Genomic DNA, 111,389 nt, shown 5'->3' with positions numbered 1-111,389 from the left:
GAACTTGGTGCCCAGCTCGACATCTCCCATCAAGCGGTCGGTGAGCGCCTCCGCCGCGCGACAGGGAGCCTTATCGAAAACACACTGTTGGTCAACAAAGACGAAGTGCAGTAGCCACTGCCCTGCTTTTGTGCCGCCCGCAACGATATTAACCAACTAGTGGGGTACCCACCGTGTTCTGTTGGTTACGACTTCGACCGCGCGGTCGTGACCGCGCTGCCGCCAACCGGCGCGGCTGGCGTAGGAACCGACGCACAGAGAGTGAGTTGGAACCTCGAGGTGTATCCACTTCTGCTTATACTGCCCACAGGAAGTCAACTACCGAAAAACACCAATTTTGAGAAATCGACCTCGCTGCCGTCGCACGTTCTATTCTGGATATAGAATCAATCATGCATTTAGAAACGGACCGGAGTTCTAGAAACACCTTCTCCGGTGAAGTATCCGATCAAATGGTCACTAGCAAGCCATTTACGTTTCTCGGGGGCACTGCCGAGTAGTCATGCTATTGTGCCGTTGAACGCTGAATATGAAAAAGGTGATCCGTTACAAACCACACATCAGGTCGCTATTTTAGTGCGCTGAATTCTTTGCAGTGGTACGGTGAGTGTACTTCGACCGGGTGAATAGTGTTCCAGTAGTAACCGTATGAGACGGTCTTGACCAGTGGCGTAATTGCTCTTTACAGTCGAGAAAATATCAATACCTATACAATTGTGTTCAATATCTCCTTCAAATTGAAAAACACTACCCTAACCGAATTCGTAGCATGAACAGGAGGATTCAACGACCGTTACACTCGCCTGCCTTCTGGGGTGTAATGACATACTATCAAAACAATGCTTGAACGATTTTACGCTTATTTAACTCTCCTTGGTGAACTGTGTTCGAGGAAACAATGAGTCAAGCTACAAGCGTTGATACGAATTCTGAGCGATCGCACGGAGGAGTGATAGCAGGAGCTATCATCGTAGTACTCGGGGTTCTTGCGATACTATTCCCATTTTTTGCAGGAATATCGATCTCGGTACTTTTTGGTGCACTTCTGGTCATCGGTGGAATAGTTCACGTTGGGCACGCATTCTCGGCAGATAGTTTCTGGGGGATTATCTGGCAAATTCTCCTCGGTATTCTTTACGGCATTGTGGGAATCATGTTTTTGGCGAATCCAGTAGTCGGTCTCACGTCGCTAACGATTCTCGCAATTGCGTTCTTCATCGTCGATGGGGTGGTCGAAATTGGGTGGGCAATAGCGGGTCGCGGGAATAGGGGATGGTTCTGGCTTCTTGCGAGTGGCATCCTATCGTTAATCGTCGCTGGTTTCCTCTGGGCCGGATTTCCGTCAACAGCAGCGTGGGTAGTTGGTCTTCTCCTTGGTGTGAACCTACTCTTTACGGGATTTTCGATGGTTATGCTCGGACGGACAACGCAGCGAGCCGACACAGAAGAAATAGCAGATGAGCGAGGACAAGAAGCGTAAATAGACAAGTTTAGTATATTTACTAGCACCAATTTTTCAGATGGAAGCGTAACATACCGCTACGGAAGAAAAGAGTTAGTTCGATGGATTTTTGCGACCCATACACACGCATACCTAGCACGGGAAGCCACCAAGACCGTCACACTCCCATCGTCATTCGGCTCGTCGTCCGATGGAAACGCCATCAACGTGCCGCCTGCGGATGCGGTTTCTACAGAGTCAATGTGTTTACAGAATATGTCACGATGGACATAATGCGGACATATCTGGGCCATCAGTTCGTCAGCTATGTCGTCGATGAGTTCACGTCGTGCTATGCGCCATATCCATTCGACGAGGACCGCGATCGTGACGATGTTATCCGAGTGAGATTCATTCAAAGTTACTCGTATCGCACTGTGCTGACCAGAACATCAAGATCAGTGTGAGTTGCCTCAATCTGATAAATACTCTCCAGTCACGGACCGACGCATTTCCCGGATAAGCGTCAGGTAGTCCTCTGGCGAATATTTTTGTTCTTTTTGTTGACGGATCTTTTCTTTTGTCTTACTATTAGCGAGTAAGTCGACAATCATACACGCTGTGAGTTTTGCAGGTATAATATAAGCCATCTCATCGTCCACAGCTTGGAATTCAGGGGTATGTGGCGTTCCTTCGAATCCACCAATCATCGGGTGAATGCCGGGTATGATTTGGGTGATGTCTCCCATGTCAGTTGACCCCGTTGTATGAGGATTATGAGTGTCAATTGCATCAGATCCTAGTTCATCTACTGCATTTGTTTCATATATCTCTATCATCGTTTTATCCGTCTGGAACGGAAGATACCCAGGATAGTCTTCGATCGAAATATCAGCTCCAACCGCCATCGCGCCGCTTTCAAGTGCTCGATTCACCGAGTCATTTGCGCCATTGACTGCCTGAATTGATTTCGCACGTGTGTACGATTCCATTCGAACATCTGCAGGGACAACGTTGACCCCCTCTCCCCCTTTCGTTAAGATCGGGTGCACACGGACGTTTTCTTCGTCGGCGAACGTTTCTCGCTGAGCGTGAACTGCGTTCATGCCAAGCATCGCCGCATTGAGGGCATTGACTCCCTCTTCGGGCGCTGCGCCCGCATGAGACGACCGCCCTCGGTAGGTGACGAACTTGCCAATGAAACCGTTCGTCGACGAGCGGGTTAGGATCTCTCTTTCCGGGGTATCCGCATCCGCATGTATCATTGCGGCACAGTCGACATGATCAAAATATCCCCGTTTGATCAGCTCTTGTTTCCCACCTAGGAATTCAATTTTCCCGTCATTAACCAACGAGCGTCGATACTCTAAGTCGAGGTATTCTTCGGCCGGGACGGCGATAAACTCGACTGTGCCATGTAGCCTGTCTAGAATCCCAGTCGAGCTAAGCCCGTAGGCCGTTCCAATCAGATTGGCTAATTGGGCGTGATGGCCACACGCGTGACACGCTCCTGTTTCGGGATCCGCCTTCGGGTGCTCCCAGTTTACGAGCGCATCCAGTTCACCAAGAACAGCGATAGTGAACTCATCTGCACTGGTTTCTAGGTCTGTCGAAGCGCGAGCTCCAGTAATGGCGAGGTCGCGTTCGATTTCCAATCCCATCGTTTCGAAGGCAGCTGTGACTTTATCGGTTGTTGCATGCTCTTTATACCCGAGTTCGGGTTCTTCCTCTACAGCTTTGGCTAGTTCGATGATATCGTCTCGGTGGTCGTCAATCGCGGTACAAACGGCTTCTTTTTGGGTTTGTGTATCTGTCATTTTGGATCAGATGATTCCTTGATAGCTGAGTATTGCCTGCGCAACGAGTGCAGAGCCGATGAACGTGCCCGTGAATGCACAAATAGCCACGACCACGATTTTCCAGCTCATCTGTTTCATGCTGGTTACCTGGAGTCCGATTGAGAGGCCAGCGTAGGCTAGAATTGGAGTTGTTGTTGCTAAGAACTGTACTGGATCAGTTAGTGAGAGAACGATGTCTTGAACTGGTGAGAATGGAAGCGAAAGGACGAATCCAATAATCGTCGCATATGCAAATGCAGGAAACTGAAGCGAGAGATGGCGACCTAGCAGCAACGAGACGAACCCAATTACTGCAATCAAGAGCATACCGGGTGCAGCTTCGATTGGACTGATTCCATAGCCGACGTAATTCCCAACTACAGTTATAACGCTGATGATGATTAGCATCTTCACGATGTTCGACTCAAACGTTGGCGAGTCGATCGTCATCAGCTCTCACTCCCGATGAGCGGGCGAGCAACACTGTACAACCAGTTGATGAGGGGAAGTGCGACAAATATCAGGACATAAATTCCTGTGAGACCTGTGAGCAGATTGCTTGTTGCGGCAAATGCGAGGATTTGGTCTTTCGGAACCGAACTAGCGGCTCCTGCTAAAGAGCTTGAACATGCAGTCATCATACTTGCACTTCCCATACCACAGGCCATTGCGAGTGCTAACGGGTGTAACCCTGTAACCGGTGCAAGTCCTCCTATGAGGCCGAAAAAGATTGTTCCTAATACAGTACCAGTAAGATACACTCCAAGAACACCTCGCCCTTCCGGCGATTCGATCCCATATCGTTCGGTTATAACAGCAAAAGTGGCTTCTCGTGCGATACTGACTCCACCACCAATGGCTTCTCGTTTCAGGCCAAGGAATAGCGCAACTGGCAAAGCAATGAAAATCGTTCCAAGGTTTCCAAGCTCTTGAAGCAAGAACGCGGGTCCGGCGCTAATTAAATTACTGAACTCAGGCCCGACTGTCGTCCCGTATTTGACGGCTAAGGGCATGAGTGAGATTGTCAAGAGTGGGGCACTGATCTTACTAACATCTTTCGAGACAATTTCTTGGAGAGACGAAATATACTGACCGAGGACACTGTAGCTAAGTAGGATTCTAATAACCACAGCATATAATAGCGGGAGAAGTACGATTTGCCCTGGTCCAAGATCAAATGCATGACTGCCAATCGCCTCTGCTACGATAGTGATTAGAAGTACTGTTACATGTGTCTTGAAGTGTAACAGGTACCGGCCATGTGTTCGAATGGGGTCCCACGTTCCAGTCTCGGTTTTCGCGTCAGCCACGCTGCACCACCGTGGTAGCTGTTTCCATGCACATTCGAATGGTTCTGTGATTGTACGCAGTATTATTCTTCGCATGGCGGTAATAGGTGTAAAATCGAGTAGAGACGGCAGGGTAACTGCTGACGCGCGTATTCGGTCAGCGTTCGCTGGGCGACTATATCGGATAGCGTCGTTTGGCGTGCCATAAATGGAAGAAGTGAGTGAGTTAGCAGCAGTCGGTGAGTGTGTCCTTTCGGGTGGCTTCCGCACCACAGTGCTCACACTTCCGGTAGTTGTGATCGATGTTTCCGTACTTGTCGTAGCCGGTATATGGGCCACTGATACACTCGTCCTCTGTGGGAAACGCCTCAAGCGTGCCGTCGACTGTTGCGTTTTCGACGGCGGCCATGTGTTTGCAGATGGCGTCACGGTGAACGTGGAGCAGGCATGTGTAGGCTAGTGCATCGCCCGTCATGTCGTCCAGCGTCACGACGGTCGGCCGATAACGTTCTTTGCCGTCTCCATGAGAGCGACGAGATTCGCAAGAAGAAGCCCGAGGCGCGTCGGGTGATCTGGATTCAACCGGAGTAGCGGTCAGTCGCTAGAGAACTGAATTCTGTGTAGCGGCAAAAACAGGTTGATACTACAGTGAAGCGGTGAACCGTTACAAATCGCGGGGTTGGACGGTTTTGCGATCGTTTTCCTCGGCTCGGCGAGAGGCGTCCTCGAGGACTGAAGCGACTTCCTCGTCAAGTGCATCGTAGAAGTCACTCGCCACATTCTGGTCTTCGAGCTGGTCTTTCACTGCCGCTTTGACAATCAAATTGCCCATACAAGCGCCCAGAGGGGATAATACTACAAAAGACCAGTGGTGAAATGGTTGAAAAAGGACCAGTAATTCGGATCACTGATGACGATATTCTGCGGGAGATTCGTGAGTCGGAGTTTCCGGCAGTGACCGCTCGGTGGGTCGCAGATACGGTTGCGAGTGAGCGTCGGCCAGTACATCAGCGGCTCAAAGAGCTTCATGCCCAGAGTGAGTTGGAACGTGGGAAATTGAGTCCGCGAGTGGTGATCTGGTGGATCCCAGAGGAATAGGTGCAATAGGTATCTTGGCTCATCATTATTTGGTCACTCTTTTCTATTGTAGTCTTCTCATTTGAGAAGATGAGAAATATTCGATGATACATTCTCCGACTAATTACTAGCAGTCGTAACTATGATCGACCTCGATATCCAGCAGCGCATATGAGAGTGACTTTCCATGCGTATCGATCCGCGCCGAGGTCGTTACACCCCCTGCAAGAGCACCCTCAAGAACAAAATTGAATCCATTCAGCTGAGGGAGATCATAGCGGGTGACTGATCCCTCGACGATTTCTTCGAGTTCATTTTCAACATGAGTTGCGGTCAATTCTTTTTTGAGAATTTGATAACTATCATCGTCATATCCGAAAACACCGATATTAGAGGTATCTCCTTTATCACCGGCCCGTGCATGAGCGAGTTCGTGAACTGGGATTCCCATCTACTTCACCCCTTCAATACACACATTAGGTTGAACATGAGTTCGGTCGATTAGCGTGGACACAATTCCTAGTACAGGCTTTGTTCGGATTGTTACGCCACCTCCCCCAGCAGGACCGTTTGTATACAGTGTTTGAACTTCTCGTCCGATTTCAGTTGCATTAGCAGTGGTTTCACACTTTCCAGCGACGCGAAGGCGAACTTCATATGGACTCGATTGATCTCGACCGCGACCTTCGTGCAGTGAATTGACTCCCATGAGATCAACCCGAAGATCATCGATTAGGAAATCGCGTGCGGTCAATCGTTTACGAACTGTGTCACCAGCTAATCGAGCGCGTTGTTCTGCGTTGGGACCTGCATACGAGATCTGGCCCTCCCCAAGAACTCCATCTTCATACCCAATATTGACCTTGAGCGTCTCTGGTTTCGGTTTCGCTGTGGCACCAGACACCTGAACGCGATCTGTTCCAACTTGCTCAAACGAGACGTTCGAAAAATCAGCGATTGCATCGGGTGTCAAGTATGCACTGGGATCGTGAACCTCGTAGAGCATCTGTTCTTTGCAGGTTTGGAGCGTCACTTTTCCACCCGAGTCAGGGAGCTTAGTGATCGTGACATCGCCATCAACTGTGACCTCAGCTATGGGGAAACCGAGGGCCTCAAGCTTGGGTACATCCTTGTAACCAGGGTCTGCGAAGTACCCTCCTGTGACTTGCCCAGCACACTCCAATAAATGCGCACAGGCAACGCCTTGACCAATTTGATCCGCGTCTGTAGAATTTGTAAGATCCCAACCGTGCTCATAGCACATCGGAGCAAGAAAGAGGGATGGGTCCGCAACGCGACCGGTGATAATCACATCAGCATTGTCATTGAGTGCGTCGAGAATTCCCTGAACACCCAAATACGCATTCGCGGAAACACAGTCTTCCTGATACTGTGTTGTTGGGTCGCCAGAGAACGTTTGCTCTTCAAAATGCTCGAATCGGTCACGAACTGCTGAACCAGCGACACTCGCAACTGAAAGGTCCGAAATCCCTAGTTCGGTTGCGATATCGATAACCTGTTCGCGGGCCGCTTCTGGGTTTGCAGCACCCATGTTCGTGATGATTCGTGTGTTGTTTTCCACGCATGACGGGAGAACAGCTTCCATTCGCCGTGACAGAAGTGGTGTATATCCTGCTGAAGGATCATCCATCTTCCGTCGTTGAGCGTTTGCAATCGTTCGTTCAGCAAGGCACTCGAATACTAAATAGTCGAGTTCGGCATGTTCAGCGAGTGTCGCTGCTGGATCGATTCGATCGCCGGCAAAGCCAGCACCGGTTCCGATCACCAGTTGGTCAGTCATATGATTGCCCACCATTAGATTGGAATTCCACCCGTAAGTATCCCAACAGCGAGTATCACGAGTGATGTTAGCCACATGTAGGAAAATGTAAAGCGGATATGTTCACCGAGTTCGACTTCGGCGAGTCCGATGAGCAAGAACGTTGCTCCAGTAAGTGGAGAAATAGGGAATCCAACCGTCATTTGACCAACGATAGCAGCCCGAACCATCGCAACTTGTGAGAAGCCAAATTGAGTCCCCGTTTCGGCAACCACTGGAAGCACCCCGAAATAGAATGCATCTGGGCTGAAGAGGAGACTTGCGGGCATCGCGATGACTCCGAGAACGACTGGTAAGAAATTCCCAAGCGTATCTGGGATAATCATCAGCAGAATCCTTGCCATTTCCTCAATCATCTTACTTTCCTGGAGGACTCCGATCAACACGCCTGCTGCGAACAAGATACCGACATAGGTCATGACATCAGCGGCATACTTCTCTAGGATTTCCTTCTGTTGGTCATATTCGCGGACGTTAATGACCAATGCAGCCACCAATCCAAGCATGAAGGCTACTGCTGGCGAGGTAATTCCCGAGATAAGAGCGCCAATGACGAGAACAGTTAGTACGGCATTTATTCCCCACATCCAGTCGATCTCACCCTCACGACCTTCTAGAGCTGTATTGACGAGCTGTCGGCGTTGAGATTGCTGAAACCCGGACACATCATCACGGATATTCAGACTAAAACGATAGCTAATACCGAGAACCATCGCGAGACCAGCGAGATGGGCAGGGATCATTGGATTATACACATTCGCGATTGTCGCCGGGTCGATTGCACTCACCCCACGAACGACAACACCTCCCCAGGGGACCATATTCATCGTTCCAGCCGTCAACCCAACCAGTGCAGCAAGGATTTTCCGATCGACATTGAGAGCATCATAGAGAGGTATCATTGCTGGAATCGTGATCAGCATCGTTGTCGCACCAGAGCCGTCCAAGTGCGTCATCATCGCAATAATCACTGTTCCAACGGTGAGCATTGCCGGACGATTAGCTACCCCCTGAATGACGCGTTTTACTAATGGATCGAAGAGCCCGTATTCACGCATGAGGCTAAAGTACCAGACTGCGAAGGCAAACATCGCCACGATTCCGACAATACCCTGTAGGCCGCTTTCGGTAAATGATCCAATCTGTTCAAGTGAGAAGCCAGCAATGAGTGCCCCGGAAACTGGAGCAATAATGAGCGTTGGAATTACGTAGAGTTGTTTCCAGATGACTAGTAGTAAGACTAATGCAATGACAGCGTATCCTATCAATCCGAGCGCTGTTCCACTAAGTGGCATGGCAGCATCCATCACATCGATCATAAATATGATTTTCTAATACTCTTTTATTAAATCTATATTAGAGAATCAATTGTAGTCAACATGCAGAGGAAACGACTGACGACGATATTCTGACGGCGATGCGTGAGTCGGAGTTTCCGGCAGGGACCGCTCGGTGGGTAGCGGATACGCTTGCAATTGAGCGGCCCTCCGCGCATCGACGGCGTGAGGAGTTGTATGAGGAGGGAGAGGTTGAGCGGGGGAAGTTGAGTCCGCGGGTGGTTATCTAGTGGATTCCGGAGAAGTAGGTTGTATTAAGAGAGAGAGAGAGAAAGAGAGAGTCGTAGTACTCCCTCCAACCAATTTATTATTGAACCGATAACTCTATTCGACTATATTCTCCTCCGGTAGTATTTTCAACAACTGTGAAGCACTAGTGAGTATGGCGACACATACTGAATCTCGGGGTGGCCAATCAAATGGTGAACGTCCTGATACGCTCTACGCGTTCGTCGCTGGTCTCTACGTTGCCATCCTCCTTACTCCGATAGCCGTTCTGGGGATTTCAACGGCTAGCTCGGACGGTGCCACCCTATACGTCAGTTTTCTTGGTTCTATCACTCTCTTGGGGATCATTGCTGGGTGGCTTATTTCTCACACAGCTAATCTCGCAGTTCGGCTTGGTCGCCACGACCTGATTTGGCTGCTCGTCGTTATTCCGTTTGCCCCCTTTGTCAGTATTTTTGCAGCATCAGGAATCGGAATTTCACTACCCGGTATTGCAGTTGTACTTGCAATGGTGACAATGATCGGTGGGATGTTTACGGGTCTGCCCCTCGTCACAATGAGCCGGAATAGATACACAACTGCTGCGCTTGCAGGAACGACTGAAATCACAGAGTGGGAAGGACGGTGGCCACAACGGTGGCGATGGATCGCGATTGGTGCGGTGATTATCGCGATTCTCGGGAGTAGTGCTGGTATCTTTGCACAACTTGTATTCAACGTCGACTGGGGCGGATATCTGTACGCGGTAATGGTACTTTGGTCACCGCTTGCAGGTGTAACAAATCCACGGACGTTTCGTGTTACCGATGCTGGCCTCGTTGTTGATCGACCGATGCTGCATCGGTTCCGACCGTGGACAGCGTTCACAGGCTATTCACTCAGCGACAAGGCGCTGGTGATTCACCGAAAAGGATGGTGGCGTCAAAACCTCCGGTGTGATCGAGACGATATCGATGATATCGATGCAGTCACAGCAGCACTCGATACGATGATGTCTGACCGTACTGGGTCATTCTCAAAGGATGTATGATTGTCTTATTTTTTAATAGTAGCACAAAGCATATACCGAACCCCTCAAAGGACCAGTTGTGGCGCGGTTGCCTCTGACACCCTGAATCGGTCTCACGTGGGTTTGGCACCATCACTCCCGATCCACACGTCCTCTCCCTCGCCACCCCTCCTTCCTGCTCGAACGCGTGCCATAGCGTGCCTCCGAGCAGGGATAGACAACTGATCCAGTCATGTCTCTGTTACCCAGTTCGATGTCCGAGATTGACACTAAGCAAGCTGGCGATATCCAAATTCTTGGTATTGATGAGCAGGACACTGACGCAGTCTTTGAGACACTCTTATTCGAAACCGCCCGCAAACTCCTTGTGGCGATCAATGACGAGCCAGGGACGTCTGAATTTGCCGATCGGCTTGGGACGTCAATTCAAACCGTTTCCTACCATCTTATCCGTTTAGTCAATCATCGTCATCCTAGAAATTATAAGAAATATTTGTATGGCTCCTTGATATTTAATGGTCATGTATGAGTCAATTCTGATTCCAACCGACGGTAGCCAGAAAATGGAATCAGTCGTTGATCAGGGACTCGAGCTGGCTAAACAAAATAATGCGACTGTTCATTCACTCTATGTAGTCGATGAACGAGCTTATCTGGCGATTCCGGATGAGGAACGCGACCATGTCCGCAAAACACTCGAGGAGGATGGTCAGGCCACAACGAAAGCCATTGAGGAACGGATCCTTGACGCCGGTCTCGATGTCATTCGAGAGATCCGATGGGGCGATCCCAGTGCGGAGATCCTTACATATGCTGTCGAAAATGAAATCGATCTCATTGTGATGGGAACCCATGGCCGGACGGGATACGAACGGTATTTGCTCGGCAGCGTGGCCGAGAGAGTAGTACGAACCGCACCAATTCCTGTTTTAACGATCGCGGTTGGCAATATCGATAAAGTAATCGCAAATATCCAAGATAGGCTACGGAGTGAATCGGCAGTTGAAGCGACAGAGACGGTATCTGAGACACACGATCAGATTGACGAACTCCCAGACTCATGATATTCATAGTTTAGATAATCAATCCAGGTTCATTCTCGTAGTACAAGATAATTTATTTAAAAGAATATGGGTTCAAAAAGAACGTATTCGAATTATATATTGTGTCGCAAGAGTAACCAATTATCTGAGAACGGCCATGTGTGTGCAGTAGGCGTTGCGGTCGACGTGGTGCGGACACGTACAGGCCATCAGGTCTTCAGTCACGTCGTCGATGGAGACGGTGTACTGGTGTTCTGCGGGATTTTTGTGGCTCTCATTAGTTACTTCGATGAGTCCGGGGGATTCGTTCGTTTGATTGTGACCACCTGGCCCCAACGCTTTTCGACGAGTATCTACTATAAACCATGATGGGGGAATATATGAGTAGAAGTCGATCAAACGTACGAGAAGGATCACCAGCAAAACGGGTTACCAACGCCATCCCGAAATCAATTGTACGGGTGTTAGAAGTAGCGATGGAGGAAAACGATCCTGAAGCAGCGCAGAACGATAAAATGGTTCGTACATTCTTACTTGTCGACATCAACCAAGCAATCCGTTACCTTCTTGGAAACGATAGGGCGACGTCAAGCAACACTGAGCAGATTGCCAAACAAGCTCTCAATACTGAAGCAAAAGAGATGACTAGCAGTGCCCAACCGGAACAAAAGAGCGAGGGGCAGAGTACGGTCTCGAAACTACTCCTTGTTGGAACTGTCATCGGCCTCGGCTATATATTGAAGTCAAAGTCAAAAGCAATGAATAAAGTCGTGAGCAAGACGACGGATCAGGCTCATTCAATTGCTGACAAGACTACGAAACGCTCTGATGAGATGGCCCAACAAACGAAAGCCGTTGCTGGGCAAGCGGCCCAAAGAATTCAGGAACGTGGTGAAACGGCCGCAGACCAGGTCGAAGCAGGAACCAAAGAAGCCGCGGAGCAAGTCGATAAACGCGGTGAGATAGCCGCTGACCAGATTCAGGAAGGTAGTGAAAAAGCTGCCGACAAAATAGATGAAGCCGCTGAGACGGTGGAGAGCACGCAGGAGCAACAAGAGGAAGCTGACGAGGAGAGGTCTAACGAAGACGAGCAGAGCGAAGAAGACGAATAAGGACCCTTACTGTTTTCGTGCTGGTGAAATCCGCGGAGAAGGAGAGACTCAGTTAGTACTCTGATTAGATGATTTTAATTTTGAAAGTGCTTTTCTTGCCTTGATTTCGGTTGTATGACCCTCACTGGTGTCACTGTCCAATCGCTCTTCATTACTTATTCGAGAGGACAGATTACACCACACGTTCGTTGATAAATTCAGCACGGGTTTCGCATCCAGTGCACACAGGTGACGACCCTTCGTTTCCTCGTACTGTGTATTGCGATGTGATAAGTGATCGAATATGGTTTTTTAATGTCTTATGGTAGTTATTCATTTATTAATCACAGAATTACTTGGACGTATATGACATAATAAGCCGCTATACTTAAGCAAATACGTATCCTATCTAAATAGGGAACACCAATGAGTAATCATGACACTGACAGAGAGCAGATGCACAATCAAGATAGGCATGCCCCGAACCCAGATGAACGGGGAAAGGGACTCTCGGCGCTCATCGCTCTCCTTGGCCTCTGGCTGATCTTACAAGCATTCTTATTCGAACTCGCAGCAACACAAGTCTGGAATGACGTCCTTGTCGGTGCGTTTCTAGCCGCCATCGGCGTGTACAACTATTCCCGTCAGTCAAATAAGCAGCTAGGAAGCATGGGGGCGGCGATAGTCGCGACGATACTCGGCTTGTGGCTCATCATCGCGCCGTTTGTCCTCGGTATTGATGCCGGAGCCACAGAAACTGCCAATGATCTTGGGTTCTGGAACGACATCATCGTCGGTTTGCTTGCGTTCGTGCTCGGCGCCTACAGCGCCTACAAAATCCGCGACTGGCGTCAAGATGCTCAAAGACCGACAGCCTAATTTGTTAATCAATCCTTTTTCAATGCCAGTCTGTCAATCTGTTATCGCCACCAGTGAGTAAGCTGTTGTCGGCGATAAACGGTGATATAGTATTGAGTCAGATTTACCGAGACCGCCGTGACTAGTACTGCGAACAGGCCGATGAAGACAAGTGATCCGTTGTAAATGAAGCCGTTGAGTAGTTGGAGGAGAGCAAACACCGGCAATCCGAATGTAAAGAGGCTCGTCCGCACCGGGAACTCGCGTGCCATGCGAAAGAAAACCGCTACGTCGTCTAATTCCTTGTCGTCCATATTCTCTTCTGCTATTCGCGTTCTTCCGAGCCTACAGCATAGCTCTTTCGAATCTAACGCTGTCATAGTGGAGAGGTTCACCTCACGGAGCTACCCGGCGTATTGTTATTGTTTATATCTTCGTCCAACAGGGAGGTCTCACGCAGTTCAACATGAGACAGAGAAAAAGAGCTGAAGCGGTGATTAGTTCGGCAGTTCCTTTCGTCCCATTCTCACGCATGGCCAGCACGGGAACCCGTCGAGGCCATCGCAGTCACAGCCTTCTGATTCGGAATCGTCTTCGCTGTCCTCGGACGGGAATGCGTCGAGTGTGCCGTCGTCGGTTACGTTCTCGACTGCAGTCATGTGCTTGCAGAAGGTGTTCCGGTGAACGTGATGCGGGCAGGTGCAGGCCATCAGTTCGTGGGTCACGTCGTCGATGGAGACTGTGCTGGTGGTCTTCAGGGTTCTCATGGCTTTCGTTGATGCCGTCAGTGTGTCCATGCGTCACATCTAAACAGCGTCTCTATTCATCGTTTCACCCAGTTTCTCACACTACGAATAATCTGCAAAATGCGCGTAGTACATCGTCGTTCATGACGTAGATTTACGAGTATGCCAATAAACACCACAAACATTCTCAAGCAAGGCTACAGTCGAAGCATCAAACAAAATGGGCTCATGCTCATGGGTATCATCTTCGTCATCTCGGTGCTTAACGGTCTGTTAGGAGTCGGCATTACTCGATGGATGGCTGGTCAGCAATTGGCTGGGGATGCTGTCCAAATGAATCCCACGTCGTTCTTACCACCTGTGCTAGGGGGGCTCGTTGCATTCGTGTTGAGCATCGCACTGCTCGTCGTGAGTATCGGAGCCATACGCGTATTCGTGAGCGATGAGACCGAACGCCTCCCCCGTGAGTACTTCAGCCGGAATATGGTTTGGGCTGCAATCAACTTCGTTATTGGTGGGATTATCTTTGGAATCATCGTCGCACTGGGCTTCGTTGCGTTGATCGTTCCAGGTATCTTCCTGCTCGTGACCTTGGCGTTCTGGACGGTCTACGTGGCTGTCGAAGATCAGAACTTCATCAAAGCGTTCCGCAGTAGTTGGGGATTGACACGAGGCTACCGCCTCAACCTCTTCGTGCTGGGCGTGACAGTGACACTCCTCATACTACTCGTCAACCTCGTCTTTGGACTTGGTAACCTCGCGAGTGGAAGCCTCGTCGGCGATATTGTCGCGTTAGTGTTTGCACAAGTTGCCAGCGCCATTACGACGGTGTTCTCAACGGCTGTGCTTGCAACCGCGTACACCGAACTCAAAGTACGCGAGGACGAGGAGCGGGATGAGACGGTCAGCGAGGACACCTCCGCTGGTCAACCCGCTGCCTAACACCGTTACCGTTACTTTTTCGAGGACTGATGGGTCGTCAGTGGTTTTGACGGCGTCATCGCCGTCCGGAGATGCTCCGTCGCGACATCCCCCGCAAGCGTTCGCTGGTCGGTGATATCCGTGAACGTCACTTGGTGAGCCATGAAGAAAGGCTGAAACGAGGGTTAGTTCAGCAGTTCCTTCCATCCCGTTTGCACGCATAGCCAGCCGGGGAAGTCATCGAGACCATCGCAGTCGCACTCCCCTGGTTCGGAATCGTCTTCGTTATCCTCCGAAAGGAAGGCCTCAAGCGGCCCGTCGTCAGTCGTGTTTTCGACAGCGGCCATTGAGCTGAAATGGGCTCATCCTAATAATTAGGTACTCATTTGGTTGAAGATACTAGCACTGACTACCATCCTCTTACAGGGACAAGCTGATCAAGTACTTCCAGAAACACAGCAACTCGTTTCCGAATACGCTATTCCGACGGTACTTTTCATTGGTACTTTTATTGTCGCTTGGCTACTCGGTAAAACGATTCTCATTCCATTCATCAAACAGCTCTTAGATAGGCAAGGTCACGATCCAAGCGTAAAGAGTCTGGCTGAAAGTCTAACCGGTGTCGTCAATCTCATTCTAGCGTTTGCGATTGCATTCACCATTGCTGGCTTTGGCAACGTTATTGCTGCATTCGGTGTGTTCGCTGGTGCGATTGCACTCGCAGTCGGCTTTGCGTCCCAAGACCTTCTGAGTAATTTCGTCGCAGGAATTTTCATTCTCAAAGATGAACCGTTCGACGTCGGTGATTGGATTGAGGTCAACGGCATTGTCGGTATTGTTGAAGACATCGACCTGCGCGTTTCTCGGATCCGAACGGTCGATAACGAACGGATTACTGTTCCAAATAGCGAACTCGCTAATAACGCATTAAAAAATCCAGTTGCCTTCAATAAGCTCCGTCAGCAATTCGTGTTCGGGATTGGCTATGATGATGATATTGATCACGCCAAAGAAGTGATTCTTGATGAGGCTGCCAAGAATCCAGAGATTCTGGACGACCCCGAAGCGAGTATTCGGGTAACCGAACTCGCCGATTTCTACGTGGGGCTCCAAACACGCTTCTGGATTGCGAACCCGAGCCGTGCCAACTTTACGAAGATTCGCTCGGACTTTGTCCAGGCCGTAAAGAAACGTTATGATGCCGAGTCGATCGAGATGCCGTATCCCTATCGAGAACTCGTTGGGGGCATCGACGTCACAAATCGCCAATCGGAGCAGGTGGCGACGCCCTCGAACGACTAATCCGTTATACATCTGCTTGCTGTTTCGCCCGGTGGGACACCTCCCATTCAATCGCTTCAGCAGGCAGAGAGGGGAAATGCTCAGCCGCGACATCCGCCGAGTGTGCTTGCGCTCGGTCGAGCAGGTTCCGCTCAGTCGTTGGTGCGTTGTCGCGTTCGGTCGAACCAGCCGCACACTCCGTCAGCGTTCGCTGGGCACCATCGGCCAGCGGTGGTTGGCGTTCCACATAAATGAAAAAGTGAGACGAGGTTAGCAGCAGTCGGTGAGAGCGCCCTTCCGAGTGGCTTCTGCACCACATCCGCCACACTGCCAGTATGTATGATCGACGTTGCCGTACTTGTCGTAGCCAGTGTGCGGGCCACTTATACGCTCGTCTTTGTCGTCCTCGGAGGGGAACGCCTCGAGCGTCCCGTTGTCGGTTGCGTCTTCGACAGCGGCCATGTGTTTGCAGAAGGCATTGCGGTGGACGTGGTGCGGGCACGTACAGGCCATCAGTTCGTCGGTCACGTCGTCAATGGAGACCACGTATTGGTGGTCTGCAGGGTTCTCGTTGGTGACTTGGATGAATCCGAGGGCACCGTTCTTCCTCCCAATGTCTTTTGTGACCCGTATTCAGTAACCACTCTCGGGTGATTACGTTCCCGACTCTTCTTCAAAGAGACGTTGTGCATAGCGATAGATTGGCGCACCAAGCCAGTCCCGATCACGTGCAATAGTATCGAGTGCAGATCGAGCTTCGGAATCAGTAAGTGCACCACGTTTGATGAGTGCGCGGAGAAGAATTGGTGAAAGAGCGACATCAGCCGAGACAAGAGTAGTGAGTTCGGGAAGTGCTCGAAAATCGTCCGTAATGAGAAACGCTGCATCGGTCTCTTCAATAGCCGCGACACAACTCGCCTCACCAGCATCGATTCGACTCGAAGAAAGCTCTGGAGCGGGGATATCCAGAATCTCAATGCGATCGGAACGTTCGAGGACGGTTACTGCCCCGTGACCATGGACATCATCGTATTCTGCGGTTGATTCGAGTTCATCGATGACGAGTGTCGTCGTCACGACGTCGTATTCGGTTAGCACGTCATCGAGAACATCACCGATCGCGAGAGAAATGAACGCGCTTGTATCGATAACCAGCATCTACAGATCTGCAAGTTTGTCGGCGAGGTCGTCTCCCTCGTCAAGAAGTTGCTTTGAGGTACGGACTGCTTCTGCGTCCTGGCGACCGATTATGTCCCTGAGGGTTTCGAAATCAAGTTCGTCTGTGAGATAGAGTTCAACGACTGCTTCTTGAAAGCTCTCTTCTGATTCGATTTGCTTGAGGTACTCCCGAAGCGCTTCGATGAGGAGTTCGGTTCGGTTTTTATGCGTAACTTCAGCAGCGATATCTGCATGAGTCACAAGTTCTTCCGGCAGACGAAAGTTGACTTTTCGGGTGCTCATCGTGTAGGTACGTTGTACCTACAGAGGCAAAAACGTTCCCCAGTAATTAGTGAGCCACCAACCGGTTAATGAGTGGGAAAATGTCAACTTCAGTTTCCGTTGTTAGTTCGGCAGTTCCTTCCGGCCTGTTCGCACGCACGGCCAGCACGGGAAGTCACCGAGACCCTCGCAGTCGCAGTCATCGGGTTCGGTCTCGTTGTCGTTCTCGGACGGGAACGCTTCAAGCGTGCCGTCGTCAGTTGCGGTTTCGACGGCGGTCATGTGTTTGCAGAAGGCGTCACGGTGAACGTGGTGTGGGCAGGTACAGGCCATCGCGTCGCTCGTCACGTCGTCGATGGAAACGAGTACTGATGGTCCATGGGGTTCTCATGGCTTTCATTGGTGACGTCAATGAGTCCAGGAGCATCGATGTCGAAGGAGAATTGTTCGGCCTACGCGCGTTTCTCTGCCGTCTCGTCAGCGTCACGGGCTGTGGGTGGTTTCGTGCTCATGGTCTTTCGAGAGTTGCATTTTGGATTCAGCGGAGCTGAAGGGTCGCGAAAGTAGGGAGATGATCTGAAACAAGCGTTTCTTCGTCTATTCCAGCATCTGTAACAGAGATGCGATCGTCACTGATGAACACGTAATCAATACGTTGTTCAGGCGTGGAATCGGTGTAGATAGCAGGATAGGTGTTCGAATCGCCGTTACCGATGGCTGTGAAGACGTCAGTATACTCACCAATCATGGTCGTAATCGAGTCGGCATTTGGTACAGCATTGAAATCTCCCGTTATGATCCGTGGCTGGGAGACATTGCCGGTAATGTCCAGTATCGCCTTCACCTGCGCTGTGCGGCGTTCTTTGAACATGTGGTCGAGATGTGTGGTGTAAAAGCGAACTTCATCGTCGTGAATCTTTACCGTAGTTTCCTGAAGTCCACGTGGTTCATTATATGCTCCGTCTTCAACTTGCGGCGATGGAAGTAGGTAGTGTTCGGAGTTGAGAATGGGATACTTTCGTTTTGTCAAGATAGCAGTCCCGTATCTGCTCTGTTTCGTGCAACTGCTCTCATAGTTGGTGATGTTTGCAGCGTAGTCAACATGCATGTTGAGAAGCTCAGCTAGTCGTTCTGGCTGGTCGTCACAGTCACTTCGAGCCGCCAGATGTTTGTCTACCTCTTGAATTCCAACTAGATCTGCATCAGATCGTTCGATTAGGTCTGCGATTCGACGCAGATCATATCTATCATCCATGCCGGTGCCATGGTAAATATTCCAGTTGAGAACTTTGATTGAGCTATCGGTGTCGTCTTCCAAGGATTTGCTTGTATTCGAATTGGCTTCAGCGGCACTGGCAGAATTCATTGCTCCGAGTCCGACTGCGGTTGCCCCTGTGTTGGCGATGAATGCTCGTCGTTTTATTGAAGTCGTGTCGGAGTTGGCAACGGTATTCTCGTTACAAAGTAGTTTGGACATCCTCTTATTGATTGTCTTATTTTAAATTAAAACTTTGTATTTATCAAATTAATAAAATATTGTAACATGTTGTATTATATCATCTAATGAGACCTCTGCCATATATAATACTAGAATTATATTTTACATTGTAAATAGATTTAATTATCTACTAGTATATCGTATAATAGTATGCAAGTAAACAGACGATCAATGCTCAAAGCATTAGGCGGTCTGCTCGTCGCGGGGACAACCGCCAGCACACAAGCAATTGCAAAACAAAGCAAGCGCGAAGTCGCGTTAGATTACCTTGCGAACGACGACCTGCTGGACAACGATGAGCTCGAACGCATCTTACAGCAGTTAGAGAGACGATATTCGGATCGAGTCTCAGTGATGGAGATTGGCCGTTCAAACCAAGATCGGCCAATCTATGCTGTGTCTATCGGTGCTAGTAGCAATAAGCAGTGTCTCAAGACAACAGATGTTATGGCAATCGGCCAACAGCACGGCGACGAGATGATCTCGTCCGCCGAAGGACTTCTTTCAGTAGCTCAACATCTAGCGAGCAAGCAAGGGCAGACAAAAAAGCTCTTAGAAGAAGTAACAGTTCACATCGTTCCCCGTGTGAACCCAGATGGATTCGTGGCACGCCAGCGGTACAACGTTGACACAGACGCACCGGCACGTGGCGAAGGCGACGACATCTTTGGCGGTGATGCTGGCTTTTACACTGCCGACGATGCAGGTATTGGCTGGGATATTAATCGGTATCACTGGTTCGACTGGACGGAGAGTAATCTCTACAACAACCTGCCAGATGAGTATCCAGAGAATCCAGTGCCAGAAGCCCGTGCCGTGCTCAGTGCTACTGAAGAAATCGATCCAGAGTGGATCGTAGACTACCACCGCCAGGGAACGTATACGACAGATCCTGATGTAACATTCGATCCGGAAAATCCCGGCGAAGCATACGAGCGAGGCACGTACCCGCCAGATCCCGACGCTTCCGGTGCTGGAGATATTGTTACTAGCTCCCTGTTCTGGCCGATTAACGACGGTGTATCCGAGGAGGCACAAGATCTCTCGAAACAAATTGTGTCGGTTATGTATAATGAACTCACAGAGTTTGAGCAGTCAACTATCTCGCGCTACCCAGGCGGCACATATGCAGGGATTGCACGCAATGGCTATGGGCTAGCCGGATATGGGAGCGTTCTCTATGAACTGAGCACAGGGACACTTGGCGATCGTGAATTCCGAATGCAGCAAGTGTTTACCTCGTTGCTCGCCGCAATTAGAGCGACTGCAACTGGATCTCTGTACGAAATAAATCCAGAAAGCGTCTCTCAACTCCCCGAGCGCGAGACAAACGGCTTCACTATCGAGGAGTAACCCACTCAAACTCTATTTTTCTATTTCTATAAACAAAATTACGTCGAAGAGTTTGACCAAATGTAGGCCCTCCCACAGTCGCGGCTGCTCCAATTCGTCTCGCAATTACTTCTAAATTGGCGAAGCACAGACAAAAAGTACTAAAACGTTAGTTCAACAGTTTCTTCCGTCCCGTTCTCACGCATTCCCAGCAGGGAAAGTCACCGAGACCGTCGCAGTCACAGTCCTCTGACTCGAAATCGTTATCCTCTAAGGGGAAGGCGTCGAGCGTCCCGTCGTCGGTTGCGTTTTCGACGGCAGCCATGTGTTTTCAGAATGCGTTGCGGTGGACGTGGTGCGGGCAGGTGCAGGCCATCAGTTCGTGGGTCACGTCGTCGATGGAGACTGTGTACTGGTGGTCTGCGGGATTCTCGTGACTCTCGGTGGTTACTTCAACGAGTCCGGGGGCATCGACGTCGAAGGCGAATTGTTCGGCCTGTGCGCGGTTTTGTGCCGTCTCGTCAGCTTCAAGTTCACTAGGCGATTTCGTACTCATGGTCTTCACGGGATACAGAAGACCGGTGCCGGGTGTTACAGCACCCGGCGCGTTTCTACACACGCCGGAGGGCACCGGTCTTCCTACTTGTTCCTTATACGGCATAGGTAATAAAACCACCGTGTTCCTTACAAAGAATAAGCTTATATCCTGCGGAAATGAAAGAGTAGGTATGACAGAGAACGATGAGAGGGCGCGCAATGAGAGCGGAGAATATGTCCAAGAACACACTGAAGAGGCCGTCTTAGAGGTCATGCAACCGCTCGAACCCTACATGACGAGTGAGATCGCGGACAAACTGGGATGGTCGCGACGGTCGGCGTATAACGTTCTCACTCGACTGCATGAGAGCGATGAGATTCGAAAGAAGAAGCCTGAAGCACGGCGGGTGATCTGGATTCGTCCAGAATAGCGGTTCGCTGGTAGGAGGGAAAGTGAGCGATACAGCAGATGAGAATCCCAGAACGAGAATCTTGTCCTGTGAAGGAGAGTGACTATTGTGCGAACAGCTGACGTGCGTCGTCGACGTTCAACATCCTCCCCGTCAGTGCGGGTATATTCGATGCGGCGTGTACTAATTCGATCGGTATGACGACCAAGAAATCTCACTGGTCGATCACCTAAGCGCCGTACTCGCAGATGACCATGGTGTAGACCATATTTTTGCCTTTGACAGCGACTTCCGTACATTGGGGTTCTCGCTTGTTCCCGAAGACATTCCTGAACCATGACACGCCACAATAGCACACTGTCTCGGGAGTACGTCGAACTCCGCGAAGTGGGCTGAGAGGGATGGTCTCCCGACCGGAGATCTCTGGCCGGGAGGTTCGGAAGTGGGCCCACGTGGACTTGAACCACGGACCTCATCCTTTTCAGGGATGCGTGCATCGTGCCTGCGACGTAACGGGGTCGCTGTCTCCGCCTCCTTATGGACGAACGCTGATGATCGTCTTCCCCTTGATTCGCTCGGTCGGGTTGAAGGCGGCAACGGCCTCGTCGAGGGCCGCCACGTTGCCGATGTTTGTCCGCAGTCGCCCATCCCGGACCCGCTGGACGATCTCACTCAGCTGGGCACGATCGGCCTTGACGACAAAATCGACCGCTCGGCCGCCGGCGGGCCGCGCCTCGGGTGGCCCGACGATGGACACCAGTGTTCCTCCGGCTCGAATCAGGCCTGCGGACCGCTTCCCGATGTCGCCGCCGATGACATCGAAAACCAGATCGACTTCGCCGACGTCTTCCAGCGCCTCATTCTCGAGGTCGACGAACTCCTGCGCTCCGAAGTCGAGCACGGTCTGACGGTCGGCGGCACGTCCGGTGCCGATGACGTAGGCGCCGGCCTCTCGTGCGAGCTGCGTCACCATCGAGCCGACTGCACCGGCCGCGCCGTGCGCGAGGACGCTCTGCCCCGCCTGAACGCGGCCGTGCTCGAACAGTCCCTGCCACGCTGTCAGGCCCGAGATCGGCAGGGATGCGCCCACCGTGAAGTCGACGTCTCCCGGCAGCGGCGCGAGGTTGCGTGCCTCGACGGCCGCGTACTCCGCCAGGGTGCCGTCGCGAGTCCAGTCCGTGAGGCCGAACACCCGCTGTCCCACCGACAGCCCCGTCGTGCCATAGCCGAGGGCGCTGACCACTCCGGCCAGCTCGTGCCCAGGGATCGACGGTGTTCGGTCACGGTCGAGGCGATCGGTCCAGGTCGAGGGCCACGTCAGCTCGGTCGGGACAAATCCCGACGCATGAACCTGAACAACGACGTCGTTTATCGCTGCCTGCGGCTCGGGCCGCTCTGCCAGCGTCATCCCGGCCGTTCCCGTGGCCTGGTCCGTCACCACAATCGCCTTCATCCGGCACCTCCCTCTACGTCTGCTACCTGGAATGTCGTTGTGGGCGTAACGCGCTGTTCCCCAAGGCTTGCTCGAACGGTGCGTTGAGCGCACTGAGGTTGAGCGACTTCGCCAGTGGCGGGGTCGAAATCGTGCTCTGTCTCCCAATAGCGCGCGAGTTCTTGAATCGTAGCGAGCTGGACACCTTGCGATGAATCCGATACCTGTTCCTCCTCGGGCCACCGCGTGTCAACGATGCGCTGGCGGAGGTCATCAAGTTCCTCTTCAGGAACGTCGACGCTGAAGGGTTCAACGTCGGGTTCACTAGCTTGCGTCATGATATTCTCCCGCCTGTGGCAGGATGGGGAAGGGACGCGGCGGGATTACTTTGTTATGAACTCCGATCCCCGAAGTATGCCTGTCATCGTCTCACGGGGAGCGTTTCCTATCACGAATCGGACTCGGTTACTCACGGGAAAGGGACTGTATTCGCCGTCGAAAGCATGAACGACAGCATGTAGACCACAACCGCTGCTTGCTCCGGTTGTATCAAAGCCTACTACGAGATATGGTCTCGTTATCGAGTACGGCCTCATTAGTGTGTATGCGAGATGAATTTCATGCGGGCAAAGTGGACTATAGTGTCAGTGGCGGACGGCTCTGTTTCCAGTCACCGTACGAAACAACGAAATCCATATAACTACGTTGGGACGTTGGACGGGGAAGACGAGATCAGGTATCTTGATAGCACGATAGTCGGTCCCGCCCTCTAACGAACACGAGTAGAACACCTGCTCGCGAGCAATCGGTTATCGTTGGTACAGCTTAGGCAGGTATTCTGATGATAAGGAACGCTACAAGAAAGCCAACTACCGTAATCAGCCCAGTAAACGGCTGCGCATCCGCGAAAGCTTCCGGAATCATGGACTCGGCGAGCATGGCCAACACTCCGCCCGCCGCGAATGCGAGGATCGTGGCGGGAATCGCCGAGTTCGCGGTGCCTAGCAAGAGGTAACCGGCGGCCGCCGCCATTCCGCTAATCAGCAGAATCCCAGTCCAGAGGCTGAAGATGTATTTGCTGGAACGGCCCGCTTTCTTCATGCCGGAAGCACTTGAGAGTCCTTGCGGGACGTTCGAGAGGAAGAAGCCAGCGACCAGTCCAAGGCCGATGTTCTCCCCGGCTAGCAGCGACAGCCCAATCACGACGGACTCCGGAATACCGTCGAGGACTGCGCCTACAGCGATCGCTAGCCCACTCCCTTTGTGCTCCGTCTCCGACGGTTGCTCGACGCACTCGCCGCAACGGTTGCGGTGCCTGGCCCCATTCTGCGCCAGGCGCCAGTTGATGGTGCTGAATGCGGTTGCACCCAAAAGGAAGCCAGTCGTGGCCGCTATGGGGCCGCCGTCATCATATGCTGACTCCATCAACTGGATGGATAACACGGCGATGAGCACGCCTCCACCGAAGCCCATAGTAGCAGCAATGATTCGATGGGAGAAGCGACCGTATAAGGTGACAGCGACCACTGCGCCGATCAGGAGCCCGGAGCCTGCGAGCAGTCCCCATAACGCGACTTGCGCAAGGATGTGCAACTTCAAGACCATGAGCTTAGGGTATCACACTCGTGCTCACACAGCGAATCACAACTTTCCCTTTACCACCAAGACAGATGTGGCAGCCAGCCGTTGGTTATACCAGCAATTCAACCGGTAAAACGGGTCTTCGTGAGGGAATATGCTCACGATTGAGCAGACGTCATGACTCATCAGATCGCTCATGGCAGTGCTCGATACAGAGGATATCGCCTGTTTCCGTGTCGAAGCAGAACGCGTCTCCCGGTTTGATTCGCTTACCGTCTTCGCCACAGCCGTCGGCGTGGGTGAGAAAGTACTTTCCCTCCGTGTGACCGGTTTCTAACCGTCCGGCCTGCACCGCGAATCGAACGAGACCTTCCCCGATCTGGGTTCGTTCAGTTGAATCCGCCATCTCGAAGTGAATGAGAGGCACAAGCGTCACCTCCACTATAGTACAGCAGCCAGTGAGATAAATCCCTCCACAGTTGTCACGCCCTAGAGAAGTGAGACGCACAGGACTCACATTCTTGTATCTCTTCCTCGTGGCACCCAATATGGGAGACAGAGATGCCACTTCGATTCATCAGGAGTTCGGGGGTAATCGACTGCCGCCGGGACAGCGACGAACCGAACGCTTCCCGGTGCTATCGAAGAGTGGAACACCCTCGTGGGACATGGAAACGTGGGAGTTCACGGTTACCGGTGCTGTCGAGAACGAACTCACGTATTCGTGGAGAGAGTTCAACGACCTCCCCCGAGAAACCCAGCTCCAGGATTTCCATTGTGTGACTGGCTGGAGCCGGTTCGACAACGAGTTCACGGGAGTCACGTTTCCGACGATTGTCGAGCGAGCAGGCGTCCGCGACGACGCCGAGCACGTCGTGTTCGGCTCACTGGACGGCTATACGACGAATCTCCCGTTAGACGAGTGTCTACGTGAGGAGGTTCTGTTTGTTCTCGAACTCGACGGCCAACCACTCCCCTCGGAACACGGTGGTCCGCTCCGGGTCGTAACACCCCACAAGTACGCCTACAAAGGTGCCAAGTGGGTCACGAGCGTCACGTTCCTCACCGAACCGAAGCGCGGCTACTGGGAGCTGCGTGGCTATTCGAATACCGCAAATCCGTGGGCAGAAGAACGATACAGTTCGCTCTGATCCCTCGACTTTCTTCAGATACTCGGCTATCTCATCATGGCCGGTCTCTATCTGATACAGAATACAGTGCTTCCCGGCTTCTCGGGGCTTGAGTTCGACGCCCTGTACGCTGTGTATCTCTGTTCGACGTCAGCATGGCGACCGATACGCGCTCTGTATTCAGCAGCGTTACTGAAACCTATCACCGGTAAGGGGGTTCAACAAGGCCGTTGCTCAGTGTTTTTCAACCGAACGACGCCAAACTAGACTCAGTATACTGTCCTAGCTCCTCCTCAATATCCGATGCACGCCACCCAAGCGGCGATAACACACTTGCTGCACGAACCAACACCTCCCGATAGAACCCAACATCATACTCGTCTAATTCCTCACTCGCCAACATCACCCGCTCACGCGACTGTTTTGCATCGTCAACCACCGCATACGACACACTCTGCCCAGGCGCACGCGCCAATCCCATATCTACCGCTCGCTCCAGTGCCGCCACACTTCGCGTCGATTGCGTGTAGTCCTCCCGCTTCTTCGAGACACGATTCGTGATCACCACAAGAATCAATGTGATATAAGGCTGCAGGCTCAACGAGCCAGAGCAAATACACATCAAACCGACACTGTTGATGAACAACTCCAGAAAATCGGGAACCGGGTATCCGGGACATGCGCTAACTGACTGAACCTGACTCACACACGTGTATCGGTTATACGGCGGTAGACAGCACTGTTAAGCCGTCAACACCTCTTCTAGAAGAGTTGATACCATGAGTGTGTTCACCGAAAAGGAGATCGCGTACTTAGACGATCAACGACTCGGGCGACTGGCGACCGTCGGGGTGGACACCCAACCACATGTTGTCCCCGTCGGCTTTCACTACGATGCCGATGGTGACACAATTCATATCGGCGGATTCAATTTTGGCGAATCCAAGAAGTTCCACGATGCCGAAACGAACCAGAAGGTTGCATTTGTTGTCGACGATCTCGCTAGCATCGATCCATGGGAACCGCGCGGCATCGAAATCCGTGGCCGTGCCGAAACATTTCGCGACGATGGCACGCATCTTGGCCCGGGTTATGATGAGTCATGGATACAGATCCATCCAGCACGAATTATCTCCTGGGGGATCAACAAAGACGGATCCCCCAATAGTCGGTCTGTTTAGAAATGCTTCGTTTAACCAAAGAATCACTCCTTCGAAAAATCAGATTGAAGCGATGGTTAGTTCGGCAGTTCTTTGCGACCCGTACGAACGCACGACCAGCACGGGAAGCCCCCGAGGCCGTCACAGTCGCAATCGTTTGGGTCGGCATCGTCTTCGCTGTCCTCCGACGGGAAGGCGTCGAGCGTCCCATCGTCAATTGCGTTCTCGACTGCGGCCATGTGCTTGCAGAAAGCAGTCCAGTGGATGTGATACGGACACGTACAGGCCATCAGTTCGTGGGTCACGTCATCGATGGAGACTGTGTACTGGTGGTCTGTGGGGTTCTCGTGGCTCTCGTTGGTGACTTCTACTAGTCCGGGGGCACCGACGTCGAAGGAGAACGGTTCCCACTGTGCGCGTTTCTGTGCCGTCTCGGCAGCTTCAAGTTCACTAGGCGATTTCGTTGACATGGTCTTCTAGGCACTTCGGAAGACCGATGCCGGGTGTTGTAGCACCCGGCGCGTTTCTACACGCCCGAGGGCACCGTTCTTCCTACTTATTCCTTATAGGGTATAGATAATAAAACCATCGTATTCCCTATAAGGAATAAGTTTATGTCATGCGAAAATGAAAGAGTAGGTATGACAGAGGACGATAAGAGGGCGCGTAATGCGAGTGGTGAATATGTCCAAGAACACACTGAAGAGGCCGTCTTAGAGGTCATGAGTCCGCTCGAACCCTACATGACAGCAGAAATTGCGGACGAACTCGGATGGTCACGACGGTCGGCGTATAACGTTCTCAGCCGTCTCCATGAGAGCGATGAGATTCGCAAGAAGAAGCCCGAGGCTCGTCGTGTGATATGGATTCGACCGGAGTAGTGGTCAGTCGCTAAAGAAATGAGTTCTGTGTAGCGACAAACTAAAAACAGGTTGATACTACAGTGAAGCGGTGAACCGCTACAAATCGCGCGCTTGGACGGTTTTGCGATCGTTTTCTTCAGCCCGACGGGCGGCGTTTTCGAGGACTGAAGCGACTTCGTCATCGAGTGCATCATAGAAGTCACTCGCCACATTCTGGTCTTCAAGCTGGTCTTTCACTGCCGCTTTGACAATCAAATCGGCCATACAAGCGCCCAGAGGGGATAATACTACAAAAGACCAGTGGTAGAATAGTTGAAAAAGGACCAGTAATTGGGATCACTGATGACGATATTCTTCGAGTGATTCATGAGGCCGAGTTTCCCGCTGTGAGCGCTCGGTGAGTCGCAGATACTTGTCTGCATTGGTTATTGTGTTCGTCTATTTCCTACTGTGGGAGATACGCCAAAAGATCTTGGAATCGCTAGGCAGTTTTCATCGTGTATCGAACACACGACAGGCACTCATTGTGTGGTGTTATCGCTATCTTCTGGCGTGGTAGTGGGATCCGATTCAGTCGTCGATTCTGATGGTGCATTATACAACCAGTCGGCTGTCTCGTCAACGTTCTCCTTTAGTTCGTCGTAGCTGATCTCTCCCTGGTTATACTGCTCAACCCATGCCCGTTCAATATGGTAGTAGGCCAACGGCTCACCGTATCCTTCTTGGATGGTTGCACCAAGACGGTTTGTCTGCCAGCCCTCTCCTACTCCCGCAGCAAATGCCTTGATGATAACATCCATCTCCTCGTGTTGAGCATTTGCGTCCCTCAAATACTGCGTGTCATAAGTCACAAAGGAGCTCCCAGTATGATGGGAATAGCGAACGACGGTGATACCATTCGATTCGATTTCGGCGAGGAACTCATCCCGATAGTCATCTTCGCTCTTCTCGGGAGTCGAAGTCGTTGTTTCTTCTGGAGTTGACGTCGGCGTCGGTTCAGACGTTGTTTCAGGGGTTGGCGTTGAAGTCGATTCTGACGTCGATGTGGGTTCAGTTGTCGGTTCTGGTGTTAGGGCTTTTGTGGTTGATCCGTCTGGTTCAGGGGCCTTAGTAGACGTTTCCTCACTGTCTTCAGTGGTCTTATCCTCTTCAGCCGCTGTCGTGGTGGTCGACTGTAGCCCATGAGTCGTCGTTGTTTGCTGGGATTCGTCAGCCATGGTAGTTGATTCTTCCTCTGTTGTCTGCCATGGGCCGTCATTAGCTGTAGTAGACGTTGATTCAGTACTCGTTGTCACAGTGGAATCAGCAGTAGTTGTTGTGGTTGGCGTTGAGTCTTGTGTTGTGGTGGTTCGTGTCTCTGTAGTAGTCGTGGGTGCAGCCGTCGTAGTTTCGGTATCAATGGTTATGTCGCCAGCACAGCCAGCAAAGACGACCATCAGTGCAACGAGAATGAGAGGGATGCTTCTGGAGTAGGTGCGATAATTCATAGGATTGGTTACCAGATTTAGATACGTTCTGTAAGTATATAATTATGGATGGGTTAAAAGATAACACATTACATAGCAGAACAGAATTGATAAAAAAGATCGTGTTAAGGTTAGAGTTTGTTGCCTCAATAGTACAAATACTATCTTTAAATTGATCATCTAGTTTATATTATAGATTTAAGGATGTGTATTCATGATTCAAAATCGAATCAGTATGCTTGGAAGGTGGATCGATAACCAATCAGTAGTCATTCGAATCGTCGCACTACTTGGAGGGCTCATTGCATTCCGACTTGCACAGATGGGTACCTACGTTGCTGAGGGAATGGGTGATGTAGGACTCGTGCTCGTTGGTATTCCTGTCATTGCCGTTGCCCTCCTGTCGTTGTACGTCGTCTTCGTCACTGCTCGCTCATTCTGGCGAGATTGGCGCGGTAGCCGGCCGATTGTATGAGTAATAAACTTTCATTTACTGTTTTCTAACGTGGAGTTGTAATCCTAGAAATATTTAGCTGACACGTTTATTCAGAATTTGGGTTGCTATGGTTAGTATTATATGCTAACCTCAGTACCAAGGTTAGAAAAGCAAGTGGTTGAGAGGACATCTATACCAAATAAGGAGATGAGAGGATTTGCAAGACGAAGGTGGAGCGTGTCATGTGATATGGATTTGGAGCGAATAGTGGTTTGTTGATAGAGGGATAGGTTCCGTAATTAGAGGCCTACTGACTTATTTCTGAAATAAATATAAACAGGAACAGAAATGAAGAAAAGGAAAAATGCAAAGACCACATAGAGCCATGCTCGTGGCTCCCAACCAGAGACATTCCTTACTTTGCGAATATCCACATACATTACTATTGGAAGCAAAAGGAGTAGGAAACCAGATAATGCACTAGCGTTCCCTGCAATGGCCCCAATGAGAATTAAGGAAATGCCAATGATACCATAGTGCCAGTTTCCAGCTTCTTCTGCATCGTGTTCACCAATCTTAGAATCATTGGTCAGTTCAATACCTCCGCTATATTGATCGTTGGTAGATTCCGTTCTTTCATCATATTCATATTCACGTGAAAACTGGTTACTCTCTGACGATAGATTGGCAGTAGTCCCACCGAATTCGTCTCGATTGGTTTGTGAAAGGTGATCACCGGATTCATGATCCGACGTTTCTTCAAAGGCCATCGCAGCTTCTCGATTCGATGGCTCGGAATCGGTGTGAACTTCCATCGGGATGTCAAGGTACTCTGAAACTAAGTCACGAGCATCAAGTTCATCGACCATCGCTGCAAGCCCTTGGCCATCGACCGTTTTCACATTCAGCTGTTTAGCCCGCTCTTCTGCAGAATTGGTAAAAGAACTGGTCGTGACAACGATTGTAGAGTCAGCACCGGGCACTTGTTGTTTTAGACTTGCATATTGCTGGATCTTCGGACCACCCACAGTAGTGCTGTCAGAATATCGTTTGGCCTGGATCACTGCCTTTTGTGGATATGGAGTTTTCTTTTCTGCAATAACATCGATCCCTGCGTCGTTGGACTGCTGTGATACTTGTGCACTCCATTCCATTCTCTCCCACAAACCTGCAACAAAATGTTCAAAGTCGTAGTTATCCATTCCTTGCAGTCGAGACGTGAGTTCAGACTGTGACAAATCGAACACTGAGCGTTGAGCAGATGATGTAGTGGTTCGATTCGTCCTCATGTTCTTCCTAGAAGAGGGACCAGATATCGATGAAGAATTGATCGATATTTCGAAATTCCCCAAATCATCTTGCGAAGCGCTGTTCGAATTATTGTATACGGAATACTGAGACTGGCTACGAATTGCCTCAACAAATTCATCCGCACCAGTATGATTTAAATCCCATTCTTTTGAAAATCCGCCAGACCCGTAGATTGTTAATTTCTTAGTTATAAACCCGGTGTTATAGTCTACGTCAGTGATTTCATCCCGGTTGATGATCGTTTTGGGTTGTTGCTGTTTAGGATCAAATTCAAAGAGACGCCAGTTAGTGAGAATTAATCGTATCTGACGACTTGAACGAAATGCATCGGTGCAAGTTGTTCCCCCTAGGAAGCGTTCATCTGGCACCAGCGAAAGTTCTAATCCTCTTTTTAAGTCTTCATCCAAATCTGCAATAGTAGCATACTTAGCCATACCGTATTTATTTCAGCCAACTACTGTATTTCTATTGGTAATATTTTAGGTATCATATAGGAGGTATAGAAGGAGGGATTTTGACATCAATGGTTTTTGGAAAACACACCCTTATTCATCGAATGATACCTTCGAGATTGCAGCCAATCGATACTGGTGGTTCGGTAGTTCCGGAGATTTTATACAGGGAATGAGACAGAGAGTAGTCATCATTCCCTGGCTTGTAGCCTGTACACTTCAATATCTGTCTCTTTATCAAACCAGAATTTGGGGGAAGAGTTGCCTAAAAACTCATCAATAGAGCCCTCCCACGCAGGATCACGATCGAGAACATCCAAATCACGGTAGAGTCCTTTCCAGAGGAGCGCTCGCTCATACTCCCGAACATCCCCAGGCATCATTTCGAACACTCGCTTGCTCGCCATGACGATGAGCTTCTTTTTCATCCGCGACATGGCGACATTCAACCGGTTCGGATTCAAGATGAAATCGCTCTCCGATTCTAAGAAGTCGGGATCACTTGCGGTTGCAGAAACCATAATCGTGTCACGCTGACCGCCCTGGTACCGTTCGACGGTATCTACTTCAATATCATTAACGTGAGAGCGCAGGAAACCACGTTGAGCGTTGTGCGGCGTAACCACGCCTGCGTTCTCATTATTGAGTGATAAATCGTAGACGAGCGCAGAAGCGATCGCTGCCTCAGTCGAGTTCGACTGACGACTATCATCTTCACTATGTAAGATGAGCACAAGCGGCGCATCAACGTCAAGAGCGGCCCTGATTCCATCCGTGGTGGGTGATGGATCATCGATACAGTACGATTCTTGTGGCACTGCTCGATACGTGATGCCATCTTGTTCGTACAGGTTCCGATTCAAGAAGTCGGCGACTACTTCGTGACATCGATAAGTGACTTCGAGCGGTGTGAGCGGGATCTCGGCCGAAGGTTGGTGAGCAATCTGATCCATTTCGATGTTCTCAATCTCGTCACCACGAAGGAGACGGAAGTAGTCGAGTGTCGAAAGATGTGGGGATAGTTCTGTGACAGTCCGTCGGCGCTCATCTTCCCAGTCGTGTTTGAGCACAGGTGGCATTTGACGCTGGTCACCTGCGACCAGTACTTGCGCATGATCTTCCAGAAACGCCCCAACAAGCAAGAACTGGGGAAGTTGCATCATCGACCCTTCGTCGACAGCAAGCAAATCAAAGAGTTGAGTTCGCTTTTCCAACGCTCCCTCTGGATCCTCCAGACCCATGCTCTTGCTGAGGATTTTCATCATATTGTAGAAACGGCCAGGAGTGGTGAAGATGAGCGTATGCGGATTGTTCTCGTCACTATACATGGAGAGATGTTCATTGGGAGAGACACGGTTCATGAGCCGAACCATCGCCTCATCATCATTGTAGTAATCTAGATATTCGACGTTCGGAAGCGGATCATCCGGTTCTTCAGTTGTGAGGCGGATTAACTGGAAGTCAGAAAGTGCAGAGGTGCTATCATCGGCACAGAATTCGGCCAAGCAGTTTGCAGTATCTTCAAGCGTTTCATCGACGGCTTTGTTGGAAGCACCAGAGACAACCCCAGCAAACGATTTATTCTGCTTTTCATACGAGTATACGCGGCTAAGAAGTGTCGTTGCAAGCGCTCCTGACGTTTTCCCAGTCCCTGGCGGGCCTTGCAAAAGGCTGAACTTGCCATTTACTTCTTTCAGGAAGTCTGCTTGCTTCTCGTTTGGTGGGGGAAAGTAGTTCGAATCTAACCATTGATGGAACTCAGACACCGACTCTGCATCGAATGCATCCGTCGTGGGATGTCGTTCACTTCCGTCCATGATCTGCTCGAGAGATTGAACGAGTGGATTACAATCGGCGTATTCGAGCATATCAAGTGATTTCTGAGAGTTCCCATCATCGAGTTGTGGATCAAGAGCGAGGACGGTATTCTCTTCGAGTAGTAATCTGCTGTCGTCTTCTTTTTCCGGATCGGTCGTCCAATACCGATGCCAGCGCACATACTCCCGATCCGTACTATGTCGGTGAATAAGTGACAGAGAAATTTGGCGATTCGGGATATCCAAACTGTCGATTGTTACTGGAACACCCCGTTCGATATACTCTGGCTTGTCAGAACCTTTCGGTCTTCCTCTCGAATCAAGAGGTGTTGCGACCATCCAACTACCGCCAGTTGCACCGTCACTGCCTTTCTTACGGCATGCATTTGCGACTTGCTCACCACGTTCTTTGAATAGACCATCGTATGCGAGGATACCGTCAACACGAATGCCGTTCCCTCTCTCTTCGATACTCTTTACGACCATAGGAATGGTATCTCCGCACTGAATGCGTTGAGTGAGCGGAAGGGAGTAGTGCTGATGTGTTTCCTGTTTTTGTGCAGCGAACTCCATATCCAGGAACTCACGGCAGGCTCGCCCAATCGATGATTCACCCGATGAAAATGTCGGTAGATCGTGCGTCGAGATTGGAGATTTTTCCGCGTCAAGATCCCTGTATTGGAAACACCGTTCGATATGGGCAACTGCATGAGCGAATTTTTGCCCGAGCATTTCGACATCCTCGTTCGTGATCTCGTATGTGCGTCCGTTTTGATCGAAGTACATGAAGGAGTCCATCTGTTGGACAGAATCGAACTCGTCCTTCGCTTCTCGGATCCATTCGTTGTCGATTCGACCACTTGCAACCCACACGTATTCGAGTGGTATCTGGGCTTGCCGGACTCGTGACGGATAATACTTGTTTGACTCAATATCCCCACCAGGAACGAGCTCAAACTGATCACCGTCGTCCTGATATGGAACTCGATAGTCGAAGATTTTGTGCCAAAAGACTTCCTTGAGGTTGACTGTTACACCATCGCTTCGAGTGTATTCCCAGCCAGAGTCACTGTACGGGAGGTCGTCCTCTTTCGGATAGTATTCGTGATACGCCGGAATTAATCCCGTATTCGGAGTAGGGAATGCTACTCGCTCATGGAGCTCATTTTGGACAATCGACAACATAGATTGGTCGGTCTCATGCTGATCAACACTACCAGAGAGACCCAGCAGATCCCGCATTGCGCTCGCACCGTTCACATCCGAGCACCGTTCTAACGAATCCAAGAGAGCGTCCTTTTCTTGGGCAGTATAGAGGTATAGATGTGGATATGCAGCGTGTTCGCAGTCAATGTCTGTTGCAACTGTCCGAATTGCGTTGAACAAATCAGCTAGTGACTGCTCTAAGACATCAGCCTCTGTTTCATTGGTCGATATGAGAGTCGAGAAGGTGATTGGGTCGTTTCCGTTTCCAGAATATGCGGTTGCGGTCACGTAGCCACTCACCATCGAAATGCGGTCGTGTCGGTGATCGTGTTGCACATGTAGATAGCACCGGATGAGCTTCTGTTGAGGAACCGCTAGATCAGCCTCGAATGGGGGATTATCTGCTGGAAGTGATCCTTTACCACTGCCGTATATCCATGGTAAGCCACGAGATGAATACGAAGATGAGCTCCCAGGTCGGAGTTTCCCAAGCATCGTTTGTGCGTGTTGAACGAGTCGTGGAAGACGAGTCCCGATGCCGGGGATTGCCTTTAGTGAATTGACGGTATCGTTACGTCGGAAATCCATTCCATCGTAGTCAATCGGTCTTGGATTATCCGGGACATACGCAAGTCGCGCTAAATCATCGAGAGTTTCAATGTCGTGTTCTTCGAGAAGTGCCTGTTCGCCCGGACTGATACCGAGCATTGATGTGCTCACATTTTCAATCGCGTTCGTATAACACGCCTCACGATATGCACAGCCAGAACATTTCGACTCGAGTTGGTACTGAATATCTTGCTCATCAGTTTGTTCAAGCAGATCGAATCGCCCACCTTCGGAAAGAAGGCGTTCAATATCGGTTTCGCGGGCATCCAGATCAAATTCGGGAAGTTCATCAGAAGTTCCAGTACTCAGGTACGTTTCCAGCACGACATCTCCGTCTTCGGTATGATACTGGAATTCACTTGTACCATCATCAAGCGGTATGTCGCTTGGGCCGAAATCGAGAACTTGCGTGATATCTTCGTCTCGGTGAATAACCCCGCCTTCAATTTCGACGGAGATTCCACAGTCTCCGAGACCGATTTCATTCAAGAATTGGCGTAATAGGAGAGTATAAATGGCTACCTGTGCCTGCTGGTATGTTTTTTCTTCATGTGCAGCTTTTATGTCGATGACACGGATTCGGATGTGGTCCTTTTCATGCCAGAGGTAGACTAAATCTGCATCTCCAGAGATCCCCCAAACACCGATAACACCCGCAAGACGGAGCTGGGTAATCACCTCTGGCGAACTACCAGGGTTGTGTTTTGCAACGTCGCAGAGAGTGTTTACGAGGAGTTTCTGGTTTCCTTCCCATCCGTCGTCTTCATCTGGTTTCTTTATTTCTCCAGTATGCGTGCCTCGTGCCACCGCTTCGAGAATCTCGTCTTCAAAATCACGACCATCTTTTCCGAGAAGGGTACTAAGGGGTTCAAACGCTTCTTTGTAATCTTTCTCTTTCCGAGCTTCTCGCTCGATCTCGTCATCAAATTCGTATTTATAGAATTGAGAGCACTGTTTTAGACTGATGAATTGGGCGATGGCACTGGGTTCTAGCCATGCATCATACACCCGATTTTGTCTGCTTGACAGAGGATAGATTGGAAGCTTTCGGAGAAGGTACGAACGGATATTGTTTTCCGGATCGCTGCTCATTGAGTATGTCTTATAGTTCAGGTTAGCCATAAGCTTTGTTGAAATAATAGTGCTATGGAGAAGGGTGAGCCGGAGCTAGCAATAGAATCACAATAATAGGGTTGCTTATTAACGGCCCAGCATGCACATTCCAGCATTGAGCGGCCGTCCGCGCATCGACGGCTCGAGGAGTTGTATGAGGATGGAAAGTACGAGTACCAGAAGGATCTTTACGATCAGGCCGGTTAATTACTCGGAGAATCGGCGAGGAGCAAAGATCTTGACGCGAGTGCGTAATTTACCCGACGAATGATGCATTACCTCGAGCGAGCTGCTGACCATCCCGATATGACTGAAGAACTAGCGGCGATACTGAGTACGTGCTGTCATCAATATTTCCAATCCCAGTTTTTCTATGACACATATGGAACTCTCATATAATAATACCAATTAATAAAATGTTTAGTGAAACAACAGATGGATTGATCACAATTTTTGTCTCACAAGATCACCTTCTTTCACTTTATCATCAACTTCGTCTTCAGGTCGATCTGCTATGCTCTTTGTTACTTTTTTTGTTTCTCCCGCATTGGTGATACCGTAAATCCCTGTTTTCTTCGTAGTGATTTCTGCTGATCGCATAATTGTTATTTCGTTTTGGATGTGCTTTGGCTTTACTCGTGCTTTCACATGTTCGACATTTCCTAAAGCCTCACCTGTATCTGGATCTTCAATTACATCACCAATCTCAAACACAATGAATTCCATATCTTCCTCTATTCCATCATCTTCTCCTTTATTGATTACAATTTCTTTACTGCTGATTATCTTCACTACCTTTCCTTCGATCGTATCCTCAGTAGTCATTGTTGTAGACTAACTCCTCAAGTTCCTTCTTTGTTTCCTCTATCTGACTCCGGTTAGCATTTTCTACTTCGTCTCTAATTACTATGTCCGCGAAAATTTCTTTCCCTTTTAGATTGTTTGAACGGACTTCTTGTACTTGTGGATCATCAAGAGGAGACACCCAGCTGACCATTCTCATCTTTGTAGTTCTGTGAGACACAAGTTCAATCTCAGCAACTCCAATTGGGTGATCCACCTTCTCTAATGATTCTCCAGAAGCAGAACGTTGTTTCAATTGTACAGAAAACTTCATTCCTTCATTTAAATATTGGACTCGATTTTCAGATTTTACATGAATGACGTCCCCTTCAAATTGAACGACTTTCATCCTTGAATCTGGAAATTCATCCTTGTAATCCTTTACATACAAATCATTTCTAACCTCAGACAGCAACCAGGTAAAAGGATCTGTATCTTCTACTTTTATACCTTGCTCTATGATGTTTGCAAGCTCATCTATATCTCTATATGAGTTATTTCTAGTACGAACAGCTTCCAATAGTCGCGCAGTCCGAATAGATTCTTCTTCAGCAATTTCTTTGATTTGCTGGAAAGCAGATTTGGTTTCTTTACCTCGAATGTTATCTATGATTTCAATACCGGTGTCTCCCGGCAGGTCGAGTTTTACCTTCTCTCTGTCAACTAGCAAAATTGTGCATACAACTCCTGCGATAATTAGCACGACCGTATATTTGGCAGCGGGATTAGCAGCCCAGATATAGACAAGAATAGTTATCACTATAAAAACAAATAGCCCATTCGCGATCCATCTTTTAATATCCATATTTGAATATAGCTGACGAGTACAATTCCTTTCTAATTCACCTGTTAGAACACTTCCAGTCTTGAATGTTGTCCTTTTTATTTTTACTTTGTCCTCGCACTCTTCATCCCTATTAGAAACCCCGTTCGAATTTCGAGTTTTAACGTCGATTGAACAACCATCATTGTACATTTCCTACCGACATTGTCTCAATGGTATTGTGGCATCATCTTTATTATACACATATAATAATTCAATAAATGTAGCTAAGTCATTGGATATCTTGCAGAAACAACCGCACTTAGCAGTAATCGAGTGATATTTACAGAGGTGACTAGCGTGAATGTTGTGACCAGTGGTTAGTATGTTGCCGCTCATAAGGGGGCCGCCAGAATCTCCCGTATCCTGGTATCCTAGTCTATCCTTCCCAGTGGGCAAGTGCCCAACCGCGGAGGTCGGAATGGTTCCACTCGACGCGGATGCTTTTCTCCTAGATCTTCGTTATCGGGTCAATCTCCGGGTTGGCGAGGTAGCCATCGACGTAGTGAACGCTCGGCACTTGTCCGTCCATCTCCTCTATCACGCGATATCCGTCCGCATTGTACGCACAGCCATAATGCGTCGCTACCTCGCGGTAGTTCAGATAAACGATTCCCCACCCGACTCCCATGCTTTCTCCTCCACTCGACCGAGGATGTTCAAATACTTCTCTTGGACCGTGGCCGACTCGGGACGCTTTATCTTGAAGTTCAGCAGTCCGGAGTTTTCCTTCTACCGCTCGATACAGTTGTATAGCTCTTCACCGACGTTCGACGCTTCCTCTACTGAATTTGACAAATTTTTGTTAATTCTACATCCATCTATGGATATTCTATTCTTACAGTTATTTTCTAGGAGATTCTCGTGGATCAGCATTGAATTCATATAATCCGCTAGCGAGCTTAGTGAGCCATCCAGCAGTGGTCAATTGCCGAAGGTAGTACTCCACCGTCCCCTTATCATGACCAGTTTGTTCACGGAGATACAGCGGGGTAGCTCGTCCCCAGGGCTCGCCTGTGTCACGGCCTTCTTTAAAGAGCTCGAGAATCTGTTCTTCCCCATCTGATGGCCTATAGTCCTGATTAACCATCTGTGTGATTTGCATAACGATGTTCTATCGCAAAATACGAGTCGGTTTGCTATATATATTTGCCACGCAACTTTGCTATGCAAAGTTTTAATACTGGGGGTAGTGTAGACTGAATTAGAAGCGCGGGATGCCTTCGCAAAAGGCCGGTGCTGAAGACACCGACCGCGCTTCTGCACTCCACAGAAGCATGACTAGCAATACCCCTGCCGTAGAAAAACGCATCGACTACCAACCACCCATTCTCGGAGGACACGACTAATGGCGTCCTTCGACGAGAAACCCAACGGCGGACTCCTCTCCCTCGAGGCCCAATTCGGCACAACAGTTTTCCACCCCGTCAAGCGCCTCGAACCCACTCCTGAAACCGCCACTCAAGACCCCGACCAACCCACGCCCTCTACTGACGAGCCAATCACCCGTGCGTATCTCGTCGAACTCCGCGTGGGCTTTGAAACCCGAACCAAGACCACCGAACAAGCGCCCTACCTGTACTGCATCTACGCCACGCCGGACTGCCAGCGATTTTTCGAACGACGCTGCCCGATCGACTACGGCGAAGAGGGCTTCCAGATTCCCGAGGACACCGACACCTATCGCTCGGTCGCCACCACCAAAACGGGCAATCCAAACCTCCCCTCAACACCACCGGGCGAAACCCACGCAGAAACCCGCAGGCACTACCAGCACATCCTCAAGCGGTGCTACGACATCGACGCTACCACCCACACCACCACAACTGAGGTGCACGCGTAGATGTCTCCCACAGAACGCCCTTCCCAGAGAGCGACAGCGATCGGTGGTGATGGGCGATGACCCGCACGTCCACCTCGATCACCCCCGAGGAAATCGAAAACACATTCGAACGCTGTCCGGACTGTGGAACCTACGCGGTGCAGATCACCGACTCCCATTACTGTAACAGCCGGTTCACAAGCAATCTCACCGACGCCGAACGCGACCAGCGCATCGCTGCCGACTCCTATCCTGCCGATGAGACGGTCGCTATCGTCGATCAATTTGTAGGCGACGCCTTTGCCTATCACGAACTCGACGCAGACGACGACCCACACTGTACGCTGCAGACCGACAACCCACTTGCCTATTGCACTCGTAAAGAGGCACAAGACGACCAATACGCACCCTGCCAGAGCTGTCAGCGCCTTCGCGAAAAACGGGAGGTCGATCAATGACAGACCAGCAGACGGTTCTCGGACTCGAGTGTACGGATCCGATCCAGATCCACACCGAGAAGCGCACGTTCACGGGCGTTGTCTACCAGTGTGACCATTCGGAACCCGAACTCACGTGCCGTGGCCCCGAACCCGGTGAGCACGTCCTGTACGTTGCGACCCCAACCCACGATCTGTATCGTCTGCTGTTCGCCTACTACGACAAAATCGAGCACACCGAAGCCACACTCGAACACTACGATCTCTCGCCAAACGGTCGCTACACCTGGCTCCGGACGGGTGCGCGTATCGAGTGCATCACCAACCCGACGGGAGGTGAGCAGGCGTGAGTACCGACGAGCATTCGATCATTCCCAAGCCACTGAATCCACGCACTGCCGACACACTCGTTCAACGCCTCTCGCCCGGTGATCGCGTTCGCATCACGACGACCGACTTGCCACGGACGATTCTGACGGTAAGAGAGACACACCCTGTGACGAGTCGCGCACCACAGCTGGTGCTGACAGCACCGCCACTCACCACGACTGCACAGAACGAAACGCAACAAGCCGTCTACCACTGCACCGCTAGGCAATCCACTTCGCCGATGACTGTTCTCGAGTATACCCACACCGCTATTGACACGACTACCCGCTGTATCGGTTCGCTCACTACAATCGCACATTTCCCCCGGCTCTCGACGCCAGCAGACGCCACTGAAGCTAAATTGGAGGTGCCTGCCAATGAGTAACACCACCACTTCCGGAGCTTCCAGTAGTCCCGATGAGAGCAATATATCGGTCAGCGACCTCGCCAAGCACATCCAGTCGCTCACCGATCGTATCGACGACCTTGAACAGGAAGTCGCCAAGAAAGACGAACGAATTGAGGAACTCGAAGCACAGGCAACCATCGAGTGGCGTGGAGACGCGAAGAAAGCGGAGAATCTCTGGGTCGGTCCATACCCACTCGGCAAAGCCGTCGAACGACACGGTGGACGACTGGACGACCATGACCAACGCATCAGAGATCTCGAACGCGGTGAAGTCGACGTGAGCGACGTTCTCGATCTTGACGGAACTGGGAACCAACTGCAGATTCAACGTGATACAGCCGCTCGGAAGACTGGAAATCACGAGCTCTCGAAGAACAAGGAGCGTGCAACCTTCGTCTGGGCAGCATTCCACGAGCGCGCACGACGAGGTCACGGCAAGATGCGACTCCCATCATGGCTCGTCAAGCAAATACTCGATGAGCACGACCTTGACACTAACCCAAACACGGTGCGCCGTGTCATGGAGTTCGTCGCACGAGGAACGAGTCAGAGTGAGACGCCTGATCCAGAGGACGACAGCAATCTTGTCACGCTGAAACACCGCAACGAGAAAAACGTGCTCGTGGCTGACGAGGATGAGTGGCAGGCGTTCTTTGCAGCACAGATGGAGCACATCAGTACGGGAGACGAGAACACGGATGCCAACAACCAGAGAAGCGACGATGGCAGTGACAATCGAGTAGACACGGACGCAGTGGCGGAAGATGTTGACGAGGAGTTCGATGTTCTTTCGTCGGCAGCACCGATCACGTCCGACGAAGACGAGAGCATCACGGAGGAGATTACGGTGTCGTAATCACCACCGAGCCACCGACCGTAATCGACGATCCCCAAGAGATGAGGAGGGGGTGCAAGTTGCACCCCCTCTGAGGGCGGAATGAACGGTTGACTACTGGTGAGTGTAATTGCTTCTTCTTCTCTTCGCGACCTGAAGAGAAGGAAAGAAGCAGTTTAGCTGATTACACTGGTCGTCTGGAGGAGATTACGACAGCGTAATCAGATCTTCGTAATCGAATCATCTTTGGGGGACAAGATTCATCCCGCCAAATGGTGTAAGTGAACACCCTGACGGAGCATTTTCCGAGTGTAACGAGGAATAGCGGACGTTCTGTGATTGAAGCACGATCGCCACCGTACTCACACGTTCTCGAACGGTCGGTTCAGTGAGTACCCAGACGACTGTCACACGTCCATGCTGGGAAATCGTGAAAGTGCGCCGAACAGTGGCGCGAGCAACCACGAGAAGACCGAGACGAGGGACAGGAGAGTCGGCAGTGTCACAATTTTGTGAGTGTCAAGACCAACCACCAAGAGGTACGAATACGCCGAAGTTGGCACCAGAACCTGGTGTGTGACTGGCGCGACTCTTGAACGTATGGGTCGGAAACACAGAAATACCATCGAACGGTGGGCTGTGACGGGTATTGTCGGATTCATCCTGTACCTGAAGGCGCATGCGTTCTCCTTGATTCTCTATAAATCTTCGTAAGAAGCAGGAAGGAGGACGTTTGTTGAACAAATGGGCATCTGCAAACCGTAAACATCCCAACGCAGTACGAGAAGTTCCGTCGTCCACGGCGGGGGGATGTCACACAAATGATTCAAATAATACTAAATTCAACGACGAATTTCTCGTTTTCCTCGTAGGTGATCTCATTAATGTCAATCAACGATGGATCCTCGCCGAGGTCGTCTAATTCATAGATCAAATCCTCAAAGTAGTCGTAATCACAGCACATCCGGCAGAACGGTCCCTTAAACCGAACAGTGAATGCGTCTTCCGCATAGCTAACCAGTTCGGCAGTCGCCATCGGACTCCGATACTCGTTGTACGTCGCGATAGCTTCGTTGAGGATTGTAAAGGAGACCATTTGGTGTGCCACTGGATCTACACCCGGCAAATACTAAAGGTGCCTTCAGAGGGAGATACTTCCTTTATTGGTCGGGACACATTTCACAAGGGGTTGATTCCACCCTCAATTGGAGGGTCGGCCGGTACGGAGTACTGAGTATTCGTCATAGTGGTTCTCTCATAGGTGCCACTCACCTACCGCAAACCTGGGACATCCAACGAGCTAACGCTTATTCGTGTTGCGATTCAATCTCAGATCATGAGCTTGTTCAGTGACGTTGGACGAAAAGTCGAGAAAACGAAACAGGCGCTCACCGACGGCAAGCAGGAGGAGTACGTCTGTGTGTCCTGTGAAGAACTGGTGGACGAAGACTACGAATACTGTCCCCACTGTGGCGAGGAGACAGTTGAGCCGGTTACATGATTCTATCCGTATCTGATCACCACGGAGGATTGTGGCAAATGGGCGAACGGAACCGAAGTCAGCCCGTAACTCCAAGCACAGTATCCACCCCCTACAGGACCCCACACGGCAATGAGAAAGCATGGTAGATTTGATTTCCGTGGGCGGATTGCTCCTCGCGTTTTTCCTTGTTGTTATGAATGGAGTGTTCGTGGCCGCAGAATTCGCATTCGTCAAAGTCAGGCCAACCCAGGTGAATGCACTCGTTGAACGAGGCACGCCCGGTGCGACCCTAGTGCAGGGTGCCATCGAGAACCTGGATGGCTATCTTGCAGTCAGTCAGCTTGGGATTACGCTCTCCTCACTTGGTCTCGGGTGGATCGGCGAACCCGCTGTGGCGGCGCTCATCGAACCCATTCTCGGCCAATTCCTCCCTACCGGAACGATTCATCTCGTCGCGTTCGCGTTGGGATTCGGCTTCATCACGTTCCTCCACGTCGTTTTCGGCGAACTCGCTCCGAAGACGTTCGCCATCCAAGAAGCAGAACGGGTGGCGATCCTCATTGCTCCGCTCATGAAATTCTTCTATTACGCGTTCATGCCGGGTATCATCGTTTTCAACGGCACTGCCAACTACTTCACCCGCCTCGCCGGTGTCTCGCCAGCATCCGAAGGTGAAGAAACCCACTCTGAAGAAGAAATACGGATGATCCTCACGCACTCGGAGGAGACGGGGCACATCGACCTCGACGAGGTCGAAATGATCGAGAGCGTCTTCGAACTCGGGGATACAATCGCCCGCGAGATCATGATTCCCCGCCCGGACGTCGAAACCGTGGGTGCCTCGATGACCCTCTCGGAGCTTCGGGTCGTTGCTGCCAACGGGACCTACACCCGCTATATCGTGCTCGACGAGGATGGTGACAAACCGATTGGGTTCGTCCACGCGAAGGACATCCTTCGGGCGATCGAAACGGAGACAGATCACGACGGCTCGCTCACTGCTCGTGAACTCGCACGGGACGTCCTTGTGATCCCGGAAACACGACGGATCGACGCAATCCTCGCCGAGTTTCAGACGCATGGTGGTGGACAGATAGCCGTCGTGATCGACGAATGGGGGGTGTTCGAAGGGATCGTGACCATCGAGGACATTCTCGAGGAGATCGTGGGCGATATTCGAGACGAATTCGACACAGCAACGCAGGATCCCTCGATCGAGAAACGAGACGACGGAGCGTACGTCGTCGACGGAGGGATTCCAGTCCAAGAGGTGAATGATCGGCTCGGCGCCGCATTCGAGACCGACGACGTCAAGACGATCGGTGGATTGGTCTTCAGTCGCCTCGGCAGAGTTCCTGAAGTGGACGATCAGATCCAACAGAACGGGCATGTCCTTCAGGTCGAGGCTGTCGATGACACCCGAATCGAACGGCTCGTGATTCAAGAGGCACAGGCAGTACGAGAGACGGACGACGAGTAAGGAGCACCACTCCCAGCAGTCTCCGATCCCCGCGAACACGGACACTGATTAAGACGCCGATGTCCGTGGGGAAACCAGTCCTTTTCCCTCCGAGGTGCTTCCGTTCGGTGTGACATTCTCTTCAGCGTTTCTGGTCGTTCAGGGCTTGGCTTCGACGCCCGTGACGGCCGAGATATTCGTCGGCTTCGCCTCATTCTCCTCGCTCTCGTGCTCTTTGTGACTGAACGATTCCCGATCGACGTCACCGCCATCTTTGTGATGGTGTTGTTGATGGTAGTTGAACCGTGGACATAGATCTCACCACGATAGGAAATTTCGGGGTTTGCTAACCCGGCGACGATCACGGTGCTGGCAATACTCATTCTGAGTACGGGGATCAACCGAACCAGCCTCGTCCAATTGATCGGCCGGAAGATGATTGTATTCGCCGGGACTGACCGGCGCAAGCAACTCGCCGCGACGGTCTGCGTCACTGGGCCTGTCTTGGGATTCATCAATAACACGCGGTCGTCGCGATTCTGATTCCCGTCATCGCCGATCTCGCATATGAGGGGAAAACATCTCCCTCGAAGCCGCTGATGCCGCAGTCGTTCGCTTCGATGCTCGGGGGGACGCTCACACTCATCGGGACGTCGACGAACATCCTTGCGAGAGATATCGCGGCCCAACTCGGTGCAAAGTCACCCGGCCTCGGGCTGCACGCGTTCGGGATGTTCGAGTTCACTAAACTCAGTGTCATTGTCTTCGCCGTCGGTGCCCTCTATCTCATGACGATCGGCGTTCGACTCCTTCCCGTACGGATTCCAGCCGACGAGGACCTCGTCGAGGAGTACGCTCTCCAGGAGTACTTCGCAGATGTGGTCGTCCCGGCGAACTCGCCACTGATCGGCCAGACTGTCGGGGAGGCACTCGGCGACGACGACCTCGATATTGACGTGTTACGGCTGATTCGCTACGGCAAGCGGTTCGACAAACCCCTCGCCCGGAAGGCGATCAACGAAAATGACACGCTCCGCCTTAGGACGAACCGAGAGACACTCGAGTACATCATGGACGCGGAAGGACTCACACCGTCGGACGGTTCGCGAACCGAAGACGACCTGCATCCCGAGGGAAAGGAACCTGTGCTCGTCGAGGTCGTCATTCCATCGGGGTCGTTCCTCGTCGGCGAAACCCTTGCAAGTTCGACGTTCCGCCAGCGGTATGACGCGAACGTCCTAACTTTCCGGACGCTCAGTGACGTGATTTGAGATCGGTTCGAGGACATCCGTATTCGTGTCGGTGACACGCTCCTCGTGCAGGCACCACCGGACAGTCTCACCGACTCGCCGAGAACGAGGACTTCATCGTCGCCCACGAATTCGACGAGGTGACCTATCGGGCCGAAAAGATCCCGTTCGCGGTCGGTATCATCGCCGGTGTTGTCGCGCTACCGGCGCTAAATATCCTCCCGATCGTCGTCTCGGCGCTCGCCGGTGTCGATGGTCTTCACCGGCGTCCTCAAACCGACCGAGCTCTACTCGTCCGTCGAGTGGAACGTGATCTTCCTGCTCGCCGGTGTTATCCCACTCGGTATCGCCCTTCAACAGACTGGGGCGGCCGCGCTGCTCGGGGACGCCGTCGCCTCGACGGCAACGTTCCTCCCGGTGATCGGCGTCCTGTGGGTGTCTACATTGCGACCGGCCTGTTGACGAGCGTCATCAGCAACAACGTGAGTGTCGTGTTGATGATTCCGGTGGCCGCCAGCGCCGCCCAATCGATCGGTGCGAACGCGTTCGCGTTCGTGCTGGCCGTGACGTTCGCGGCCTCGACGGCATTCAAGACGCTGGTGGGGTATCAGACGAATCTCTTTGTTTACGGCCCCGGTGGCTATCAGTTCTCGGACTTTCTGCGGCTTGGGGCGCCGTTACAGTTGCTCTTGTCGGTCGTCACCGTCCTCGGAATCGCGTTCTTCTGGGGATGTCCGTGTCTGATCCATGTGCTGTCGCTCCCCCCCCGAAAGATGACACAAGATACTGTGACAGTTGTGTATCGCAGGGCTGTTGCAGAGAGTGCTTCTTGGATGAGTGAATCGCCTCACTCGTTTTCGAAGTGTGGATCCGTCATTTTCACCGTATAGACGCGTTCTCTAGGGATGTACGTGTACTCATCGTCGCCGTGATGAATCTGCCAGTGATCCTCTCGATAGTTCAGTTTTTCATCGTCGATTTCTTCTGAAACAGTGTCATCCGCGCCTTGATAGACAATCGTCGCCATGAAATACAGTAGGCGGGCCGCGTCCATAACGTGGCGGGTCAATCACCTCACGGACAACGCCGTGGATTGCGACGATGATCATCCAAAGATTCGCCAGTATCGTCCCAGACGCAGTTGACCCCGGGTGTTATCACCTCTCGAACCCACTATGGTGTATGGCAACGAATAGCAAATCGGCTTCTGAACCGACTCTGTACATCTGTCGCGACTGTGGGGACGGTATCAACGACCCTGAGGACACAATCAGATGTCCGCAGTGTGGAGGACGATTGGTGAACAGTAGCGTTCCACACGACGACTAAGAAACGAAAATTCGTCTCTCATTGAGTTTTCTAGAAAGTGACCATACTTCCGAACACGAGCAGAAGTTTTCTCGCTCAGTTCAGGGTCACCGTCACTATGCCCACCGACCAGAGGCGTCGTACGAACGTTCATTGACCTGGCCGTCGTCCTAGGAGCATGGCGGAATTTCCAGACGAACGACATCTTGTCCTCCAGGCACGCTCCCAGTTGGAGCCGTGGACGAAACGTGCTCGGATCGAAGCGTACACTGAACTGTTCGAAGGCGACGATCCGATCCTCTCCCCCGAAGAGGTGCAACTCCTCGATGCGCTCGATTCCGAACTGGAGCGACAGGGGGGCGATGGTGTCTGGGGGACCGATCAGTACGGAATCCACACGGCTGGAACCTCGAGCTCGGATACCTCACTCGGAGTGGTCTGTGTGTATCATCCCCAGATCACCAGAGATTCCGTTCTTCGTGGGGGCGACGATCTCGACGACGGGACCGAAGAGCGACTCAATGCAGCACTCTGGAGATACAGCGAGCGCGTCGCGACACTCATCGAAAAGAACCTCGACGAATTCGTCCGTCAAACCCAGAGTTAGGCCTCCGACTCAGGTTCAGCCTCGCATTGATAGTGGTGGGGTCTGCACGACAGCCCCATCTTTTCACGAGTCGACAGAGGGAAGACGACTGGTCGAACGGTGTTCGTGGACTACTCGGTCACCGGCCGTACACCGTATATGCGTCGAACCAACCATGCACAGTTTGCTTGAGCGCGCCGGTCGTACTCCCGTGATTTATCAGCTGGTAGCCGTCCACCGCTTTCTCGTTGACGTCATCCACTCTGAATCCGGGACCGCCGACGGGAACACCTGCTTCGACAGCACTCAGCCGAACTTTTCCCACGACATACTGTACTGCAAGATAGTCAATTTTACCAAGAAATCCCAGAGAAACGTCGGTACACATAGGTGGAGTACGTACGATAGTGGCATGATCGATATATTGCCCGCCAATACCAGGAAGAACCGACATTTTCACACTCTATGGGTTTTTCATTATGTGAGCTGCATCTCGGATGTAGTACTTCCTACCGCCGATTTCGCTCGTGTTCTGGATCGAGGTTGAGAAACACGTCGTACTCAGCACCACACCGTGGGCAAGTATGTACGAAGTGGAGTCCGTCCTCATCGCGCTTTTCCATACGCCACTCCGATTGGGCGCGAGCGACGTTTCCACACTCACGACAGCGTGTGGGATGATCCTGAAGATACGTCTGCATGAAGTCGATGAACGACTGCGTCCCATGACGGTGCGTCGGCATTGGTCAACCGTACGGGAAGCTCACGTATCGCGTATTCCACCCGTTAGTTCTTCACCAGTACATAGCACAAGATTCAGGCTCGCTTTGACAACCAGTGAGAGTACCAGGTAGAAACGGTTACCGGGAATCGAGGAGAAAGACCCGTCCTTTAGGGCGGGGAGGATGTCAATCCAAACAAATCATGGCATTCCCCGGCCGCAAATAGGCGAACATTTAGCATGTTTCGCCCACGTACCTAGAGATATGACTGATGCAGATCCTTCGCTTCACGAGCAAGCAACAGAGGCGTTTGCAGCTGCTGCTCAAGACGAGTTTGGCGATCAGATTGAGGATCTCATCGTCTTCGGCAGTACTGTTCGTGGAGAAACCCGCGGAATGGACTCCGATGTCGACATTTTCATGATTGTCACTAACGAGTCGATCGTTGACGACCTTCGGGATCTCGCATATGACGTGCAGCTCGACTACTCCGTCGTTGTGTCTGTTCACGTCCAAACGGCAGAGCGATTCGCCGAGCGGAAGAATCATCCATTCATCAAGCACGTGCTCTCCGAAGGACGTTCGTATGCCTGAGGAAGACTACGTCGGTGAAGAACTCGAACAGGCCCGAACAGCCCTTACCGACGCAAAAATCCTCCAAGAGGGGAGAGGCTCGGATACAGCTGTCGTAAATCGGCTGTACTATGCGTGTTTTCACGCAGCGCAGGCAGTACTCTACGCGAAAGGATTGATCCAACTTCGCATCGTGGCGTTTCAACTCTTTTCGGCAAAGAAGTCGTCCTCAAAGGGGATGCGCCCCGAGACGACGGTCGATTTTTATCTGAATTGTGGGACTATCGTGAGCAGGCCGATTACGGCTACGAACCACTTGACCTCGATTTGAGTGCGTTTCGTGCCCGAACAGAAGCGTTCGTCGATCGAATGGATGAGCTTGTTGACCAACTCCAAGAAGAGAATTGAGACACCTTCGACAGAAAACACCAGACTTCGCTTTCTCCACCACCGAGGTTATTTTTCGTCCCACTGTAGGTAGAGTATGGTCTCACGTGTCCTAGTTGCAATGGACGATTCCGAGATGGCAGCGAAAGCGTTTCGATATGCGCTCGACGTTCATGCAGACGCAGAGATTACCGTATTGACAGTGGTTGGTGAGCCGTCGGTATTCATGGGAAAAGCGACGACGATTGCAATGGCGGATGATCCCGAAAAGACGGCAGAGGAGTATGCACAGCCGGTCATCGATCGTGCTCATGAAATCGCCGCAGAATACGGTGTCGAACTCGACACCATCGTCAAAACTGGCCACCCTGTACGGCAGATTCTCAACCAAGCTGGGGATTTTGACACAATTGTCCTTGGGAGCCATAGCGGAACACTTGCCGACCATTTATTTGTTGGAAATGTTGCAGAGACGGTGTTCCGTCGGTCACCAGTCCCAGTGACAGTTGTCCGATAGCAGATAGTGCAATTGCGTACTCTCATATGGAATCGTCTCGAGTTCCAATTTCGAAATTAGTCGTTCCGTAGTTCGTCGAGAGCGATGATCACATACACCAGTCCGACCAACCGGGTACCGAAGTAGACCCACGGTTTCCATCGGCAGTTGCTGGCATCAGTGTACGCAAGCTCGGCTCCATAGTCAACATAGGCACGTGGGAACGCCAGCGCAAGCAGTCCTATGACACCCAGAAAGCGCTTAAATGCAGCATACGAGCGATCGCTTCGCCACATGGAAATTAAGATGAGGAGTCCTTCGATCCGCGCACCAGGAATAACCCACGACCGCAATTCACAGCTATCGGGATTCTCAAGGGCGAGCTGCTCGGCACGATCGATAAGCGCGTTTGGTGAAAGCAATTCGATAATGCCGATGGCTGAAAGGAGCAAACGAAGCATTGCGGTATGGTTAAACTTCCAACATAATGAATCTCATCTTCTAGATTCAGCTCGGATGTTCTATGACGGTTTGAGGATCTCAAAGAGGTGAAATAGTCTAACAGAGAGTTGCTCATTGTACTTCCATTCGAAATCGAACGTGCAAGATGCCAAAGTGAGCTGAACTCCCCAGTCAGCGGGAGAATCGTGACCTTGTGGTTTTGGTAAATCCTGCTGAGATAGAGGTAACATAATTCATCGTGCTGGAGCACGTACTAAGCTATACGGATGAGTGCTGCTGCTTAAAACTGGAACCAACAGTGGTTGTCCCCGACAGCGAGGAACACAAATGACCGATACAATCGATTCCTGGCGGTATGGGAAACCACAGCATGAGGTTCAATCGACTCCACTAAACGAACTACAGTTCTATGGTGACCCTCAGCACGAAATGCCTGGTCCAACCAACATCGAACTCCGAGAGTCTGTTACATATCTGCGTCTCTGGGAATACTACGCGGAGAAACAGCGACGACAGAGGAGTGTAACAAAACGTCCGCTGGTCTACTCTCGGTAGGCGAATTTCCTTCTCACGATTTCCGTATGAGAACACGATAGTTGCTAGCGAAAAGAGTTTCAAGTGCCGGCCACAGCGTTATCCCTTTCGTTCACCTAGATATGATATGGCGGACAACAAAAAGAGCCGAAATAAGCAAGCCCGTGATGAAGAAAACCGCCAGCGAACGTGGGAAGTTGAACAGGCGCGTGAACGTATGGACGAAACTGAACCACGTGGCGAACAGAACGAAGCAGATGAATTTCGATACGCGAGAGAAGAAAATTCGGACTCACCCCCGACGTGTCACCGTCGTGGGTGCGACGAGCCAGCGAAATTTGTAGTTCTAGAACGCTACCAAGAAGAAACGGGTCACGGGAGTGTTGAGGCAGAGGCTCGTCTTTGTCAAAGGCATACTGCTGAAGAAAGTCCCACGAATCTTGATGGCGTCTATGCAGACTATGTGTTTCGTGTTGATCCCTTACCAGAGACAACTGATGCAGACATAGCGTGATTTCTGTCTGTACATACAATCCATCACGGGACGGTTAAGCGGTAGGTATGTTTGGATTTATTCGTTACATCAGATTGAACCGAACGACGCCAAACTCGACTCGGTATACTTCCCTAACTCCTCCTCAATATCTGATTCTCGCCAACCCATTGGCGACAGTACACTCGCTGCCGCACGAACCAATAACTCCCGATAAAACTCGGTATCATACTCACCAAGTTCCTCACTCGCCAACCGCACCCGCTCTCGCGACTGCTTTGCATCGTCCACCACAACATACGATACACTCTGGCCAGGAGATCGACCCAACCCCAAATCAGCCGCCCGCTCCAATGCTGCCACACTCCGTGTCGACTTCGTGTAGTCCTCCCGCCTTTTCGAAACCCGATTCGTAATCACCAACTCATTCGGATCGACCGCTCCGCGCTCCAGCCGATCAACCCACGATCGCAGTTCCTCACAAACCGCTTCCGGATCATGGTACTCATCGACCGCTCGAATGAGTTCCTTCTGTGCCTCATCGATATACGAGGGCGTACTCCACTGGCGGCACTCGATCCCCCGATATTTGTACTCATGTTCACCAGCAACCTTCCCGAAGTACTTCGTCAACGCGCCAGTATCCGAATACCGTAACGGCACGAACGCAATCCAGTCGTAGTGCACTTCGTGTTCGAGCCGAATCTCCACTTGAAACTCGTTGTCGTTAGAATCTAATACTAACAACGGATTTTCTAGGAATGAGAGTGCGCAACTAGAGCCATCTTTTGGAGGTATCTCGACTGGCCCACTATGACGACGAAATGCTCGCGTCCGTAACCAACCGCAAACCCGACGAACTTGCTGGCAAGGTATGGCGTGAACGCGATGAGGCCGGTCGGTATTCGCTTTGGTCGAAAGGGAGCGGTGAGATCCGTACCTACTTAGACGCGTCAGAGCTCGCCGACTGGATTCGCCTGAAAGAGTCGGTAGTGAGTAAGAAGTACAGCCAGGAACTCGCTCGTCAGACGATGGACGCGATGCACGAACTCTCAAATGCACGGCTCAGGAAGATCAAGCAGCAACGATCCAAAGACAGATTGAGCTATCAGGAAACGCGTCTCGTCCTGAAAGCCGATGTCGAACTTCCCGGTGAGGTCACGAACAGAGACACAAACGATAGTCCGGCCACAGACGCGGTTGCCGGAGAGTAGCGTGGTCGGGATGAACTCACGCTCGAGAGGGCAGCAAATCTAACACGAACACCCATACAAACGCGGTTGTGGACGTCCCGAATTGACACAGTTCGGGACAGACGCCGTACGGCTACTCGTAAGTACGGTAGTTGTATCGGTGTCTATCGGCTCAAAGCCAGCGGGCGGGGGAGAGCTGGTACCGGCCACCGCGTCTGTGGTCGGAGCGACGTAGTCGACTGGTAGCAAAGTCCGACTGTCCACGTCCGTGTCTTAGACGCTGCGGAACCGCGAAAAATCTACTCTGTTACTCGGGCTGATACGGATCTGTTGCAGTATCGAGTCGATAGACATCGTGCGCTGCATCGAAATCGTCATCGAATGCATAGAGGTAGCCGAGTCCTTCAGTCTGCATGTAGGCGACGATGCAGGCGTCAACGAACGAGAATCGCTCGTACTGCCGGAAGAGTGCTTTCGCGGTGGCGAAGGCGTCGGTGGTCAAAAACTCGATGTGAAAGCGCGCGTTCTCCTCTAGCCGGTCAAGAAAGTCCGTTGCAGCGTCGTGGCCAGCGTGCGTGATTAGTCCGTTGAGCGTCTCTGCAAGCACGTAATCAAGAACAACTGCTTCTGGAAGCGATGCTGTGTCTACACCCTGTATGATCGGAAGGGCAGCGTTGTGTGCGCTGTCTCGACGATAGGCAGCAGCGAAGAGGACGGTCGTGTCGATGAGTGTGCGTGGCATTCAGTTGACGTCGACGCCCCACGCGTCGTGGTCAGTCGTTACGTCAGTCTCGTCATCGCCGTCGTAGCCGCCGAAGTCACTAAACGTACCACTTCGACGCTGGACGACGCGAATACGAACCGTACCGTCATTTTGGAGCTGCCAGCGAAGTTTATCACCATCGTCGATATCGAGTTCACGACGGATTCGTGCGGGAATATTTGCTTGATTCCCCGAGACTTTGCTCTCAGAATCCACACTTTCACCGCTCATACATACTATGAGGAGAGCGTTCGGTATAAATGTAGTGTGTGCTCACACTACCACCGATCTCACCGACGCAAAAGAGAAGAACAGTCGGTGCGAGCGTCGGTGTCCCGACTCATCAACCTCATGCGTGATTACGAGACCGAAGAGGGTGTTGACGACGATTCGTCGAATCTCGTCGCAGAAGCCTCGAATGCAGGTAAGCAACTCTTCGAGACGGTCCAGCGTTCGGAACAGAATACTGAGCTCATGAATTTCCGCGAAAAGCGCGTCGAGAGTCAGCAAGTCGAGGATAAATACCTCAATGTCCTTGAGCATGCGAAGAATGTCGCCAAGACGAACGACGTGATGGTCGCACGATTGGGCTATCGAGAGGTTGCGACGCGTTACGGTTGTGCGTACAAGAACGACGGGTATCGGGTGATGGAGGAGATGGCCGAGCGCGTTCCTGGTGTGACCTACAAAGAATCACGACCGTTGTCGGTTGACGACACAATGGGCGTTGGTGGCCATCACATCGAGATCACGTTCGGGCATCCTGATCTCGCCGGGTGGATGCGCGCCCACGAAGCAAACGCGGGAGGAAACGGAGGGCGCTGATTATAGTGTTGTAATCACGGGGGTTCGCAGAACCCCCACTTCGGCGGCACCACCACACGAGATTCACACCGCTTTGCCGGTGACACATGGTGGTACTAATGTGTTGGCTACGATGGAGTGCGTCTTTTTCTGCGTTATTTTCTGCGAAACGGAGGGGGTCGCTCTCGCGATCCCCCTCTATTACAACGTTGTAATCGACCACATCGAAGCACTATCAAAGGAAGACTGCCGAAGTCCACTGACTACTTTGGGGTGCCATGAAACATCAGCTCACAAACGAGAAGAGTTCAGCCTAATGAAGATGCAAAACGATGCACCCCAATCAGTCTCTCGCTCTAATGCCGCCACACGCCGCGTCGATTAGCTGTAGTCCTCCCGCTTGGATCAGCCGCTCTCAAGCCGACCAATCTACGACCGCAATTCCTCACAAACGACCTCAGAATCACGGTACTCACTCACTGCTCGATTGAGTTTCTTTTGCGCTTCATCAATATATGACGGCGAACTTCACTGACGGCACTCAATCCACCCGATACTTGTACGACACTCCTACTTCTTGCTCACGTAACGTGGATAATTGATCCGGGTGGGGTCGTCCATACATAACAAAATAATCCCAACTTCTCTGCTTGGTACCGTAGTGTATTTGTGAATAGTGAGGAGAGGCGCCCCCTACGTGATCATCCTCAGTCGGCACCTAATGCGTGCCTCAGCAGATTGCGCTCCGCTCGTTGCAGGTGCTCCGACACCGTCGATTGATCCAAATCGAGTTCGGCCGCGATTTCCTCGGTCGGAACTTGCCGTGGAATCTCGTAATAGCCCATCTCGTGGGCGGTGCGAACGACCTCGCGCTGGCGGTCGGTCAGGGTATCCAGTACACCAGTGGGGCCGTGATAGTCGGTCATGGCTCGCAGATCCATCGGGATACCCGCATCAATGTACTGACTCACCACATAGGAGAGTGCCTCCTGGGTGCCGACGAACGAGATGTCCAGCCCATGACCGTTTACGGTTATCTCCTCGTTTGACACATTTAGTTCGTGAAGAGGGGGGAGCTCATTCGTCAAGTCGGGGATATTCAGTTTTATGAGATAGCCGATGTCGGCCGTGGCCTGATTAGTGCGTTCCCACCACGCAACATACTCAAGGGCAGACAGCTGTTCTTCGTCGAACGGCCGTTCGACCTGTATCGCCACGATTCCGCCGGGTCCAGTACAAACTGTTGGACGCCACTCCTTGACGCCTGCGTCACGGCACAGCGAGACGAACTCTTCGAGGCTTGGGTGTGAGAACTCCGCCGTGGGGATCCGGACGACGGCTTCACGTTTCATTACCATTGCTCCGTTCGGGAGGTGCATAGCCGTTTCGAGACCGACGCTGCCGGCGCACTCTTCGAATACGTCAATATATACGGTTCCAGTATAAGGGATGTTGTTTTCTTCCGCTCGGTCATCGTACCGACAGTCGAGATGATTGGATCGCTGACAACGACGAACGACATCAAGCGGCGAGATGACCGCCAGGAACATCTTTCAGGTAGTCACCGACCGCACCGAAGTCGCCATCCACCAGATAAACATCCCCGATGCGGTTCCCGAGGACGCCGAGGACGGCCTGACCAACTCGCTCAAGAAGCTCGCCGACATTGTGAGGGCCTGAAACGATGACCGAAACCGTCGAGACGAGTCTGATCATCCGGCGAACGTTCGACGTGCCACGCGAACGCGTGTGGGCGGCGTGGACTTCATCTGAGGAAGTCCAGCACTGGTGGGGGCCGGACGGAGTCACCACAACCACCGAGGAGCTGGACGTGCGGCCGGGTGGTGTCTGGCGATTCGTGATGACCGGCCCCGAGGGTGACGAATACCAGAACACGATCGTCTATGACGAGGTCGTGGAGCCCGAGCGCTTGGTCTACATCCATCGCAGCAGCGAAGAAGGCGAATCACAGTTCCAGGTGTCGGTAATCTTTGACGAGCAAGAAGACGGTAAGACGGAGCTTACAATGCAGATGCGCTTCGGGATTGGCGACCGAACGCGAAGCGAAGGAAGAATTTGGCGCCATCGAGGGCGCTGATGACATCCTTCGTGCTCGTCGTGTTCGATCTCGTACTCGGGGGATTCGTTGTCGTGTTGCTCCGCCGCGCAACAGATAGCGAGACCACGCTGAGGGTACGGGGATACCGATGACGAAGAGAATCACACAACACGTCGAGACGGTCGTGATCGGTGGGGGGCAGGCTGGCTTGGCCATGGGCTACTACTTAGCACAACACGACCACTCGTTCGTAATTCTAGACGCTGGGAGCCGTGTGGGCAACGCCTGGCGCAACCGCTGGGATTCATTACGACTGTTTATCCCGGCCGGGCTCAGCAGCCTGCCGGGAATGCCGTTCCCTGCTGCTAACACCTACTTCCCCACAAAAGACGAAATGGCTGACTACCTCGAAGCGTATTCCGACCAGTTCGACCTGCCAGTACAGCTTGATACGACAGTCGAGTCTCTGATTCGGAACGGCGATCGATACGTGCTGGATGCCGGAACGCAGCGCATTGCGGCGGATCACGTCGTAGTGGCGACCGGGCCATATCACCACCCGAACGTCCCTCGGTTCGCGCCGGGACTTGCCCCGTCGATCACCCAACTCCACTCTAGCGAGTATCAGAGCCCCGACCAGCTGCCCAAGGGGGACGTTCTCGTCGTCGGTGCTGGCAACTCGGGAGCCGAAATCGCCATCGAACTCGCCGCTGACCGATGTGTTTGGCTCTCCGGGCAGAACACCGGCCACCTCCCGCAATGGGATTCCGATGACCTCCCTCGCTGGTTGTTCTGGTTCGACGGATGCCTCTTCGAGTGGCTGTTCAGCGACCTACTGACTGTCGACACGTGGGTCGGTCGGAAGCTGAAAGCCCGCGGGAAGGATGGAGGCGATCCGCTGATTCGTCTCACGCCCGAAGACCTCCAACAGGCAGGCGTCAAGCGGGTCCCCCGGGTGAAGGGGGTGGTGGACGGTACGCCGCGTCTCAACAATGGGCGACGCCTCGATGTGGCCGCCGTGATCTGGGCAACGGGGTTCCGCCAGGACTTCAGCTGGATCGAGGTTCCAGGGCTGAGCCGTGATGACGACGGCTCACCTATCCACGACCGAGGAGTCGTGGAAGATGAACCGGGCCTGTACTTCCTCGGCTTGCCCTTCCAGCGGTCGCTCCTTTCGGCCACGCTCGTCGGTGTCGGTGCTGATGCTCGGTATCTCGCCACCCAGATACAAACGCGGACCGACGCCGACGAGACGGATTGATCAACCCCGTGCGTCTCGGTGTCGGTCAGTCCTCGGCGACCACGGCCTCTAAGTTGTCGAGGATGCTCTCCTAGCCCTCGGAGGCCCCATCGACCATCTGGGCGTCGGGGAGTTCGTGGGTGAGGACGATCTCGGTTCCGTCGCCCGCGTCGTGGAACTCGTACGTGATGCGGTTCACACCCTGGGGAGTCTCCTCGACGGTGACGAGGCGCTCGTGCTCGACGACCTCCTCGAAGGTGCCCACGTTGTCCACCTGGTGCTCCTCGGCCGTCCAGCTCACCGACATCTCGCCGCCGGACACGGGGTCGAGCGCGTGGACTTCCGCCTCCATGCCTCCGCACGAACCACTGCGCCAGCTCGTCGGGGTCCGTGAACGCTCGCCACACGCGTTCGCGGGGCACGTCGAAGGTCCGCCGGACAGTCAGCTGGTTGTCGTCGCTCATTCGCCATCCTCCGTCGTGGGCTCGTAGGTGAGCACGAAGACACCCAAGCCGACCGCCTCTGTGTCGACGAGGTCCATCGTCGTCGGCTCGTTTGCGCCCTCGAAGAGGCGCTTGCCGCTGCCCTGGACCACCGGGTGGACCATCAGCCGATACTCGTCGACGAGGTCGTGCTGCATCAGCGTGTTCAGCAGATCGCCACTCCCGACCATCAGGATGTCCCGACCGGGCTGTCGTTTCAGCGCGGCGACTTTGTCGGTGACGTTCCCCGTAATCAGGCGTGCGTTCCACTCCATTTCGTCCGTATGCAGCGTCGTCGAGACGACGTGCTTGGGGATGCTGTTTATCCAGTCGGCGTACCCCATGCCGTCCGTCATGGACGGCCAGACGGCGGCTAGGCCCTGATACGTCACGCGTCCCAGCAGCAGTGCGTCGAACTCGGTGATGTGGGCTTTCGAGTAGCGCACCAGTTCATCGGGGTCCCCCCAGAACTGCATCTGCCACTCCGCTTGCTTGTCGAACACCCCATCGAGGGTGACCTTGTTTTCGACAACGAGTTTCCGTCCGTTCGTCTGCTCACGCGTGCTCTCTTCGGTCGTCTCGGTTTTACTCATCGGCTTCCTCCACATCCGTTTTTGCTGGCTGGTAGGTGAGCGAGATGACGCCCGAATCGAACGTCTTCGAATCGACCAAGTTCAGGGCATTCCGTTCGCCGACATCCTCGAAGAGACGCTTCCCGTCCCCGAGTACCAGGGGATGGACATTGAGCACGAACTCGTCGAGGAGGCCATAGTCAAGCAGCGACCGGACAAGCGTGCCGCTACCGACGATCCCGATACCATCACCGTCTTGTTGCTTCAGCTCGTCTATCTCTTCCTCAGCGTTCCCGGCGATGATCGTAGAGTTGTTCCATTCGACATCCTCTAGCGTCGTCGAGACGACGTACTTGGGCACATTGTTGATGAACTTCGCAATCGGATTGTCGTCGGGTTGAGTGGGCCAGAAGGCGACGAGTTCCTCGTAGGTGACTCGTCCCAACAGTAACGCGTCCGACGACGCCATCCCCGCCGCGTTCGCCTCGTCCAGCTCCTGGGTCGAGTAGGCTGGAGACCACTCCTCGGGCGATTCCATAACGCCGTCTAGCGAGACGGACTCCGTTGCGACTATCTTCCTCATCGTTCAGACCTCCTCCCCGAGGTGATCCTCCTCGGCCGGCTCGTAAGTGAGCACGACGACGCCCGAGCTGAACGCCTCCGTGTCGACGAGATTCATCGTCGTCGATTCGTTCGCATTCTCGAAGAGGCGCTTGCCACTGCTCTGAACCACTGGGTGGACCATGAGGCGGTACTCGTCGACGAGGTCGTGTTCCATCAATGTGTTCACAAGTTCGCCGCTGCCGTTGACGAGGATGTCCTTTCCATCCTCCTGCTTGAGCGCGGCAACCTCCTCGACGACATCACCGTCGATGATCGTAGAGTTGTTCCACTCGGCTTCCTCGAGATTCGTTGAGACGACGTACTTCGGTAGACTATTCATTCGGTCTGCGAAGCCTGTCTCGTCCGTTCGGTCGGGCCAGGCTGTCGCGAACGTCTCGTAGGTTGTCCGGCCCAGCAGGAACGCGCCCGATGCGAATAGTTCGTCGTGCTTGTACTCCTGCTGCTCCTCGCTGAAAAACGCGAAGGACCACTCTTCAGGCGCCTCCATGACTCCGTCGAGAGTCAAGAACTCGGAGACAATCAGGTTTCTCTGTGGTGATTCGTTGTCGGTGTTGCTGTTGATCATTCTTCGTCTTCCTCCAGGTGGATGGCCAGCGCCTGGAAGACCGCGTCGAGATCGAGATCGTCCGGCATTTGTTCAACCATCCAGCTGAATGGACAACAGAAGAGTACTTAACCGTTTGGTTAAATGGATTCGTTGGGCTGCCTATCGGTTGTTCGCCGGGAGGTAACACGTTCGCGAAAATCACCATGACGGACTCGGTGGTACTCCGAGACGATAACGAACGAGAGCGAGCAAGCGCTTGAACGGTTCTATGAAAACGTGTGGGTCGAGGCAAATCCGGACACGGTCGACGAGCTCGTGCACGACAGGTACCTCATTTACTCATTCACGACCGGGCGCTCGTCGAGGAGCTGCAGGGCCGTAGGACGATGATTGCTCATCCACAGCTGTCTGTCATAATTGGTCTATCGAAATACCTGGTCGTGTACTCCGGGAAGTACGCCTGGTTGCGCACGTATGCGACTGTCGAAGATGTTGTCAACCCTAACGGAGGTGAGCAGTCGTGCGTGGGTATGCCCCGACGCCGTTGAATCCACGTGATGCCGATTCACTTGTCCAGCATCTTTCGCCAGGCGATCGCGTTCGGATTACGGATACCGACTTGCCGCGAACGACTTGCACCGTCAGAGAGACGAACCCACCAACACGGAACGCACCACACCTTGTCCTGACGACCTCACCGATCACGACGACTGCACAGGACGAACTTCAGCAAATCACCTTCCACTGTCTTAGTCAGCTCTACGTGCGCATGACTGTTCTCGAGTACACCCACATCCCCAGTGAAACGATATCCCGTTGTATCGGTTCACTCACTACCATCGCCAACCTGCCGGGTCTTTCGACGCCTCGGCACGAAACAACTTGCTGTAAGAGGATGATCTCCTCCGTCCTATCATATTGAGTACCTACTCCGAGATAGCTAGTTTGTACTGTTCGAATCGACTGATTTGCAAATACGATTGAGACGCTCTCGTTGGAGAATAGAGCAGTGTGAGCCATTTTCCACCGTTCATTTTCATGCACGATTGGAGACCATTTTCATATAGCATTGGAAACATGAAACAGTCAATTGGCGGCAGATACCGTCTTTGGCAGGAAGAGGGCTGGGCTCGGTGCATTTATCTTTTCCAGGGATCGAAAGTAGTCGCAAACACGATTTTACACGCTGAGATCTGTCCTCCGTTGATATATACAATTTTAAGGCCGTGATATAGGCTTTCGTACCTCGGAAATCGTCCAAAGAAAGGGGGAGGTACGAAGAGCGAGCAAACAGGTGTGACGAGTGGGTATCCACGGAAACTCAAAGATCACTGAAAATCACAGAAGAGTCAGTTTCAGAGTATAGATCAAACCAGACGATGGACGCGCTGCACGAACTCTCGAATGGACGCTTGGAGAAAATCAAATGCCAGCGAACCAAAGACGGATTGAGCTACCAAGAGACTCGGCTCGTCCTGAAAGCCGATGTCGAACTTCCCGGTGAGGTCACGAACAACGACGCGGACGATAGCCCGGCCACAGACGAGGTTGCCGGAGAGTAGCGTGGTCGGGACGAAAACACGCCCGAGAGGGACACGAATCTAACACGAACACCCACACAACCGCGGAATTGGACGCCCCGAATTGACACAGTTCGGGACAGACGCCGTACGGCTACTCGTAAGTACGGTAGTTGTATCGGCATCTATCGGCTAGAAGCTAGCGGGAGGGGGAAAGCTGATACCGGCCACCGTGGCTGGGGTCGGAACTGCGTGATTGAATCACCCGAGAAAGTCACTTTCAGTACAGCGTGAAGTGGTTCTGAGGACGATGTCAGGAGTGCGTGCGAGAAAAACAATGGAGTACGAGAGTCTCCTTCGCTAAGAAACCAATTGTCCATCAGAACGATTATCGGGTGGCGTGAGAGACTTAGTAATGTGAGCGAGGACGTCACGTATCCTTCCATCGAGCTGATCCTCGAACTCCACGAGCAAGTCGTTAAGGAGGGTAAGAGCACGGAACCAGGAGTTCGATCGGAGGAGCCAATTAAATCTGCACTTCAGTACGTCTCGGAAGGATTTTTTGGAGAGGTACCACAGTCAGTCCACGAAAAAGCAGTTCATCTGATGCGACTGCTTGTTGCAGATCATCCGTTCGTTGATGGGAACAAACGAACGGCGCTTCGTACGGTAGTCGTCTTTTATATGTTGAACGGATACACATTCGAATACGGCGACGAAATTCGTGCGTTACTACATCGGTTTGCGACAGACGAAGCCGCGATCGATACCGAGACTGCAGTCATCTACTTCAGAGCGTGTGCTCGTCGGAACTGATAAAGGGCCACAGAGAATATGTTCACAACAGAAATGGCGTCTAGCACCGATTCCTCGGAAGCAATAGATAAAGAAGTCCGCCGACTGTACGAGCGGTATCAGTCGGCGGAGAGCGACGAGGAGCGCCAAAAGATTGCCCTTGAGATGGGGAAGCTCGACGGACGCCGTCACGCTGACATCTACGCAGCTCTTGAGGACGAGTAACTACAGTTCTACAAGAATACTGTTCGTCTACCAATTCGAGGACTACACTACTAAGAGATGAAAGCCATTTGCGTTAGTAGCCAATACTAACGAACGGTCAATCGAGAACTGACAGCTCGCTATAGTTGTGCGTACACAAACGACGGGTATCGCGTCATGGAGGAGATGGCCGAACGCGTCCCTGGCGTGACCTACAAAGAATCTCGAACGCTGTGTATGGACGATGCAATGGGCCTTGGCAGGCATCACATTGAAATCACGTTCGCCCATCCCGACTTAGCCGGGGGGATGCGAGCACACGAAGCCAACACGGGAGGGAACGGAGGGCGCTAATTATAGCATTGTAATCACGGGGGTTCGAAGAACCCCCATTTCGGCGGCACCACCACAAGAGATTCACATCGCACTGCCGGTGACACACGGTGGTACTAGTGGGTTGGCTACGGTGGAGTGCGTCTTTTTCTGCGTCTATTTCTGCGAAATGGAGGGGGTCGCGTTCGCGATCCCCCTCTATTACAACGGTGTAATCGATTGCTCTCACTAACGTTCGCGTACGGTGCGAATGTCCGTGTCTTCAACTGGGGCGCCAGCCACGAATGTTCGCTGATGTCCTTCGCTATCACCTCTGGCACCCGCGTCAAGGTGACGAAACACTTCGCTTCGTACTCTTTGAGGCCGAGCTGCTGGAGTAGTTCGACTGGGTCATGGCCTGATCTGACTCCATGGTAGTCACGGTAGTCTGTCGGTTGCGCCGCCATGAAAAGAAGCAATCCAGTCGACCGGAAATAAGAGAGAACGCCCGTCTCAGTAGGACTTCTCGGTGTGGAGGTTGCCGCTGGAGTCGTAGAGGTAGACTGTGTCGCCCGAGTTATTCCAGATGGCCGACCCGGAACTCCAGTAGAGGTCGCCGTCGGTGCTGGAGTCGGTGCCGCTCCCGGTGTGGAGTCGCACCGTGCCACCCGAGGTGAGGGTGTAGTTATTCGGGAAGTCGTAGTGGTGGCCCGCGCTGTCCTCGACCGACCAGTCGGTCATATCCTGATCTGAGCTACCCGTATTGTCAAACTCGACCCACTCGTCGTTGAGGGTTGAACCGTCCTCGCTAATCTGGCCGACACAGATCTTCGAACCGCAACTACTGCCAAGGTTGCTGGAGGCCTGCTTCTCGGCCAGCACCTCGTTGTCGTCGTAGACGTAGGCAGTGTCGCCGTCATTGTTCCAGACGCCCGAGCCGCGACCCCAGTAAAGATCGGTGATCGTGTCGGTGCCGCTCCCGGTGTGAACCCGCACCGTGTCACCTGTGCTCAGCGTGAACGAGTCGGGAAAGCTGTACGTGTAGCCCGCCGAGTCCTCCAGCGTGAAACCGGACATGTCGAGGAGACTCGACCCGTCGTTCTTCACGTCAACCCACTCATCGTTGAGGGTCGAACCGTCGAGGCTCATGTCCGTGACGGAGACGCTGTACGGCGCAGGGTAGGTTCGCTTCTGCACGAGGTTGCCGTTGGCATCGTAGAGGTACGTGGTGTCACCGTCGTTGTTCCAGACGCTCGAGCTGCGACCCCAGTAGAGGTCGGTGGTCGTGTCGGAGCCGCTTCCGCTGTGGAGTCGCACCGTGTTGTCGGACGCGAGGTTGAAGCCACTGGGGAAGGTGTAGGTGTTGCCAGCCTCGTCCTCGACGATCCAACCGGTCATGTCCACGCTGTCGGCGCTGACGTTCTTGAAATCGACCCACTCGTTGGCAGCGTCAATGGCCGGGATGATAACATCCTCGAGCGACCACGAGACATCCCGAACCAGTGTGCCGGTGTCGTCGTAGAGGGATGCCGTGTCGCTGTCGTTGTCCCATTGGAACATCGACGCGCCCCAGTAGAGGTCGCCGTCGGTTGTTGTGTCCGTGCCGCTCCCGGTGTGGACCCGGACGGTGCCGCCCGCAGTCAGCGTGAAGTTATCGGGGAGCGAGTAGGTGTCGCCGTCGGCGTTCCCAAGCGTCCAGCCGGTCATGTCCTGATCGGCGGACCCGGTGTTCGTCACGTCTACGTATTCGTCGTTGAGGGTCGAGTGGGGGTACTGGTTGACGGTGCCGAACTCGATGACCGACTCGTCGGTGCCGCCGCCCGAACTACTGCCGTAGGCGCTCCACAGCGAGAAGTCCGTCGTATTCAGGTTCGCCGTCTTGAGGAGCTTACGGTTACCGACGTTGTTGGTGTCGTCCCGAACGTCGTCGTAGTTGAGCCGGAGGTCGGTCCCAACGCCCGCCGCGAGGTCGTCGAGGGTGGCCCGCTCGCTGGCAGATTCGCTTCCGGAGCCCATCAGGATGACCGCGCCGCCGTTACTGATGAAGGTGTTCACTTCGTTTATCTCCGAACTGGTCCACGCGTCGGGACTGCTGGAAGCGATGAGCGCCCGCGCCTCCGACAGACTGTAGCCAGTTGAGTCGCCGTAGGAGTTGATACTGTGGAGTTCGATGCCCACGCCTTCGAGGTACCGCTGGTAGTAGGCAACGTCCTCGCCTGAAATCGCGTTGTCCTGATTGAAGGTGTGGTGTCCGCCATCGACCAGTACCGGACCCGAGGGGTCAGTGCTGTTGTTCAGGTAGTCAATGAGGTTCGTTACGAAGACGAAGTGCTCCAGCGCGTCGGAGTCGGACTCCCAGCTCTCGTTGATGGGGACGCCACCGAAGTACGCGAGGTTGTTGGTCTCATCCACCCCGACTATGGGGATGTTGCCGCTACTGTAATCGATGGTGCCGCTTCCAGTATTCTCCTGCACGGCCTCGGGTTCGGTCCAGACCGGAACTCTCGAATCCGCAACTTGACCGTTCGTGGTCTTGATACTGGAGGTGTGAGGATGGAACGTCTGTGCCACGTCGTTGTTTCGCCACTCTGAGGCCGATCCGTCGGCACCGCCCCAGACTCCGTTGCCGTTGGCGCGGGCGCTCTCCTGGTGACCCAGATACTCGTCGGTGTTGCTCATGCTCGCGGCATATACCCGCGCGTACCCCTTCTTGAGGGCCAACTCGTTCCAGACGGTGTCCATCGTGCCGTTGGCGTCGCGGTCGTACCGTATCTTCGCCAGAAGCCGGTCGTACTGGTCTATTTCCTCAGACTGGCAGTCAAGCTTGACCTGACACTTCGTGCCAACCGGGAGTTCGTCCTTGGCGAACTGACTAGCTTTGTTGCCCCAGTTTTCGAGGTGAGTTATGGATTCAATGAATTCCCACTCTTCGGTCTTCTCGTACCGTGTGTTGCCCGACTTCTCGGGGGTGTCTATCCCGAGACAGCGGACGTTGTAGGTCGTACTGTTAGAGTACACTTTCACGTCGAACGTGTCGCCATCGATGCTGTCGGTGATTTCCCCGTCGTACCAGACGCCACAGTCGAGTGCGGAATCGGCGGCGATGGTCGGTTGTGCGCCTATCGAAAGAGCACCTGCTGTACTGCCCAGCAACTTGAGGTAATTCCGGCGTTGCATGAAACGAGTAGACCCACTGAATCAATGTATAAAAATATCCTTATTAATTAATATACTATTATCTTTGTACAGTAAAAAGTAATTTCTGTGACAAACGGAATAAAATATTGGCAGGCTAACTATTTCGCACTGGCCCCATCCCGCCGGGAACCGGACCGATTTTAGCAGTTCGACTGAGTCGTGGTGGCGCAACCGACAGCTACCGTGCAGACTATACGCCCTCTATTCAGCACGACATCAGGAACACATCACTGATTGAGAGTTTCGACATAAGCATGATTTTTGGTTCTATGGAGATGCAGGCGTGTAACAGATCCCTCCTCTAAACTTGTACTCGCTAGAGAAACGATTTGAGGCTGACTTCGTCATGACTCGAAAGGAACTGCTCAATACGTTTCTCACGCCATCCAAGCGGCGATACTACACTAGCCGCCGCACGAACCAACAACTCTCGATAAAATCCGGTATCATACTCGTCTAACTCCTCACTCGACAACGCCACTCGCTCTCGCGAGCGCTTCGAATCATCGACCACCACATACGAGACGCTCTGACCAGGCGCACGCGCTAACCCTAAATCCGCCGCTCGCTCTAATGCCGCCACACTCCGCGTCGATTGCGTGTAGTCCTCCCGCTTTTTCGAAACCCGATTCGTAATCATCAACTCATTCGGATCGACCGCTCCGCGCTCCAGCCGATCAACCCACGACCGCAGTTCCTCACAAACTGCCTTTGGATCACGATACGCATCCACTGCTCGAATCAATGCTTTCTGTGCCTCGTCGATATACGACGGCGTACTTCGCTGGCGACACTCGATCCCCCGATATTTGTACTCATCTTCGCCAGCGACTTTCCCGAAGTACTTCGTCAACGCACCAGCATCCGAATCACGCAACGGAATTCAACATCTTCTATTTGTTCCGATTTGGATTTCCAAAAGCTCGGTTCTCGACACGGAACACATGGACAGCAACTCGACTCATGTACTGGAAAGGAGCTAAAGGAGGGAAGATGCACTCTCACGGCCAATCACGGCGATATTGTTCGGTGATGGCGTCAGAGTATGGCGTCGTATTAGCCTTTGTGAGAGCGCATTTTCACCAACAATATCGAATATAAAATAACTTTGTCAGACGTAGATCGTTTCTATTATATATTATTTCAAGAAGATCAATTAACTTATGATTGTTTTGATATTGTTGTTGATTTTTTCTCGCAAGTGGCAAAATATGACAGTAATCGGCGGTTACTCAACTATCTGGAGAGCTAACAGAAAGTATGGCAAGTGAACCAATGACGACGCAAACAACGAGCTGGTTTGGTTCCACGACCGAACAGTCTGGCCCCCGCTCACCCCCGCAATACGCACTGGTCGCCTCCGAGACGATTGACCTCGAATCATCGAGTTCGGAACTCATTACGAGTGTCGTTGAGGCACTCATTGATGTGATAGAGCCGGCAGGTGGCCAGACCACGCTCTCGCTGTACGAATACGTGGACCCAGATGCACTCGAAAACATCATCGAAGCAAGCGCGTCGAAACAGAGTGACGTTGAGGTGCGATTCACGATCGAGGACTATCTTGTAACCGTTCGGAGCGACTACACCATACTCATCCACGAATCGCTCGGAGCACATAGTGATGCTAGCGAGAAATTCCGACACAAGTAGTCGGCCAGAGAGGAATAGCGAGTCGAACAGCAGTAGGTTAGTATAGTATACTAACCTCAGCCATGCCGCCCACCTCGCAAAGAAAGAGACGTGAATTAGAAAAACAGCTACTCGCGATCGGTGCTATCCCCCTAGCTTATTACCCAGGGAACCCGAATTACCGATTATGAGGACGAAGGGTCAACTACAGCGATTCGAAAACAAAGCGCAGTTATTGCGCCACATCGCTGAAGAGACGGGGAGAGACCTAGATTCGCTGTGGGAAGAGTACGACGAGAAGGTTGAATAACTCCGTTTTATCTGATCTGACCCGTGTGTAGTGACGCCGATATCGAAATTTCATAGATACCACAGCTCGGAAGAAAGAAAACCATCTGGACTGTAGGACTACCATTTACTACGGGGCTGACTCCCGGGTATAAATTAATATTTATAAGTATTGATACTACATATAATGTATGGAAGTTCGGCGAACTGTTCAAGTCAAACTTTCGGTAACCGAAAGCGACGCCGACCTTCTTCACGAAACAATCCGACAGTTCCGCTGGGCGGCGAACTACGTGGTTTTGAACGCTGAAAACGACGATGGGTACGTCGAAACGAGCAAAGGCAAACTCAACAGCCGCACTTACGACGACGTTCGTCGTGAGACGGAGCTTCACGCAAACCTTGTTCAAGCGGCACGAAGCCGTGCAGCAGACACGTTGAAATCCGTCGTGGCGAAATGGAAACGCGGGAAGAACGCTAGTCTTCCGTACTTCTCGTCACCATTCCTTGAATACGACAAACGGAGCGCGACATTTCACGACGACCACGCGTCGCTCTCGACTGTTGACGGTCGAATCACCGCCGACTATGTATTGCCTGATGAACCCGGCGAAACGCCACATTCGCAGTACCTGCTTTCCGACGAGTACGAGACAACTGGCGCGACGCTTCACTACCGCGACGCCACGGACGAATTCTACCTTCACGTCAGAACAAAGGTTGACGTGGACGCCCCCGAACTACGCGAGAACGGAACGGTTCTCGGCGTGGACCTCGGGATCGAAAACATCGCCGTCACTTCGACTGGCGTGTTTTGGTCGGCATCTGAACTTGACCACTGGCACCGCGAATACGAGAAGCGGCGTGCGTCGCTCCAACAGTGTGGCTCACGCTACGCTCACGAGAACATGCAAGCGGTCGGTCGCAAAGAGACGGGCCGATTCGAGCAACTGCTGCATCGCGTGTCGAACGAACTTGTTTCCGAAGCCGAAGAACGCGGGTGTTCGCATATCGCCTTCGAGGACCTGACGGATATCCGGGACCGAATGCCCGGTGCGAAACGGCTTCACGCATGGGCGTTCCGGCGTCTGTTTTTCTACGTGGAGTACAAGGCTGAAGAACGCGGTATCACGGTTCGGCAGGTGAATCCAGCAAATACATCGCGTCGCTGTTCGTCGTGTGGCTTCACTCACGAGGACAATCGTCCGTCGCAGGACACCTTTGAATGTCTGAAGTGTGGGTATCAGAACCACGCGGACTACAATGCGGCAAAGAATATCGGATTTAGACTCCTTGGCAAGCAAACTGCTGGCGAAGGAGGCGCACCCGTAGGCGTGCGCTTGAACACCGGAATGATGAACGCGAGCGGTGTCACAACCGCACCAGATTTGGTTAGAGCGGGAGTCCATGGTGAATGCCACGGCCGTTAAGCTGTGTGGTAGCTTACTCGCGATTGATGCGGACACAGTTTCACTAAGACCAATCGGTGACTACAGAGTCGAAGACATCGAAGGCCCAACAGTGTTTGTTGGTGGTGCGATGTATCGCTCGCCTCCCTTGAGCGAATTGGATGTCAATGAAGTCAGAGACGCACTCCAGCAACTCACCAACAATTCAGACTTCCAATCGATCATCGACAACTGTCCCACTAACACGCCACTTGTTTACGACGACATTGACTACCTCACCCGACGCCTCCCGACAAATATCCTCGAAAAGTGCCAGGCACTAAGCGAAGAGACGCCCTTTGAGAACGAATTGCTGTTACTCGTTGCGTACGTCGAGCGCCAGAATGCGCTCATCGGGCATTCCGATAACGTCCTGGAATACTATCTTGAGCAACGAGACGAGGTTAAAGAACAGCTTCAAGCAGGAAGCGATTTGGACGGACAGCTCGAACGGTCGTTTTTCTCTTATCTGTTGCTTGCGTCTGCACTCATCGAAGAACTGACGACCGAAACAGTCCTGAACGAATTGTTCCGAGAAGAAGTTCGCCTTGACAGTATTTCCGAGTTTGTTCAAAGCGTGGGGCATGCAAAGCGATTGGAGATCCTTGCCGATATTCAGATTCTAGAAGAAGGACGTCACAGCGAACTAGTCGAAGTAAAAGACCGACGCAATAGTCTCGTCCATGACGCCCAACAACGAGCAGAACTCGGGGATCTCGGATCTCGGCGGGAGATAGCACGAATTCTAGAAAAGACTGACCGATGCGCGGACATTCTTCTCACAATATCAGGGAAAAACATCGAGTCGATAATCGCCAAGCGAGGATGTGATGAGTATATCGATCATGCACAGGGTGAGGCAATTACCGATACCAGAACAACGTGGAAACGAGAACATCCAGAAAAGCTAGCCACGCTCGAAGACTGCGAACGTGCTACAATCGAAGACATCCGATGGAATGTCGAAGAAAGCACAGCCGAATCATTCAATATAACAGCGGGATTCGAATTCTCTGGATTCGACGATGAGGAGCTGTATGCGATTTTAATGGCGTTCATGCGAGATGCGTCCGCTGCGTTTATCGATCGTATTGACGCGGATGCAAACGAGAGCAATCTCGATCGGTTCGATTTCGCAGTGATGCTGCTCCTGTGTGCTGGTTATGAGTACAGCGAAATCGCTCGGTGGCTCAAAACAGACGAGAAGTACATCCAGCGCAAAGAAAATGTGATTGCATGGCGGGCGTCAGCGTTCGAAAAAGATCTCGTTGACGAGATTCCAGAACCGGACAATCCAGTCTGGCCTCACTGACGAGGACGCCTTCGCTATTCAGATCCGTAATCAGTCAACCGGAGCTTTTCTTCGACTTCATACAAATGGCCCCGCATGTAGAGTTGTTCGATGATATCTTCGGCAGCAGGCTGCTGCAAATCTTCTTCCTGTGCCAAGACATCATATGCGTCCTCATAGGTGAGTTCCCCGTCGGTTGGAACGGCACTCGCCAGTGCATCGAGAGCGTCCTGCGCAAGTGGTGTGAGTGGCGGCCTCCGATTCGAGATCATAGATATAATCAGCTACACGCCTGGTAACCTAAATCCTTGGGACAGAATACACGCTCAACGGTGTATTGAGTATGATGCAAAGGGAGCAAACAACGTGGGTGGATGGGCTGGGAACGTGATCCACGTCGTCTACTGGGTTACGCTAACTGCAATTGTCCGTTTGCAAGCTAGGGATAAAATATTCACCAAACCAGAGTGGAAGTGAACAGCACATTGGGTAAATTCGGTTTGTCCGGTTCGCACTAGCGGTTGAAGACTGGATGATTGTGGCAACTCAATCCTTCTGAAGACTCAATATACCCATACCCCATATCTACATTCTATACCCATACTCTATTTCTATATGCTATATCTATATGCTATAGAAGATTGTCTGCATTCTCGGTTGCATATCGTTTGATGGCTTCCTTGTTTTTCGCCTCGACATCCACATCCAACTGTTCTAACCCACGCCACAATGCGGTGCGGATGATAGCCGATCGATCCACTTCCTCCATATCCCACTCGGACAACTGTTCAGGATCCCGTTGAAGAGCGACCATGACTGCTGAAAGTTTTGGATCGTAGAGTGAAAGCGTTTTACTCGCATCGCCGTTTTGAACCTCGTCGATTGCATCCACAAGCTCATCAACGAAATCACGAGAGTTTCTGCTAGCACCCTCTTCAACACGACTACCACGCTGAGTACTCTTCTTCAGTTCTTCGAGTTCATCATTGCTCATCTATATCAATCTCCTGTACCCAAATCCTATATCTATTTTCTATAGCCATACTCTATATCTATATGCTATACTCGCTCGACTAAGGCTCGGGCGTTCGACCGATAGGCGTCAATAGCCTTCTTGGCGGTTCCCGACGGCTCTTCGAGTGCAAAGATTGTCTGTCCGTTTTCAGTAGCATTTCTGATGTCCTGAGACATGGGCACTGGTTCAGGGGCGAGTGCATCACCGAATTCGTCTTCGTATTGCTCCAGGTAACGACGCGCAAGTTTTGTGCGCATGTCAATCTTGTTCGGAATGATCATCTCTAATGAGACATCACGGTCGTACCCATCAGAGAGCTTTTGCAGGTCGTATTGAAGTGCTCGTGCCTGATCTGCCTCGAAAGAGCCTGCTTCAACAGGGGTGAGCACGTGTTGGGCCGCCCACACACCATTGTAGGTGATATTGTTCGCCATTCCCGGCAAGTCAATGAGAACGACATCATATCGCCCGCTGATGAACTCTGTGATGAACTCATCCAATCGATTGTACTTGTTCGGACCACTGTATTTGCTTTCGAGTTCGATGTCAAGCGAATCCAGACCTTGATGGGCGGGTATCAAATCAACACCTTCAGCAGTCTCGTGAATGAGCTGGTCGATCGCGTCATCGCCGAGTTGTTCAACGACACGTTCCCATTCCGGTTGAAACACGGTCGAGATGTTGGGCCAATCTTCCGGGTCTATCTCATCAACAATGCCGAAGAGTTTTGCGAGATCGCCTTGTTTTCCGGCGAGGTCGATGAGGAGAACGTCATAGCCTTCTTCGGCGAGTGCTACGCCGAAATGCCCGATACTCGTTGTTTTCCCCACACCTCCTTTATCGATATAACCGCACGCTGTAATTGGTCTATTTGACATGCATATAGCTATAGCATATAGATATACATAAGCCTACGTCAGACATTTATGCATCAAAAAGAAAATAATCGAATTAACGGGGTTTACAGATGCCTATCGTACATATTTCGGTGGTAGCCAATCGCTAGTACGTAGAAAATTTCTTCGAGTTCGCGACTTCAGCCGCTCTCAATAGTACCAATAATCAGTCATAATCGTCAGACACACCAGTATTGCCAATAAAATCACGGGGCACAGGTATCCTGTGGAATACTGGCAACGGTGGTCCCGCCACAAACATTCCAAAGACAACACCATTCCAAACTTACTGGCAAGGATGGAGAGGGTACTGGCAAAACTGGCATCACTGGTCGAGGAATACTGGCAGAAGTGGAGAGGATACTGGCAGTACTGGTTGTATCGGTTCCTCGCTCAATCGAGAATACGATTTCGCTTGGCAGTTTCTCGAATCGATTTTTGTTCTCCTAATTCGCTTTCGAGCGCATCTAATGCCGATGAAAGCGACACATCGAGTTCATACTCGTTGTAGTTACCGCGCCCTCCTGAGGAATCGACAAGTCGGAGGATGCCGTGCAAACTCAAATCAGATAAGTGGTCATGCACTCGGCGACGTTTCAGCGGATCACTTCCGTGACTACGAAGTACCTCGCAATAGCGCTCGTAGATTATTTTTGTACGCTCTGGTGTCTCACCTTTTGCCGCCAGCTGACACACCGTTAATAACACGTACTGCCCTTGGCGAGTCAATGAATGCATTCCCTCTACAACCTGCTGACGCTGGATTTGATGTTCAGCCTCTCGAACGTGGTCTTCTGAAATCAACGTCTCACCCTCATCTATCGCTTCATTTTCTGCGATATCAGCAGCCTTCCGTAGTAATCGGAGTGCTTGTCGAGCAGAGCCAGAATCCTGTGCTGAAAAGGCTGCACACAGTGGAATCACATCGGACTCAAGCACGTCATCATGAAGCGCAAGAGAAGCACGCTGCCGGAGAATGTTCCGAAGCTCAGACGCATCATATGGTGGGAAGAGAATTTCTTCTTCACAGAGTGTGTCCTTGACCTTCGGACTCAGATTATCCCGGAATTTGAAGTTGTTCGAGATGCCGATAACACCGACCTTCACATCAAGATCAAGTTGGGAGCGGGCCCTCGGGAGTTCGTACAAGATGTCGTCGTCACTGCCGATATTATCGATTTCGTCAAGCACAACGAGAATCGTTCCGCCAATGGATTCGAGGTCGTTGTAGAGTTCGTTGAAAATGCGTTTTTGCTGGTATCCAGTTTCGCTCATCGGCTCTCGAGGAGACGTAACCGTCGTGAGTGGATGGGTCGGTGAACGAATCTCATTCACCAGGTTCACTGCAACTTGGTAAGAGGTCGTACAACCGGTACAGTTGAGTTCGATAACATTGAGATCGACGTCGTCATATTCTTCGGAGGATGCTTGGAGTTCCTTGAGAAGATCGTGAGTAGCGGCGGTTTTCCCGACACCCGTAACTCCATAGAGAAAGACGTTGTTCGGTTGCCAGCCTTGAATGACAGGGCGGAGAGCAGCTGCGTATTCATCGAGTTCCTCATCTCTTTCTTCGAGCGTTTCTGGCTGATAATCATCCCGAAGAACGTCCTTGTCTCGGATGATGAACGATTCTCGATTAAATCGACCCATGTGAATACTCATTGAGAGTATTACCCATAAAACCACGGGTTCCAGTATAACCACTAACCCACCAGTGCGACCAGTACTGCCAGTATTAACTTGACTTATAAACCACACACACTCCACTATTGCCAGTAAAACCTCTGTAACAATTGGAGGGGGTCGGTGACCCCCTCTCTAGCAAACGGTAGTTTTAATACTTAGTGAGTAAAACCAAACCCGTACTACATTAACCACAATCGGTTTTTGCTGTATTTTGTTCTAGAATAGTTCTCACCGCCAACTATTACCATCTATTTCCTTCCTTTACTGGCAATAGTGGAGTGAGAGTGGTATTTAAACGAAGCTATTACTGGCAGTACTGGCACGGGTGGTCTTCCAACTGCCGAGGTTTCCATCCACCTTTTGATTTTCCAGTCGAAATCGACCTTCATCTCCTCTCGGCGTTCTCACACAAAACCCTCTCCAACATATAACACGAGTAACAAGGGTTCGTTGCCGGGACCTGATCCAGATCCAAACGCAAGCCGCAATCAAGAGCGGATCTACTGATCATCTGATAAGCATCCATGCCCGCCGTGAAAACGCCGAGCATATTTTGACGTACGACCCGGACGACTTCGCGACCCTCGGATTGACACCCATCCCACGGACGTGACTCTCTTGTGAATGTGGTGAACAGGAATACCAGTCCGTGAGTTAGTAGAGGATACTAACAAAATGACGCTGATGTTCTCGTGAGGTTCCTGAATGCCCACCACCGTTTCCGCAGGTTCCGCAGCCCTCTCCACTATTTCCTTAGGTGCCGGGGGAGTTGGAAATCGGATGACGAGATAGAGATCGGAACTGAACCAGAACTCTCGCTTCGGGATGTCGGCTACGAGTATCACGATATTCTCTACTCAGTGGGGGAGGGGGGTTGTCCTAAGATAATATGTCGGGAGTGTATACCATCAGAGACACAATGAGAGTGTTAGTATATATACACAATGGATACTAGATAGTAAATCGCAGATTGGGTTTGATTAGGGCTATAGAGTCATTTCCTGCTACCTTACCTTACCTATACCATAAAGAATATAACAATAACATAGTCCACTGTGACAATCTCGGGACAATTTGGGACATCGTCCTTCACGACCAAAATTGGTTGTGTTAGACACCCTTCCTATCTTCGGGCGATTATCTCGGGACAGACACCCTCCCCCCCGACCACCTATTCTTTAAGACGTTGTCGAACTTGGGAAACTTAGGACATGGGGTTTTATTTACCCGCCGTGGGATGTGTGAGTATGCCAGGGGAGAAGCTTTCGTTTGAGGACGCTGATAGTATCTTCGTCCAGGATGACGTCCTCTCAACTGATTGGATTCCCGACGACCTCCCTGAACGCACGGATGAACTCAACACGATCCACAAGCGCCTTGAGCCAGCAGTCCGGGACCAATCGCCCAAGGATATGTTTATCTACGGCAAGACTGGCCAGGGCAAGACAGCCGCTGTCGACGTAAAGATAAACGAACTCAAGCAATTCGCTGAGAGAGACGACGATCTCAATATCAACCGTGTTTGGGTGTCGTGCAACGGGTTGGACAAGTCCTACCACGTTGCGGCCCACCTTCTTGGTGAACTCCAAGGTCCGGGAGGTAACGTCCCTCGCGGGTATGATATCGGAACGTTGTATAAAAAGATCTACCAAGAACTGAATCGCATTGGTGGCACTGTGATCATCGTCTTAGATGAAATTGATAATATCGGGACGGACGACGGCATCCTCTATGAACTCCCTCGTGCTCACTCGAACGGGCATATTACTGACGACGTAAAACTCTCCATCATCGGCATCTCTAATGACTTCGATTTCCGAGAGCGCCTCTCCTCCCAGGTCAAGGATAGTCTCTACGACACGGAAATTCATTTCCCGCCCTATGACGCGAACCAGCTCCAGGACATTCTTCGACGCCGTGCCACCAAGGCGTTGAAAGATGGCGTGATCGAGAATGGCGTCGTCGAACTGTGCGCCGCTTATGCTGCCCAGGAGAATGGTTCCGCACGACAAGCTATCAAATACCTCGGGACAGCCGCCGAAATAGCTGACGACGACGGTAAAGAGTTGGTGACAACCGACCATGTTACGGAGGCCGAGAAGATTGTTGAGCAGGAATTTATCGAACGGGGAATGGCGAGTCTCACTATCCACGACCACTTAGCCCTATGTGCCGTTGCCCATCTCGAAGCAACAGGAGATACGCCAGCACGGACGCGTGACATCTACGAACGCTATACGAAATGTGCGAATGCGACGGATCACGATTCCTACGTTCTTCGTCGGCTTCGTGACCGACTTACCGATCTCAAACTCCACTCTATTATCGATGGGTGGAAGGTCAATAATGGACGAGGAGCAGGCCGATATTCTCAATATGAGCTTTCGGTGCCGCTCGAACAGGTTATCACAGTGCTTAAGGAGACAACTCGGTTTGACGATGTGGCTGACTCTATACAGGCAAACGCGGAGAAGAACGGGATCTTATCTTAGGACAACCCCCCTCCCACGTGACCATCGTTCAAAACACACTTCTCACAGTTAATAGCGATTGACTGCCGAGAGGGGCGTGTCCGATCAAAACATAACAAGAAACTCGTAGTAACCGATGAGCGTGTCTTTTCAGTGAAGAAGGGGCTCATGTGGAGGGCGTCAGAAGACTACAGACTCAACGATATTTCGAGTATCCAGTTTAGCACGAGAATTTGAAAGAGCAAAATCCGCCTTCAGGGCACGGGGATAGACGACGAATATCCTGCGAAGAAATCCCATGGAGAGGCATTCGTTGCTGTCGTCCAAAAGCAAATCAATCGCTAATCTTGTTTGGTCAATCTGCATTTTCTTCTGATCGACCGAACATCCACGACTTTGCACGTGTGAGTAGTGACGTCTCCTTACTGTCTTCGCCGCCTCGTCACCCGACTCGATCTTCGCGGCGTCGGGATCGACTTCGTCAAAGATGACGAGGACCGGTTCTGGGCCGTAGACGTCAATCTCGCCGCAGGGTACCGGGACAGCGGGTTAGAACCGGCCCTCTATAAGTCGATTCGTGTAAACCTGCCCGACCGGTGATCTGGGAAGTACTTTTTCGAACTAGTACTGAGGAGAGAGTTTCTGCTGAATATACGCTCTCTATCCAGCATGAATCCGATTTTCTGCCGCCTAACCTTAATGCGGCAGTGGAACTGGCCGGTCGCCGCCATCGGAGATATTCGACAGCAAAGTAGGGGTCACTACTGTATCCACTGACTCTCTACTGCCCAGCGTTGATCTCTGCTGGTTCACCCAGAGGAAGCCCAAACGCCGGAAGTGAACGGCTGTAGTCATCGACTCGCTCGGCGTACCTTCCCATTCCACGATCAGCCTAGAACACTTTCCAATGCACTGAGCAGCCGACAGTTTATTTTGACCGGGGAGGCTACAACCGATCTATGTCCGATGATCGACCGTCAAATGAGGAGCGAGCAAAAGGCGGCGAACTTGGCGACTTTGATACGCTTCTCGAAGTCGAGGATTTCCCCGTGACGGCAGACGAGCTGATTGCAACGTATGGTGATTACGAAGTCCAATCGGTCGATGGTACGAAATCTCTTGGAGAAGTGCTCCGTTCAGTTGACGACGAAACGTTCGGGTCCGCAGATGAAGTTCGGAGCCAGGCACTCGAAGAATTGAATCGAGAATAATTAATTACCCGCTTAGCCGTGATAGTTGCTGTCAGTTTGGAGCCCGTTGCTCTTTTGCTTCGACTGTAATTCTACGGTCTCATCTGCTTATCCCCGCTAAGACCAAGTTAAGTAGTTCAAGTAATAAGATTAGATTAAATAATTATTCTCTTATCAGTGCCATAGGCCTATTGACTATTACTATGCATAATCTTTTGGCGCCCAAGTGAGACTGGTATTGGCCGAACAGAATCACTAGTGAGTTCTTTATTAATAATCTAGCATACAATCTCCGGAGAAAACATAGTGATCAATAGTTCTATTCCAGAGATCAGAGCTTCTTTATAATTAACGCTATTAACTGGGATGAAGTGGCTACCGAATCGACAGCGACGTAATTGGAGCGAAACATCCTTCCGATTCACTCTGGCTTCCAAGAGAACACACAATGACTGAAACAACCACAAACGCGACCGCCGATACCTGTTGTACCGATACCGCTACCTCACTTGGTGTCAAGGTTCGCAATGCGATCGCTGCACGAACCGACACTATAACTGATTGTGAGCCATTGTACAATACGATCGATCCCGACGCGCTCAATGCAGTGTTCAATTCAACATCCAGCCCCACCGAGCGACGCGGAAAAGTAACGTTCGACTATTGTGGCTATCACGTTACGGTCTTAAGTGACCGAACGATTGAACTTACGCCAATCGATGACGGCTAGTAGCGATAGTCTTATTCGTCAGTCTCAAGTTGGACCGCTAGCACGGGCACCTCTGCACTCCGAATAACTTTTTCAGCTACGCTCCCTAGCAGATGGCGGTTGAGACCAGACCGTCCATGTGTACCGAGAACAACGAGATCAACCCCCTGTTCGTTTGCATATGTTTGGATTTCTTTGTGAGGTTGGCCATATTCAACGATTTCTGTGGTCGTTGGTACGCTCGCTGCTGTCGCCTGTGCTGCAACCTCTTCAACAAGTGATTGACCTTGTTCATCAAGTTGGTCATGGATGACGTCCATCGGCATGCCTTCGGCGGCTGGAGTGGTGAGTTCGACCGCTGATTGGTCGATCACGTGGAGAATGTGCAACTCGGCATCGTACGTTTTCGCGTGTATGATCGCCTGCTCTACGGCAGTTTTCGTTCCGTCGCTTCCGTCCGTTGGGAGGAGGATTCGGTCATACATTGTGCCCATATGTTAGTATCGCGCAAAAAATAGCTACTGGGCGATTACGGGTTTAAAACCTCAAATATGGTGGATTTTAATTTGTTATTATTTTCATACTTTCTAGTTCGCGCGCTTGTGGACAAGTGTGGTGTTTTCCTTTCGACTAATTCATTAATGATGTATTAATTCAACGAGATGGCGGTCGATCTCAAACCATTGCTTGATGACCTTCAGCAAACCTATGCATCCCGTATATCACGTTGAAAGGACCTCAGTTGTCAACTGTCAAAATTTACTCAGATGAATTTTGGACGCGAACTGCAAGAACTGGTTGTTCCGCCGTCCGCAGCACTGTTTCCGTGATACTCCCATGTAAAAACCGATCAACGCCTTTGCGACCATGTGTTGCCATAATAATCAGATCAATCTCTTGCTTATCTGCATAGCTCACAATTTCATCAGCAGGATTGCCATCACGAACCACCGCTGATACAGTGATTCCTTCCGGTGCTGCTGCAGTTGTCTCATTGAGGACTTGTTCACTCTTGACTGTTTCTCGCTCAAATTCTTCTCCACTTGTAGTATAAAATCGCGTATCGGTAACAGATAAGATGTGGAACGACGCATCGTAAGCCGCCGCATGCGAGAAGGCATGTTCACGTGCCTGTGTCGCTGTTTCACTCCCATCAGTCGGAAACAACACTGACTCGTACATGTTCTAAACGTCTACAGCAACCACTATAAGGATGATTCCTTCATTACCAACACTGACTCCGGAACGGACACAAATACTGACGATAAGCCAACCAACTACGGCAAAGAGCTTTCACTGTCCTTTGTCGACGAGCCAGCGTACCAAATAGAGGAGGAAAAGAAACGCTTGTCCTGCTCGCCCTTTCAATGGGGTCGCTGACCAGGCACTCAACATAGCGAATAATTCTCTCCGTGAGACTATCAGTTTCACTCCTCTGTACGATCATCAGTGGAATGGTACAAGTAGCGGTTGAACATTCGAAAAGATTCACATTGGTCATATTCACTCAAGTGAACCCAGCTTCTGTCTCGTTTATTACTTCGCGACGAGATTGAGGATGATGTCGAGTTTATCGTCGGACAAGGTAAACTGTTCTTGGGCGTAGATTACACGTAGTTTGTCTGGGTCGATGGAGTCTTGGCTGCGGGCGAAACGAATGGCAGCATGAAAGTCTTCTTGTTGACCTTGAATGCCGACCAGTTGACGCAGTGTGCCGGATTTATTTGTACTGGCATCAAATGAACTGTATGTCGATTAAAGACAGGATCTTCATATTTAGAGGTTCTAAAAACAGAAGCGATCGACTTCAAATTATAGTCTTAGCACCTATATTTATATTTATTGGAGTAACCCTAAGATATTTGATTCTTCGATCGTTCGAGAATTCGGATTTCTTAAACTATTTTCTGAATACTGTATTTCCGATAGGTGTTCTGTATTTTGGATTCTTCCTGTTTGATCTTCTTGATTGAGGCATTACTATCATTCAGAAGAAATATTTCGGAATTTTCGTCCAGAATCAGAAGTTATGTTAATACTATTCTCCGCTCACTAGTCTTCTTGGAATGATGTCAATTGGTGGCTGGTTGAGCTATTAGTGGCTAATTGGCCTAAAAATCACTACTCATGAAATCCATAAGCGGAAGTGCACTGACCCCGGGCCCCGAATCGATCGATGTGCGGCTCGTAGTGCATGTTTATCACCATGTCATCCGGCGCCAATCGCGCTGGAAAGAAAACCGAAGCCTAATACAAATGTTTGATAGATCATCCGACAGCCGTTCCATATGCGTATCCGACTTTTATCGGGAGTGACTGTCAAACAAGCAAACACGATAATCAATCTCTTCGTTGATGACCCGTAACTAAGGTCAGTACACCCACCAATATCCTCAGTGTTGACCATCAGGACTGGGTGTAAACCGCCTGGGGGTCACGCCCCGAGCACGCGGCCTGCTCCGCCTGTAGAATCGGTATCGTAGGATAGCAAAGTTCACTTGGAAAAGTGGTACTCTGCGACCGAATCGCGAATTTCGCGTGCTTTTACCCGGTTATGAGCAAGGAGCGGCATGAGTACAGACGTCTGATAGCGAAGCTTTGCTTTTGCACTACGTTTGGACGCCGCATCGGACAGTACAGCAAGCAACATGCCACCCATATCTCGATATTCGATCGATCCGTCCACCGTTTTTGATTGAATACCATCGACAGACTGTGAGACAATTTCGTGGGCGGCTTCTTTTTCGATGCTCAGATAGATCGTCTCGAAACTCACTGTCTGCTAATTTGTTGGGGCAGTATTTGAAGCACACGCCCTCGCGGATTTTCTACATTTTCATCACCGAAGTTTGAATTCCCGAGAGTTAGTGATACTATATCCGAATCAATGGGACGTGCGCCTCTAAACGGTGTGGATTAAATGCCTCAAGAAGATAGTTATTGATTGAGGAGAAAGCCGATACCATCAGAAATGGAGCCATCTCGATCAAGAATAGTCGTGACAGCTACGTTGCTTGAGAAATTCCTCAAAACTTCCGTCCATGTTGGTATTCGCGGTGCGCTCATGCTGGAGGCTTGATCGGTCTTTACATCGTCATGGGTATGGCCACAGACATACTGGGGTGGTTCAACACACCATACCCGTTTCTCTCGCTCGAAGCTGATCCCATCTTTACTATCGGCAGTGCTGTGATTGGTCTATTTATCGTCCAAAGTAATAGCTCACTCCTTCTGTACCATTTTCTCGTTGGATTCGAGGACGAGAAATCACAGTTTGCGATCCTAATGAGTTTCATCAATCTCGGTTTCGGTGGCGCGCTACTCCGGGAGACACTTTTCACTGCAATCGCTCTTCTTCTTAGCATTATCTAAGGCGCATTGGAAGCACGTCAAGTACCCCAGGAGGTATTTTTGAGGGATTCGCCCTATCATGTTAGAAAATTTCCAATTGCATTCATTCGTATACAATAGCGGGATTCGAGTCAATGATAATCGTCCAAATCCAACAACTTTCATTCAAATATATGATAATAATGGCCTTTTAGTAGTGCTTACCCGTTAGTTCTTCATGAGGAGTGCTTTGAGGGGGAATCAATGCGAATAATCATCGCTGGTGCTGGCGAGGTGGGATCGAATATTGCTGCCAATTTGGCGGAGAGTCACGAAATTATCGTTATCGATACCGATCCTGAAAAAGTGGATGAACTCACGTATTCCAACGATGTCTTGTCAATAGAGGGTGATGGAACATCCTCCGTGACGTTGCGAGAAGCAGGTATCGGCGAAGCGGACATGCTTATCGCCAGTACAGACGATGACGAGACGAATTTGGTCATCTGTGGAACGGCGAAAACTCTCGGTGATTCATTCACTATCGCACGCGTTAGGAACGCGAACTTTATTGAAACGTGGGATCGGTCGGATGGTGCCTTCGGTGCTGATTTCATGGTATCGACCAATATTCTGACAGCAAACGATATCGTTCGGGTGGTCGGACTACCCGCAGCACTGGATGTCGATCCGTTCGCTGGTGGACTGGTACAGATGGCCGAGTTCGAGGTCTCTCCCAAGAGCGACATGGCTGGACAGACAGTCGAAGAGGCTGACCGCTTTGAGGCACTTACGTTCGCTGCGCTTGTTCGAAATGGAGATGTGGTGATCCCTGACGGTGAGACTATTATCGAAGCTGGAAACAAAGTCATCATCATTGGCCGCCCAGACAGTATACAGGAATTTTCTGGTGCCGTTGCATCTGCTGAAACGTCAGCAGACGCCAAAGAAATCGTTATCATCGGCGGGAGTGATATTGGCTATCATACCGCGAAATTACTTGAGGAGCGTGGACTCAGTCCGCGGTTGATCGAGCAAAGTACTGATCGTGCTCAACAATTGGCTGAGGAACTCCAGAAGACGGTCGTAATGGAGCATGACGCAACGGATGTCGACTTTTTGGTCGGTGAGCATATTGACCGGGCAGCCGCCGTCATTGCGACAACAGATAGTGATGAGAAAAACCTCTTAGTCTCGTTGCTCGCCAAGAGTATCGGCGTCCGACGAGCGATAGCGATCGTTGAGGACGGCGAATACACCGACTTGTTCGAAGCAGTGGGAGTTGACGTGGCAATTAATCCACGGGAAGCTACGGCCGAGGAAATTGTCCGGTTAACCCAGGAAGGGCAAATAGAAAATCTCTCACTCATCGAAGGACGGCAAGCGGAAGTTCTCGAAATCGAGATCGACGAAGGGAGTGCGCTAACGGGTCGTCCTATCCGCGAGAGTATGATCGATTTCCCGTCGGAGGTCGTAATCGGTGCCATTACTCGCAGACGTGATTTCATCATCCCTCGTGGTGAAACAATAATCGAACCCGGCGATCACGTCGTTCTCTTCCTTGCCACAGATGTTCTCCCCGACGTCATGGGTCTCGTATGAGAATTCGAGTCGACTGGCGTGTCAGCTGTCGCTTAGTTGGAACGATTCTCAAGTGGCTCTGGGTACCGCTGGTATTCCCACTGGGAATCGCCTTGTACGACGGGACTGCCATCGTTCCATTTATACTGCCGATGCTGGGAACAGCTGGCCTTGGACTCGGCTTCGAGCAACTGACTGAGAAAAGTGATCTACGGGTGCGAGAAGCGTTTTTAATGGTTTCGCTGACTTGGTTGAGTATTGCTCTCGTCGGGGCAGTGCCGTTCGTCCTCGCTGGTGAAGGAACGCTTGCACGGCCAGTAAATGCACTCTTCGAGAGCATGAGTGGAATCACGACCACGGGTGCAACCGTCATCGTCGATTTTGAGCTCCACTCACGGGCGATCCTCATGTGGCGAGCGATCCTCCAGTGGCTTGGTGGGCTTGGTATCCTCGTGCTGGCGACGGCCGTTCTCTCGCAACTCTCAGTGGGTGGCGCGCAACTTATGGAAACCGAGACCCAAACCCAGGATGTCAACAAACTTACGCCCCGTATCTCGGAGACGGCTGCCCTGCTCTGGAAAATATATATTGGATTGACCGGGCTCCAAGTCGCTGTTCTCTACGGACTCCATCTCATCGGTGTTGCTCCCGAGATGACGCTGTATGATGCCGTCGCCCATGCGTTCACGACGATCTCGACAAGTGGCTTCTCACCAAGAGCAGAAAGCATTGCTGCGTTTTCGCCAGCCGTCCAATGGGCCATCATCCCATTTATGATCGTCGGCGCGACAAGCTTCATCCTCCTCTATTTCGTCTTCCAAGGAGACCTTGATCGGTTGCGAAATAGTGACGAGTTTCGCTTCTACATTGGCATTCTGGTGTTTTTCACACTCGGAGTCGGAAGCGTATTAATCATTGATACAACCCCGTATGCGAGCGTCGAAGCGATTACCCGCCATGCACTCTTCCAAGTAGTCTCTATCGTTACGACGACAGGGTATGCGAGTACGGATTTCAACCTCTGGTCGTCAGGAGCGAAGCACCTCCTGTTCGTCTGTATGTTTATCGGCGGCATGGCCGGCAGTACGACGTGTTCGATCAAAACGCTACGCTGGCTCGTCGTCTTAAAAGCGTTCCGTCGCGATCTATTTACGGCCGTTATCCCGAGTGCAATCCGACCGGTTCGACTGAGTGGGAACGTCGTCAACGAGGAAACGATTCGCGATATCTATGCATATACACTCGTGAGTCTTCTGTTCTTTTTCATCGCGACGATTTTCGTTGTGGTCGATGCGTCACGAGTACGGGTGACTGTCACCGAATTCGATGCGATGAGCGCCGCTGCTGCTACCTTCTTCAACATTGGGCCTGCCTTCGGATTGGCTGGCCCGTTCGAAAGCTACGAACCGTTTTCCCGGTCGACAAAACTCGTTATGATCTTTCTCATGTGGGTCGGGCGAATCGAGATTATTCCCGTCTTAGTGTTATTAACGCCGTCGTATTGGCGAGCGTGAGGTATTGTCGATGAAGTTTCCCCCAGATTGATAACGATAGACTGCCACGAATTGAGCTGGTTCTCTACCGGGGATAGCGGTGAATCGAATGCAGAAACCTGACCTAAACCCATATTCTCAGTGTAGGCACTTGTGAACTGCCATAGAGTCACGACCCGAGACGAGTAACCTGTGGATCGGGATTGCTTTCGGGGAATTGACGAGCCCTCACGCTAGGATATCTCCTGTGAGATCAGGTGATGTGCTGCGAAACGAAATCAGCGTTTTGAATGAGCACGGTGCCAAGGATACTCATGACTAAGACGTATCCGACAGCAAAGGCTGGAATTACCGATTGGAGTGCCCCCGTACCGACACTCGTAGCGAGAGCGGCGATCACAAGCGAGAATTCCCCGCGAGGTATTAATCCAAAGCCGACACGGATCGAGCGCAGCTGGTCGAGTTGATATACCTGTCCGGCGAGTGAGCCACTGACGAGCTTCCCAATGGTCGTTATGAGGATTGCTGCGAACAACAACCACACAGCGTCAGTGATGAGTGTGATATCTGTTGTAAGACCAATCGAGAAAAAGAAAACGGCAGCGAAGAAATCACGAGTTGGTGCGACGACGTTTTCGATGCGTTCAGTATGGTTTGTGCTGCTGAATGCTGTGCCGACAAAGAATGCGGCGACTGCCTCACTTAGGCCAGTTGCGAGTGCGCCCCCGGCGATGAGCGTCGTGATCCCAAGGATGCGAAGTAAGAATAGCTCGTCTGAGTCGGCACTGAACGCACGCTCGATATACGCCGATCCATACCATGCGATGAGTGTGAGTCCACCGAGAAACGCGAACGCCGACCCGACTGCAAGCGCAACATCGACCAGGGATCCTTTTCCTAACGCCACTGCAGACAGGAGTGCTAAATAAATTGCAATCAATATATCTTCGAACACTAACGTCCCTAAAATGGGATTGCTTTCCGGATTTGCGATCCACCCATTGTCGATGAGTGATTTGGTGATGATGGCGCTTGAGGAGATATAGACGATTCCAGCGATGAAGAACGTCTCTAACAGCGAATAGCCGAACACAATACCGAGGCCAACGCCGAGCCCGAAGTTGATGATAAAATCAACGCTCCCGATTTTGGCGATGCGTGTCCGATCGGTCAGCAGCTGCGAGACACTGAACTCAAGACCAAGGAAGAACAGCAAAAACACGATACCGAGTTCCGCAATCACATCGATAAACTCCCGATTCTCGACAAGCGTGAGCGAGAGACCGGCGATTGAGGATGGTTCGTTCGGGCCAATCAGAATGCCTACAATGATGTACGCGGGGATGACAGAAAGACCGATGCGATGGGCGAGCGCGCCTGCCAAAGCAATACTCGTTAGTGCGATCCCAACTTCGACCAGCAATAACTCCGCCATACTTAGGCTTGAGAGGTGTCGGAGGGCTCGGTATTGATGAGTTCAGAAAACGCTTGCTGTTCATCTCGCGTCCCAAGCGTCACAAGGATGTCGTCTGCTTCGATCGTCGTATCCGGCGTCGGGTTCGCAATCGTTTCTTCACCTCGTTGGATTGCGATGATCGAGACACCCGTCTGTTCACGGATATGCGCTGCTCGGAGTGATTGATCGACCAACGGTGCCGAAGAATCAATGTCGACCCACTCGATAATCGCTTCGCCTAATGGTACCTGAACCTCGTCCATCTCGATCGGCTGGAAGTATGCCCCCTCAAGAATCGAACCGAGTTGTCGGGCTCGCTTCCCAGTTAGACTGAATAATTTCTGGCTATCCTGATTTTCACCGAGACGTAAATACACCTCCCGCTTTCCATCGTGGTGGATGAGTACGATAAGCCGTTCATCATCGTCAAGCTCAAGTTCGAATTTATGGCCAACCCCTGGAACTTCGGTCTCATAGATCGTCATACGTGAAATCAACGCGGCAAGGTTTAATAAACATCTTGCGTTCACGACCATTCATGGGATATTCAAAGCCAGACCGGTATCATAGGGTCTTTTACGACACCCTCTAAGACATAAACTGAGTGGCGATGGAGACGATAACTGATACGAAAACGTACGAGTACACGGACGAAGTCATCGTCAAAGTCATGGGAGTTGATGAGCAAGGGGACTTCGCCATCGTTTCGTATCAATTCACCTTCGTAAACGATGAAAACACTACTGTTCGCCCTCGCGGCGAAATCGATCCCGAACATCAATCACATGTGAAGACTGCACTCGCTGACGCCGGATATACACTCAAGCCATTATAGTTGAAGCTACTCCAACATTGCAACTTGATGAGTGCGAATATCGTCTCGTTATGGTTTAATGTACACGAGTGACTCTGCTCTGCCATAGACAAGTGGCAGCGTCGCACCGTCTATTATGCACTCCTCTTGACTGGGGTGATACTCGCGTACGCTGTCCTTTATCATCACGGAATGCACATCTTCGAAGGGGAGCGTTTCTCGTTTTTACATTCGTTACAGGTTGTAGTCGAGACGTTCACCACGACTGGATTTGGGTTGGACGTGCCATGGACGAGTCCAGAGATGGACACCTTCGTCATCATCATGGATCTCACGGAAGTTATTCTCATCTTCATGGCACTCTCCGTGCTGATCTTCCCGTTATTAGAAGATTGGGGACGCTTCATTGGGATATAACTGACCAGAATTCCATTACTCGATATGGCTTCGAATCACGGCGTTGAACACCGCGATCTCCTTGCACATGTTCTTCTTCCGGTCGCAAACGAAGAGGATGCTCGCGGTACTGCCCGGATGCTTGCACCATATGATCCAGACCATGTGACGGCGCTTCACGTGATCGAAAAAGGCGAGGGTGTCCCTGATAAAACACCAGTCGAACAGTCCGAAGCAATAGCAGCCGAAGCCTTCACAGCAGTTCACGAGATATTTCCAGACGCTGCAGAGCATACTGCCTACTCCAGGGATATCGTCAAAGCCATCTTTGCTGCCGCCGATGAGATTGGGGCGAGTGCCATCGCATATCGATCCCGTGGTAGTGGACGTCTCCTGCAATTTCTCTCAGGTGATCTTTCACTCAAACTTGTCACACAAGCTGAATACCCCGTTATTGCACTTCCACAGGAGGATACAGAGACATGAGTACAGGTGACGAAGAACTGGCAAAAGACCTTGGGCCACTTGCGGCCCTGACGATCGGTATCGGAACTATGATCGGAGCTGGAATCTTTGTTCTTCCCGGGACAGCAATCGAAAACGCTGGCTGGTACGCTGTCTACTCGTTTATCGTAGGGGGGGCAATTGCGTTACTGACCGCTTTCTCGGCCAGCGAGCTCGGAACAGCGATGCCGAAGTCGGGCGGGGCGTATTATTACGTAAACCAAGCGCTCGGACCACTGTTCGGCTCGATAACTGGCTGGGCAAACTGGCTTGGACTGGCATTTGCGAGTTCTTTCTACATGATTGGGTTCGGCCAATACATCCAGGCTATCTTCGGGATTCCTGAACTATTATCACTCGGCCCCATCGCGATTTCCTCGGTTAAGATAATTGCCCTTCTCGGCGCGGCGTTCTTCGTCTTTGTTAACTACGTCGGTGCCAAGGAGACCGGCCGACTCCAAAATATTATCGTCGCAATTCTCGTGGTTATTCTCGCGGTATTCACTGTCGTAGGAGCATTTAAAGCTGATCTAACTAACCTCCCGGCTGGGAAGGGTCTGACACCGTTGATTACGACGACAGGGATTATTTTCGTATCCTACCTCGGATTCGTCCAGATTACAAGCGTCGCTGAAGAGATCAAAAACCCCGATAAGAACCTCCCGCGGGCGATCCTCGGAAGCGTCGTGTTGGTGACCAGTATCTACGCGCTCGTGCTCTTTACGATGACGGCAGCGGTCAAAGAGGGATTTATCGCCGAGCAACAGCTTGCTGGAAAAATCGCCGTGGTTGAAGTTGGTCGGCTACTGCTCGGCCCCATTGGCGCAGTAGCTCTTCTATTGGGCGGCCTCCTAGCCACAGCCTCCAGCGCTAATGCATCGATTCTCGCATCCTCGCGGATCAATTTTGCGATGGGTCGCGACCGCATTGTCATGCCCGAAATTAATGCGATTCACCATCGGTTCGGCACTCCCTATCGCGCGATCGGTATCACAGGTGGACTTATCCTCCTTTTTATCGCTGCTGGCAGCGTAGAGTTGCTTGCGACCTTAGGGAGTGTCCTCCATTTGATTATTTATGGGCTGCTAAATATCGCCCTCATCGTGATGCGTGAGGCCAATGCCGTCGATTATGAGCCATCGTATCGTGTTCCACTCTACCCCGTCGTCCCGGTTTTAGGAGCTATTCTTTCATTCGCGCTCATCGCGTTCATCTCACCAACGGTAATTCTGCTCAGTGCATTGCTAGTTGTCGGGGCTATACTCTGGTATCTTGGATACGCGCAATCGCGGACGACTGTTCAAGGGATACTCCCTGAGTTCATCCTTGCGCGACGAGACACAATGCCTGATGCAGTCGTCTCAGCCGCGACAAGCGTGAAACCGGACGGCGGTGAGTATCGGGTGATGGTGCCGCTCGCTAATCCGGAACACGAATCAAACCTCATTACACTCGCAAGTGCAATCGCCAAACAACGCGGTGGAATCGTCGAAGCGGTTCACATCGTCACTGTTCCGGATCAGACCGCTCTGGAGTCCGCAGCCGACCAGTTTGACGCGGAAAAGAAAGAGTCGCAAGCGCTCCTCGATGCCGCCGAAAGCGATGCGGAGTCGTTCGGAACTCACATCGAGAAGTCAACCATCTTCTCACATCTGTCGTTCGAGAAGATTTTCGATACAGCACGGATCCATGACGCCGATATGGTTGTTATGGGTTGGGGGTCGGAGTCTCACGGCTCACCAGGCCGAATCGAGAGCGCCAGGGATGACCTGGGAACAGAGCTACCGTGTGACTTTCTTGCTCTCAAGAATCGCGGCTTCGATCCTGCTCACCTTCTTGTTCCCACTGCAGGCGGCACCTCCTCAGATCTCTCTGCAGAAGTTGCACAGTTACTACAGAGTGAATTCGACTCCCAGATTTCATTACTGCACGTCAATGAGAATCAGCAAGCAGGCCGGGAATTTCTGGAGAGTTGGGCTTCAGAACGTGGACTTAGTGACGCAGACTTGCGTGTCGACGATGGCGATGTGAGCACGGCTATTGCGAACGCTGCTGCGGACTGCACCATGGTTATTATCGGAGCAACAGGGCGAGGACTCCTCTCGCGGTTAATGCATGGGTCGTCTGTCGTGGATGCCGCCGAAGATGTTGACTGTACAGTCCTCTTGGCTGAGCGGCCAACCCATCGCTCGTTCCGCGAGCGGTTGTTCGGACAGCGGTAAGTGGGACGAAGTCGAAATGATGAGGCGAGTCAAAGATTTTGATTTAGATCAAAACGAGTAGCTCAACAGCGGCGATTAATCCACTCTCATTACACTGTGTCTCGCTGTGTACACGCGGGAACATCTAAAACACAAACAATCATCACCACACACCTACGAGCATGAGACACAGACGAGAAGCACGTAGACACACCGCAATATGTTATCGAGTTATTAGGCTACTCTCGCGTTCAAGATACGCTCTGCTATCTGCGACAACAAAATCGTCCAGTTACATGTAAAAATCTAGCCCACAAAATCGCAAGTTGGGAGTCTGGCCAGCCGAGTTCCAAGGCACCTGACGAACTCATCCACGAAATTTCTGACTCACTCCAGCATGACTATCTTCCGAAGCTCGTGGAGATAGGGCTGATCGAACGAGAACAGAAGTACGACGAAGAGTATCTCAGAGTTACAGACAAAATCAATGCAATTGAGGCTGATCTGAATCCGCGATCAGAACTCGGGCCGACCGAGTATCGAGTTGAGTGAAAAGACGGTGTTACGCTGTCGCCATCTGATCCAACTAATCAACTCTAAACTACTGGATTCGCCACTGTGCTTATCACTTCCCAACCCGTCCATTCACTATGAGTGTTATCGCTGAATTCAAAGTGCCAGCTGAGGCTCTTGCACTCTCGGAGACACTCGAACAAACCCCGGAGATGATCGTCGAGATCGAGCGTGTCGTGGCCCACGACGATGATAGAGTGATGCCATATTTTTGGGGTCGAGGTGGCGATTACACCGAGTTTGAAGCGGCAATCGACAATGACCCTTCCACTCAGAGTGTCATGAAGCTCGATGAGTACGAGGATGGGACGCTCTATCGAGCCGAATGGACACAAAATATCGAAAGCATCGTCTATGCCTATCTTGAGGTCGGGGCAACCATCCTCGAAGCGACTGGCCGCACGGATAATTGGGAGCTTCGAATGCGATTTGATACCGAAGACCTCGTTGCCGACTTTCGAAACTACTGCCGAGAGAAGAACATTCCTTATGAACTACTCCGCCTGTACCATCCCTCTGAACCGAAAGGTGGTGGCCAGTACGGCCTGTCACCGAAATAACGAAATGCCTTAGTCACAGCATTAGACCGGGGCTATTTCGATGTCCCCCGGTCAGTGTCAATGGGTGTAGTAGCGGACGAGATAGGAATCTCCCAACAGTCCTGTTCGAAATTATTACGTCGTGCCCACCGAAATCTCGTCGCGAACGTGTTAACTGTGAATCATCCAGAGGATGAAAACAGCGCGTAATATGAACCGGGCGTAAATACGCACCTCAGATTCTTTTCCTTCTCTGATCTTGTTTCTCCTATGCCCGATGAACCGAACCTCCCACACGAAATTCCTGGTGCTGGTGGTGATCAGCCAGGCGAACAGTCAGTGAAAACGCCTGCAGAGAGACAGCTAGAGTCAGCAGGTCTGGACAGGGTCTATGATGCTCTTACTGATCGACGCCGTCGATACATCCTTCACTGTCTCAAAAGGTCCCGAACACCGATGGCACTGGCCGATATCGCCGATTCGATTGTTCGGTGGGAGACGAATGAGGAACCGGTAGACGTACCAGCCGAACGCGAACGGATCTACGTCTCGCTGTACCACTATCACGTGCCGAAGTTGGCTGATGCGAACCTTGTCTCGTTTGACGTCCCTAAAAAGCGTGTTTCCCTCTGTGAAAGCGACGAGGCTGCAATTCAGGATGTGATCGCTGAGCGATGACTGGCACGATCGTGGACATAACCGTCCCAGCTGCGCAATTTGCGCTCGAGTACACGCTTGGTGAATTCGAGGGTGTGGCGTTCGAAGTCGAACAGGTGGCCGCCACCAATCACGACAGCCTGATGCCATTCATGCGGATTGAAACAACTCATCGTATTCAGCTTCAAGAAGCATTCGCTGCTGACGATAGTGTCGCTGATTTCGAGCGGATTGCTGCCTTCGAAACAGAGTGTTTGTATAAACTCGATTGGGCCGATCGAATCGACCATCTGATTCGGATGCTGGTTGATCAAAACGCAACAATACAGACCGCGACGGGACATACCGATTGCTGGGATATCCGACTCTTATTCGATGATCGCGAGACGGCTGCTAGCACATATGAATACTGCAAAGAGCAGGGCATCGACTTCGAGGTGGTGAATATTCAGGAGTTCAGTGACCGTGGTGGGACTCGATTTGGACTCACGGAGTCACAGCGAACAGCCCTTCAGCTCGCTGCTGAACGCGGCTATTATACGGTGCCTCGCGAAGTCACCGCCGATGACCTCTCCGAGGAATTCGGGATCAGCCACCAAGCGCTTTCTGAACGACTCCGGCGAGCGCATGGAAATTTAATCCAGCATGTTCTCGGCAGTAGAACCGAGAAGACAGAGCCAGCAGACGCACCACCAATAGAGTCTCGCTCGGAGACAACCGTGGATTAACAGCGACCCCTGATCTCCTACCGCCGAATTTCATAGACGACAGTAGAGTACCCTATCATCCTTGAGTCGATCACTGTACATTTCGTGGTACATGCTCAGTGCGCCAACTGGCGATGATTTCAGTGATCGAATTCGGTTGCTCCGAACAATCGGGAAAAATAGTCTGTTTTCTGGGATTTCAACGCGTTTAAAGATGCGTGATTGGTTTGATAACCGAAATAGAACATGCGGCGGCAGTGAGGTCGATTCCTCGAATTCGTTTGATTTTGGCGGTTGACTTCCTGTGGGCAGTATAAGCGGCAGTGCAATGGCTCCGGAACCCCGTCTCGATCTGAGCAGAGATCGTGATGCGTATTTAACAAAACTTCACGAGTATGCGCAGCAAGTGACTGGCGGGAAATATCTAGTTCATCGGTGATATCTTCAAGAGTAACTTCTCGAGGTTGATCGAAATAACCGGCTTTAAATGCGGTAGTGAGAGCCTCTTCTTGGGCGGACGTGAGCTGATATTGTTCTCCTGTTCGGAGTTCTGAGAGCGCATATAGGCGGGTAACAGTTATGGGGATATCATATTCATGGCAGTAGCGTTGGAAGTGAGAGATGCTTTGTTGATCGTCTGCCCGTAATTGAAGCTCCCATCCCGTCTGTGTCCCAATTCCGGATAATAACGTCAATCCGGCTCGGTCAACCTCTTTGAGAATACTTTCGTCATTAAGCTGCCAGTCACCGCGAAAGAGGCCACCTCCAGGCACGGTATCTACGGGTTCAATTGCAGCGATCGTTGGGTTCCCATCGAACTATGCGGGTATGGTTTCGACATCTTCTCCCCAGATCCAAAAATAGGGGATAATAGCCCGGTCAGTGGGGATAACGCGTTCAAATTCGACTTCTACCGCCGGGAAATCCTAGAAGATTTCCCCGAGCTGGAATGTATCGGTCGGCATCGTGAATTCGATTATCCTCGGCATATCTCATCCCAAGGATGCAAACGGAGTAAACGCTCGGGCTTCTCAAAGGGGTTGCGTACCGAACTGTAGCCACGGGTATAGAGTATAGGTCAAACAGAGTCCTTCTCGTTTTCTAGCGTTGATTTTTATTGTTCAATACTAGACGAAGCCGATGACTGCTGTATTCTACTGATAACAATCAGTTATCGTACTCTCACAGGTGGTGCATGAGCTGGCCGATATTGATCCAGCCGCGCAGTTTCTCGCTCTCTCGATCATACTTGATGACATCGTGCTTAGCGAGCAGTGGCAGATGATCGCTCCAGACGGCCTCTTCTCGCTTCGGTGGGTCCTCTTTGGCACTCGTTTTAGATTTAGAACATTAAGTACAAATAATATAAGATTTGGTTCGAAGATGGAACATACAAGCCGGTTATTCGTTCCATTATCTCATCGCTAATCGTCGTGATATCAATACTGAAGCGAAGGATTCGCGTATTCTGTCAGAAGAAAAGCTGATAAATCAATACATAGACAATAGAGTCGCCAAGCGGAGAAACCGCCCATTGAACGGTTTGAACACCTAAATAACAAAGGAGGCAAAGAGCGTCTGCATTGGATATGACTAATGGTTCCGAGAAAGATAACTCAAGAGTAGTAGATTGGAAATCTCAAGACGAAGATACCCAGAACAAGGGGGATGGGGGAACGGACAAGATCACGCAGGACGAAGGACCAACTCGACGTTCGTTGCTTCGGAACATGGCCACCTACAGTGCATTACCTCTCGTCGGGGGGAACGGATTGAGAAGTGGTGACAGTGATCGTAGCGAACTAGTAGCTGTCTCGCTGGGTGATGACTCCAGTTTGCCACTTCAGGACGCGTCGTTACAAGACGATCCGTGCGTGATGGCTTGCGAAGATGCGATAGAAAGACTGGTATGGGAAATAGACCAAGTCAAAAGACGCTATGACAATTGTAAGTTAGCTTATCAAAGGGCATCCAACCGAAAAGAGCAACGTGTTAGGGAATCAGTCGCGGAAGACGATCTCGATCCAAACTGTATCAATTCTCTTGGATGTGAGGGGAGAGGGATCTACCTCTGTTCGGGGAGGTACCGAGCGGAGTGCCTAAATGAGGTCGTCGGCGTCAAATATCCGGACTGCTCTCACCTTCAGAAGGTACTACAAGCCCTTCAGGAACAGTACTCCAAGATTCTTAATGAGTGCGCAGGGCAAAGAGAAGTGTTGCCGAGGATCAACACTGAAGAGGCATTTGACTTGCCATCGTTAAGGAGCAGACTAGAGAAGTTGAAGAGGGATCGAGATATAGAGGAGGAATTTACTACAAAACCACTAAGACGTAATGTCAAAAAAGAAAGACGGGATTGTTTTATCCAAGGGCTCGTTGACCAACTAAATATCTTGGGCGAGATGTGCAGAGCGCGGTATAAACGGATGAGGAGAGATCTCGCCAGGTCGGAAAAAAAGCTCGAAGACCTCAATCGGAAAATTGCTGATCTTGAGGAGATCATTCGAACTTTGGAACGGGTGAACTGCGGGGAGTCGCCGGTAGGCGACCTCGAATATCCACGGAGTTTAGCCGGGAAAACTCCGGTCGCCGGTGCCTTCCCCAAATCTGTCGCTCGATCGGGCGCCTCACAAAATGCGGAAAACGTTGGTGGTGATCGTAATGATCGGAACGATGATCTGCTGAGCCCATGGCAAGTGGAGATGCAGCAGCAGTCGGACGAATTCGAGTACGATATCGATGCGTACGCCTACACCGAAATCGAACGGTTCGAACCGTGGCGGTTGGATTTCGACGAGCCTGCAACCAATGCGGATGCCGTCTTTCAGAAGTTCGTCACCAACCAAGTGTACCTGACGTTCGCACAGGAAGCACTCTCAACGAGCTTATCGCGGGCGAGCCTTGTCAACGACTTTCGTACCGATTTCCAAATGATGCGTTTCGTCCCCCTCGAATCATTAGAGGAGATCGTTCGCCTTGAATTAGACCAGATTGCCGCCGTTACATTCAATGCAGAAGCAGCGTCGACATACGCTGACGCGGCAATCAAAATGCGACCTGTGGTGAACGACGCCTGGGAGGCGGTAAGAGAGGACGTCGGCGATCTATCGCCTGAGGAGCAGATCGAACAGTACCGCCAATGGTGGGACGATCCGGAGAACCGCGAATGGGTCAAATGGTCGTTACTTGAGACACTGGGACAGTGGTACGCACTCATCGATGACGAGGAAACTGACCCAGACTTCGAATTCAACACGATAGATTCGGAACAATTACTCGATGCGGACTGGGCCGACGGAATGCAACTGCGACGGGAGTATTACAATGATGTCGCTGAGAGTCACCGCGAACTCCGCTCTTCTCTTCACGAGGAGTGGAAGGCCCCGCGCCGTCGTGCCGGGTGATAACGCTCGCTCTGTCGTTGGCCGTCCCGTCTGGAAATCGTCGCTTGTTCCCGCACATCAGCGGGCAGACACAGTTGCGTATACGGATACTTTCAGAGGGGTAAGCGGCCACAACAGGGGGTCCCACTAGAGGTAATCTACATTGAGCTGACGCAGCGGCCAGATAACAATATAGCGGGTAGTCGTGGTATCGCCATGGCACTTCCTTCGCGCCTCGTGTGGCAACCACTCGTGGTGAGTATCCTGGTCGGACTGGTCATTGGCGGTAGTATCGTACCATCAAGTGCACTCGCTCCGGGCCCCGGGGAAGGAGCTGGGTCACAGCAAGCCAAGCAGATTCTCTCTTGTACGACGATTTCCGAACCCGGCTACTACGTCGTGCAATCGAATATCACGAATCGATCTGAGGACAGTTGTATCCGGATCGAAGCCAGCGACGTTACCCTCGATGCCAATGGCCGTACGATAAGCGGTGTCCAGAACGAGACGCTCCTTGAGCCGTTTAGAAACGCGACAAACGCAACGACCGTAAACCCGACGATGCCGGATTGGGTGAATCACGGTGTCGTCGTTGGAGAGACGACGCAGGTTTCGAACGTTACTATAAGTAATTTGATAGTTACGGACTGGACATACGGTGTCGCCTTTCTCAACGTGACGAGGGGCACCGTACGCGACGTCACGGCCGAGCGGAACGGCAACGGGATTGCTTTCTTCCAGTCTACCGAGAGTGCTGTCTCAGGCAGCACAGCAGCGAACAACACTGCTGGAATCGTCCTGCAACGGGTTGAAGACACCTCAATACTGAAGAGTGTAGTGGAAAACAATTCAGAAGAAGTCGTGTTTACTGGGTGGACACCGGAGAACAACGCGGCGGGGATCGTTGTCCAAAACGCGCAGAACGTGACGGTTGCGGAGAGTAGAGCGGCGAACAACTCCGCAGGAGTTACTCTCTACCGAACGACCGACAGCACCGTAACTGAAAACACGTTGTATCAGAACACGAACGACGGCATCAAGCTTCTCGATACCACGGGAGTGACGGTATCCGAAAACGACGTTCGGAACACGACGACCTACGACGGCATCCAACTCCGTAACTCAAGCGAAAACGAGGTGTCCCGCAACATTGTTCGGTTCAATAGTCTCTCGGGTATTTCCGCGACGGACGGCTCCGAGAACAACACGATCGGTGACAATCACCTCGTCCAAAATGGCCTCAATGGAATACTGGTCTTCCTCAACTCGACAAATAACACGGTCACCGAGAATTACGCATTCGAGAACGCGCACAGTGGGATCGCCCTCGTCGACGGGGCGGATGAGAACGAACTCACAGGGAACGTCATTGAGAATACAACAGGCGGCGATCCATTCTCCACACAAGCGGGATATACAGCAGGCATCGTCATCAATCAGTCGAGTAACAATCTCATAGTAGACACCGTCACCCGAAACAACATCGGATGGGCGTTCTATTCCGTGGACAATGCCTCACAGAACGCGGTTCGTAACTTTACGATCGCTAGAACCACTCGGTTAAATACCACGAGTCCCACGGGGAAAAACTTCACTTGGGTTGACCTCACAGAGACAGTTTCGTTCGTAAGTCGTGACGTTGGGGTCGACATCAATATCTCCGAGAGTCTGACCGACCCAGAGTACGGAGAATCCGGCCTGATCGAACCGGACTGGGAACCAGCCCGCATCGGTCCGTACCTCCGGGTGACCCAAACTAGCGAGGACGGCCGGATTGCGGACTTGAGCCTAGAGTGGGAGCTGCGGCCAGTTCCGACCGAGAACACGATGGCACCTTCGAATACCACGACAGTTAACGAAACCGATTCCCACCTACGGAATACAATCCAGAATCCAAACGTGATTATATCTCCTCGCGTAGCTGAACGTCAGAGTTAACCGGCCACCGTGTCGGTCCGATCCAGAGGTCGTGTAATTCCGACTGGAGTTCGTGGAATTCCTTTGCCAATAATTTATAGGACTCACTGAAATCACGCATATCATCGGTCTACTCGTCATCGAATAATACCTCTCGATCGGGCGTTTCGAACGAAATTTCCTCGAGGCCTTCTGCGACTCGCGCCTGGAACTTATCCCATCCCCTCTCCGATGGCATAAACTTGACAAATATCGCGTCTTGATTCTCCTGGTCGTTCCACCAAGCTCTGATCTCTTGTTTCACTTCTTCGGGAGAGCTACTACCGGTTTCGCTCTTGTGTAGATTAGCGGAATACATTGACAGCGACGCAATCGATGAGACTGTGGATCGGTGCCCCGACAAGATTCAACGACCGGAGAAGCCCGAAGGTATGAGCGGCCTGCTCCAAGCCCTGCTTGGACAGGCCGCGGAATTTCGCCAGCCACGGCTGCACTAATGACCAGAGGCATTCGACCTGGTTCGTGTGGATACCTTCGTCTGAGACGTACTCATCGTCGAGGACAACGGTTCGATGCTCGTGTTCCATCTGCTGATACGCGGGAAGTTCGTCGGTCCAGATCTCTCCCAGCCGCTGGGAGAGATCGCCTGCTTCCTCAATCACTGGCCCGAGGTTCTCGTCGTATTTCGACCCCTCTTCGGCTGAAATTACCCGGAGTACGTCGCGGCCTGCCGCGACGAGCGTCATTTCATCGCCCTGCTCTCCCGTCCATCGTGCCCGCCCAGGTCCAGGAGATCCGCCGCGGGACAGTCCGTCCCGCGGTGGGTTCTGGCCTTTGAATCCCGAGCACACACGCTGAGTTTCGTTCACCTGTGTCGGTCCAGCAATCGTGTGATCGATGCGTTCCCAGACGGTTGGGAAACCGCGAGCAAACGCGGTTTCCACGTCGCTGATCGCCTCGAAGACGGTTTTGTAGGTACGGTCGAGCGGCGGGGCGATTTGGTTGACGCTGAGGAGCGAATCAGCGTAGAGGAGGAACTCGCCGGGGGTGAGTTCCGAGCCGTAGAAGGGTGTGCCACGGGTATAGGTGCTTTTCCAGTCACAGCGGCCACACCAGATCCGAGTCGAGCCGTCGAGAGCGTGGAGGGCGTCGGCGTCACAGTTCGGGCACGCACGGGACGTCCAGATGGCTTTGAGTCGCCGCTCGACGCATCGTCGAGCGGCTCCGGCCGAAACTCTATTACTCCGAGGTCAACGAGTTGCTCAAGCATTCCGCCGAGAGCAGCGTGTTTGTTGGACATGAACAACTGCTGTCGGCGGAATGCCCTAACCACTGTGACTCGGTTCCGCTACACTACACAAGAGCAATCGCGATAGTGGTCCAAATCAGGGCATGGTATGGAATTTCTACACTAATACGACGTGGAGAAACACGTTCCTCCACCATTTTAAACTCGTCAATTCTGAAAAGGGATTATATAAATGGGTCGATACTCCTGACAACTAATATACAGTGAAATGTTGCAACGAACATGGAGCCGCATAGCGTATGAAGACGGAAAAACCTCCGTCCAAGAAATCCGAGTACATCCGCTTAGTGCAACAGGCGGTAGTGGATACTCTCCAGGAGTACCACTAAGATCCATACGTAATCGCTTTGTAATCTCCGTTCTTGTGGGGGTATACAGTTGTAGCAAAAATGTGTTAGCCCCAACTCTTCTCAAACTGTTTGGCATACCGGGGCCAGTACTCCTCGAAGTGATCGATGGCTTCCCAAATATCCCAATCAACGGGCTTCTTGTCTTTCGGATCACGAAACAGGCGATCCATGTGAGTATATCCATGGGATGTATCAACACGAGCGATATCGATACTACTCTCTGTTGCGGCGTCTTTGTAGTATACATTCACAGAAAAGTCATCAGGGTCGAAGTAGTCTGGTGTCCCTCGAACCGCCATAAGATACGTTCGCCCCCGCCACGTCCCAAGGTTATCCTCAAAATTCTGGGGTCCGGCCATTATTGAAATTCTCCTACATAAGCACATATCCCGTAGCTATTTAACTGTTGACCTCCTAAGTCATCATAGACCAAGGGGACAACCCTTCACTGGAGTTGGTCGAGATAACCATGAAAGTCAGAAAACAACCGCATGATGCCAGGGAAGGCGTATCGTCAGAACACCGCAGCCGGACGGGAACGGATTAGGATGAATCAGAAAACAAAGTTCATTCGGCGATTAGCGGAAGCTGGCTTCGACGATGTGTTGCTACTCTCCCGCTCGACCGCCGAAGAAGTGCTCACGGAAAAAAGGATGGAGCTACTCACCGAGATAGCTACTGACGATCTCGAATCCATGCGAGATCTCGGTCGCCGTGTTGATCGAGACATCAGTATCGTCAAACGCGACCTTGACATCCTGTACGAGGCTGGAGTTGTCGAATATGAGCAAAACGGTCGTGCAAAGCGGCCAGTGCTTGCTCACAAGAACGTGTTCGTCAAACCTGTCGTGTTCGAAGGTGAACCAATGGAAGACGCAACCAACCACACTGGCGAGATAGCTGCTGATTAAGACGAATTTAGATTTTTCTATAGACAATGGATGTAGTGCCTTCGAATACCGGGGTTTCGTAGGAAGAGATCAGACGAATGCCGATCCGGCCACGAATCCAATCGTTGCGCAAACAGCGATAATAGCCGCGTCCTTCGCCGAGACGCTCTCAGAAAACTGACTTGCGAGCGTCCCGATAATCAACGCGCAAATGATTCCTACAATCGGAATCTGAGATACAATTCCTTCTAGGAATACGGCAGGAAGCGCACTCAACTGCTATCGCACCTCATTAATGGCTTCAAAGGCCATGAGCCAATATTCAAATTCAGAGAATTTATACCTTACAGTAAGGTCAAGAACACAGTCAGCGCCAACAACGGACTACTCGATTTTTCCATCCGAGAGAGAAAGCTGTTTGCGTGTGATGGCACTACGATAAACTATGGCGGCTGCGTGGGCACAGTGGGAGCACGTCACGAAAGTCGACCCAGACAAAGCACTCCACGGCGGGGATACCTACACTGGCATTGCTGACACGGGAACGGACGCACTCATAATCGGTGGTACCACGAACGTCACTGAGTCCAGCGTTCAGTCAATTCTCGATGCACTCGCTTCTACCGAGATTCCCATCTTCGTCGAGCCGACCTATCGCCCAACGCAGTTCCATACCGAGGCATTCTCTGGATACCTACTTCCGATCGTTCTGAACGCCAATGACCCACTGTGGATCACAGGCGCACACTACGAATGGGTTCGCTCTTCGGATCTTGAATGGGGATCCGTGCATCCAGAAGCGTATATTGTCCTGAATCCAGCGTCGTCCGTTGCGACGTACACGCAGGCGGGCTGTGACCTTGAGACTTTACTCGTGTTCGCGATCTACCTTTCGATGATGAGCACTCAACTGACCGCCACGCCACCAAGTCACCATATTCGTACTCGAAAGGCCCTTCTTATCTGCCCTTCGTGCGAGTACGAAAGCCCTCCAGATAGGGGGTGGCACGTCCAGGAGAGATCCGCAGCAGCGAGTGAGCGACCGTACTCCGTATATCGCTGCCCAAAATGTGACACAGTGATTACAGTTAGACAACACTTTCGTCGGACAGCACAAGCACAGTGGTAGAAACACACAATATCGAAATCAAAGACGAGACTGCTCGAATAGTTTTTCTTGATGGCTTGGAATACAATCGGCTAACGGTAACCATCTTTGTATGATCGCGATTATCGCCTGTTCGTTGCAGCGTGTACTGTCTCAAGATCTCTTAGCTAAGTCTCTCAAGCGTCGGTTTGATAACACGGAGGTACAAATACTCGGCGTCAGTCGGGGTAAAATAGGTCATACTGCCGAGTTCGTCACCGATTTGTGTTCGGCAGGCTCGAATTAATTCACCAACCAATCCTTCGGATGGGGGAGGGCTCATGTGAGCAGGTTACCTACACCGACGAAAGTATTTTTAGCGCATGTGCTTCGTGACTGGGTTTCAGACCTCCTAATTCGATAGTGTGTGATGGGTTGGAATTCCGAGTCAGTCTTCACGCCATTTATACACGTTTTCAGACCCACAATCTGGACACGTCGTTGGAAGACCATCCCCCAGATTTCCCATCTCGCCACAGTTATCACAGCGCCACATTAAGTATCCCTCCCCAAATTTTTGTCCTGGATTTTGCTCCTGGTTCGATGAGTGAATACTTGTATCGGTAGTTCTTCCGATTTTGTCTTTTTGACGGTCTGTGACCGTGGCCTGTCCATCCTTGTCAACGTGTTCTATGTTTTCATTGATGGAAACCTCAAAGCCTTCACCCGTCAAACCTGTTATAACGCCGAGTTCGTTTCCCTCATGATCATACACGACCACGCCAGTCTCGATTGGAGTTCGCGTATTGGATTCCTCATGATCGTCGGACATGATTTAAAATTCGAGAAGAAGACAGTTGACCCTGGTGGCCAACTATACGGAAATCGAAATGAGGCGATATATGTTAGGCATATTGAACCAGGAACCCGACCAGATTCTGTTCGAATACGGACCAGGAGTATTCGGAAAAGCAACTACTGTGCTCGATTTTGTCCTTTCTATTACGTACACAAATTTCTCCCCGCTCTCCTTGTTCATATCGACATGTACATATGAATCCTCTTTGAAATGGGCTGAGTTATGCAAATCTATCGACTGTGTAGGGGATGTCACGATTTGCACACAGATTGATTCAGAGAGTTCTGGCGTTGTTACACTGCCGCTTATACTGCCCACAGGAAGTCAATCACCCAAAAACACCAATTTTGAGAAATCGACCTTACCGCTGTCACACGTTCTACTTCGGTTATCAAATCAATCACGCATCTTGAAATAGGGCGAAGTTCTAGAAATCAGACTGAATTACATCCAATTGTTCGCCAGTGCCGAACAGAACAGCAGTTTCACCGACATTTAGCGCGCTCACTCGATCATATACTCCGGGTCGAACACCCACCGATAGCGCGGATGAACCCAGTCGAAATAGCCACTCCCAAGCTGTTGCACTGATTCAAGCACTTGACCTTCCGTCCGCTTGCGGTCGATATGCCGACTGCCGCTGCCATCCAATCCGTCAGCCTCAATCGGCGTTCGCGTTATCGAGTTCATCAGTCGGTTGTAAGTGAGAACCGCTGTTGCATCCTCAGTGATGCCGATCAGCAGCCGTCTGGTCTCATCATTTTCGAGCAGTCGCGCCGCAAGCCGATCCGCATCGATCTCATCGTCCCGTGTCTCCTCTAAGACGATCGCAAGCTCGCTCTGGAGCGCATCGAAGAGGGCCGTCTCCCGGAGTATCGGAGATGCTTAGCTGCCAATCGCTGTAAACAGTTGCCAGCGAGAGCGGAAGTGAAGACACGGGATTAGCATATTATACTAGCCTATATTAGTATCTGCAGTAGTCAGAAACAAGCTACTGAGAAGACGAAGGGACGAACGAGTCGACAGAGCATTGTTAGTTGCTAGATTCGCCGAGAAATCTCTTGAGGTGTAGCTGGTATGTTTGTGACGCGTACATTCAGTTGTAACCATAACTATCTACATACAACAGAAACACATGCAATCACTACTGTCGCTCGACGAGAACTCCAAAATATATCTCTTCGCACTCGTGCTGTTCGTCGGCGGGTTCGCCCTAGCGTTCACCAACGCATCAATCCCATTCCCGGACGGATCGATGTATGAGGTACTGACAATCATCGGGGTGGCAAGTTTGCTTATTTTGCTATTTAGACAGCGGCGTCGTCATGTGTGAGTGCGTAGCGAACCGTCCGGGCTGGGAGGCGGGATTTGTCGGCGAGTTCACTCTGTGTCAGCGCATCGTCATTGTATTCGAGTGTTTTTACAACCAGTTTTGCACTTGGAGTGAGATCGGCCAGCACGTCAGTCAGTGGGGTTGTTTCTGGATCGGCAGTGTCGTCTGGAGTAGAGGTAGATTGTTGCATTGGTCGCCAAATGTGGCTAGTTAGTCAAGGCACTATTGATATAGCAGAGACGTCTGTCGGGTTGAAACTGCTCTCTTAAGGATGACTCGGGTTGAGTGTGAATGGAATGCGAGGGATGGGATTCGAACCCATGGACGTCTACACGAGCGGGTCTTAAGCCCACCGCCGTTGGCCTGGCTTGGCAACCCTCGCCCATCTGGCGATTACGGCGGTCAGAATAAGTGAGTTACTAATTGTAGGAGAGCGCTAAGCAATGGCGTTGTGTCGGGAGCGGTCAGTTAAACCTCTTGTGTCGAGTGAGAGTGCGGAGTTGTTTGGGTGGCCACGTTGGTCGACCTATGCGGTTTTTATCGGTTGGCACCGCAGAGGATCACTGTTGTAGTTTGATTTTGAGAGACTGGTCAGAATATCTTTTTCCGGTGCGTTCATTGGTCAAATTGGCTCGAGGAGACTCGGCCACCACACCTGTCGAAGCGAAGTCAGAGGCACATTATCCGTCGACAGGAAAGCTGTGAACGCAGCTCACAACGGCTACCCTACTACCACCCAACCCGCAACATCTCTCAATCCGGCCCACATGGGGGCGTGATCCCGCTGTCATGCCTCTGGAGTCGATTTCCGGGCCGGGATTTCCATCCAAGAGATTGCAAAAGACACTATTGGCAGTGAGTACGAATTGGATGTAGTCGATCTAGTTAGGTGAGCTATCTCCACCACAGTAATTCGCAGGTGGGTAAGTTCGTAGTCATTTGTTGTCTTGCAGTGTCGCTATAGCTGCTTCAACTAAAACGATCCGTCTGATGGTATGGACAATCCGCTATCCCGGGCACCCGACATATGCAGCCCCAATCGTTACACCAGGAGTGGATTAAACATTACTTCCATGAGCGATGCCGAACTCTCCGACTCCGAGATCGACGAGAAGTACGAGAGTGGCACCAATGCCCTCGTATCTCCGGACTGGCTTCACAAACACCTTGACGCGTTTCAGTCGGACGATCCCGACTGCCGACTCGTCGAAGCCGATATCAAGTACGAGGAGTCCTACGCCCAGGGACACATTCCGGGTGCTGTCGGCTTCCGCTGGGGATCTCATCTCCAAGATTCCATCGAACGCGATATTCTAAAACGAGCGGAGTTCGAGGAGATAATGCAGAATGCAGGGATCACGGAAGATACGACAGTCGTCATCTACGGCGACGAGGCTAACCAGTGGGCCGCCTACACCTACTGGCAGTTCAAATACTACGGCCACGACGACGTCCGGCTCCTTGATGGTGGGCGTCCCTACTGGTTCGACAACGAGTATCCAACGACCGACGAAGAGCCCGACTTCACCACACGAGAGTACGAGTCGGCAGGCCCTAATGAGGAACTCCGAGCATACCGTGACCGCGTTGAAGAAGTCGCCGCGATCGACGGCGAGTCCTCTCCCGAAGGTCGCGCGGAGACCAGTGACGATCCTGAGATTCCATTGATCGACGTGCGTTCAGAGGCCGAGTATCGTGGTGAAAAGATCGCTCCCGAAGGGAGCAAAGAAACAGCCCGCCGGGCGGGACATATCCCTGGTGCGACGAACATCACGTGGAAGGAAAATCTCGACGACGAGGGACGATTCAAGAATAGTGACGATTTGCGCTCGGTGTATGCCGAGCGAGATATTCAGGGAGATGCCGAAATAATATCGTACTGCCGTATCGGTGAGCGGTCATCGATTACATGGTTTGCACTCCACGAACTGCTCGGCTGGAATGTCACGAACTACGACGGGTCGTGGACTGAGTGGGGGAACCTCGTCCGCCAACCCGTCGCGGTTGATGTCGATGAACCGGCTTCAGCCGATACGAAAAAATAACAGAGTGATACCGTTTCGCGTTTGAGGTAGATAGGGATATGAGGGTAGTATGGAACATCCTTTCTCACGGTGTTTTCAGTGAAGGAGTGAGATACGCCGAAAAAGTGTCCACAGAACGTGGATTTTCCGGTGTGAATGAATTGCTTCGATATTTGTCACGCTTCCGGAGGCGTGGACACTCCTATGCCAGGCCTGTTGATTGGCGTGCCATGGAAAAGGGCTGAAGCGGTGGTTAGTTCGGCAGTTCCTTCCGTCCCGTCCTCACACACGGCCAGCACGGGAAACCACTGAGACCGTCACAGTCGCAGTCTTCGGGGTCGGCATCGTCTTCGTCCTCGGACGGGAAGGCGTCGAGTATTCCGTCGTCGGTTGCGTTTTCGACGGCGGCCATGTGCTTGCAGAAGGCATTGCAGTGGACGTGGTGTGGGCACGTGCAGGCCATCAATTCCTCAGTTACGTTGTCGATGGAGACAGTGTACTGGTGGTTTGCGGGGTTCTCGTGGCTCTCGTTGGTGACTTCGATGAGTCCGGGGGCATCGATGTCGAAGGAAAATTGTTCGGCCTGTGCGCGTTTCTGTGCCGTCTCGGCAGCTTCAAGGGCTGCGGATTGCTTTGTACTCATGGTCTTCTGGGATCTATTTCGGAAGACCGGTGCCGGGTGTTCAAGCACCCGGCGCGTTTCCACACACCCAAGGGCACCGCTCTTCCTACCAAGTACTATGTAGTATGGGGTATTAAAACTACCGATGTACTATGTAGTGCATGGGTTTAAGATGGTGGATAGTGAACTGATGGTTACGATGACAGACGATCGAGAGCGCGATACGAGTGGTCAATTTGCAGAGGAAACGACTGACGACGATATTCTGATGGCGATGCGCGAGTCGGAGTTTCCGGCAGTGACCGCTCGGTGGGTGGCGGATGTGCTTGAGATCGAGCGCCCCTCGGCGCATCGACGGCTTGAGGAGTTACATGAGGGTGGTGAAGTCGAGCGCGGGAAGTTGAGTCCACGGGTGGTTATCTGGTGGCTTCCTGGGGAATGGGTACAATAGGTACCTAAGTTAGCGATTGTCGGCTTTTCGCGTCTCTGTTTTCAGCTTAAGTTTGATTTAATTGCATATAGCCATCACATTTCACATCTATTGTACTTAATTCGTCGAAGGTAAGAGAATAGCAACGTTTTCGTGCATCGGCAAATGAGAAGCGTGAGCCGACGAGATCGTGGTCTTCGAGTCGAGTGAGTGCGTAATGAACCGTCCGTGGGGGGAGCAAGGTTTCATCGGCAAACTCAGCCTTCGTGAGCGCATCATCGTTGTTCAAAGAGTACGGTCAATATATTCACTTAAATTCGAAAGATAGTTGAGCAATCAAGGTTATTGGTAGAATACTATTCCCATGATGAATGACGACGACAACGGGTTACTCAAGACCGTGTCGGCGTTCATCGGATACTACTTACTCCCGCTCATCGCTATTACGATTACAGCTGCTGTCATCGCTGACAAAGCACTATTCGATAGCTCATATATTATCCAACCATCGTTATCATTCGCTAAAGATAACCAATCCGCATTGACGGTGATTCTGTCTGGACTACTCCTGTTCGCATACATGATGCAGTATCAGAATCAGAGAATCCAGAGGACCATTATGAACCGGCAGGTCAATCTGATGAAAGCAGGATATACTCCTATCCTGGGAGTCTCTAACCGAGAGTGGGGCGCTGACAGAACAAAACTTGGCGACGATCCAGATCAGGATGAAGCAAACCGTTTGTTTCTCAGCCTCTCTAATTCCGGAAATTCCACGGCGCGTGACCTTTGTATATGGACTGAAATTTCCTATGAACCGACCAAGGACTTGGATTACGACTATCGTTCCTGCCTGTCACCACTACGACGAACAAGTGATGCGACTTGGTGGCACTCCGATGAAGGTGGGGCATTAGCGCAAACAGAAGACAAGACAACCGAATTCAAGGCAGATCCGAAAGTCAATCAAATAGAGAGAGGCTGGTTCAAGTTTAAGCAGGAAAGGCGACCAGTGTTTCTTCACACTGCTCTTGAAGATTTGGAAGAGGCAGGCGTTAAAGATGTTGAGATTGCGTTCATACTGAAATATACTGCTACTACAGGCTCTGAAGAGGAGATTTACCTCGGAGCATACGAGACAGATTTGCCCAGATTGAAGGATTACGATATGTGGATGTATAGGGCACAGGAGAATAAAGAAGACCGGGCTAAAGTAATTAAAAAGATTGACCCACAAGTTGAAGATACCCTCTGTGAACGGGAAATCCATTTCTCACCGTATAATGCTACTGAGCTTAAAAATATCCTCTCACGACGTTCTGAGCTGGCATTTAAACCTGATGTCTTAGGCGGGGGTGTTCTCGAACTCTGTAGTGCATATGCAGCCCAAGATAAAGGTAGTGCTCGACAAGCACTGGATCTTTTACTTGAAGCAGGTGATTTTGCGCGACGGCAAGGCGATGCTACCGTTAGTGAATCGCATGTTCGTGAAGCCAGAAAACTTCTCGAAAAACAGCGAATCGAAGAAAGTATGCAAAATCTCACTTCGCACGGCCATTTAGTTCTCTTTGCAGTTGTTTCAATGACAATCAACAATCCAAAGATGATTCCTGCGACCAAACAACCACTCTTCGACCGCTATTCCGAGCTCGCAGATATCGCAGGGGGTGATTCCCTCGGTGGCCGTGCATTCCATAACCACGCCGAGCTTTCAATGCTTGGTATTCTCCTCCGTAACAAACGAAATGAAGGGCGAGGGGGAGGTATATACTACGAGTATCGACTCGATGTCCCGCTTGAGGCGGCGTTGAACACACTTGAAAATTTGTTAGTGACTCAAGAACTCGACCTATCAGTACTCCGTAATCGGGCAACTCAGCAGGGACTTCTCGACGACTCGTAACATTCTGAATATACTGCAACGGCAACTCGTGTGTCTCGCACCGTATTAGGAGGGTGAGAATGTAGCTAGTATAATATACTAACTCTACGACTCCTTGATTGGTTTTCTTCTCTAGCTGATTGCTGCTGGCACTCTGTGGGTGAATCTATAGGCCGCTTTGACACGGCTCCACGCACTGTAATGCACGCCCTCGGTCATAATTCGGTAGCTACCGCTGACGTTCTACGCGAAAGCGTCCTTGCGAACCGAGGAAACGTGCAACCGCAATATCCCCTTTGAGGAATCCTCGCCCTAAAGAACGGGGCTTTCTCCTCGAATCTCCGTAATCACTGATCAGGGCGAGGTGCAGTCTGGTACCGTTTAATCGCGTCGGTTTTTTCCACTCGGGCATAGATCGTCTGCAATGTTTCTTCGGCACGCAGCAACCCGTGTTCGTCGAGGAACACTCGTCCCTCGTCACTAATTCCATAGAACTTGTACGGGAGATTGTTCTGTCGTTGCTCGTCGGGGAGGAAAACCTCTTCCAGGATTCCCACATCGACGAGTTGTTGAAGATGTTGACGAATCGTCGTCTGGCTTTTACTTGGATTTACGTAGTCCAGTTCCTTCAGCGTCGGAAGCTGTGATGGATGCCCAAGGATGTCTTGAATAAGCGAAAATCGCGTTTCTTGGGTGATAACGCTCAATCGTTTCCGAACGGTGTCGATGTCAGACGACGTGTGGCCAGACGTGCTCATACTTGTTTCTTCGAGTAGTGCGTGCAAAAGCGTTTCGCCAAAACACGAATCGGTCCATTACGATGTGGTTGCTGATGAAGTCGCTACATTGATACACTGCGATCGAGAGTACAAAAACAATGAGCATGGATGAACCAACTTTAGAAGATATCGCTGAGAAGGCCGAAGAACATCTCCACGACACTTCGCTCACTCCCCAGGAATATGAAGAGCTCAAACACAGCGTTGCAGAACTCTCGCCCATTTTCACAAACAAGTCCGCTTATTTCGTTCTCGGTAGCTACGGTCGACCGGAAATATATCGGCTTCAACTGGTCAAAGACCGTCTCAATCGGCGAACCGATACCTACGCATTTCTAATGGTGGATATCCAAAGCGAATGGGTCAACACGTACGTCAAATTCCGACTTCTTGCGGATTATACTGATTATCTTGTAGGTGTAACCGAGCACGATCGTGGCGGTTTTCTCGTCGAGCAAGGATACTTCACTGCTTTGGAGGCATATTTCACAAAGTCACGTGTTTTCAAGCGTGACTATTCCGGCATAGATCCTGATGAGGTGGATACGAACGTCAATCTTGAGAAGCCATATAGTGGAATGCAGACTGCAATCTTTGACATGCTAAACGATGCAGGCCGCCTGTGTATCTGGCAGGCTGAGGACGATCTTTTGGAGTGTGCTGAAGCACTCCCCTAGCTACTGTTCTTCGTCAATACCACGTGCGCCAAGGATTAACTGTGCCATCTCTTCAGGATTTTTCGCCGCCAACCGAACCATTGCATCGTGAACCTCACGACTCTCGTGATTCCGAACGCCTGCGTCCCGCAACTCTCGTGTTACCTCCAGATCACATGCATCCTCGAACTCTTGCCACGATTCTTCGCGTGCATAGATACTCCGCCGTAGATCTGGGGAAAACTTGAATGCAGGCGTCTTTCGTGGATCTTTTGGCTCTTCCGATGTTTGCGATTCGCTCGATGTTTGCGATTCGCTCGAATCTCCAGACTCGGACGAACTGTCCGATGTTGGCGTCTTCTCTTCCTCGTTGATTGCATTTTCGAGATCATCAAAGGCTGTCATTCGTGCACCACCTCCCCGCGCTCGACGATTTGGGCAAGTTCGTCGTAGGCTTCGAGCTGGTCGCATGTCTCATCGTAATCTCGAAGTGGAACACCTTCATCGTGCGCGCGGTCGATCGCCGCTCGGTGTCGAATTCCCGGAAGATCCCCGTTTTTCTTCCCCCTATCGATTGCTTCCCAATCAGCGTCAGTCACTCGTGCATAGTTCGGCACGAGCTTCGATACACCATCCCGACTGTTGATTTCCTTGAGGAGCGAACGGTCGCGCGTGTCCTGGTCGATACGATCTTGTAAGTCTGTGGGTGTGATTGCGAGGATGTTTAACTCGAAGTACTGCCGTGCTTCTTGCACAAGCCGTTGAACGGTACTGGAGAGCCCACTTTCGTATCCGCTCTCTGCGCGAAGGGGGATGATGATGTTCCCTGTTGCGTACATGGCGTTGTCGTTCAACTTCCCGCGATTCGCTGGGCAGTCGACTACAATGTACTCGTACTCGTCACCGAGTAGCGGATCGATGAGATTCTCCTTGAGTCGTGTCGTTCCCATCGTTGCCTCCTTTAGGCCACTCTGGACGTCTTCGAGCTGCACGTGGGCGGGGAAAATATCGAGTCCATGGGTTACTGTTTGAATATATTGTGTTGGCTCTTCACCGCTAATGAGAACGGCTTCGGCATGATTCTCTTCGACACTATACTGCTCCGTGAACCCGAGGTTTTGACTCATGTGACCGTTGTCGTCAAGGTCGACGATGAGAGCTGAGTCGTTTCGATGAGCTAACTCGCGTGCAAGATTAATTGCTGTTGTTGTCTTTCCGAACCCACCTTTGAGCACGCCAACAGAAACGGCGCGCGGTTCTCTGCTGTTGTGTTTATTTGCCATAGTTGATCTCCTGTGCTCTGCGAACTTTACGAATCGAACGAATCGTTAACATTCTACGAATCTCGAACTTCGTAAACTTCGCGAGTGCCTCTGCTCCAATCATCTCTTGGTAATTGTATAAACGTTATGTGCGAACTGTACGAATCGCACAAATTGCAAACATCGCGCAAAGTCTACTGTGCAAGGTCTTGCTTCGCCAGTTTACAAGCTGAGAAACAAGGCTGTTTCAGCGAATTCAACGATTCGCACGAATCGTAAACATCGTACGAGACTCATAAGCTGAGAATCAAAAATGTCAGAACGGACTCAACA

Annotated in this window: 132 protein-coding genes, 1 tRNA gene and 4 pseudogenes (1 of these 137 running past the window's edge); 67 read left to right on the top strand and 70 right to left on the bottom strand. The window is 51.5% G+C overall.

Translation table 11 applies throughout. From position 1 onward, the window contains the following. A protein-coding gene (locus LIX15_RS26030; RefSeq protein WP_227778065.1) for a bacterio-opsin activator domain-containing protein crosses the window boundary here: on the top strand, window positions 1-114 show its final stretch. The gene continues 546 nt to the left of window position 1, outside the view; the window shows 114 of its 660 coding nt (coding positions 547-660); the start codon falls outside the window, past its left edge; it ends in the stop codon at window positions 112-114. Between the two features lie 769 nt (window positions 115-883). After that, window positions 884-1,480, top strand: coding sequence for an HdeD family acid-resistance protein (locus tag LIX15_RS26025; protein WP_227778064.1), 597 nt, complete (start codon window positions 884-886; stop codon window positions 1,478-1,480). A 434-nt stretch (window positions 1,481-1,914) separates the two neighbouring features. Here LIX15_RS26025 and LIX15_RS26020 read toward each other — a convergent pair whose 3' ends face one another. The 8 genes from LIX15_RS26020 to LIX15_RS25985 form a co-directional block, all read right to left on the bottom strand. Beyond that, entirely contained in the window at window positions 1,915-3,258 is a 1,344-nt protein-coding gene (locus tag LIX15_RS26020) for an amidohydrolase (protein WP_227778063.1), read from the bottom strand. Between the two features lie 6 nt (window positions 3,259-3,264). Continuing rightward, window positions 3,265-3,729, bottom strand: a complete 465-nt coding sequence (locus tag LIX15_RS26015; RefSeq protein WP_227778062.1) for a hypothetical protein — start codon at window positions 3,727-3,729, stop codon at window positions 3,265-3,267. Further along, the gene (locus LIX15_RS26010) at window positions 3,729-4,589 is read right to left on the bottom strand and encodes a DUF3100 domain-containing protein (RefSeq protein ID WP_227778061.1); all 861 of its coding nucleotides are present in this window, start codon (window positions 4,587-4,589) and stop codon (window positions 3,729-3,731) included. The genes LIX15_RS26015 and LIX15_RS26010 overlap by 1 nt, the downstream gene beginning before the upstream one ends. Before the next feature lie 205 nt (window positions 4,590-4,794). Beyond that, window positions 4,795-5,043, bottom strand: coding sequence for a DUF8118 domain-containing protein (locus LIX15_RS26005; RefSeq protein WP_227778060.1), 249 nt, complete (start codon window positions 5,041-5,043; stop codon window positions 4,795-4,797). Window positions 5,044-5,232: 189 nt separating this feature from the next. Further along, window positions 5,233-5,400: a DUF1931 domain-containing protein gene (locus LIX15_RS26000; protein ID WP_227778059.1), complete on the bottom strand. Its 168-nt coding sequence runs from the start codon at window positions 5,398-5,400 to the stop codon at window positions 5,233-5,235. A gap of 372 nt (window positions 5,401-5,772) precedes the next feature. Next, window positions 5,773-6,096, bottom strand: a complete 324-nt coding sequence (locus LIX15_RS25995) for an AtuA-related protein (protein WP_227778058.1) — start codon at window positions 6,094-6,096, stop codon at window positions 5,773-5,775. After that, complete coding sequence (locus LIX15_RS25990) at window positions 6,097-7,446, bottom strand: acyclic terpene utilization AtuA family protein (RefSeq protein ID WP_227778057.1); 1,350 nt, start codon at window positions 7,444-7,446, stop codon at window positions 6,097-6,099. 14 nt (window positions 7,447-7,460) lie between these two features. Beyond that, window positions 7,461-8,804 carry a CitMHS family transporter gene (locus LIX15_RS25985; RefSeq protein WP_227778056.1) on the bottom strand — a complete coding sequence of 448 codons (1,344 nt, stop codon included), beginning with the start codon at window positions 8,802-8,804 and terminating at the stop codon, window positions 7,461-7,463. 400 nt (window positions 8,805-9,204) lie between these two features. Here LIX15_RS25985 and LIX15_RS25980 point away from each other — a divergent pair, with 400 nt between their 5' ends. From LIX15_RS25980 to LIX15_RS25970, 3 genes are all read left to right on the top strand, one after another. Further along, a complete protein-coding gene (locus LIX15_RS25980; protein WP_227778055.1) occupies window positions 9,205-10,080 on the top strand; it encodes a hypothetical protein in 876 nt (291 codons plus the stop codon). Window positions 10,081-10,312: 232 nt separating this feature from the next. After that, entirely contained in the window at window positions 10,313-10,588 is a 276-nt protein-coding gene (locus LIX15_RS25975) for a winged helix-turn-helix domain-containing protein (protein ID WP_227778054.1), read from the top strand. Beyond that, the gene (locus LIX15_RS25970) at window positions 10,581-11,123 is read left to right on the top strand and encodes a universal stress protein (RefSeq protein ID WP_227778053.1); all 543 of its coding nucleotides are present in this window, start codon (window positions 10,581-10,583) and stop codon (window positions 11,121-11,123) included. The genes LIX15_RS25975 and LIX15_RS25970 overlap by 8 nt, the downstream gene beginning before the upstream one ends. 120 nt (window positions 11,124-11,243) lie before the next feature. Here the strand turns inward: LIX15_RS25970 and LIX15_RS25965 are convergent, their stop codons facing one another. Beyond that, the gene (locus LIX15_RS25965; protein WP_227778052.1) at window positions 11,244-11,438 is read right to left on the bottom strand and encodes a hypothetical protein; all 195 of its coding nucleotides are present in this window, start codon (window positions 11,436-11,438) and stop codon (window positions 11,244-11,246) included. Between the two features lie 44 nt (window positions 11,439-11,482). Between LIX15_RS25965 and LIX15_RS25960 the strand changes: the two genes are divergently transcribed. Both LIX15_RS25960 and LIX15_RS25955 read left to right on the top strand, forming a co-directional pair. Further along, window positions 11,483-12,214, top strand: coding sequence for a hypothetical protein (locus LIX15_RS25960; RefSeq protein ID WP_227778051.1), 732 nt, complete (start codon window positions 11,483-11,485; stop codon window positions 12,212-12,214). A 405-nt stretch (window positions 12,215-12,619) separates the two neighbouring features. Then, window positions 12,620-13,072, top strand: a complete 453-nt coding sequence (locus LIX15_RS25955) for an SPW repeat protein (protein WP_227778050.1) — start codon at window positions 12,620-12,622, stop codon at window positions 13,070-13,072. A 41-nt stretch (window positions 13,073-13,113) separates the two neighbouring features. Here LIX15_RS25955 and LIX15_RS25950 read toward each other — a convergent pair whose 3' ends face one another. Both LIX15_RS25950 and LIX15_RS25945 read right to left on the bottom strand, forming a co-directional pair. Further along, window positions 13,114-13,365 carry a hypothetical protein gene (locus LIX15_RS25950; protein ID WP_227778049.1) on the bottom strand — a complete coding sequence of 84 codons (252 nt, stop codon included), beginning with the start codon at window positions 13,363-13,365 and terminating at the stop codon, window positions 13,114-13,116. 183 nt (window positions 13,366-13,548) lie between these two features. Continuing rightward, window positions 13,549-13,848, bottom strand: coding sequence for an SWIM zinc finger family protein (locus LIX15_RS25945; RefSeq protein WP_227778048.1), 300 nt, complete (start codon window positions 13,846-13,848; stop codon window positions 13,549-13,551). Window positions 13,849-13,959: 111 nt separating this feature from the next. Between LIX15_RS25945 and LIX15_RS25940 the strand changes: the two genes are divergently transcribed. Then, entirely contained in the window at window positions 13,960-14,739 is a 780-nt protein-coding gene (locus tag LIX15_RS25940) for a DUF7847 domain-containing protein (protein WP_227778047.1), read from the top strand. Window positions 14,740-14,750: 11 nt separating this feature from the next. On the opposite strand, the gene LIX15_RS33010 is transcribed toward LIX15_RS25940, so the two are convergent. Together LIX15_RS33010 and LIX15_RS25935 are read right to left on the bottom strand one after the other, a co-directional pair. Then, window positions 14,751-14,882, bottom strand: a complete 132-nt coding sequence (locus LIX15_RS33010; protein ID WP_265338455.1) for a hypothetical protein — start codon at window positions 14,880-14,882, stop codon at window positions 14,751-14,753. Window positions 14,883-14,903: 21 nt separating this feature from the next. Then, window positions 14,904-15,065: a hypothetical protein gene (locus LIX15_RS25935; protein WP_227778046.1), complete on the bottom strand. Its 162-nt coding sequence runs from the start codon at window positions 15,063-15,065 to the stop codon at window positions 14,904-14,906. 43 nt (window positions 15,066-15,108) lie between these two features. On the opposite strand from LIX15_RS25935, the gene LIX15_RS25930 reads away from it, so the two are divergent. Next, window positions 15,109-16,020: a mechanosensitive ion channel family protein gene (locus LIX15_RS25930; protein WP_227778045.1), complete on the top strand. Its 912-nt coding sequence runs from the start codon at window positions 15,109-15,111 to the stop codon at window positions 16,018-16,020. Between the two features lie 4 nt (window positions 16,021-16,024). On the opposite strand, the gene LIX15_RS25925 is transcribed toward LIX15_RS25930, so the two are convergent. From LIX15_RS25925 to LIX15_RS25900, 6 genes are all read right to left on the bottom strand, one after another. Continuing rightward, entirely contained in the window at window positions 16,025-16,246 is a 222-nt protein-coding gene (locus LIX15_RS25925) for a hypothetical protein (RefSeq protein WP_227778044.1), read from the bottom strand. A 23-nt stretch (window positions 16,247-16,269) separates the two neighbouring features. Next, entirely contained in the window at window positions 16,270-16,545 is a 276-nt protein-coding gene (locus tag LIX15_RS25920) for a DUF8118 domain-containing protein (protein ID WP_227778043.1), read from the bottom strand. A 108-nt stretch (window positions 16,546-16,653) separates the two neighbouring features. After that, on the bottom strand, window positions 16,654-17,157 hold the full coding sequence (locus LIX15_RS25915) for a PIN domain-containing protein (RefSeq protein WP_227778042.1): 504 nt from the start codon (window positions 17,155-17,157) through the stop codon (window positions 16,654-16,656). Further along, window positions 17,158-17,460, bottom strand: coding sequence for a CopG family transcriptional regulator (locus LIX15_RS25910; protein ID WP_227778041.1), 303 nt, complete (start codon window positions 17,458-17,460; stop codon window positions 17,158-17,160). Between the two features lie 102 nt (window positions 17,461-17,562). Further along, entirely contained in the window at window positions 17,563-17,787 is a 225-nt protein-coding gene (locus LIX15_RS25905; RefSeq protein ID WP_227778040.1) for an SWIM zinc finger family protein, read from the bottom strand. Between the two features lie 190 nt (window positions 17,788-17,977). Next, window positions 17,978-18,916, bottom strand: coding sequence for an endonuclease/exonuclease/phosphatase family protein (locus LIX15_RS25900; protein WP_227778039.1), 939 nt, complete (start codon window positions 18,914-18,916; stop codon window positions 17,978-17,980). 192 nt (window positions 18,917-19,108) lie between these two features. Between LIX15_RS25900 and LIX15_RS25895 the strand changes: the two genes are divergently transcribed. Next, window positions 19,109-20,290 carry a M14 family zinc carboxypeptidase gene (locus LIX15_RS25895; protein ID WP_227778038.1) on the top strand — a complete coding sequence of 394 codons (1,182 nt, stop codon included), beginning with the start codon at window positions 19,109-19,111 and terminating at the stop codon, window positions 20,288-20,290. A gap of 148 nt (window positions 20,291-20,438) precedes the next feature. On the opposite strand, the gene LIX15_RS25890 is transcribed toward LIX15_RS25895, so the two are convergent. Both LIX15_RS25890 and LIX15_RS25885 read right to left on the bottom strand, forming a co-directional pair. Continuing rightward, window positions 20,439-20,594, bottom strand: a complete 156-nt coding sequence (locus tag LIX15_RS25890; RefSeq protein ID WP_227778037.1) for a hypothetical protein — start codon at window positions 20,592-20,594, stop codon at window positions 20,439-20,441. 6 nt (window positions 20,595-20,600) lie between these two features. Then, the gene (locus LIX15_RS25885; protein WP_227778036.1) at window positions 20,601-20,825 is read right to left on the bottom strand and encodes a hypothetical protein; all 225 of its coding nucleotides are present in this window, start codon (window positions 20,823-20,825) and stop codon (window positions 20,601-20,603) included. A 172-nt stretch (window positions 20,826-20,997) separates the two neighbouring features. Between LIX15_RS25885 and LIX15_RS25880 the strand changes: the two genes are divergently transcribed. Next, the gene (locus tag LIX15_RS25880) at window positions 20,998-21,237 is read left to right on the top strand and encodes a hypothetical protein (protein ID WP_227778035.1); all 240 of its coding nucleotides are present in this window, start codon (window positions 20,998-21,000) and stop codon (window positions 21,235-21,237) included. Window positions 21,238-21,751: 514 nt separating this feature from the next. Here LIX15_RS25880 and LIX15_RS25870 read toward each other — a convergent pair. From LIX15_RS25870 to LIX15_RS25855, 4 genes are all read right to left on the bottom strand, one after another. Beyond that, the gene (locus LIX15_RS25870; RefSeq protein WP_227778034.1) at window positions 21,752-22,669 is read right to left on the bottom strand and encodes an NADP-dependent oxidoreductase; all 918 of its coding nucleotides are present in this window, start codon (window positions 22,667-22,669) and stop codon (window positions 21,752-21,754) included. Then, window positions 22,666-22,986 carry an epoxide hydrolase N-terminal domain-containing protein gene (locus tag LIX15_RS25865; RefSeq protein ID WP_227778033.1) on the bottom strand — a complete coding sequence of 107 codons (321 nt, stop codon included), beginning with the start codon at window positions 22,984-22,986 and terminating at the stop codon, window positions 22,666-22,668. Before LIX15_RS25865 ends, LIX15_RS25870 begins: the two co-directional genes overlap by 4 nt. A 487-nt stretch (window positions 22,987-23,473) precedes the next feature. Next, window positions 23,474-24,091: a ZIP family metal transporter gene (locus tag LIX15_RS25860; RefSeq protein WP_345411172.1), complete on the bottom strand. Its 618-nt coding sequence runs from the start codon at window positions 24,089-24,091 to the stop codon at window positions 23,474-23,476. Window positions 24,092-24,404: 313 nt separating this feature from the next. Beyond that, window positions 24,405-24,656 carry a DUF8075 family protein gene (locus LIX15_RS25855; protein ID WP_227778031.1) on the bottom strand — a complete coding sequence of 84 codons (252 nt, stop codon included), beginning with the start codon at window positions 24,654-24,656 and terminating at the stop codon, window positions 24,405-24,407. Window positions 24,657-24,777: 121 nt separating this feature from the next. Here LIX15_RS25855 and LIX15_RS25850 point away from each other — a divergent pair, with 121 nt between their 5' ends. Then, the gene (locus LIX15_RS25850) at window positions 24,778-25,380 is read left to right on the top strand and encodes a sulfite oxidase-like oxidoreductase (RefSeq protein ID WP_227778030.1); all 603 of its coding nucleotides are present in this window, start codon (window positions 24,778-24,780) and stop codon (window positions 25,378-25,380) included. Window positions 25,381-25,603: 223 nt separating this feature from the next. Here LIX15_RS25850 and LIX15_RS25845 read toward each other — a convergent pair whose 3' ends face one another. Beyond that, a complete protein-coding gene (locus tag LIX15_RS25845; protein ID WP_227778029.1) occupies window positions 25,604-25,924 on the bottom strand; it encodes a hypothetical protein in 321 nt (106 codons plus the stop codon). A gap of 214 nt (window positions 25,925-26,138) precedes the next feature. Here LIX15_RS25845 and LIX15_RS25840 point away from each other — a divergent pair, with 214 nt between their 5' ends. Beyond that, entirely contained in the window at window positions 26,139-26,540 is a 402-nt protein-coding gene (locus LIX15_RS25840; protein WP_227778028.1) for a PPOX class F420-dependent oxidoreductase, read from the top strand. Between the two features lie 56 nt (window positions 26,541-26,596). Here LIX15_RS25840 and LIX15_RS25835 read toward each other — a convergent pair whose 3' ends face one another. Beyond that, entirely contained in the window at window positions 26,597-26,989 is a 393-nt protein-coding gene (locus tag LIX15_RS25835) for an SWIM zinc finger family protein (protein WP_227778027.1), read from the bottom strand. Window positions 26,990-27,160: 171 nt separating this feature from the next. Between LIX15_RS25835 and LIX15_RS25830 the strand changes: the two genes are divergently transcribed. Beyond that, entirely contained in the window at window positions 27,161-27,400 is a 240-nt protein-coding gene (locus LIX15_RS25830; RefSeq protein WP_227778026.1) for a hypothetical protein, read from the top strand. Between the two features lie 78 nt (window positions 27,401-27,478). On the opposite strand, the gene LIX15_RS25825 is transcribed toward LIX15_RS25830, so the two are convergent. Together LIX15_RS25825 and LIX15_RS25820 are read right to left on the bottom strand one after the other, a co-directional pair. After that, a complete protein-coding gene (locus LIX15_RS25825) occupies window positions 27,479-27,646 on the bottom strand; it encodes a DUF1931 domain-containing protein (RefSeq protein WP_227778025.1) in 168 nt (55 codons plus the stop codon). A gap of 257 nt (window positions 27,647-27,903) precedes the next feature. Continuing rightward, on the bottom strand, window positions 27,904-28,599 hold the full coding sequence (locus LIX15_RS25820) for a DUF8159 domain-containing protein (protein WP_227778024.1): 696 nt from the start codon (window positions 28,597-28,599) through the stop codon (window positions 27,904-27,906). Between LIX15_RS25820 and LIX15_RS25815 the strand changes: the two genes are divergently transcribed. Beyond that, the gene (locus tag LIX15_RS25815; protein ID WP_227778023.1) at window positions 28,598-28,855 is read left to right on the top strand and encodes a hypothetical protein; all 258 of its coding nucleotides are present in this window, start codon (window positions 28,598-28,600) and stop codon (window positions 28,853-28,855) included. The genes LIX15_RS25820 and LIX15_RS25815 overlap by 2 nt on opposite strands. A gap of 207 nt (window positions 28,856-29,062) precedes the next feature. Further along, window positions 29,063-29,323, top strand: a complete 261-nt coding sequence (locus LIX15_RS25810) for a hypothetical protein (RefSeq protein WP_227778022.1) — start codon at window positions 29,063-29,065, stop codon at window positions 29,321-29,323. Window positions 29,324-29,583: 260 nt separating this feature from the next. On the opposite strand, the gene LIX15_RS25805 is transcribed toward LIX15_RS25810, so the two are convergent. The 5 genes from LIX15_RS25805 to LIX15_RS25785 form a co-directional block, all read right to left on the bottom strand. After that, window positions 29,584-31,029, bottom strand: a complete 1,446-nt coding sequence (locus LIX15_RS25805; protein WP_227778021.1) for a restriction endonuclease — start codon at window positions 31,027-31,029, stop codon at window positions 29,584-29,586. Between the two features lie 209 nt (window positions 31,030-31,238). Further along, entirely contained in the window at window positions 31,239-35,771 is a 4,533-nt protein-coding gene (locus LIX15_RS25800) for an AAA domain-containing protein (RefSeq protein WP_227778020.1), read from the bottom strand. 465 nt (window positions 35,772-36,236) lie between these two features. Further along, the gene (locus tag LIX15_RS25795) at window positions 36,237-36,617 is read right to left on the bottom strand and encodes a hypothetical protein (RefSeq protein ID WP_227778019.1); all 381 of its coding nucleotides are present in this window, start codon (window positions 36,615-36,617) and stop codon (window positions 36,237-36,239) included. Continuing rightward, a complete protein-coding gene (locus tag LIX15_RS25790) occupies window positions 36,607-37,611 on the bottom strand; it encodes a hypothetical protein (protein ID WP_227778018.1) in 1,005 nt (334 codons plus the stop codon). The genes LIX15_RS25795 and LIX15_RS25790 overlap by 11 nt, the downstream gene beginning before the upstream one ends. Before the next feature lie 298 nt (window positions 37,612-37,909). Further along, window positions 37,910-38,089, bottom strand: coding sequence for a hypothetical protein (locus LIX15_RS25785; protein ID WP_227778017.1), 180 nt, complete (start codon window positions 38,087-38,089; stop codon window positions 37,910-37,912). Window positions 38,090-38,806: 717 nt separating this feature from the next. Between LIX15_RS25785 and LIX15_RS25775 the strand changes: the two genes are divergently transcribed. From LIX15_RS25775 to LIX15_RS25755, 5 genes are read left to right on the top strand one after another with little or no spacing between them, the layout of a single operon-like run. After that, on the top strand, window positions 38,807-39,301 hold the full coding sequence (locus tag LIX15_RS25775) for a hypothetical protein (RefSeq protein ID WP_227778015.1): 495 nt from the start codon (window positions 38,807-38,809) through the stop codon (window positions 39,299-39,301). 56 nt (window positions 39,302-39,357) lie between these two features. Next, window positions 39,358-39,738, top strand: coding sequence for a hypothetical protein (locus tag LIX15_RS25770; RefSeq protein ID WP_227778014.1), 381 nt, complete (start codon window positions 39,358-39,360; stop codon window positions 39,736-39,738). Beyond that, a complete protein-coding gene (locus tag LIX15_RS25765) occupies window positions 39,735-40,067 on the top strand; it encodes a hypothetical protein (protein ID WP_227778013.1) in 333 nt (110 codons plus the stop codon). Before LIX15_RS25770 ends, LIX15_RS25765 begins: the two co-directional genes overlap by 4 nt. Further along, on the top strand, window positions 40,064-40,471 hold the full coding sequence (locus LIX15_RS25760; RefSeq protein ID WP_227778012.1) for a hypothetical protein: 408 nt from the start codon (window positions 40,064-40,066) through the stop codon (window positions 40,469-40,471). The genes LIX15_RS25765 and LIX15_RS25760 overlap by 4 nt, the downstream gene beginning before the upstream one ends. Continuing rightward, the gene (locus tag LIX15_RS25755; protein ID WP_227778011.1) at window positions 40,464-41,351 is read left to right on the top strand and encodes a hypothetical protein; all 888 of its coding nucleotides are present in this window, start codon (window positions 40,464-40,466) and stop codon (window positions 41,349-41,351) included. Before LIX15_RS25760 ends, LIX15_RS25755 begins: the two co-directional genes overlap by 8 nt. 805 nt (window positions 41,352-42,156) lie before the next feature. Here LIX15_RS25755 and LIX15_RS25750 read toward each other — a convergent pair. Further along, entirely contained in the window at window positions 42,157-42,438 is a 282-nt protein-coding gene (locus LIX15_RS25750) for a hypothetical protein (RefSeq protein WP_227778010.1), read from the bottom strand. A 228-nt stretch (window positions 42,439-42,666) separates the two neighbouring features. On the opposite strand from LIX15_RS25750, the gene LIX15_RS25745 reads away from it, so the two are divergent. The 3 genes and pseudogenes from LIX15_RS25745 (at window position 42,667) to LIX15_RS25735 (ending at window position 46,412) form a co-directional block, all read left to right on the top strand. Continuing rightward, the gene (locus tag LIX15_RS25745) at window positions 42,667-42,831 is read left to right on the top strand and encodes a zinc-ribbon domain-containing protein (protein ID WP_227778009.1); all 165 of its coding nucleotides are present in this window, start codon (window positions 42,667-42,669) and stop codon (window positions 42,829-42,831) included. 121 nt (window positions 42,832-42,952) lie between these two features. Then, window positions 42,953-44,293 (top strand): hemolysin family protein, encoded by a 1,341-nt coding sequence (locus LIX15_RS25740; RefSeq protein WP_227778008.1) that lies wholly within the window; start codon window positions 42,953-42,955, stop codon window positions 44,291-44,293. 172 nt (window positions 44,294-44,465) lie between these two features. Next, window positions 44,466-46,412: pseudogene (locus LIX15_RS25735) on the top strand (SLC13 family permease). Here the strand turns inward: LIX15_RS25735 and LIX15_RS25730 are convergent. Then, window positions 46,370-46,591 carry a hypothetical protein gene (locus tag LIX15_RS25730; protein WP_227778007.1) on the bottom strand — a complete coding sequence of 74 codons (222 nt, stop codon included), beginning with the start codon at window positions 46,589-46,591 and terminating at the stop codon, window positions 46,370-46,372. The pseudogene LIX15_RS25735 and the gene LIX15_RS25730 sit on opposite strands and share 43 nt — an antisense overlap. A gap of 32 nt (window positions 46,592-46,623) precedes the next feature. Between LIX15_RS25730 and LIX15_RS33820 the strand changes: the two genes are divergently transcribed. After that, complete coding sequence (locus LIX15_RS33820) at window positions 46,624-46,851, top strand: DUF7129 domain-containing putative zinc-binding protein (protein WP_425556816.1); 228 nt, start codon at window positions 46,624-46,626, stop codon at window positions 46,849-46,851. A gap of 157 nt (window positions 46,852-47,008) precedes the next feature. Beyond that, on the top strand, window positions 47,009-47,437 hold the full coding sequence (locus LIX15_RS25725) for a DUF7539 family protein (protein WP_227778006.1): 429 nt from the start codon (window positions 47,009-47,011) through the stop codon (window positions 47,435-47,437). 118 nt (window positions 47,438-47,555) lie between these two features. On the opposite strand, the gene LIX15_RS25720 is transcribed toward LIX15_RS25725, so the two are convergent. Then, entirely contained in the window at window positions 47,556-47,804 is a 249-nt protein-coding gene (locus tag LIX15_RS25720; RefSeq protein ID WP_390185386.1) for a hypothetical protein, read from the bottom strand. A 121-nt stretch (window positions 47,805-47,925) separates the two neighbouring features. Continuing rightward, the gene (locus LIX15_RS25715; protein ID WP_227778005.1) at window positions 47,926-48,159 is read right to left on the bottom strand and encodes a hypothetical protein; all 234 of its coding nucleotides are present in this window, start codon (window positions 48,157-48,159) and stop codon (window positions 47,926-47,928) included. Window positions 48,160-48,402: 243 nt separating this feature from the next. Here LIX15_RS25715 and LIX15_RS25710 point away from each other — a divergent pair, with 243 nt between their 5' ends. The 3 genes from LIX15_RS25710 (at window position 48,403) to LIX15_RS25700 (ending at window position 49,615) form a co-directional block, all read left to right on the top strand. After that, window positions 48,403-48,732: a nucleotidyltransferase domain-containing protein gene (locus LIX15_RS25710; protein WP_227778004.1), complete on the top strand. Its 330-nt coding sequence runs from the start codon at window positions 48,403-48,405 to the stop codon at window positions 48,730-48,732. Next, on the top strand, window positions 48,725-49,042 hold the full coding sequence (locus LIX15_RS25705) for a hypothetical protein (RefSeq protein WP_227778003.1): 318 nt from the start codon (window positions 48,725-48,727) through the stop codon (window positions 49,040-49,042). The genes LIX15_RS25710 and LIX15_RS25705 overlap by 8 nt, the downstream gene beginning before the upstream one ends. A gap of 153 nt (window positions 49,043-49,195) precedes the next feature. Next, complete coding sequence (locus LIX15_RS25700; RefSeq protein ID WP_227778002.1) at window positions 49,196-49,615, top strand: universal stress protein; 420 nt, start codon at window positions 49,196-49,198, stop codon at window positions 49,613-49,615. A 56-nt stretch (window positions 49,616-49,671) separates the two neighbouring features. On the opposite strand, the gene LIX15_RS25695 is transcribed toward LIX15_RS25700, so the two are convergent. Continuing rightward, a complete protein-coding gene (locus LIX15_RS25695; RefSeq protein WP_227778001.1) occupies window positions 49,672-50,055 on the bottom strand; it encodes a hypothetical protein in 384 nt (127 codons plus the stop codon). Window positions 50,056-50,717: 662 nt separating this feature from the next. Between LIX15_RS25695 and LIX15_RS25690 the strand changes: the two genes are divergently transcribed. Beyond that, window positions 50,718-51,104 (top strand): hypothetical protein, encoded by a 387-nt coding sequence (locus LIX15_RS25690; protein WP_227778000.1) that lies wholly within the window; start codon window positions 50,718-50,720, stop codon window positions 51,102-51,104. A gap of 69 nt (window positions 51,105-51,173) precedes the next feature. Here LIX15_RS25690 and LIX15_RS25685 read toward each other — a convergent pair whose 3' ends face one another. Continuing rightward, the gene (locus tag LIX15_RS25685; protein ID WP_227777999.1) at window positions 51,174-51,794 is read right to left on the bottom strand and encodes a DNA polymerase domain-containing protein; all 621 of its coding nucleotides are present in this window, start codon (window positions 51,792-51,794) and stop codon (window positions 51,174-51,176) included. 77 nt (window positions 51,795-51,871) lie between these two features. On the opposite strand from LIX15_RS25685, the gene LIX15_RS25680 reads away from it, so the two are divergent. Continuing rightward, on the top strand, window positions 51,872-52,297 hold the full coding sequence (locus LIX15_RS25680; protein WP_486327135.1) for a DUF8008 family protein: 426 nt from the start codon (window positions 51,872-51,874) through the stop codon (window positions 52,295-52,297). Between the two features lie 286 nt (window positions 52,298-52,583). Here the strand turns inward: LIX15_RS25680 and LIX15_RS25675 are convergent, their stop codons facing one another. Together LIX15_RS25675 and LIX15_RS25670 are read right to left on the bottom strand one after the other, a co-directional pair. Further along, window positions 52,584-53,018, bottom strand: a complete 435-nt coding sequence (locus tag LIX15_RS25675) for a type II toxin-antitoxin system VapC family toxin (protein WP_227777997.1) — start codon at window positions 53,016-53,018, stop codon at window positions 52,584-52,586. Then, window positions 53,019-53,270, bottom strand: coding sequence for an AbrB/MazE/SpoVT family DNA-binding domain-containing protein (locus LIX15_RS25670; RefSeq protein WP_227777996.1), 252 nt, complete (start codon window positions 53,268-53,270; stop codon window positions 53,019-53,021). Window positions 53,271-53,369: 99 nt separating this feature from the next. On the opposite strand from LIX15_RS25670, the gene LIX15_RS25665 reads away from it, so the two are divergent. After that, entirely contained in the window at window positions 53,370-53,864 is a 495-nt protein-coding gene (locus LIX15_RS25665; protein WP_227777995.1) for a hypothetical protein, read from the top strand. Window positions 53,865-54,550: 686 nt separating this feature from the next. On the opposite strand, the gene LIX15_RS25660 is transcribed toward LIX15_RS25665, so the two are convergent. After that, window positions 54,551-55,195, bottom strand: coding sequence for a helix-turn-helix domain-containing protein (locus tag LIX15_RS25660; RefSeq protein ID WP_227777994.1), 645 nt, complete (start codon window positions 55,193-55,195; stop codon window positions 54,551-54,553). 181 nt (window positions 55,196-55,376) lie between these two features. Between LIX15_RS25660 and LIX15_RS25655 the strand changes: the two genes are divergently transcribed. The 3 genes from LIX15_RS25655 (at window position 55,377) to LIX15_RS25645 (ending at window position 57,163) form a co-directional block, all read left to right on the top strand. Next, a complete protein-coding gene (locus LIX15_RS25655; protein ID WP_227777993.1) occupies window positions 55,377-55,523 on the top strand; it encodes an SRPBCC family protein in 147 nt (48 codons plus the stop codon). A 4-nt stretch (window positions 55,524-55,527) separates the two neighbouring features. Next, entirely contained in the window at window positions 55,528-55,941 is a 414-nt protein-coding gene (locus tag LIX15_RS25650; protein WP_345413060.1) for an SRPBCC domain-containing protein, read from the top strand. A gap of 109 nt (window positions 55,942-56,050) precedes the next feature. Then, entirely contained in the window at window positions 56,051-57,163 is a 1,113-nt protein-coding gene (locus tag LIX15_RS25645; RefSeq protein WP_227777992.1) for a flavin-containing monooxygenase, read from the top strand. 70 nt (window positions 57,164-57,233) lie between these two features. Here LIX15_RS25645 and LIX15_RS25640 read toward each other — a convergent pair whose 3' ends face one another. Genes LIX15_RS25640 through LIX15_RS25625 form a run of 4 tightly spaced genes read right to left on the bottom strand, consistent with a single transcriptional unit; the run spans window position 57,234 to window position 59,385 of the window. Next, window positions 57,234-57,584, bottom strand: coding sequence for an SRPBCC family protein (locus LIX15_RS25640; RefSeq protein ID WP_265338457.1), 351 nt, complete (start codon window positions 57,582-57,584; stop codon window positions 57,234-57,236). An 18-nt stretch (window positions 57,585-57,602) separates the two neighbouring features. Then, a complete protein-coding gene (locus LIX15_RS25635; RefSeq protein WP_227777991.1) occupies window positions 57,603-58,217 on the bottom strand; it encodes a dihydrofolate reductase family protein in 615 nt (204 codons plus the stop codon). After that, the gene (locus tag LIX15_RS25630) at window positions 58,210-58,779 is read right to left on the bottom strand and encodes a dihydrofolate reductase family protein (RefSeq protein WP_227777990.1); all 570 of its coding nucleotides are present in this window, start codon (window positions 58,777-58,779) and stop codon (window positions 58,210-58,212) included. Before LIX15_RS25630 ends, LIX15_RS25635 begins: the two co-directional genes overlap by 8 nt. Before the next feature lie 3 nt (window positions 58,780-58,782). Beyond that, window positions 58,783-59,385 (bottom strand): dihydrofolate reductase family protein, encoded by a 603-nt coding sequence (locus tag LIX15_RS25625; protein WP_227777989.1) that lies wholly within the window; start codon window positions 59,383-59,385, stop codon window positions 58,783-58,785. A gap of 1,268 nt (window positions 59,386-60,653) precedes the next feature. On the opposite strand from LIX15_RS25625, the pseudogene LIX15_RS25620 reads away from it, so the two are divergent. The 4 genes and pseudogenes from LIX15_RS25620 to LIX15_RS25605 all read left to right on the top strand — a co-directional run. Then, window positions 60,654-60,929: pseudogene (locus tag LIX15_RS25620) on the top strand (DUF8008 family protein); the annotation flags it as partial. A gap of 375 nt (window positions 60,930-61,304) precedes the next feature. Then, a complete protein-coding gene (locus LIX15_RS25615) occupies window positions 61,305-61,703 on the top strand; it encodes a type II toxin-antitoxin system death-on-curing family toxin (RefSeq protein ID WP_227777987.1) in 399 nt (132 codons plus the stop codon). 18 nt (window positions 61,704-61,721) lie between these two features. Continuing rightward, window positions 61,722-61,907 (top strand): hypothetical protein, encoded by a 186-nt coding sequence (locus LIX15_RS25610; RefSeq protein ID WP_227778105.1) that lies wholly within the window; start codon window positions 61,722-61,724, stop codon window positions 61,905-61,907. A gap of 165 nt (window positions 61,908-62,072) precedes the next feature. Then, window positions 62,073-62,240 (top strand): hypothetical protein, encoded by a 168-nt coding sequence (locus tag LIX15_RS25605; RefSeq protein WP_227777986.1) that lies wholly within the window; start codon window positions 62,073-62,075, stop codon window positions 62,238-62,240. A 471-nt stretch (window positions 62,241-62,711) separates the two neighbouring features. Here the strand turns inward: LIX15_RS25605 and LIX15_RS25600 are convergent, their stop codons facing one another. Then, a complete protein-coding gene (locus tag LIX15_RS25600; protein WP_227777985.1) occupies window positions 62,712-65,375 on the bottom strand; it encodes a lamin tail domain-containing protein in 2,664 nt (887 codons plus the stop codon). Window positions 65,376-65,712: 337 nt separating this feature from the next. Continuing rightward, window positions 65,713-66,249, bottom strand: a complete 537-nt coding sequence (locus LIX15_RS25595; protein WP_227777984.1) for a DNA polymerase domain-containing protein — start codon at window positions 66,247-66,249, stop codon at window positions 65,713-65,715. Window positions 66,250-66,656: 407 nt separating this feature from the next. Between LIX15_RS25595 and LIX15_RS25590 the strand changes: the two genes are divergently transcribed. From LIX15_RS25590 to LIX15_RS25580, 4 genes are all read left to right on the top strand, one after another. Beyond that, window positions 66,657-67,049: a HalOD1 output domain-containing protein gene (locus LIX15_RS25590; RefSeq protein ID WP_227777983.1), complete on the top strand. Its 393-nt coding sequence runs from the start codon at window positions 66,657-66,659 to the stop codon at window positions 67,047-67,049. A gap of 166 nt (window positions 67,050-67,215) precedes the next feature. Beyond that, window positions 67,216-67,338, top strand: coding sequence for a hypothetical protein (locus LIX15_RS33005; protein WP_265338454.1), 123 nt, complete (start codon window positions 67,216-67,218; stop codon window positions 67,336-67,338). Between the two features lie 169 nt (window positions 67,339-67,507). Next, window positions 67,508-68,746 (top strand): RNA-guided endonuclease InsQ/TnpB family protein, encoded by a 1,239-nt coding sequence (locus tag LIX15_RS25585; RefSeq protein WP_227777982.1) that lies wholly within the window; start codon window positions 67,508-67,510, stop codon window positions 68,744-68,746. Then, window positions 68,724-70,076, top strand: a complete 1,353-nt coding sequence (locus LIX15_RS25580; RefSeq protein WP_227777981.1) for a hypothetical protein — start codon at window positions 68,724-68,726, stop codon at window positions 70,074-70,076. Before LIX15_RS25585 ends, LIX15_RS25580 begins: the two co-directional genes overlap by 23 nt. A gap of 14 nt (window positions 70,077-70,090) precedes the next feature. Here the strand turns inward: LIX15_RS25580 and LIX15_RS25575 are convergent, their stop codons facing one another. From LIX15_RS25575 to LIX15_RS25560, 4 genes are all read right to left on the bottom strand, one after another. Then, complete coding sequence (locus tag LIX15_RS25575) at window positions 70,091-70,327, bottom strand: hypothetical protein (protein ID WP_227777980.1); 237 nt, start codon at window positions 70,325-70,327, stop codon at window positions 70,091-70,093. A 359-nt stretch (window positions 70,328-70,686) separates the two neighbouring features. Further along, window positions 70,687-71,049: a DUF8115 family protein gene (locus tag LIX15_RS25570; RefSeq protein WP_227777979.1), complete on the bottom strand. Its 363-nt coding sequence runs from the start codon at window positions 71,047-71,049 to the stop codon at window positions 70,687-70,689. Between the two features lie 65 nt (window positions 71,050-71,114). Beyond that, the gene (locus tag LIX15_RS25565; RefSeq protein ID WP_345413046.1) at window positions 71,115-71,900 is read right to left on the bottom strand and encodes a ParA family protein; all 786 of its coding nucleotides are present in this window, start codon (window positions 71,898-71,900) and stop codon (window positions 71,115-71,117) included. Window positions 71,901-72,359: 459 nt separating this feature from the next. Next, the gene (locus LIX15_RS25560; protein WP_227777977.1) at window positions 72,360-73,616 is read right to left on the bottom strand and encodes a Cdc6/Cdc18 family protein; all 1,257 of its coding nucleotides are present in this window, start codon (window positions 73,614-73,616) and stop codon (window positions 72,360-72,362) included. Window positions 73,617-74,899: 1,283 nt separating this feature from the next. Here LIX15_RS25560 and LIX15_RS25555 point away from each other — a divergent pair. From LIX15_RS25555 to LIX15_RS33425, 4 genes are all read left to right on the top strand, one after another. Further along, window positions 74,900-76,144, top strand: a complete 1,245-nt coding sequence (locus tag LIX15_RS25555; protein WP_227777976.1) for a Cdc6/Cdc18 family protein — start codon at window positions 74,900-74,902, stop codon at window positions 76,142-76,144. A 390-nt stretch (window positions 76,145-76,534) separates the two neighbouring features. Next, window positions 76,535-76,723 carry a hypothetical protein gene (locus LIX15_RS25550; protein WP_227777975.1) on the top strand — a complete coding sequence of 63 codons (189 nt, stop codon included), beginning with the start codon at window positions 76,535-76,537 and terminating at the stop codon, window positions 76,721-76,723. A 359-nt stretch (window positions 76,724-77,082) separates the two neighbouring features. Then, on the top strand, window positions 77,083-77,334 hold the full coding sequence (locus LIX15_RS25545) for a DUF5789 family protein (RefSeq protein ID WP_227777974.1): 252 nt from the start codon (window positions 77,083-77,085) through the stop codon (window positions 77,332-77,334). Window positions 77,335-77,761: 427 nt separating this feature from the next. After that, on the top strand, window positions 77,762-78,043 hold the full coding sequence (locus LIX15_RS33425) for a HalOD1 output domain-containing protein (protein WP_227777973.1): 282 nt from the start codon (window positions 77,762-77,764) through the stop codon (window positions 78,041-78,043). Window positions 78,044-78,054: 11 nt separating this feature from the next. On the opposite strand, the gene LIX15_RS25535 is transcribed toward LIX15_RS33425, so the two are convergent. From LIX15_RS25535 to LIX15_RS25525, 3 genes are all read right to left on the bottom strand, one after another. Beyond that, complete coding sequence (locus tag LIX15_RS25535; protein WP_227777972.1) at window positions 78,055-78,507, bottom strand: universal stress protein; 453 nt, start codon at window positions 78,505-78,507, stop codon at window positions 78,055-78,057. Window positions 78,508-78,781: 274 nt separating this feature from the next. Further along, the gene (locus tag LIX15_RS25530) at window positions 78,782-79,204 is read right to left on the bottom strand and encodes a universal stress protein (RefSeq protein ID WP_227777971.1); all 423 of its coding nucleotides are present in this window, start codon (window positions 79,202-79,204) and stop codon (window positions 78,782-78,784) included. Between the two features lie 1,312 nt (window positions 79,205-80,516). Further along, the gene (locus LIX15_RS25525; protein WP_227777970.1) at window positions 80,517-80,798 is read right to left on the bottom strand and encodes a hypothetical protein; all 282 of its coding nucleotides are present in this window, start codon (window positions 80,796-80,798) and stop codon (window positions 80,517-80,519) included. 326 nt (window positions 80,799-81,124) lie between these two features. Between LIX15_RS25525 and LIX15_RS25520 the strand changes: the two genes are divergently transcribed. The 3 genes from LIX15_RS25520 to LIX15_RS25510 all read left to right on the top strand — a co-directional run bounded on the left by LIX15_RS25520 (window position 81,125) and on the right by LIX15_RS25510 (window position 84,447). Further along, window positions 81,125-81,394, top strand: a complete 270-nt coding sequence (locus LIX15_RS25520) for a hypothetical protein (protein WP_227777969.1) — start codon at window positions 81,125-81,127, stop codon at window positions 81,392-81,394. Between the two features lie 222 nt (window positions 81,395-81,616). Continuing rightward, a complete protein-coding gene (gene trkA / locus LIX15_RS25515) occupies window positions 81,617-82,954 on the top strand; it encodes a Trk system potassium transporter TrkA (protein ID WP_227777968.1) in 1,338 nt (445 codons plus the stop codon). Continuing rightward, window positions 82,951-84,447 (top strand): TrkH family potassium uptake protein, encoded by a 1,497-nt coding sequence (locus tag LIX15_RS25510; RefSeq protein WP_227777967.1) that lies wholly within the window; start codon window positions 82,951-82,953, stop codon window positions 84,445-84,447. The genes trkA and LIX15_RS25510 overlap by 4 nt, the downstream gene beginning before the upstream one ends. Before the next feature lie 232 nt (window positions 84,448-84,679). On the opposite strand, the gene LIX15_RS25505 is transcribed toward LIX15_RS25510, so the two are convergent. After that, window positions 84,680-85,861, bottom strand: a complete 1,182-nt coding sequence (locus LIX15_RS25505; protein ID WP_227777966.1) for a cation:proton antiporter — start codon at window positions 85,859-85,861, stop codon at window positions 84,680-84,682. Between the two features lie 2 nt (window positions 85,862-85,863). After that, window positions 85,864-86,367 (bottom strand): cation:proton antiporter regulatory subunit, encoded by a 504-nt coding sequence (locus LIX15_RS25500; RefSeq protein WP_227777965.1) that lies wholly within the window; start codon window positions 86,365-86,367, stop codon window positions 85,864-85,866. Between the two features lie 125 nt (window positions 86,368-86,492). On the opposite strand from LIX15_RS25500, the gene LIX15_RS25495 reads away from it, so the two are divergent. The 9 genes and pseudogenes from LIX15_RS25495 (at window position 86,493) to LIX15_RS25465 (ending at window position 92,294) form a co-directional block, all read left to right on the top strand. Beyond that, window positions 86,493-86,717, top strand: coding sequence for a hypothetical protein (locus LIX15_RS25495; RefSeq protein ID WP_227777964.1), 225 nt, complete (start codon window positions 86,493-86,495; stop codon window positions 86,715-86,717). A 171-nt stretch (window positions 86,718-86,888) separates the two neighbouring features. Next, a complete protein-coding gene (locus LIX15_RS25490; RefSeq protein WP_227777963.1) occupies window positions 86,889-87,113 on the top strand; it encodes a hypothetical protein in 225 nt (74 codons plus the stop codon). Window positions 87,114-87,137: 24 nt separating this feature from the next. Next, window positions 87,138-87,578, top strand: coding sequence for a universal stress protein (locus LIX15_RS25485; RefSeq protein WP_227777962.1), 441 nt, complete (start codon window positions 87,138-87,140; stop codon window positions 87,576-87,578). Continuing rightward, the gene (locus LIX15_RS25480) at window positions 87,575-89,818 is read left to right on the top strand and encodes an amino acid permease (RefSeq protein WP_227777961.1); all 2,244 of its coding nucleotides are present in this window, start codon (window positions 87,575-87,577) and stop codon (window positions 89,816-89,818) included. Before LIX15_RS25485 ends, LIX15_RS25480 begins: the two co-directional genes overlap by 4 nt. Before the next feature lie 204 nt (window positions 89,819-90,022). Beyond that, window positions 90,023-90,349: a DUF7344 domain-containing protein gene (locus tag LIX15_RS33815; RefSeq protein ID WP_425556817.1), complete on the top strand. Its 327-nt coding sequence runs from the start codon at window positions 90,023-90,025 to the stop codon at window positions 90,347-90,349. A 98-nt stretch (window positions 90,350-90,447) separates the two neighbouring features. Beyond that, entirely contained in the window at window positions 90,448-90,930 is a 483-nt protein-coding gene (locus LIX15_RS25475) for a bacterio-opsin activator domain-containing protein (protein WP_345413027.1), read from the top strand. A 12-nt stretch (window positions 90,931-90,942) separates the two neighbouring features. Then, window positions 90,943-91,119: pseudogene (locus LIX15_RS33420) on the top strand (helix-turn-helix domain-containing protein); the annotation flags it as partial. A gap of 60 nt (window positions 91,120-91,179) precedes the next feature. Continuing rightward, a complete protein-coding gene (locus LIX15_RS25470; protein ID WP_227777960.1) occupies window positions 91,180-91,587 on the top strand; it encodes a DUF7344 domain-containing protein in 408 nt (135 codons plus the stop codon). After that, entirely contained in the window at window positions 91,584-92,294 is a 711-nt protein-coding gene (locus LIX15_RS25465; RefSeq protein WP_227777959.1) for a helix-turn-helix domain-containing protein, read from the top strand. Before LIX15_RS25470 ends, LIX15_RS25465 begins: the two co-directional genes overlap by 4 nt. Window positions 92,295-92,413: 119 nt before the next feature. Here the strand turns inward: LIX15_RS25465 and LIX15_RS25460 are convergent, their stop codons facing one another. Further along, a complete protein-coding gene (locus LIX15_RS25460) occupies window positions 92,414-93,046 on the bottom strand; it encodes a helix-turn-helix domain-containing protein (RefSeq protein WP_227777958.1) in 633 nt (210 codons plus the stop codon). An 816-nt stretch (window positions 93,047-93,862) separates the two neighbouring features. On the opposite strand from LIX15_RS25460, the gene LIX15_RS25455 reads away from it, so the two are divergent. Next, complete coding sequence (locus LIX15_RS25455; protein ID WP_227777957.1) at window positions 93,863-95,677, top strand: hypothetical protein; 1,815 nt, start codon at window positions 93,863-93,865, stop codon at window positions 95,675-95,677. A gap of 195 nt (window positions 95,678-95,872) precedes the next feature. After that, the gene (locus LIX15_RS25450) at window positions 95,873-97,594 is read left to right on the top strand and encodes a right-handed parallel beta-helix repeat-containing protein (RefSeq protein ID WP_227777956.1); all 1,722 of its coding nucleotides are present in this window, start codon (window positions 95,873-95,875) and stop codon (window positions 97,592-97,594) included. A gap of 323 nt (window positions 97,595-97,917) precedes the next feature. Here LIX15_RS25450 and LIX15_RS25445 read toward each other — a convergent pair. Together LIX15_RS25445 and LIX15_RS25440 are read right to left on the bottom strand one after the other, a co-directional pair. Further along, a pseudogene (locus LIX15_RS25445) lies at window positions 97,918-98,873 on the bottom strand (IS1595 family transposase). 403 nt (window positions 98,874-99,276) lie between these two features. Further along, entirely contained in the window at window positions 99,277-99,591 is a 315-nt protein-coding gene (locus LIX15_RS25440; RefSeq protein ID WP_227777955.1) for a DUF7718 family protein, read from the bottom strand. A 189-nt stretch (window positions 99,592-99,780) separates the two neighbouring features. Between LIX15_RS25440 and LIX15_RS25435 the strand changes: the two genes are divergently transcribed. Together LIX15_RS25435 and LIX15_RS25430 are read left to right on the top strand one after the other, a co-directional pair. Next, on the top strand, window positions 99,781-100,143 hold the full coding sequence (locus LIX15_RS25435) for an HVO_A0114 family putative DNA-binding protein (RefSeq protein ID WP_227777954.1): 363 nt from the start codon (window positions 99,781-99,783) through the stop codon (window positions 100,141-100,143). A 424-nt stretch (window positions 100,144-100,567) separates the two neighbouring features. Then, complete coding sequence (locus LIX15_RS25430) at window positions 100,568-101,251, top strand: geranylgeranylglyceryl/heptaprenylglyceryl phosphate synthase (protein WP_227777953.1); 684 nt, start codon at window positions 100,568-100,570, stop codon at window positions 101,249-101,251. Between the two features lie 406 nt (window positions 101,252-101,657). Here LIX15_RS25430 and LIX15_RS25425 read toward each other — a convergent pair whose 3' ends face one another. From LIX15_RS25425 to LIX15_RS25410, 4 genes are all read right to left on the bottom strand, one after another. Beyond that, window positions 101,658-102,041 carry a TFIIB-type zinc ribbon-containing protein gene (locus tag LIX15_RS25425; RefSeq protein WP_227777952.1) on the bottom strand — a complete coding sequence of 128 codons (384 nt, stop codon included), beginning with the start codon at window positions 102,039-102,041 and terminating at the stop codon, window positions 101,658-101,660. Window positions 102,042-102,572: 531 nt separating this feature from the next. Then, complete coding sequence (locus LIX15_RS25420) at window positions 102,573-102,758, bottom strand: hypothetical protein (RefSeq protein ID WP_227777951.1); 186 nt, start codon at window positions 102,756-102,758, stop codon at window positions 102,573-102,575. Between the two features lie 617 nt (window positions 102,759-103,375). After that, window positions 103,376-103,591, bottom strand: a complete 216-nt coding sequence (locus tag LIX15_RS25415) for an ArsR family transcriptional regulator (RefSeq protein WP_390185328.1) — start codon at window positions 103,589-103,591, stop codon at window positions 103,376-103,378. A gap of 107 nt (window positions 103,592-103,698) precedes the next feature. Next, window positions 103,699-103,783: transfer RNA gene (locus LIX15_RS25410), tRNA-Leu, on the bottom strand. A gap of 691 nt (window positions 103,784-104,474) precedes the next feature. Between LIX15_RS25410 and LIX15_RS25405 the strand changes: the two genes are divergently transcribed. Beyond that, on the top strand, window positions 104,475-105,446 hold the full coding sequence (locus LIX15_RS25405) for a sulfurtransferase (RefSeq protein WP_227777950.1): 972 nt from the start codon (window positions 104,475-104,477) through the stop codon (window positions 105,444-105,446). Window positions 105,447-105,678: 232 nt separating this feature from the next. Here LIX15_RS25405 and LIX15_RS25400 read toward each other — a convergent pair whose 3' ends face one another. Then, window positions 105,679-106,068 carry an SWIM zinc finger family protein gene (locus LIX15_RS25400; protein WP_227777949.1) on the bottom strand — a complete coding sequence of 130 codons (390 nt, stop codon included), beginning with the start codon at window positions 106,066-106,068 and terminating at the stop codon, window positions 105,679-105,681. A gap of 178 nt (window positions 106,069-106,246) precedes the next feature. Here LIX15_RS25400 and LIX15_RS25395 point away from each other — a divergent pair, with 178 nt between their 5' ends. Next, window positions 106,247-106,498 (top strand): MarR family transcriptional regulator, encoded by a 252-nt coding sequence (locus LIX15_RS25395; protein ID WP_227777948.1) that lies wholly within the window; start codon window positions 106,247-106,249, stop codon window positions 106,496-106,498. Between the two features lie 46 nt (window positions 106,499-106,544). On the opposite strand, the gene LIX15_RS25390 is transcribed toward LIX15_RS25395, so the two are convergent. Continuing rightward, on the bottom strand, window positions 106,545-106,766 hold the full coding sequence (locus tag LIX15_RS25390; RefSeq protein WP_227777947.1) for a MarR family transcriptional regulator: 222 nt from the start codon (window positions 106,764-106,766) through the stop codon (window positions 106,545-106,547). A 75-nt stretch (window positions 106,767-106,841) separates the two neighbouring features. Here LIX15_RS25390 and LIX15_RS25385 point away from each other — a divergent pair, with 75 nt between their 5' ends. Next, window positions 106,842-108,380, top strand: a complete 1,539-nt coding sequence (locus LIX15_RS25385; RefSeq protein ID WP_227777946.1) for a Cdc6/Cdc18 family protein — start codon at window positions 106,842-106,844, stop codon at window positions 108,378-108,380. A 326-nt stretch (window positions 108,381-108,706) separates the two neighbouring features. Here the strand turns inward: LIX15_RS25385 and LIX15_RS25380 are convergent, their stop codons facing one another. Further along, window positions 108,707-109,117 (bottom strand): helix-turn-helix domain-containing protein, encoded by a 411-nt coding sequence (locus LIX15_RS25380; RefSeq protein ID WP_227777945.1) that lies wholly within the window; start codon window positions 109,115-109,117, stop codon window positions 108,707-108,709. A gap of 119 nt (window positions 109,118-109,236) precedes the next feature. Between LIX15_RS25380 and LIX15_RS25375 the strand changes: the two genes are divergently transcribed. Next, the gene (locus tag LIX15_RS25375) at window positions 109,237-109,815 is read left to right on the top strand and encodes a DUF8170 family protein (RefSeq protein ID WP_227777944.1); all 579 of its coding nucleotides are present in this window, start codon (window positions 109,237-109,239) and stop codon (window positions 109,813-109,815) included. Here LIX15_RS25375 and LIX15_RS25370 read toward each other — a convergent pair whose 3' ends face one another. Both LIX15_RS25370 and LIX15_RS25365 read right to left on the bottom strand, forming a co-directional pair. After that, the gene (locus LIX15_RS25370) at window positions 109,816-110,199 is read right to left on the bottom strand and encodes a DUF7970 domain-containing protein (RefSeq protein ID WP_227777943.1); all 384 of its coding nucleotides are present in this window, start codon (window positions 110,197-110,199) and stop codon (window positions 109,816-109,818) included. Beyond that, a complete protein-coding gene (locus LIX15_RS25365) occupies window positions 110,196-111,077 on the bottom strand; it encodes a ParA family protein (RefSeq protein WP_227777942.1) in 882 nt (293 codons plus the stop codon). Before LIX15_RS25365 ends, LIX15_RS25370 begins: the two co-directional genes overlap by 4 nt. Window positions 111,078-111,389: the final 312 nt, after the last annotated feature.

Origin of the sequence: Haladaptatus pallidirubidus, from assembly GCF_020700235.1 — an archaeon.
Classification (GTDB): Archaea; Halobacteriota; Halobacteria; order Halobacteriales; family Haladaptataceae; genus Haladaptatus; species Haladaptatus pallidirubidus.
The sequence above is the reverse complement of the archived record's forward strand: the minus strand, read 5'-3'. Positions and strand labels throughout refer to the sequence as shown.

Coding starts and splice junctions, on each gene's coding strand:
- LIX15_RS25490 (WP_227777963.1), top strand. CDS start 86,889: ATGCACATCTTCGAAGGGGAGCGTTTCTCGTTTTTACATTCGTTACAG.
- LIX15_RS25910 (WP_227778041.1), bottom strand. CDS start 17,460: ATGAGCACCCGAAAAGTCAACTTTCGTCTGCCGGAAGAACTTGTGACT.
- LIX15_RS25630 (WP_227777990.1), bottom strand. CDS start 58,779: ATGAGGAAGATAGTCGCAACGGAGTCCGTCTCGCTAGACGGCGTTATG.
- LIX15_RS25795 (WP_227778019.1), bottom strand. CDS start 36,617: ATGACTACTGAGGATACGATCGAAGGAAAGGTAGTGAAGATAATCAGC.
- LIX15_RS25395 (WP_227777948.1), top strand. CDS start 106,247: ATGACAGACGATCGAGAGCGCGATACGAGTGGTCAATTTGCAGAGGAA.
- LIX15_RS25365 (WP_227777942.1), bottom strand. CDS start 111,077: ATGGCAAATAAACACAACAGCAGAGAACCGCGCGCCGTTTCTGTTGGC.
- LIX15_RS25425 (WP_227777952.1), bottom strand. CDS start 102,041: ATGTCCGACGATCATGAGGAATCCAATACGCGAACTCCAATCGAGACT.
- LIX15_RS25405 (WP_227777950.1), top strand. CDS start 104,475: ATGAGCGATGCCGAACTCTCCGACTCCGAGATCGACGAGAAGTACGAG.
- LIX15_RS25945 (WP_227778048.1), bottom strand. CDS start 13,848: ATGGACACACTGACGGCATCAACGAAAGCCATGAGAACCCTGAAGACC.
- LIX15_RS25500 (WP_227777965.1), bottom strand. CDS start 86,367: ATGACGATCTATGAGACCGAAGTTCCAGGGGTTGGCCATAAATTCGAA.
- LIX15_RS25655 (WP_227777993.1), top strand. CDS start 55,377: ATGACCGCCAGGAACATCTTTCAGGTAGTCACCGACCGCACCGAAGTC.
- LIX15_RS25990 (WP_227778057.1), bottom strand. CDS start 7,446: ATGACTGACCAACTGGTGATCGGAACCGGTGCTGGCTTTGCCGGCGAT.
- trkA (WP_227777968.1), top strand. CDS start 81,617: ATGCGAATAATCATCGCTGGTGCTGGCGAGGTGGGATCGAATATTGCT.
- LIX15_RS25590 (WP_227777983.1), top strand. CDS start 66,657: ATGGCAAGTGAACCAATGACGACGCAAACAACGAGCTGGTTTGGTTCC.
- LIX15_RS25675 (WP_227777997.1), bottom strand. CDS start 53,018: ATGCCACGCACACTCATCGACACGACCGTCCTCTTCGCTGCTGCCTAT.
- LIX15_RS25510 (WP_227777967.1), top strand. CDS start 82,951: ATGAGAATTCGAGTCGACTGGCGTGTCAGCTGTCGCTTAGTTGGAACG.
- LIX15_RS25745 (WP_227778009.1), top strand. CDS start 42,667: ATGAGCTTGTTCAGTGACGTTGGACGAAAAGTCGAGAAAACGAAACAG.
- LIX15_RS25710 (WP_227778004.1), top strand. CDS start 48,403: ATGACTGATGCAGATCCTTCGCTTCACGAGCAAGCAACAGAGGCGTTT.
- LIX15_RS25570 (WP_227777979.1), bottom strand. CDS start 71,049: ATGAGCAATGATGAACTCGAAGAACTGAAGAAGAGTACTCAGCGTGGT.
- LIX15_RS25650 (WP_345413060.1), top strand. CDS start 55,528: ATGACCGAAACCGTCGAGACGAGTCTGATCATCCGGCGAACGTTCGAC.
- LIX15_RS25455 (WP_227777957.1), top strand. CDS start 93,863: ATGACTAATGGTTCCGAGAAAGATAACTCAAGAGTAGTAGATTGGAAA.
- LIX15_RS25690 (WP_227778000.1), top strand. CDS start 50,718: ATGGCGGACAACAAAAAGAGCCGAAATAAGCAAGCCCGTGATGAAGAA.
- LIX15_RS25385 (WP_227777946.1), top strand. CDS start 106,842: ATGATGAATGACGACGACAACGGGTTACTCAAGACCGTGTCGGCGTTC.
- LIX15_RS25840 (WP_227778028.1), top strand. CDS start 26,139: ATGAGTGTGTTCACCGAAAAGGAGATCGCGTACTTAGACGATCAACGA.
- LIX15_RS25430 (WP_227777953.1), top strand. CDS start 100,568: ATGGCGGCTGCGTGGGCACAGTGGGAGCACGTCACGAAAGTCGACCCA.
- LIX15_RS25450 (WP_227777956.1), top strand. CDS start 95,873: ATGGCACTTCCTTCGCGCCTCGTGTGGCAACCACTCGTGGTGAGTATC.
- LIX15_RS25610 (WP_227778105.1), top strand. CDS start 61,722: ATGTTCACAACAGAAATGGCGTCTAGCACCGATTCCTCGGAAGCAATA.
- LIX15_RS25885 (WP_227778036.1), bottom strand. CDS start 20,825: ATGAGTACGAAATCGCCTAGTGAACTTGAAGCTGACGAGACGGCACAA.
- LIX15_RS25580 (WP_227777981.1), top strand. CDS start 68,724: ATGGTGAATGCCACGGCCGTTAAGCTGTGTGGTAGCTTACTCGCGATT.
- LIX15_RS25850 (WP_227778030.1), top strand. CDS start 24,778: ATGGGAGACAGAGATGCCACTTCGATTCATCAGGAGTTCGGGGGTAAT.
- LIX15_RS26015 (WP_227778062.1), bottom strand. CDS start 3,729: ATGACGATCGACTCGCCAACGTTTGAGTCGAACATCGTGAAGATGCTA.
- LIX15_RS25830 (WP_227778026.1), top strand. CDS start 27,161: ATGACAGAGGACGATAAGAGGGCGCGTAATGCGAGTGGTGAATATGTC.
- LIX15_RS25810 (WP_227778022.1), top strand. CDS start 29,063: ATGATTCAAAATCGAATCAGTATGCTTGGAAGGTGGATCGATAACCAA.
- LIX15_RS25465 (WP_227777959.1), top strand. CDS start 91,584: ATGACTGGCACGATCGTGGACATAACCGTCCCAGCTGCGCAATTTGCG.
- LIX15_RS26005 (WP_227778060.1), bottom strand. CDS start 5,043: ATGACGGGCGATGCACTAGCCTACACATGCCTGCTCCACGTTCACCGT.
- LIX15_RS25825 (WP_227778025.1), bottom strand. CDS start 27,646: ATGGCCGATTTGATTGTCAAAGCGGCAGTGAAAGACCAGCTTGAAGAC.
- LIX15_RS25635 (WP_227777991.1), bottom strand. CDS start 58,217: ATGAGTAAAACCGAGACGACCGAAGAGAGCACGCGTGAGCAGACGAAC.
- LIX15_RS25585 (WP_227777982.1), top strand. CDS start 67,508: ATGGAAGTTCGGCGAACTGTTCAAGTCAAACTTTCGGTAACCGAAAGC.
- LIX15_RS25820 (WP_227778024.1), bottom strand. CDS start 28,599: ATGGCTGACGAATCCCAGCAAACAACGACGACTCATGGGCTACAGTCG.
- LIX15_RS25435 (WP_227777954.1), top strand. CDS start 99,781: ATGAATCAGAAAACAAAGTTCATTCGGCGATTAGCGGAAGCTGGCTTC.
- LIX15_RS25740 (WP_227778008.1), top strand. CDS start 42,953: ATGGTAGATTTGATTTCCGTGGGCGGATTGCTCCTCGCGTTTTTCCTT.
- LIX15_RS33820 (WP_425556816.1), top strand. CDS start 46,624: ATGATCATCCAAAGATTCGCCAGTATCGTCCCAGACGCAGTTGACCCC.
- LIX15_RS25520 (WP_227777969.1), top strand. CDS start 81,125: ATGGCCACAGACATACTGGGGTGGTTCAACACACCATACCCGTTTCTC.
- LIX15_RS33010 (WP_265338455.1), bottom strand. CDS start 14,882: ATGGCTCACCAAGTGACGTTCACGGATATCACCGACCAGCGAACGCTT.
- LIX15_RS25420 (WP_227777951.1), bottom strand. CDS start 102,758: ATGAACTCGATAACGCGAACGCCGATTGAGGCTGACGGATTGGATGGC.
- LIX15_RS25805 (WP_227778021.1), bottom strand. CDS start 31,029: ATGGCTAAGTATGCTACTATTGCAGATTTGGATGAAGACTTAAAAAGA.
- LIX15_RS25605 (WP_227777986.1), top strand. CDS start 62,073: ATGGCCGAACGCGTCCCTGGCGTGACCTACAAAGAATCTCGAACGCTG.
- LIX15_RS25485 (WP_227777962.1), top strand. CDS start 87,138: ATGGCTTCGAATCACGGCGTTGAACACCGCGATCTCCTTGCACATGTT.
- LIX15_RS25440 (WP_227777955.1), bottom strand. CDS start 99,591: ATGGCCGGACCCCAGAATTTTGAGGATAACCTTGGGACGTGGCGGGGG.
- LIX15_RS25890 (WP_227778037.1), bottom strand. CDS start 20,594: ATGGCTGCCGTCGAAAACGCAACCGACGACGGGACGCTCGACGCCTTC.
- LIX15_RS25715 (WP_227778005.1), bottom strand. CDS start 48,159: ATGCCGACGCACCGTCATGGGACGCAGTCGTTCATCGACTTCATGCAG.
- LIX15_RS25970 (WP_227778053.1), top strand. CDS start 10,581: ATGTATGAGTCAATTCTGATTCCAACCGACGGTAGCCAGAAAATGGAA.
- LIX15_RS25705 (WP_227778003.1), top strand. CDS start 48,725: ATGCCTGAGGAAGACTACGTCGGTGAAGAACTCGAACAGGCCCGAACA.
- LIX15_RS25370 (WP_227777943.1), bottom strand. CDS start 110,199: ATGACAGCCTTTGATGATCTCGAAAATGCAATCAACGAGGAAGAGAAG.
- LIX15_RS25790 (WP_227778018.1), bottom strand. CDS start 37,611: ATGTACAATGATGGTTGTTCAATCGACGTTAAAACTCGAAATTCGAAC.
- LIX15_RS25900 (WP_227778039.1), bottom strand. CDS start 18,916: ATGTCCAAACTACTTTGTAACGAGAATACCGTTGCCAACTCCGACACG.
- LIX15_RS25625 (WP_227777989.1), bottom strand. CDS start 59,385: ATGATCAACAGCAACACCGACAACGAATCACCACAGAGAAACCTGATT.
- LIX15_RS25955 (WP_227778050.1), top strand. CDS start 12,620: ATGAGTAATCATGACACTGACAGAGAGCAGATGCACAATCAAGATAGG.
- LIX15_RS25535 (WP_227777972.1), bottom strand. CDS start 78,507: ATGTATGACCGAATCCTCCTCCCAACGGACGGAAGCGACGGAACGAAA.
- LIX15_RS25400 (WP_227777949.1), bottom strand. CDS start 106,068: ATGAGTACAAAGCAATCCGCAGCCCTTGAAGCTGCCGAGACGGCACAG.
- LIX15_RS25695 (WP_227778001.1), bottom strand. CDS start 50,055: ATGCTTCGTTTGCTCCTTTCAGCCATCGGCATTATCGAATTGCTTTCA.
- LIX15_RS25985 (WP_227778056.1), bottom strand. CDS start 8,804: ATGATCGATGTGATGGATGCTGCCATGCCACTTAGTGGAACAGCGCTC.
- LIX15_RS25645 (WP_227777992.1), top strand. CDS start 56,051: ATGACGAAGAGAATCACACAACACGTCGAGACGGTCGTGATCGGTGGG.
- LIX15_RS25660 (WP_227777994.1), bottom strand. CDS start 55,195: ATGAAACGTGAAGCCGTCGTCCGGATCCCCACGGCGGAGTTCTCACAC.
- LIX15_RS25475 (WP_345413027.1), top strand. CDS start 90,448: ATGAGTGTTATCGCTGAATTCAAAGTGCCAGCTGAGGCTCTTGCACTC.
- LIX15_RS25880 (WP_227778035.1), top strand. CDS start 20,998: ATGACAGAGAACGATGAGAGGGCGCGCAATGAGAGCGGAGAATATGTC.
- LIX15_RS25765 (WP_227778013.1), top strand. CDS start 39,735: ATGACAGACCAGCAGACGGTTCTCGGACTCGAGTGTACGGATCCGATC.
- LIX15_RS25495 (WP_227777964.1), top strand. CDS start 86,493: ATGGAGACGATAACTGATACGAAAACGTACGAGTACACGGACGAAGTC.
- LIX15_RS25770 (WP_227778014.1), top strand. CDS start 39,358: ATGACCCGCACGTCCACCTCGATCACCCCCGAGGAAATCGAAAACACA.
- LIX15_RS25815 (WP_227778023.1), top strand. CDS start 28,598: ATGGTAGTTGATTCTTCCTCTGTTGTCTGCCATGGGCCGTCATTAGCT.
- LIX15_RS25480 (WP_227777961.1), top strand. CDS start 87,575: ATGAGTACAGGTGACGAAGAACTGGCAAAAGACCTTGGGCCACTTGCG.
- LIX15_RS25505 (WP_227777966.1), bottom strand. CDS start 85,861: ATGGCGGAGTTATTGCTGGTCGAAGTTGGGATCGCACTAACGAGTATT.
- LIX15_RS25530 (WP_227777971.1), bottom strand. CDS start 79,204: ATGTACGAGTCAGTGTTGTTTCCGACTGATGGGAGTGAAACAGCGACA.
- LIX15_RS25380 (WP_227777945.1), bottom strand. CDS start 109,117: ATGAGCACGTCTGGCCACACGTCGTCTGACATCGACACCGTTCGGAAA.
- LIX15_RS25995 (WP_227778058.1), bottom strand. CDS start 6,096: ATGGGAATCCCAGTTCACGAACTCGCTCATGCACGGGCCGGTGATAAA.
- LIX15_RS25940 (WP_227778047.1), top strand. CDS start 13,960: ATGCCAATAAACACCACAAACATTCTCAAGCAAGGCTACAGTCGAAGC.
- LIX15_RS25775 (WP_227778015.1), top strand. CDS start 38,807: ATGGCGTCCTTCGACGAGAAACCCAACGGCGGACTCCTCTCCCTCGAG.
- LIX15_RS25935 (WP_227778046.1), bottom strand. CDS start 15,065: ATGGCCGCTGTCGAAAACACGACTGACGACGGGCCGCTTGAGGCCTTC.
- LIX15_RS25375 (WP_227777944.1), top strand. CDS start 109,237: ATGAGCATGGATGAACCAACTTTAGAAGATATCGCTGAGAAGGCCGAA.
- LIX15_RS25720 (WP_390185386.1), bottom strand. CDS start 47,804: ATGTGTACCGACGTTTCTCTGGGATTTCTTGGTAAAATTGACTATCTT.
- LIX15_RS25980 (WP_227778055.1), top strand. CDS start 9,205: ATGGCGACACATACTGAATCTCGGGGTGGCCAATCAAATGGTGAACGT.
- LIX15_RS25800 (WP_227778020.1), bottom strand. CDS start 35,771: ATGAGCAGCGATCCGGAAAACAATATCCGTTCGTACCTTCTCCGAAAG.
- LIX15_RS25555 (WP_227777976.1), top strand. CDS start 74,900: ATGCCAGGGGAGAAGCTTTCGTTTGAGGACGCTGATAGTATCTTCGTC.
- LIX15_RS25670 (WP_227777996.1), bottom strand. CDS start 53,270: ATGAGCGGTGAAAGTGTGGATTCTGAGAGCAAAGTCTCGGGGAATCAA.
- LIX15_RS25950 (WP_227778049.1), bottom strand. CDS start 13,365: ATGGACGACAAGGAATTAGACGACGTAGCGGTTTTCTTTCGCATGGCA.
- LIX15_RS25960 (WP_227778051.1), top strand. CDS start 11,483: ATGAGTAGAAGTCGATCAAACGTACGAGAAGGATCACCAGCAAAACGG.
- LIX15_RS33425 (WP_227777973.1), top strand. CDS start 77,762: ATGACTGAAACAACCACAAACGCGACCGCCGATACCTGTTGTACCGAT.
- LIX15_RS25700 (WP_227778002.1), top strand. CDS start 49,196: ATGGTCTCACGTGTCCTAGTTGCAATGGACGATTCCGAGATGGCAGCG.
- LIX15_RS25545 (WP_227777974.1), top strand. CDS start 77,083: ATGTCCGATGATCGACCGTCAAATGAGGAGCGAGCAAAAGGCGGCGAA.
- LIX15_RS25560 (WP_227777977.1), bottom strand. CDS start 73,616: ATGGGTCGATTTAATCGAGAATCGTTCATCATCCGAGACAAGGACGTT.
- LIX15_RS26000 (WP_227778059.1), bottom strand. CDS start 5,400: ATGGGCAATTTGATTGTCAAAGCGGCAGTGAAAGACCAGCTCGAAGAC.
- LIX15_RS25415 (WP_390185328.1), bottom strand. CDS start 103,591: ATGCAACAATCTACCTCTACTCCAGACGACACTGCCGATCCAGAAACA.
- LIX15_RS25785 (WP_227778017.1), bottom strand. CDS start 38,089: ATGGGAGTCGGGTGGGGAATCGTTTATCTGAACTACCGCGAGGTAGCG.
- LIX15_RS25470 (WP_227777960.1), top strand. CDS start 91,180: ATGCCCGATGAACCGAACCTCCCACACGAAATTCCTGGTGCTGGTGGT.
- LIX15_RS25865 (WP_227778033.1), bottom strand. CDS start 22,986: ATGACGCAAGCTAGTGAACCCGACGTTGAACCCTTCAGCGTCGACGTT.
- LIX15_RS25600 (WP_227777985.1), bottom strand. CDS start 65,375: ATGCAACGCCGGAATTACCTCAAGTTGCTGGGCAGTACAGCAGGTGCT.
- LIX15_RS26020 (WP_227778063.1), bottom strand. CDS start 3,258: ATGACAGATACACAAACCCAAAAAGAAGCCGTTTGTACCGCGATTGAC.
- LIX15_RS25835 (WP_227778027.1), bottom strand. CDS start 26,989: ATGTCAACGAAATCGCCTAGTGAACTTGAAGCTGCCGAGACGGCACAG.
- LIX15_RS25895 (WP_227778038.1), top strand. CDS start 19,109: ATGCTCAAAGCATTAGGCGGTCTGCTCGTCGCGGGGACAACCGCCAGC.
- LIX15_RS33005 (WP_265338454.1), top strand. CDS start 67,216: ATGAGGACGAAGGGTCAACTACAGCGATTCGAAAACAAAGCGCAGTTA.
- LIX15_RS25725 (WP_227778006.1), top strand. CDS start 47,009: ATGGCGGAATTTCCAGACGAACGACATCTTGTCCTCCAGGCACGCTCC.
- LIX15_RS25870 (WP_227778034.1), bottom strand. CDS start 22,669: ATGAAGGCGATTGTGGTGACGGACCAGGCCACGGGAACGGCCGGGATG.
- LIX15_RS25975 (WP_227778054.1), top strand. CDS start 10,313: ATGTCCGAGATTGACACTAAGCAAGCTGGCGATATCCAAATTCTTGGT.
- LIX15_RS25575 (WP_227777980.1), bottom strand. CDS start 70,327: ATGATCTCGAATCGGAGGCCGCCACTCACACCACTTGCGCAGGACGCT.
- LIX15_RS25915 (WP_227778042.1), bottom strand. CDS start 17,157: ATGCTGGTTATCGATACAAGCGCGTTCATTTCTCTCGCGATCGGTGAT.
- LIX15_RS25755 (WP_227778011.1), top strand. CDS start 40,464: ATGAGTAACACCACCACTTCCGGAGCTTCCAGTAGTCCCGATGAGAGC.